This is a genomic window from Steroidobacter sp. (assembly GCF_036402275.1).
In the GTDB taxonomy this organism is placed as follows: domain Bacteria; phylum Pseudomonadota; class Gammaproteobacteria; order Steroidobacterales; family Steroidobacteraceae; genus Steroidobacter.
On the sequence record NZ_DASWTF010000013.1, the window covers coordinates 1 to 115,343 of the forward strand.

The 115,343-nt window shown below is 62.3% G+C and carries 103 protein-coding genes, 1 tRNA gene and 1 pseudogene (1 of these 105 running past the window's edge); 59 read left to right on the forward strand and 46 right to left on the reverse strand.

From position 1 onward, the window contains the following. Positions 1–125: 125 nt before the first annotated feature. Both rpmA and cgtA read left to right on the forward strand, forming a co-directional pair. A pseudogene (gene rpmA / locus VGD45_RS04795) lies at positions 126–368 on the forward strand (50S ribosomal protein L27); the annotation flags it as partial. Between the two features lie 91 nt (positions 369–459). Beyond that, on the forward strand, positions 460–1,497 hold the full coding sequence (gene cgtA, locus VGD45_RS04800) for an Obg family GTPase CgtA (RefSeq protein ID WP_331154131.1): 1,038 nt from the start codon (positions 460–462) through the stop codon (positions 1,495–1,497). A gap of 72 nt (positions 1,498–1,569) precedes the next feature. Here cgtA and rpsT read toward each other — a convergent pair whose 3' ends face one another. After that, complete coding sequence (rpsT, locus tag VGD45_RS04805; RefSeq protein WP_331154132.1) at positions 1,570–1,839, reverse strand: 30S ribosomal protein S20; 270 nt, start codon at positions 1,837–1,839, stop codon at positions 1,570–1,572. Positions 1,840–2,168: 329 nt separating this feature from the next. Between rpsT and murJ the strand changes: the two genes are divergently transcribed. The 5 genes from murJ to ispH all read left to right on the forward strand — a co-directional run bounded on the left by murJ (position 2,169) and on the right by ispH (position 9,105). Further along, entirely contained in the window at positions 2,169–3,752 is a 1,584-nt protein-coding gene (gene murJ, locus VGD45_RS04810) for a murein biosynthesis integral membrane protein MurJ (RefSeq protein ID WP_331154133.1), read from the forward strand. A gap of 62 nt (positions 3,753–3,814) precedes the next feature. Further along, the gene (locus VGD45_RS04815) at positions 3,815–4,741 is read left to right on the forward strand and encodes a bifunctional riboflavin kinase/FAD synthetase (protein ID WP_331154134.1); all 927 of its coding nucleotides are present in this window, start codon (positions 3,815–3,817) and stop codon (positions 4,739–4,741) included. A 7-nt stretch (positions 4,742–4,748) separates the two neighbouring features. Next, on the forward strand, positions 4,749–7,556 hold the full coding sequence (gene ileS / locus VGD45_RS04820; protein ID WP_331154135.1) for an isoleucine--tRNA ligase: 2,808 nt from the start codon (positions 4,749–4,751) through the stop codon (positions 7,554–7,556). An 11-nt stretch (positions 7,557–7,567) separates the two neighbouring features. Further along, positions 7,568–8,119 (forward strand): signal peptidase II, encoded by a 552-nt coding sequence (gene lspA, locus VGD45_RS04825; protein ID WP_331154136.1) that lies wholly within the window; start codon positions 7,568–7,570, stop codon positions 8,117–8,119. A 2-nt stretch (positions 8,120–8,121) separates the two neighbouring features. Then, a complete protein-coding gene (gene ispH / locus VGD45_RS04830; protein WP_331154137.1) occupies positions 8,122–9,105 on the forward strand; it encodes a 4-hydroxy-3-methylbut-2-enyl diphosphate reductase in 984 nt (327 codons plus the stop codon). On the opposite strand, the gene pilV is transcribed toward ispH, so the two are convergent. Both pilV and VGD45_RS04840 read right to left on the reverse strand, forming a co-directional pair. After that, positions 9,106–9,558 (reverse strand): type IV pilus modification protein PilV, encoded by a 453-nt coding sequence (gene pilV / locus VGD45_RS04835; RefSeq protein WP_331154138.1) that lies wholly within the window; start codon positions 9,556–9,558, stop codon positions 9,106–9,108. Positions 9,559–9,586: 28 nt separating this feature from the next. Beyond that, positions 9,587–10,138 carry a GspH/FimT family pseudopilin gene (locus VGD45_RS04840; RefSeq protein ID WP_331154139.1) on the reverse strand — a complete coding sequence of 184 codons (552 nt, stop codon included), beginning with the start codon at positions 10,136–10,138 and terminating at the stop codon, positions 9,587–9,589. 160 nt (positions 10,139–10,298) lie between these two features. Here VGD45_RS04840 and VGD45_RS04845 point away from each other — a divergent pair, with 160 nt between their 5' ends. The 4 genes from VGD45_RS04845 to VGD45_RS04860 all read left to right on the forward strand — a co-directional run bounded on the left by VGD45_RS04845 (position 10,299) and on the right by VGD45_RS04860 (position 12,070). Continuing rightward, a complete protein-coding gene (locus VGD45_RS04845; RefSeq protein WP_331154140.1) occupies positions 10,299–10,775 on the forward strand; it encodes a Fur family transcriptional regulator in 477 nt (158 codons plus the stop codon). 94 nt (positions 10,776–10,869) lie between these two features. Further along, a tRNA-Thr gene (locus VGD45_RS04850) sits at positions 10,870–10,945 on the forward strand. Positions 10,946–11,006: 61 nt separating this feature from the next. Next, a complete protein-coding gene (locus VGD45_RS04855; protein WP_331154141.1) occupies positions 11,007–11,360 on the forward strand; it encodes a hypothetical protein in 354 nt (117 codons plus the stop codon). 89 nt (positions 11,361–11,449) lie between these two features. Further along, entirely contained in the window at positions 11,450–12,070 is a 621-nt protein-coding gene (locus tag VGD45_RS04860) for a hypothetical protein (RefSeq protein ID WP_331154142.1), read from the forward strand. A 9-nt stretch (positions 12,071–12,079) separates the two neighbouring features. On the opposite strand, the gene VGD45_RS04865 is transcribed toward VGD45_RS04860, so the two are convergent. Then, positions 12,080–13,165 (reverse strand): acyltransferase, encoded by a 1,086-nt coding sequence (locus VGD45_RS04865; RefSeq protein WP_331154143.1) that lies wholly within the window; start codon positions 13,163–13,165, stop codon positions 12,080–12,082. Between the two features lie 173 nt (positions 13,166–13,338). On the opposite strand from VGD45_RS04865, the gene VGD45_RS04870 reads away from it, so the two are divergent. Together VGD45_RS04870 and VGD45_RS04875 are read left to right on the forward strand one after the other, a co-directional pair. Further along, complete coding sequence (locus VGD45_RS04870; protein ID WP_331154144.1) at positions 13,339–14,466, forward strand: S1C family serine protease; 1,128 nt, start codon at positions 13,339–13,341, stop codon at positions 14,464–14,466. 68 nt (positions 14,467–14,534) lie between these two features. Further along, on the forward strand, positions 14,535–15,260 hold the full coding sequence (locus tag VGD45_RS04875) for a lysophospholipid acyltransferase family protein (protein ID WP_331154145.1): 726 nt from the start codon (positions 14,535–14,537) through the stop codon (positions 15,258–15,260). On the opposite strand, the gene VGD45_RS04880 is transcribed toward VGD45_RS04875, so the two are convergent. Further along, positions 15,235–16,302, reverse strand: coding sequence for a cation diffusion facilitator family transporter (locus VGD45_RS04880; protein WP_331154146.1), 1,068 nt, complete (start codon positions 16,300–16,302; stop codon positions 15,235–15,237). The genes VGD45_RS04875 and VGD45_RS04880 overlap by 26 nt on opposite strands. Before the next feature lie 142 nt (positions 16,303–16,444). Between VGD45_RS04880 and VGD45_RS04885 the strand changes: the two genes are divergently transcribed. Together VGD45_RS04885 and VGD45_RS04890 are read left to right on the forward strand one after the other, a co-directional pair. Further along, positions 16,445–17,176 (forward strand): glycosyltransferase family 2 protein, encoded by a 732-nt coding sequence (locus VGD45_RS04885; RefSeq protein ID WP_331154147.1) that lies wholly within the window; start codon positions 16,445–16,447, stop codon positions 17,174–17,176. Positions 17,177–17,595: 419 nt separating this feature from the next. Further along, on the forward strand, positions 17,596–20,286 hold the full coding sequence (locus VGD45_RS04890) for an EAL domain-containing protein (RefSeq protein WP_331154148.1): 2,691 nt from the start codon (positions 17,596–17,598) through the stop codon (positions 20,284–20,286). 127 nt (positions 20,287–20,413) lie between these two features. Here VGD45_RS04890 and nadC read toward each other — a convergent pair whose 3' ends face one another. Both nadC and VGD45_RS04900 read right to left on the reverse strand, forming a co-directional pair. Beyond that, complete coding sequence (gene nadC, locus VGD45_RS04895) at positions 20,414–21,265, reverse strand: carboxylating nicotinate-nucleotide diphosphorylase (RefSeq protein WP_331154149.1); 852 nt, start codon at positions 21,263–21,265, stop codon at positions 20,414–20,416. A 110-nt stretch (positions 21,266–21,375) separates the two neighbouring features. Next, a complete protein-coding gene (locus tag VGD45_RS04900; protein WP_414717560.1) occupies positions 21,376–21,834 on the reverse strand; it encodes a urate hydroxylase PuuD in 459 nt (152 codons plus the stop codon). A 298-nt stretch (positions 21,835–22,132) separates the two neighbouring features. Here VGD45_RS04900 and VGD45_RS34305 point away from each other — a divergent pair, with 298 nt between their 5' ends. From VGD45_RS34305 to rnt, 4 genes are all read left to right on the forward strand, one after another. Beyond that, entirely contained in the window at positions 22,133–22,324 is a 192-nt protein-coding gene (locus VGD45_RS34305; RefSeq protein WP_414717556.1) for a DUF1289 domain-containing protein, read from the forward strand. Between the two features lie 58 nt (positions 22,325–22,382). After that, complete coding sequence (gene grxD / locus VGD45_RS04905; protein ID WP_331154151.1) at positions 22,383–22,706, forward strand: Grx4 family monothiol glutaredoxin; 324 nt, start codon at positions 22,383–22,385, stop codon at positions 22,704–22,706. Positions 22,707–22,805: 99 nt separating this feature from the next. Continuing rightward, entirely contained in the window at positions 22,806–23,852 is a 1,047-nt protein-coding gene (gene pyrC, locus VGD45_RS04910) for a dihydroorotase (RefSeq protein WP_331154152.1), read from the forward strand. 38 nt (positions 23,853–23,890) lie between these two features. Then, a complete protein-coding gene (gene rnt / locus VGD45_RS04915; protein ID WP_349263220.1) occupies positions 23,891–24,484 on the forward strand; it encodes a ribonuclease T in 594 nt (197 codons plus the stop codon). On the opposite strand, the gene VGD45_RS04920 is transcribed toward rnt, so the two are convergent. Next, positions 24,481–25,149 carry an alpha/beta family hydrolase gene (locus VGD45_RS04920; protein ID WP_331154154.1) on the reverse strand — a complete coding sequence of 223 codons (669 nt, stop codon included), beginning with the start codon at positions 25,147–25,149 and terminating at the stop codon, positions 24,481–24,483. The genes rnt and VGD45_RS04920 overlap by 4 nt on opposite strands. Positions 25,150–25,275: 126 nt before the next feature. Between VGD45_RS04920 and VGD45_RS04925 the strand changes: the two genes are divergently transcribed. Further along, positions 25,276–25,698 (forward strand): VOC family protein, encoded by a 423-nt coding sequence (locus tag VGD45_RS04925; RefSeq protein ID WP_331154155.1) that lies wholly within the window; start codon positions 25,276–25,278, stop codon positions 25,696–25,698. A 43-nt stretch (positions 25,699–25,741) separates the two neighbouring features. Here the strand turns inward: VGD45_RS04925 and VGD45_RS04930 are convergent, their stop codons facing one another. Beyond that, positions 25,742–26,443: a glutathione S-transferase family protein gene (locus VGD45_RS04930; protein WP_331154156.1), complete on the reverse strand. Its 702-nt coding sequence runs from the start codon at positions 26,441–26,443 to the stop codon at positions 25,742–25,744. A 118-nt stretch (positions 26,444–26,561) separates the two neighbouring features. Here VGD45_RS04930 and VGD45_RS04935 point away from each other — a divergent pair, with 118 nt between their 5' ends. Beyond that, the gene (locus VGD45_RS04935) at positions 26,562–26,909 is read left to right on the forward strand and encodes a helix-turn-helix domain-containing protein (protein WP_331154157.1); all 348 of its coding nucleotides are present in this window, start codon (positions 26,562–26,564) and stop codon (positions 26,907–26,909) included. Here VGD45_RS04935 and VGD45_RS04940 read toward each other — a convergent pair. Continuing rightward, complete coding sequence (locus VGD45_RS04940; RefSeq protein ID WP_331154158.1) at positions 26,887–28,344, reverse strand: M17 family metallopeptidase; 1,458 nt, start codon at positions 28,342–28,344, stop codon at positions 26,887–26,889. The two genes, VGD45_RS04935 and VGD45_RS04940, sit on opposite strands and share 23 nt — an antisense overlap. Positions 28,345–28,484: 140 nt before the next feature. Between VGD45_RS04940 and aceE the strand changes: the two genes are divergently transcribed. The 7 genes from aceE (at position 28,485) to VGD45_RS04980 (ending at position 40,300) form a co-directional block, all read left to right on the forward strand. Beyond that, a complete protein-coding gene (gene aceE, locus VGD45_RS04945; RefSeq protein ID WP_331154159.1) occupies positions 28,485–31,154 on the forward strand; it encodes a pyruvate dehydrogenase (acetyl-transferring), homodimeric type in 2,670 nt (889 codons plus the stop codon). 16 nt (positions 31,155–31,170) lie between these two features. Then, positions 31,171–32,904 (forward strand): dihydrolipoyllysine-residue acetyltransferase, encoded by a 1,734-nt coding sequence (gene aceF / locus VGD45_RS04950; RefSeq protein ID WP_331154160.1) that lies wholly within the window; start codon positions 31,171–31,173, stop codon positions 32,902–32,904. Beyond that, a complete protein-coding gene (gene lpdA / locus VGD45_RS04960; RefSeq protein WP_349263216.1) occupies positions 32,901–34,769 on the forward strand; it encodes a dihydrolipoyl dehydrogenase in 1,869 nt (622 codons plus the stop codon). Before aceF ends, lpdA begins: the two co-directional genes overlap by 4 nt. Positions 34,770–34,983: 214 nt before the next feature. Next, positions 34,984–35,331, forward strand: coding sequence for an STN domain-containing protein (locus VGD45_RS04965; RefSeq protein ID WP_331154161.1), 348 nt, complete (start codon positions 34,984–34,986; stop codon positions 35,329–35,331). A 383-nt stretch (positions 35,332–35,714) separates the two neighbouring features. After that, positions 35,715–36,353, forward strand: a complete 639-nt coding sequence (locus tag VGD45_RS04970; RefSeq protein WP_331154162.1) for an RNA polymerase sigma factor — start codon at positions 35,715–35,717, stop codon at positions 36,351–36,353. A gap of 53 nt (positions 36,354–36,406) precedes the next feature. Then, the gene (locus VGD45_RS04975) at positions 36,407–37,447 is read left to right on the forward strand and encodes a FecR family protein (protein ID WP_331154163.1); all 1,041 of its coding nucleotides are present in this window, start codon (positions 36,407–36,409) and stop codon (positions 37,445–37,447) included. Between the two features lie 27 nt (positions 37,448–37,474). After that, positions 37,475–40,300 carry a TonB-dependent receptor gene (locus VGD45_RS04980; RefSeq protein WP_331154164.1) on the forward strand — a complete coding sequence of 942 codons (2,826 nt, stop codon included), beginning with the start codon at positions 37,475–37,477 and terminating at the stop codon, positions 40,298–40,300. 50 nt (positions 40,301–40,350) lie between these two features. Here VGD45_RS04980 and VGD45_RS04985 read toward each other — a convergent pair whose 3' ends face one another. Beyond that, complete coding sequence (locus tag VGD45_RS04985) at positions 40,351–40,500, reverse strand: hypothetical protein (RefSeq protein ID WP_331154165.1); 150 nt, start codon at positions 40,498–40,500, stop codon at positions 40,351–40,353. 922 nt (positions 40,501–41,422) lie between these two features. On the opposite strand from VGD45_RS04985, the gene VGD45_RS04990 reads away from it, so the two are divergent. Next, positions 41,423–42,778 carry an HNH endonuclease gene (locus VGD45_RS04990; RefSeq protein ID WP_331154166.1) on the forward strand — a complete coding sequence of 452 codons (1,356 nt, stop codon included), beginning with the start codon at positions 41,423–41,425 and terminating at the stop codon, positions 42,776–42,778. Positions 42,779–42,917: 139 nt separating this feature from the next. Here the strand turns inward: VGD45_RS04990 and VGD45_RS04995 are convergent, their stop codons facing one another. Then, on the reverse strand, positions 42,918–43,703 hold the full coding sequence (locus VGD45_RS04995; protein WP_331154167.1) for a LytTR family DNA-binding domain-containing protein: 786 nt from the start codon (positions 43,701–43,703) through the stop codon (positions 42,918–42,920). Further along, positions 43,700–44,779 carry a sensor histidine kinase gene (locus VGD45_RS05000; RefSeq protein ID WP_331154168.1) on the reverse strand — a complete coding sequence of 360 codons (1,080 nt, stop codon included), beginning with the start codon at positions 44,777–44,779 and terminating at the stop codon, positions 43,700–43,702. Before VGD45_RS05000 ends, VGD45_RS04995 begins: the two co-directional genes overlap by 4 nt. A gap of 315 nt (positions 44,780–45,094) precedes the next feature. Here VGD45_RS05000 and VGD45_RS05005 point away from each other — a divergent pair, with 315 nt between their 5' ends. The 13 genes from VGD45_RS05005 to VGD45_RS05065 all read left to right on the forward strand — a co-directional run bounded on the left by VGD45_RS05005 (position 45,095) and on the right by VGD45_RS05065 (position 62,886). Next, complete coding sequence (locus tag VGD45_RS05005; RefSeq protein WP_349263221.1) at positions 45,095–46,078, forward strand: NAD(P)-dependent alcohol dehydrogenase; 984 nt, start codon at positions 45,095–45,097, stop codon at positions 46,076–46,078. A 114-nt stretch (positions 46,079–46,192) separates the two neighbouring features. Then, entirely contained in the window at positions 46,193–49,615 is a 3,423-nt protein-coding gene (locus VGD45_RS05010) for a TM0106 family RecB-like putative nuclease (protein ID WP_331154170.1), read from the forward strand. A gap of 56 nt (positions 49,616–49,671) precedes the next feature. Further along, entirely contained in the window at positions 49,672–50,928 is a 1,257-nt protein-coding gene (locus VGD45_RS05015; RefSeq protein ID WP_331154171.1) for a Yip1 family protein, read from the forward strand. Positions 50,929–51,328: 400 nt separating this feature from the next. Then, positions 51,329–52,156 carry a LuxR family transcriptional regulator gene (locus VGD45_RS05020; protein ID WP_331154172.1) on the forward strand — a complete coding sequence of 276 codons (828 nt, stop codon included), beginning with the start codon at positions 51,329–51,331 and terminating at the stop codon, positions 52,154–52,156. Between the two features lie 106 nt (positions 52,157–52,262). Beyond that, positions 52,263–52,895 carry an acyl-homoserine-lactone synthase gene (locus tag VGD45_RS05025; RefSeq protein WP_331154173.1) on the forward strand — a complete coding sequence of 211 codons (633 nt, stop codon included), beginning with the start codon at positions 52,263–52,265 and terminating at the stop codon, positions 52,893–52,895. Between the two features lie 3 nt (positions 52,896–52,898). Then, entirely contained in the window at positions 52,899–53,837 is a 939-nt protein-coding gene (locus VGD45_RS05030) for a phytanoyl-CoA dioxygenase family protein (RefSeq protein ID WP_331154174.1), read from the forward strand. Positions 53,838–53,853: 16 nt separating this feature from the next. Then, the gene (locus VGD45_RS05035) at positions 53,854–54,579 is read left to right on the forward strand and encodes a GntR family transcriptional regulator (RefSeq protein ID WP_331154175.1); all 726 of its coding nucleotides are present in this window, start codon (positions 53,854–53,856) and stop codon (positions 54,577–54,579) included. A gap of 267 nt (positions 54,580–54,846) precedes the next feature. Continuing rightward, positions 54,847–55,470, forward strand: a complete 624-nt coding sequence (locus VGD45_RS05040; protein WP_331154176.1) for an RNA polymerase sigma factor — start codon at positions 54,847–54,849, stop codon at positions 55,468–55,470. A gap of 28 nt (positions 55,471–55,498) precedes the next feature. Further along, positions 55,499–56,551 carry a FecR family protein gene (locus VGD45_RS05045; RefSeq protein WP_331154177.1) on the forward strand — a complete coding sequence of 351 codons (1,053 nt, stop codon included), beginning with the start codon at positions 55,499–55,501 and terminating at the stop codon, positions 56,549–56,551. A 99-nt stretch (positions 56,552–56,650) separates the two neighbouring features. Then, positions 56,651–57,661 carry a FecR family protein gene (locus tag VGD45_RS05050; protein WP_331154178.1) on the forward strand — a complete coding sequence of 337 codons (1,011 nt, stop codon included), beginning with the start codon at positions 56,651–56,653 and terminating at the stop codon, positions 57,659–57,661. A gap of 189 nt (positions 57,662–57,850) precedes the next feature. Continuing rightward, on the forward strand, positions 57,851–58,483 hold the full coding sequence (locus VGD45_RS05055; RefSeq protein WP_331154179.1) for an RNA polymerase sigma factor: 633 nt from the start codon (positions 57,851–57,853) through the stop codon (positions 58,481–58,483). Then, complete coding sequence (locus VGD45_RS05060) at positions 58,480–59,613, forward strand: FecR family protein (protein ID WP_331154180.1); 1,134 nt, start codon at positions 58,480–58,482, stop codon at positions 59,611–59,613. The genes VGD45_RS05055 and VGD45_RS05060 overlap by 4 nt, the downstream gene beginning before the upstream one ends. A 225-nt stretch (positions 59,614–59,838) precedes the next feature. Further along, positions 59,839–62,886 (forward strand): TonB-dependent receptor, encoded by a 3,048-nt coding sequence (locus VGD45_RS05065; protein ID WP_331154181.1) that lies wholly within the window; start codon positions 59,839–59,841, stop codon positions 62,884–62,886. Between the two features lie 4 nt (positions 62,887–62,890). Here the strand turns inward: VGD45_RS05065 and VGD45_RS05070 are convergent, their stop codons facing one another. The 3 genes from VGD45_RS05070 to VGD45_RS05080 form a co-directional block, all read right to left on the reverse strand. After that, on the reverse strand, positions 62,891–64,738 hold the full coding sequence (locus VGD45_RS05070) for an asparagine synthase-related protein (protein WP_331154182.1): 1,848 nt from the start codon (positions 64,736–64,738) through the stop codon (positions 62,891–62,893). A gap of 20 nt (positions 64,739–64,758) precedes the next feature. Continuing rightward, positions 64,759–65,496, reverse strand: coding sequence for a lasso peptide biosynthesis B2 protein (locus VGD45_RS05075; RefSeq protein ID WP_331154183.1), 738 nt, complete (start codon positions 65,494–65,496; stop codon positions 64,759–64,761). Positions 65,497–65,582: 86 nt separating this feature from the next. Then, positions 65,583–65,714 carry a hypothetical protein gene (locus tag VGD45_RS05080; RefSeq protein WP_331154184.1) on the reverse strand — a complete coding sequence of 44 codons (132 nt, stop codon included), beginning with the start codon at positions 65,712–65,714 and terminating at the stop codon, positions 65,583–65,585. 375 nt (positions 65,715–66,089) lie between these two features. Here VGD45_RS05080 and VGD45_RS05085 point away from each other — a divergent pair, with 375 nt between their 5' ends. Together VGD45_RS05085 and VGD45_RS05090 are read left to right on the forward strand one after the other, a co-directional pair. Further along, the gene (locus tag VGD45_RS05085; protein WP_331154185.1) at positions 66,090–66,320 is read left to right on the forward strand and encodes a hypothetical protein; all 231 of its coding nucleotides are present in this window, start codon (positions 66,090–66,092) and stop codon (positions 66,318–66,320) included. Next, entirely contained in the window at positions 66,317–68,173 is a 1,857-nt protein-coding gene (locus tag VGD45_RS05090) for an ATP-binding cassette domain-containing protein (RefSeq protein ID WP_331154186.1), read from the forward strand. Before VGD45_RS05085 ends, VGD45_RS05090 begins: the two co-directional genes overlap by 4 nt. An 84-nt stretch (positions 68,174–68,257) precedes the next feature. Here VGD45_RS05090 and VGD45_RS05095 read toward each other — a convergent pair whose 3' ends face one another. Together VGD45_RS05095 and VGD45_RS05100 are read right to left on the reverse strand one after the other, a co-directional pair. After that, positions 68,258–69,271: a transposase gene (locus VGD45_RS05095; RefSeq protein WP_331154187.1), complete on the reverse strand. Its 1,014-nt coding sequence runs from the start codon at positions 69,269–69,271 to the stop codon at positions 68,258–68,260. A 127-nt stretch (positions 69,272–69,398) separates the two neighbouring features. Further along, positions 69,399–70,322, reverse strand: a complete 924-nt coding sequence (locus VGD45_RS05100; protein WP_331154188.1) for a hypothetical protein — start codon at positions 70,320–70,322, stop codon at positions 69,399–69,401. A 17-nt stretch (positions 70,323–70,339) separates the two neighbouring features. Here VGD45_RS05100 and VGD45_RS05105 point away from each other — a divergent pair, with 17 nt between their 5' ends. Then, complete coding sequence (locus VGD45_RS05105) at positions 70,340–71,302, forward strand: VanZ family protein (protein ID WP_331154189.1); 963 nt, start codon at positions 70,340–70,342, stop codon at positions 71,300–71,302. A gap of 1 nt (position 71,303) precedes the next feature. Here VGD45_RS05105 and VGD45_RS05110 read toward each other — a convergent pair whose 3' ends face one another. After that, positions 71,304–72,389: a zinc-binding dehydrogenase gene (locus tag VGD45_RS05110; RefSeq protein WP_349263222.1), complete on the reverse strand. Its 1,086-nt coding sequence runs from the start codon at positions 72,387–72,389 to the stop codon at positions 71,304–71,306. A gap of 238 nt (positions 72,390–72,627) precedes the next feature. Here VGD45_RS05110 and VGD45_RS05115 point away from each other — a divergent pair, with 238 nt between their 5' ends. The 4 genes from VGD45_RS05115 to VGD45_RS05130 all read left to right on the forward strand — a co-directional run bounded on the left by VGD45_RS05115 (position 72,628) and on the right by VGD45_RS05130 (position 78,634). Beyond that, positions 72,628–73,086: a (2Fe-2S)-binding protein gene (locus VGD45_RS05115; protein WP_331154191.1), complete on the forward strand. Its 459-nt coding sequence runs from the start codon at positions 72,628–72,630 to the stop codon at positions 73,084–73,086. Positions 73,087–73,103: 17 nt separating this feature from the next. Beyond that, positions 73,104–75,290: a xanthine dehydrogenase family protein molybdopterin-binding subunit gene (locus VGD45_RS05120; protein ID WP_331154192.1), complete on the forward strand. Its 2,187-nt coding sequence runs from the start codon at positions 73,104–73,106 to the stop codon at positions 75,288–75,290. A gap of 437 nt (positions 75,291–75,727) precedes the next feature. After that, complete coding sequence (locus VGD45_RS05125) at positions 75,728–77,869, forward strand: glycoside hydrolase family 3 N-terminal domain-containing protein (RefSeq protein ID WP_331154193.1); 2,142 nt, start codon at positions 75,728–75,730, stop codon at positions 77,867–77,869. Positions 77,870–78,031: 162 nt separating this feature from the next. Beyond that, the gene (locus tag VGD45_RS05130) at positions 78,032–78,634 is read left to right on the forward strand and encodes a hypothetical protein (RefSeq protein WP_331154194.1); all 603 of its coding nucleotides are present in this window, start codon (positions 78,032–78,034) and stop codon (positions 78,632–78,634) included. Between the two features lie 2 nt (positions 78,635–78,636). Here VGD45_RS05130 and VGD45_RS05135 read toward each other — a convergent pair whose 3' ends face one another. Continuing rightward, the gene (locus VGD45_RS05135) at positions 78,637–81,132 is read right to left on the reverse strand and encodes a chemotaxis protein CheW (protein WP_331154195.1); all 2,496 of its coding nucleotides are present in this window, start codon (positions 81,130–81,132) and stop codon (positions 78,637–78,639) included. Between the two features lie 145 nt (positions 81,133–81,277). Further along, entirely contained in the window at positions 81,278–81,976 is a 699-nt protein-coding gene (locus VGD45_RS05140; RefSeq protein ID WP_331154196.1) for a histidine phosphatase family protein, read from the reverse strand. A gap of 74 nt (positions 81,977–82,050) precedes the next feature. Between VGD45_RS05140 and VGD45_RS05145 the strand changes: the two genes are divergently transcribed. Next, positions 82,051–82,371: a hypothetical protein gene (locus VGD45_RS05145; protein WP_331154197.1), complete on the forward strand. Its 321-nt coding sequence runs from the start codon at positions 82,051–82,053 to the stop codon at positions 82,369–82,371. Between the two features lie 16 nt (positions 82,372–82,387). Here VGD45_RS05145 and VGD45_RS05150 read toward each other — a convergent pair whose 3' ends face one another. From VGD45_RS05150 to VGD45_RS05160, 3 genes are all read right to left on the reverse strand, one after another. Further along, positions 82,388–82,594 carry a hypothetical protein gene (locus tag VGD45_RS05150; protein ID WP_331154198.1) on the reverse strand — a complete coding sequence of 69 codons (207 nt, stop codon included), beginning with the start codon at positions 82,592–82,594 and terminating at the stop codon, positions 82,388–82,390. 267 nt (positions 82,595–82,861) lie between these two features. Continuing rightward, on the reverse strand, positions 82,862–83,440 hold the full coding sequence (locus VGD45_RS05155; RefSeq protein ID WP_331154199.1) for a hypothetical protein: 579 nt from the start codon (positions 83,438–83,440) through the stop codon (positions 82,862–82,864). Positions 83,441–83,470: 30 nt separating this feature from the next. Beyond that, the gene (locus tag VGD45_RS05160; RefSeq protein WP_331154200.1) at positions 83,471–83,842 is read right to left on the reverse strand and encodes a response regulator; all 372 of its coding nucleotides are present in this window, start codon (positions 83,840–83,842) and stop codon (positions 83,471–83,473) included. Positions 83,843–84,166: 324 nt separating this feature from the next. Between VGD45_RS05160 and VGD45_RS05165 the strand changes: the two genes are divergently transcribed. Together VGD45_RS05165 and VGD45_RS05170 are read left to right on the forward strand one after the other, a co-directional pair. Continuing rightward, the gene (locus VGD45_RS05165; RefSeq protein ID WP_331154201.1) at positions 84,167–85,036 is read left to right on the forward strand and encodes a hypothetical protein; all 870 of its coding nucleotides are present in this window, start codon (positions 84,167–84,169) and stop codon (positions 85,034–85,036) included. Positions 85,037–85,102: 66 nt separating this feature from the next. Continuing rightward, a complete protein-coding gene (locus VGD45_RS05170) occupies positions 85,103–86,734 on the forward strand; it encodes a 3-(methylthio)propionyl-CoA ligase (protein WP_331154202.1) in 1,632 nt (543 codons plus the stop codon). Between the two features lie 84 nt (positions 86,735–86,818). Here the strand turns inward: VGD45_RS05170 and VGD45_RS05175 are convergent, their stop codons facing one another. Further along, complete coding sequence (locus tag VGD45_RS05175; protein WP_331154203.1) at positions 86,819–87,970, reverse strand: OmpA family protein; 1,152 nt, start codon at positions 87,968–87,970, stop codon at positions 86,819–86,821. 166 nt (positions 87,971–88,136) lie between these two features. Between VGD45_RS05175 and VGD45_RS05180 the strand changes: the two genes are divergently transcribed. Together VGD45_RS05180 and VGD45_RS05185 are read left to right on the forward strand one after the other, a co-directional pair. After that, positions 88,137–88,883, forward strand: a complete 747-nt coding sequence (locus VGD45_RS05180) for a helix-turn-helix transcriptional regulator (protein ID WP_331154204.1) — start codon at positions 88,137–88,139, stop codon at positions 88,881–88,883. Positions 88,884–89,128: 245 nt separating this feature from the next. Continuing rightward, positions 89,129–91,654 (forward strand): glycogen/starch/alpha-glucan phosphorylase, encoded by a 2,526-nt coding sequence (locus VGD45_RS05185; RefSeq protein WP_331154205.1) that lies wholly within the window; start codon positions 89,129–89,131, stop codon positions 91,652–91,654. On the opposite strand, the gene VGD45_RS05190 is transcribed toward VGD45_RS05185, so the two are convergent. The 16 genes from VGD45_RS05190 to VGD45_RS05265 all read right to left on the reverse strand — a co-directional run bounded on the left by VGD45_RS05190 (position 91,644) and on the right by VGD45_RS05265 (position 108,423). Next, positions 91,644–92,081: an MAPEG family protein gene (locus VGD45_RS05190; protein WP_331154206.1), complete on the reverse strand. Its 438-nt coding sequence runs from the start codon at positions 92,079–92,081 to the stop codon at positions 91,644–91,646. The two genes, VGD45_RS05185 and VGD45_RS05190, sit on opposite strands and share 11 nt — an antisense overlap. 11 nt (positions 92,082–92,092) lie before the next feature. Further along, positions 92,093–93,619 carry a fumarate hydratase gene (locus VGD45_RS05195; protein ID WP_331154207.1) on the reverse strand — a complete coding sequence of 509 codons (1,527 nt, stop codon included), beginning with the start codon at positions 93,617–93,619 and terminating at the stop codon, positions 92,093–92,095. A gap of 84 nt (positions 93,620–93,703) precedes the next feature. Further along, complete coding sequence (locus tag VGD45_RS05200) at positions 93,704–94,153, reverse strand: DUF1841 family protein (RefSeq protein WP_331154208.1); 450 nt, start codon at positions 94,151–94,153, stop codon at positions 93,704–93,706. A 39-nt stretch (positions 94,154–94,192) separates the two neighbouring features. Further along, positions 94,193–95,143: an SDR family NAD(P)-dependent oxidoreductase gene (locus tag VGD45_RS05205; RefSeq protein ID WP_331154209.1), complete on the reverse strand. Its 951-nt coding sequence runs from the start codon at positions 95,141–95,143 to the stop codon at positions 94,193–94,195. Beyond that, positions 95,140–95,772, reverse strand: coding sequence for a M23 family metallopeptidase (locus VGD45_RS05210; protein ID WP_331154210.1), 633 nt, complete (start codon positions 95,770–95,772; stop codon positions 95,140–95,142). The genes VGD45_RS05205 and VGD45_RS05210 overlap by 4 nt, the downstream gene beginning before the upstream one ends. Further along, a complete protein-coding gene (gene nth, locus VGD45_RS05215) occupies positions 95,769–96,515 on the reverse strand; it encodes an endonuclease III (protein WP_331154211.1) in 747 nt (248 codons plus the stop codon). Before nth ends, VGD45_RS05210 begins: the two co-directional genes overlap by 4 nt. Beyond that, positions 96,512–97,183: an Rnf-Nqr domain containing protein gene (locus VGD45_RS05220; RefSeq protein ID WP_331154212.1), complete on the reverse strand. Its 672-nt coding sequence runs from the start codon at positions 97,181–97,183 to the stop codon at positions 96,512–96,514. The genes nth and VGD45_RS05220 overlap by 4 nt, the downstream gene beginning before the upstream one ends. After that, on the reverse strand, positions 97,180–97,818 hold the full coding sequence (gene rsxG / locus VGD45_RS05225) for an electron transport complex subunit RsxG (RefSeq protein WP_331154213.1): 639 nt from the start codon (positions 97,816–97,818) through the stop codon (positions 97,180–97,182). The genes VGD45_RS05220 and rsxG overlap by 4 nt, the downstream gene beginning before the upstream one ends. Next, positions 97,802–98,839, reverse strand: a complete 1,038-nt coding sequence (gene rsxD, locus VGD45_RS05230) for an electron transport complex subunit RsxD (protein WP_349263217.1) — start codon at positions 98,837–98,839, stop codon at positions 97,802–97,804. Before rsxD ends, rsxG begins: the two co-directional genes overlap by 17 nt. Beyond that, positions 98,836–100,299, reverse strand: a complete 1,464-nt coding sequence (rsxC, locus tag VGD45_RS05235; RefSeq protein WP_331154215.1) for an electron transport complex subunit RsxC — start codon at positions 100,297–100,299, stop codon at positions 98,836–98,838. The genes rsxD and rsxC overlap by 4 nt, the downstream gene beginning before the upstream one ends. Further along, positions 100,296–100,799, reverse strand: a complete 504-nt coding sequence (rsxB, locus tag VGD45_RS05240; RefSeq protein ID WP_331154216.1) for an electron transport complex subunit RsxB — start codon at positions 100,797–100,799, stop codon at positions 100,296–100,298. The genes rsxC and rsxB overlap by 4 nt, the downstream gene beginning before the upstream one ends. An 11-nt stretch (positions 100,800–100,810) precedes the next feature. Further along, positions 100,811–101,389: an Rnf-Nqr domain containing protein gene (locus tag VGD45_RS05245; protein WP_331154217.1), complete on the reverse strand. Its 579-nt coding sequence runs from the start codon at positions 101,387–101,389 to the stop codon at positions 100,811–100,813. Positions 101,390–101,413: 24 nt separating this feature from the next. Next, the gene (gene metG, locus VGD45_RS05250) at positions 101,414–103,522 is read right to left on the reverse strand and encodes a methionine--tRNA ligase (RefSeq protein ID WP_331154218.1); all 2,109 of its coding nucleotides are present in this window, start codon (positions 103,520–103,522) and stop codon (positions 101,414–101,416) included. Positions 103,523–103,606: 84 nt separating this feature from the next. Next, the gene (locus tag VGD45_RS05255; RefSeq protein ID WP_331154219.1) at positions 103,607–104,719 is read right to left on the reverse strand and encodes a type IV pilus twitching motility protein PilT; all 1,113 of its coding nucleotides are present in this window, start codon (positions 104,717–104,719) and stop codon (positions 103,607–103,609) included. Positions 104,720–104,721: 2 nt separating this feature from the next. Then, the gene (locus VGD45_RS05260) at positions 104,722–105,816 is read right to left on the reverse strand and encodes a PilT/PilU family type 4a pilus ATPase (RefSeq protein WP_331154220.1); all 1,095 of its coding nucleotides are present in this window, start codon (positions 105,814–105,816) and stop codon (positions 104,722–104,724) included. Between the two features lie 168 nt (positions 105,817–105,984). After that, the gene (locus VGD45_RS05265) at positions 105,985–108,423 is read right to left on the reverse strand and encodes a protein kinase domain-containing protein (RefSeq protein ID WP_331154221.1); all 2,439 of its coding nucleotides are present in this window, start codon (positions 108,421–108,423) and stop codon (positions 105,985–105,987) included. A gap of 230 nt (positions 108,424–108,653) precedes the next feature. Between VGD45_RS05265 and apbC the strand changes: the two genes are divergently transcribed. Together apbC and dcd are read left to right on the forward strand one after the other, a co-directional pair. Then, on the forward strand, positions 108,654–109,757 hold the full coding sequence (gene apbC, locus VGD45_RS05270) for an iron-sulfur cluster carrier protein ApbC (RefSeq protein WP_331154222.1): 1,104 nt from the start codon (positions 108,654–108,656) through the stop codon (positions 109,755–109,757). A gap of 54 nt (positions 109,758–109,811) precedes the next feature. Then, a complete protein-coding gene (gene dcd / locus VGD45_RS05275) occupies positions 109,812–110,375 on the forward strand; it encodes a dCTP deaminase (protein ID WP_331154223.1) in 564 nt (187 codons plus the stop codon). Between the two features lies 1 nt (position 110,376). Here dcd and VGD45_RS34055 read toward each other — a convergent pair whose 3' ends face one another. From VGD45_RS34055 to purM, 5 genes are all read right to left on the reverse strand, one after another. Beyond that, the gene (locus VGD45_RS34055) at positions 110,377–110,670 is read right to left on the reverse strand and encodes a type II toxin-antitoxin system RelE/ParE family toxin (RefSeq protein ID WP_349263218.1); all 294 of its coding nucleotides are present in this window, start codon (positions 110,668–110,670) and stop codon (positions 110,377–110,379) included. Further along, positions 110,670–110,885, reverse strand: coding sequence for an addiction module protein (locus tag VGD45_RS05280; RefSeq protein WP_331154224.1), 216 nt, complete (start codon positions 110,883–110,885; stop codon positions 110,670–110,672). Before VGD45_RS05280 ends, VGD45_RS34055 begins: the two co-directional genes overlap by 1 nt. A 113-nt stretch (positions 110,886–110,998) precedes the next feature. Continuing rightward, the gene (locus VGD45_RS05285) at positions 110,999–111,718 is read right to left on the reverse strand and encodes a DUF3108 domain-containing protein (RefSeq protein WP_331154225.1); all 720 of its coding nucleotides are present in this window, start codon (positions 111,716–111,718) and stop codon (positions 110,999–111,001) included. Between the two features lie 11 nt (positions 111,719–111,729). After that, complete coding sequence (purN, locus tag VGD45_RS05290; RefSeq protein WP_331154226.1) at positions 111,730–112,410, reverse strand: phosphoribosylglycinamide formyltransferase; 681 nt, start codon at positions 112,408–112,410, stop codon at positions 111,730–111,732. Positions 112,411–112,416: 6 nt separating this feature from the next. Further along, positions 112,417–113,451 (reverse strand): phosphoribosylformylglycinamidine cyclo-ligase, encoded by a 1,035-nt coding sequence (purM, locus tag VGD45_RS05295; protein ID WP_331154227.1) that lies wholly within the window; start codon positions 113,449–113,451, stop codon positions 112,417–112,419. 150 nt (positions 113,452–113,601) lie between these two features. On the opposite strand from purM, the gene VGD45_RS05300 reads away from it, so the two are divergent. The 3 genes in view from VGD45_RS05300 to hda are tightly spaced (at most 19 nt apart) and all read left to right on the forward strand, a layout consistent with a single transcriptional unit that may run on beyond the window. Beyond that, positions 113,602–114,543, forward strand: a complete 942-nt coding sequence (locus VGD45_RS05300; protein ID WP_331154228.1) for a DUF2066 domain-containing protein — start codon at positions 113,602–113,604, stop codon at positions 114,541–114,543. Positions 114,544–114,562: 19 nt separating this feature from the next. Next, complete coding sequence (locus tag VGD45_RS05305; protein WP_331154229.1) at positions 114,563–115,123, forward strand: CDP-alcohol phosphatidyltransferase family protein; 561 nt, start codon at positions 114,563–114,565, stop codon at positions 115,121–115,123. Next, a protein-coding gene (gene hda / locus VGD45_RS05310; RefSeq protein WP_331154230.1) for a DnaA regulatory inactivator Hda crosses the window boundary here: on the forward strand, positions 115,123–115,343 show its 5' portion. The gene runs 502 nt beyond the window's last position; only the first 221 of its 723 coding nucleotides appear in the window; its start codon is at positions 115,123–115,125; its stop codon lies beyond the right edge, outside the window. Before VGD45_RS05305 ends, hda begins: the two co-directional genes overlap by 1 nt.

The following is a 115,343-nucleotide window of genomic DNA, read 5'->3' on the forward strand; positions in this document are numbered from 1 at the left end:
CCGCAAGCACTACCTGCGCCAGGGCACGCATCGCCAGCCCTTCACGGAAGTGAAGGTCACCGGCATCGTCGGCGGCGAACCTCATGCACTGATTTCGGAGAGCACACGCCATGGCACCTAAATAGGCAGGCGGCAGTACCAAGAACGGCCGCGATTCAGAGTCCAAGCGACTGGGTATCAAGAAGTTCGGCGGTGAGCACGTGCTCGCCGGCAACATCATCGTCCGTCAGCGTGGCACCGTTTATCGCGCCGGCGACAACGTCGGCACCGGCACGGATTACACCCTGTTCGCGACGGCCGAAGGCCGCGTGGTGTTCCGCAAGCGCGGCGTCGAGCAGAAGACTTTCGTGAGCGTCGTCTCCGAGTAATCGGGACCGCGTTCGCGCAGTATCGAAAGAGCCCCGGCCAGCGCCGGGGCTCTTTTTTTCAGGTCCGCGCAACTCCAGACTAGTCACACCCATGCGTTTCGTCGACGAAGCCACCATCAAAGTTCAAGCCGGCAACGGCGGCCGCGGGGCAGTGAGCTTTCGTCGCGAAAAATTCGTTCCGTTCGGCGGCCCGGATGGGGGCGACGGCGGCAAGGGCGCGGACATCTACTTGGTCGGCAAAGCGGGCATCAACACGCTCGCTGACTTCCGCTACAACCGCGCGTTCCGGGCGCCCCATGGCACTGCCGGCTCGGGAAACGATTGCACTGGCGCGGGCGGCACGGACCTCGAGGTCGAGGTTCCGATTGGCACGGTAATCGTCGACGTCGATACCGAAGAGCAGTTGGGCGACATCACCGAACCTGGCCAGCGGCTGCTGGTCGCGAAGGGCGGCAAAGGCGGCTGGGGCAATGCCCGCTTCAAGAGCAGCACGAATCGCACGCCGCGCAAGGCCATGCCTGGTCTTCAGGGCGAGAAGCGCGACCTTCGCCTCGAGCTCAAGGTCATGGCCGACATCGGCCTGCTGGGCTTACCGAACGCCGGCAAATCGACCTTGATCCGCGCCGTTTCAGCGGCGAAGCCGAAAGTGGCCGACTATCCGTTCACCACGCTGCACCCGAATCTCGGCGTGGTCCGCGTCGGCGTCCATCGCAGCTTCGTCATGGCGGACATTCCGGGGCTGATCGAGGGAGCGGCCGAAGGCGCCGGACTCGGTATCCAGTTCCTGAAGCACCTTCAGCGCACGCGCGTGCTTCTGCATCTCATCGACGTGTCCCCGCCGGATCCGGATGCCGATCCGGTGAAGGATGCGCGCGCGATCGTGGCGGAATTGAAGAAGTTCAGTGCGGAGCTCGCCGCTAAAGAGCGCTGGCTGGTGCTGAACAAAGTGGATCTGCTGCCCGAGGACGAAGCGGACAAGGTCTGCAAGGACATCGTCCGGCGGCTGCGCTGGAAGGGCCCGGTGTTCCGGATCTCGGGCCTGGCGCGTCAGGGCACCGAAGAGCTGTGCGAGACCATCATGAAGCGGCTGGAAGAGATCGACGCGCCGCGCGAGGCCGAGGTCGGCTAAAGCAACGAGCACCAAAAGAAAAAGCCGGGCAGAGCCCGGCTTTTTCGCATTCACGAGTCGCGCAGATCGGCTTTAGCCGGCCGACAGCTCCTTCACGCGCGCATTCAGGGCGCTCTTGTGACGAGAGGCCTTGTTGCGGTGGATCAGGCCCTTGTTCACGGCCGAGTCGATGATCGGGCCAGCGGCCTTGAGCTTGGCGACCGCGGCTTCCTTGTCACCGGCTTCGACGGCATTCACGACGCTCTTGATGGCGGTGCGCAGCTTCGAGCGGCCGGCCATGTTACGCGCACGGCGCTTAATGGTCTGGCGGGCACGCTTTTCAGCAGACTTGATATTGGCCACGGTCGTGAAGGCTCCAAAAACGAGGCCGCGAATTCTGCCGATCAGGCTCGCGTAAGGCAAGGGCAAAGTAGCCGTTGGCGGGGAATTTTGGCCGATTTCGCACCCGGAGCGGGCCTCGAACGGCCGATTTCAGGTCCGCGCGGCCCGGGCATGCGCCAAACGGCGCTCTGGACCGGCCACGCGCCGGCAAATTGCCCGCATCCCGCCACAATCCTCCCTGAGCATTCAGGGAGTCAGTCAGTACTGACTGAAGCACGCCGTCCGCTTCTTCACTACTATTGCCGCCCCATGACTCCGCCCCAGTCCACCTCGTCCGAGCCCGGCCAACCATGAGCCGAGGCATCTTTCGCAGTACTGCCATCGTCGGAATCACCACGCTCCTGTCCCGGGTCACGGGGCTGCTGCGTGACATCGTCCAGGTCGCCATGATCCCGGCGGTGTTCCTGGAGGTGTACGTCCTCGCCAACCAGATCCCCAATCTCTTGCGCCGGTTGTTTGCCGAGGGCGCGTTCTCACAGGCGTTCGTGCCGGTGGTGGCCGAGTACAAGACCAAGCGCTCGAAGGAGGAGGTGCGCGAGCTGGTGGATTCGGTCGCGGGCACGTTGGGCGGGTTCCTGGCGATTGTCTCTCTCGTCGGTGTGATCGCGGCGCCCGTGGTCGTAGCGATCTGCGCGCCCGGGTTCACCGCCAAAGAGGTGGGACAGTTCGGCCTGGCAGTGGAAATGCTCCGCTGGACCTTTCCTTATCTCTTGTTCGTATCGCTGACCGCGCTCGCCGGCGGCGTGCTCAACAGTTATCAGCAGTTCGCGTTGCCGGCGTTCACGTCGGTGGTGTTGAACGTCGTGTTGATCGTGTTCGCGGCCTGGGTATCGCCGCACTTCGAGCAGCCGGCCGTGGCGCTCGCCGTGGGCGTGTTCGTTGGCGGCCTGTTGCAGGTGTTCATTCAGTTGCCGGCGCTGATCAAGCTCGGTGTGATTCGTCGCCCGCACTGGAATTACCAGCACGAAGCCGTGCGTCGAATCGCGAAGTTGATGGGCCCGGCCATCATCGGCTCCTCGATGGGGCAGCTCAGCATCATGGTGAGCACTGGCATCGCCTCGTTGCTGGCGGACGGCAGCATGGCCTGGCTGTACTACGCGGATCGAGTGGTCGAGTTTCCGTTGGGCGTGTTCAGCATCGCGCTCGCCACGGTGATTCTCCCGAGCCTGTCTTCCCAGCACGCGAAAGAATCGCCGGATGAATTCTCGGCGACGATGGCCTGGGCCGTGCGCCTGGTGTGTCTCATCGTCATCCCGGCCTCCGTGGCGTTGTTCTCGTTGGCCGGGCCGCTGACCGCGGCACTGCTGCACTATGGTCACTACTCGGCGAAAGATGCGCAGATGACGCGGATCGCGCTGATGGCGTTCTCCCTGGCGCTGCTCGGCTGGAGCATGATCAAAGTGCTCGCAACCGGCTACTACGCCCAGCAGAACACCAAGGCCCCGGTGAAGATCGCGATGCGCTCGCTCGGCGTGACCATGGCCTTGAACGTGGTCGTGGTCCTGGCCTTGTGGCTCACCGACAATCTCAAAACGCCCGGCGCCCACGCGCTGCTGGCCCTGACCAACGGCGTCGGGGCCATCATGAACGCAACTCTGCTCTATACGGGGCTTCTGCGGTCTCAGGTCCTGAAGCGGGGGCAGGCGCTGCGCGGGCTGCTGATCCGGATCGTCCTGGCGAGCGCGCTGATGGCCGCCTTCCTGTGGTGGTTCGGCGGGGACCTGGCCACGTGGCTCGAGACCTCCAAGATCCTGCGGGTCGTCTGGCTGGCGGGCCTGGTGGTCGGCGGAATCGTCATTTATTTCGCCGCTTTGTGGGTAATGGGCGTACGCGCCGGCCAGTTCCGACTGCAGCCGCCCGCGACTTCCCTATAATGCAGGGCTTCCGGTGGATGACCTGACCCTAACCTTTGGACTGGCGGAGCACGAGGGCCGCGGTGGAGCTCATTCGGGGCCTGTATAACCTGCGTGCGCGGCAGCGTGATTGCGTGCTGACGATCGGGGCGTTCGACGGCATCCACCTGGGCCATCAGGAGATGATCCGTGTGCTGCGCGAACGCGCGGCCGAGCACGGCCTGCCGTCCGCCTTGATGTCGTTCGAGCCGACGCCGCGCGAGTTTTTCGCCAAAGGCACGCCGCCGGCCCGGCTGACCCGCTTTCGTGAGAAATTCGAGGCGCTGGAGCGCTACGGGGTCGATCGTTTCGTCTGCTTGCGGTTCGATGAGCGCATGCGCTGCCTCGGCCGCGAGGAGTTCGTGAGCGAGGTACTGGTAAAAGCGCTCGGCGTCCGCCACATCGTGGTAGGGCACGATTTCCGCTTCGGGCGCGACAACAAGGGCGATGTCGCCTGCCTGCGCTCGCTAGGCGCGGCGTCGGGGTTCGAGGTCACGGAAGTGCCGCCGTTCGAGATCGATGGCGAGCGAGTCAGCAGTTCCGCGCTACGCGAGGCGCTGGCGGTCGGTGATATGGCGCGCGCCGCGAAGTTGCTGGGCCGTCCATATCGAATGACGGGCAAGGTCATTCATGGCGAGAAGCTGGGCCGCAAGCTCGGCTTCCCCACGGCGAACCTGCGTTTGCATCGTCGCGCGACGCCGCTCGCCGGGATTTTTGCAATTCGAGTGACCGGCGGCGGATTGAAGGATGCGCCGGGTGTTGCGAGCCTCGGCACGCGACCGGCGGTGAATGGTAAGGAACTGCTGCTGGAAGCGCACGTGTTCGACTTCGATGGCGACTTGTATCGCCAGCCGTTGCACGTCGACTTCATCGCCTACCTGCGCGAGGAGCGCATGTTCGCCGACATGGATGCGCTGATCGAGCAGATGGATCGAGACGCCGCGCAGGCGCGGCAGATTTTGGCTTCGTGAATTGAGTATGGACTATAAGCAAACCATCAATTTGCCCCAGACCGACTTCCCGATGAAGGCGGATCTGGCCCGTCGCGAGCCGGAGACTCTCAAACGCTGGGAGGAAGGCCGGACGTACGCGAAGCTGCGCGAGATCGCGAAGGGGCGGCCGACGTTCATTCTCCAGGACGGTCCGCCGTATGCGAACGGTGCGATTCACCTCGGTCACGCCATCAACAAAGTCCTGAAGGACATCGTCGTCAAGTCGCGCTCGATGGACGGCTATGACGCGCCGTATGTGCCGGGCTGGGACTGTCACGGCCTGCCGATCGAACATCAGATCGAGAAGACCCGCGGCAAGGAAGTGAAGACGCTCGCGCCTCGCGAGTTCCGCCAGGCGTGCCGCGAGTACGCGCAGTCACAAATCGACGGTCAGCGCGAAGATTTCAAGCGGCTCGGCGTGATGGGCGATTGGGAACGGCCGTACATCACCATGGCGCCGAAGTACGAAGCCGAGCAGCTGCGTTCGTTCGCCCAGATCCTGCGCAATGGCCATGTCTATAAGGGCTTGAAGCCCGTGCATTGGTGTCTCGACTGCCGCTCGGCGCTGGCCGAGGCGGAAGTCGAGTACGAGGACAAAGTATCGCCTGCGCTCGATGTGCGCTTTGGCGTGAAAGATCTGGCCGATCTCGCCAAGCGTTTCGGCGTGTCTGCGTTGAAGTCGCCCGCCAGTGTGATCATCTGGACCACGACCCCGTGGACGCTGCCCGCCAACCAGGCCGTGGCGATGGGGCCCGAGTTCCGCTATTCGCTGGTCGATACGGGAACCGAGTTGCTGATCCTTGCGACCGCACTCGTCGACCCCGTGCTGAAGCGCGCTGGCGTGGAAAACTCGACGCGTCTCGCCGAAGTCGATGGTGCGAAGCTCGAAGGGCTGAAGTTACAACATCCGTTCTACGAGCGCGTGGTGCCGGTGATTCTCGGCGACCATGTCACTATCGACGACGGTACCGGCGCCGTGCACACCGCACCGGGCCATGGCGTGGAAGACTTTGAGGTCGGCGCTAAATACAAGCTCGAGGTCTACAACCCCGTCGGCAGCGACGGCCGGTTCGTGACCGGCACGCCGCTGTTCGAAGGCGAGCGCGTGTTCGATGCGAACAAGCACGTGATCGAAGTGCTAAAGGAGCACGGCACGCTGTTGCACGAGACCAAGATCAGTCACCGCTATGCCCACTGCTGGCGTCACAAGACGCCGGTGATCTATCGCGCGACGGCGCAATGGTTCATCAGCATGGAACAGGCGGGCCTGCGCAAGGGCGCGCTGCGTGAGATCGCGAAGGTGAAGTGGGTGCCCGGCTGGGGCGAGAACCGCATCACCAGCATGATGGCCGATCGTCCGGACTGGTGTATCTCTCGCCAGCGTGTCTGGGGCGTGCCGCTGCCATTGTTCACTCACAAAGCGACCGGCGAGTTGCATCCGCGTACGGTCGAGTTGATCGAGGCGGTCGCCGAGCTCGTGGAAAAAGGCGGCATCGACGCCTGGTTCGATCTCGATCCGGCGGAACTGCTCAGTCAGGAAGCCTCGGATTACGAGAAAGTCCCCGACATCATGGACGTGTGGTTCGACTCGGGATCGGCGCACCACTGCGTGCCGCAGATGCATAGCGATGTGACCGCGCCCGCCGATCTGTATCTCGAAGGTTCGGATCAGCATCGCGGCTGGTTCCACAGCTCGCTGCTGACCTCGGTCGCGCAACATGATCGCGCGCCTTACAAGGCGGTGCTGACGCACGGCTTCACGATCGATGACAAGGGACGAAAGATGTCTAAGTCCCTTGGCAACGTCGTCGTGCCCCAGAAGGTCATCGGAACGCTCGGCGCCGACGTGCTGCGCTTGTGGATCGCGGCGACCGATTACGCGAACGAGATGGCGCTCTCGGATGAGATCCTGAAGCGCGTCGCGGAGTCCTATCGTCGCATCCGTAACACCGCGCGCTTCCTGCTCGGCAACCTCGACGGGTTCGATCCGGCGACGGACAAGGTGTCTGCCTCGGAGATGGTGGAGGTCGATCGCTGGGCCATGTGGCGCACTCAGCAGCTGCAGGAGGAAGTGATCGCGGCGTATCGCAGCTATCAGTTCCACCTCATCTATCAGAAGGTGCACAACTTCTGCAGCGTCGATCTCGGCGGTTTCTATCTCGACATCACCAAGGATCGCGTCTACACCACGGGCAAGAAGAGCCTGCCGCGCCGCTCGGCGCAGACGGCGATGTTTTATATCGCCGAGGCACTCGTGCGCTGGCTCGCGCCGATTCTGTCGTTCACGGCCGAGGAGATCTGGCGTTACATGCCGGGTACTCGCTCCGAGTCGGTGTTCTTCAACACGTGGGCCGAGTTGCCGAGAGAGATGACGCATCAGCCCTCGATAAACTGGCCGCACATCCTCGGCCTGCGCAGCGCCGTCTCGCGTGAGCTGGAAAAGCTGCGCAACGCGGGCTCGATCGGCGCGCCGCTCGATGCGGAAGTCGATATCTACCTGGACTCGCCCTCATTACTGAGTGTGCTGCAGTCGTTCGGTGAGGAACTGCGGTTCGTGTTCATCACCTCAGCTGCGCGCGTGCATCCGGCGGACAATCGTCCGGCGGAAGCGGTCGCGGCGGACGAAGCGGAAGGCAATGGCGCCTGGATCGTGGTCAAGCCGACCGCGGCGGTGAAGTGCGTGCGCTGCTGGCACAAGCGTCCGGATGTGGGTCACGATCCACGTCATCCGGAACTTTGCGGCCGCTGCGTGACCAACGTGGAAGGCCCCGGCGAGCAGCGGCGCTTTACTTGAGGTTGATGGCAATGACCAACCCCCTGGCGAAAGTCTGGTTCACGCCCACGCGCGGCGGCAGCAACTGGCTGTGGCTGTCGTTCTTCGTGGTGATCCTGGACCAGGCCACCAAGGCGCTTGTAATCAGCACCGTGAAGTTCCAGGACAGCATCTCGCTGCTGCCCATTCTCGATATCGTCTATCTGGAAAACACTGGCGCGGCGTTCAGCATCCTGGCGCAGGCGTCGGGCTGGCAGCGATGGTTTTTCATCACGCTGGCCGTGGTGGTGAGCCTGACCTTGATGATCTGGCTGCGACGCATTCGGTCGGATCAAACCATCCTCGCGATCGGCCTGTCGCTGGTGCTGGGCGGTGCGCTCGGCAACGTGATCGATCGCGTCATGCATGGCTACGTGGTCGACTTCATCTATTTCAACTGGCGCACCTGGGATTTCCCGGCGTTCAACATTGCCGACACGGCAATCTCTATTGGCGCGGCCTGCCTGCTCATCGATGCTTTCCTTGAGAGCGGCCACGATCGCCGTCCCGCCGACAGCACACCGCAGACCCCGCCGAGTAAGTGACGATGCAGATTCTTCTCGCCAATCCTCGCGGTTTCTGTGCTGGCGTCGACCGTGCCATCGACATCGTCGAGCGCGCGGTGGAGTTGTTTGGCGCGCCCATCTACGTGCGGCACGAGGTCGTTCACAATCGTTACGTGGTGGAGCGCTTGCGCAGCCTCGGGGCGGTGTTCGTCGAAGAGCTGGACGAAGTGCCGGACGATGCGACGGTGATCTTCAGCGCCCACGGTGTGGCGCGCTCGGTTCAGGAAGAAGCGCGTCGCCGCGATCTCAAGGTGTTCGATGCGACCTGTCCGCTGGTGACCAAAGTCCACATGGAAGTGTCGCGTTATGCGATCGAGGCGCGCGAGGTGATCCTGATCGGCCACGAAGGTCACCCCGAAGTCGAAGGCACGATGGGCCAGTTCGACACTCAGTACGGCGGTCGCATCGTGCTGGTCGAGACGCCGGAAGACGTGGAGAAGCTGCATATCGAGAATCCCGAGCGCCTGGCGTTCGTGACGCAGACGACTTTGTCCGTCGACGATACGCAGAAGGTGGTCGACGCCTTGCGCTGCCGGTTCCCGACGTTGACGACGCCGCGCAAGGAAGACATCTGTTACGCGACTCAGAACCGGCAGGATGCGGTGAAGCGGCTCGTCGAACGCTGCGACATCATTCTGGTGGTCGGCTCGCCGAGCAGCTCGAACTCGAATCGCTTGCGTGAGATTGCGGAGAAGGCTGGGATCCCGGGCTATTTGATCGACGGTCCCGAGGATATGAAGCGCGAGTGGTTCGACGGCAAGCGCGTCGTCGGCGTGACCGCGGGCGCATCGGCGCCGGAGGTGCTCGTCGAGCGCGTCGTCGCGAAGCTGAAGGAGTGGGGTGGGCAGGCGCCGGAGAATCTTCAGGGCCAGGTTGAAAACGTCGTGTTCAGCTTGCCGCGAGAGCTTCGCGTACCGCTCGTGCGCGCTGAGGCGCGCACCGCTTCGACAGAAAAACCAAACTAACTACCTGATCTCCACTCTCGTCACATACGAGGCCGCGCCCGATCCCGGCGCGGACCAGCTGACGGCGACGATGTAGCTGGCGGGCGTCATCGACGTGTCCCGTGAGATTGACCCGAGGCCGCTGGGCAGCGCGTTCTCTACTTCATCTTCCCAGCACGCTGCGATCTGCGCTGTCTTGTCTTGAGGCGAGGGTGTCTTGGCGCTTTCATCGCAGATCACGCCGACCGTCGTGGCGAAGCCGTCGCGGCCTTCGCTGGTGGAGCGGATGCGTTCAGCCATCTCCTCCGCGAGCTCGGCGGCGCGCAGGGGCAGACGGGCGTCGGCGGGAATGTGAGTCTGATCCGAGTAGAGCGCGGCGATGCCGATGATGGCCACGGCCATCACCAACAAGGCGGCAAGCACTTCGACGATGTTGAACCCGCGCGCGCGATGAGGGCTGCGCAGAGTCGGCATTGGTCCTCCCATACGGAAGGCATGATGGCTATCCGGTGGGACAGCGTAAAGGGCGATTGTCACTGTCGCGTTTTGAGACACGCGGACGGCCGACGGTGTTGATGATGACGGCGCGCGCCTGCGCAGGCCCGCGACGATCGCAGAACACGACCGTGCCGTTGACCACTCCGTGGTGATCCGACCTGAACGAGTAGCTGCGCCGATTCGATGTGATCGTGCCGCCAGGCCACTCGGGCTGGACCGCGAGCACGGTTTCGTCCGCATCCCGCACCGGAGGCTGATCGTGATCCGAGTTCACGAACACCATCCAGCCCTGCTGCCAGTTCGCCGTCTGATTGCCGCAGGTCTGACCGTCGGACGAGCGGCAAATGCTCACCATCCTGTTCCGGCTGATGGCCGTGCTTCGCGCCAGAAAAATGGCGTGGAGGAAGCCGTTCACCGCAACCGTCCGCTGCGAATCCCGCCACAGTGTGTCGAAGGATGGGGCGGCGAGTCCCAGCAAGGCGGCCAGGATGCAGACACCGATCATCAGCTCCAACAGGCTGAAGCCACCCGGCCGGGGGCAATGGGCTCGAGACATGACGCGTTCCCTCGCTTGTTGCCGGCCAACATAACGGTGTCGATGCGCCCCGAAACGTCGATTTAGCGGCTTTTTTGCCTGATTTCTCGCCTCCAGCCGAATGCCGAGGTATGCTCGGCCATAGAGTATTTGCCCGGATTTTTTAGTGGCGGGTTCTTACGTGACTTCCGAGTACAGCCATAACGCCGACCTGGGCTCCGTCCCAGCCGAGGCCACCCCGACCCGCGATCGGATTGCCCAGCAGCTGCATCTGCACGGCCTGAAGCCGACGCACCAGCGGGTGCGGGTGGCCGAGATCCTGATGGCGGCCCCCACCCACATGACCGCGGAGCAGATCCTGGCGGAGATCCGCCGGGGCGGCGAGCGGGTGTCCAAGGCCACGGTCTACAACACGCTCAAAGTGCTGGCCCAGCGCGGCCTGGTGCGCCAGATCCACCTGGATCCGGAGCGCTCGGTGTACGACTCGACCATCGCGCCTCACCACCACTTCCACGACCTGGAAACCGGCGAGCTCAAGGACATCGACCCGAACGACATCGCGTTCAGCCGTTTCCCGACATTGCCGGAGGGCATGGAGGCGGAGGCCGTGGAGGTCGTGATCCGCCTGCGCCGGAAACGGACCGCGGACGGCGGCTGAGTCGGTTTGCGGGCGGCCTGTTCCCCCGCCACTTCTTCCCCTATACTTCGCCCCCCGCCGCACCGGGCCTCCGGTGCCGCATCGGTTCTTCGGTGCCGACTTAGCTCAGCTGGTAGAGCAACGCATTCGTAATGCGTGGGTCCGCGGTTCGATTCCGCGAGTCGGCACCATTTCCCGAGCCAAAACATCCACTTACGCTGCTGTCAGGTTGGCGCTGAGTGGGATGAAGCAATGAAAAAACAATTCATTCCCAACGAGACCACCTTCCGAATCCAGATTCCCGAGACCACCGTTTACGGATTCCAAGGCGAAGGTTGTTACGAGGAAACGCTGGAAGACCACGTCATGTACAGCATCGTGCAACCGTTGCGGGAGCAGTACATCCAGTTCGAATTCACATTTCATGCGTTCGACGTGAAAGATGGATTTGGCATGGAGTTGCGAGTCGACGGTTCGCGGTTGGAAGGGTTTTCCATTGTGGATCGGTTGGAAGAACGGCTTCGCTCCGGGGTGGTCGTGACGCAGCTTCAGTATGGTCGCTGGGTGGTCGTTCACGACGATTCCAGGAAATCGATTCGTCGGTAATCGATTCCGGCGAGTGCCGCTACAGGGTGTCCCTTTGGGGTAAATGGAAGATGACGCGAGGACGCTGTGCTGGGAATGCGGGGAGCAAGATGCGGGTCACGGAAACAAAAACCGACGACTTCGCTTTCAAATACAACCCGTGGATCAGAGATCTGACGCTCGGCATCGGTCATGCGTTCTGTTTCAGTCAGATTCCACAACGATTCGAGCTGGATCAAAACCCGTTCGGCGATCCCAACCTGGTCACAATGAACAATGTCGCGTTCAGCGAGGATTTTTCACAACTCACATTTGACGCCAGATATCAGCGGAAGCACCGGCAATTCGTAATAACAGCCGCCAATGAGCAGCAAAAAATCATGTTCGAATTTTTTGCCCGGTTGAATGCGAATGGCTTCAGGACCCAGGACGACGAAGCAGATCACTTAGAGCTCCATTTCGAGAAAGGCGGGCTCGACTCCATACAGATCTATAAAAACGACGAACGCTGCAATCTGCTGGATTCTTTGCGCATCTTCAGCGAAGCCGGTCGTTATTTTTTGGTGAAACAATGCCCATGGAGGAAGTTCGAACTGACCTCCATGAGGGTGGATGACCATCGATGGATCAGTAGGTCGGCTGACGAAGAGTTCGTGTTCGACCTGCAGGTACAGCCGGTGATTTATGAAACTGTCAAAAGGTTGGTGGATATCAGCACCCCGCCTGCCTGAAGATTCCGATCAAGCGCGCGACGATTCCAGTGACGGAGGAGATACCGCCTGGCCCGATGCCGCCGCCCGGGCGAAGTGGCGCTTGAGCCGAAGCAAAGGCTGCTCGAACAAATAGAACGAAGCCGTGGCCACGGCGATCGTCAGGGCTGAGACGCCAATCAACCGCACCCACGGCGTCATCTCACCCAGCGCCAGCGACGCGGCGACCAGGCAAAGCGGGTGATAGATGTACACCCCGTAACTGACCTTACCAACCTGACGCAGCGGAGCGAGCGCAAACACGCGGGCGTCCTTCGCGATCAGCAGCAGTCCGCCGCACGCGAGCGCCGTCATGCTGTAACCGATCGTGCCGACCAGCAGCGAATTGCGCGCGAAGTTGCCAGTCCCCGCGAGGTACAGCACTGGCGCCCACAGCACCACGAGCCACCTGAAATGTCGGACCGGCAAGCCCTCGCGCATCAGGATCGCGAGCAGCGCACCGACGGCGAACGAGTCGGCGCGAAACACCATGTGCAGCCACATCCATCCGAGCGGCTCCCACAGGACGATGCGGACCAGCGGCATCGCCATGATCAACGCGAGACACACGGCCATCACTTGACGATTGGACATCCGGTAGATCAGCGCCGGCCAGATCAAATAAAACTGTTCTTCGAGCGACAGACTCCAGGTGATATCGAGCAGAAACAACTGCCAGCCGTCGGTCAGCGCCACGTTGCCCAGATAGAGCCAGTAGAACCACGCGTCCTCGATCGCCTCGCCGGGCATTTCCTTGACCAGCGGCAGCACGATGAGCACGAGCGTCAACAGTAAGTAATAAAGCGGAAATATGCGCAGCGCGCGGCGCATGTAAAAATTGCGGAAGTGATGCGGGTCATCGCGCGTGTCGCGCAGGATGCCCGTGATCAGGAATCCGCTGAGCACGAAAAACAAATCGACGCCGACCCAGCCGAGCGCCGCGAAGTCGTTGAACCAATGTCCCGATGAGTACCCGCCGCCCCAGAAGTGAGTCAACAGCACCAGTGCAATCGCCAGAGCCCGCACACCGTCCAGTTGCGGAATATATCCTTCGATTGTTTGTTCGGTGTTTTTCACGACCAGGCAGCAATGTTTCTAATCACGCGGATGCTGCGATTGATACAGATGGAAATCCCTGGCGCACATTGGCCGAAGGGACCGAGCGAGGCAGGGCGTTGCGCGCCGAGCCGTGCTAATCTGCCGCGCCTGGGCTCGTTGGAGTCCGCTTTAAACCGCTGTTTTCAAGAGCAATGACTTCCCTCGGACGCAATCGCTGGCGGAACTTGTCGCGACTGATCGTGTTGGCGCTGGCCGCCTACGGCGCGTGGTACTTAAGTACCGACACCTGGCGCAAAGTCGCGGTCGATGCCGCGCCCCGGCCGGTCGTGCCTCGTCGGGAATTGATGCAGGATGAGCAGGCCGTCATCGGACTGTTCGAAGCCGCTAAAGGCTCGGTCGTTTACATTTCGACACAAGAGCGCGTGCTGGACTATTGGACACGCAACGTGATGACGGTCCCGCGCGGCACCGGCTCGGGATTCATTTGGGACGAGCAAGGGCACGTGATCACCAATCTGCACGTGGTCCAGGGCAGCAGCCAGGCGATCGTGAAGCTCGCCGACGGTCGCGATTTCGAGGCCACGTTCGTCGGCGGCAGCGCCGCGCACGATATCGCCGTGTTGCGAATTCAAGCGCCGGACAATGCGCCCGCGCCCATTCCTGTCGGCACCAGCGCGGACGTGCAGGTGGGCCAGAAAGTGTTCGCCATCGGCAACCCATTCGGCCTCGACTGGACGTTGACGACCGGCATCGTGTCGGCGCTCGATCGGTCGCTGGACGGCGAGGACGGCCGCGTCATTCAACATCTCATCCAGACCGACGCCGCGATCAATCCCGGCAACTCGGGTGGGCCGCTGCTCGACAGCTCCGGACGGTTGATCGGCATGAACACCGCCATCTTCAGTCCGTCCGGCGCGAGCGCGGGCATCGGCTTCGCGGTGCCGGTGGACACGATCAATCGAGTCGCGCCAGAGTTGATTGCAACCGGCCGCTACGCGCCGCCGAGTCTGGGCGTCGAGGTCGATGAAGTGCTGAGCCGCGCCGTCGCTCGCCAGCTCGGCATCAGTGGCGCCGCGATTCTTCGCGTGCAGCAAGGCGGCACCGGCGATCGCGCGGGGTTGCGCGGCGCTCGCATGGGCCGTCGGAATTCCATCATTCCGGGCGACGTGATCGTCGGGATCGACGGCGAGGATGTCGACAGCGGTGCGCTGCTGGCCGCGCGTCTGGATGACTACAAGCCGGGCGATACGGTACGCCTGAAGGTCTGGCGCGAAGGCAAAGAGATCGAGCTGACCGCCGAGCTGCAGCAGGGCGACTAGTCGCGGTAAACTTCCAAGCCAACGCCGCGCCTCGCGCGGCGTTCGCGTTATTGCCATCAGGAGCGAGAGTGTCAGGAGAAAGTGCGCAGCCAACGCAGCCCGCGCGTACCAAATCGCAGCGCAAGCTCACGCCTGCGCGCATGTTCGTTTACCGGCTCGCGGTGTATCTGGGCGCGTTCATTCTGGAGGTGCTCTGGCGCACCAGCCGGCTGCAGATCATCGGGCTGGAGCGTCTGGAAACATTGTTGAAAGAGCAAGGCGCGGTCGTGCCCGTGTTCTGGCATCAGCATCTGCTGATGGCCGCGCGCTTCATGTGCTCGAACAAGATCCGGGGCATGAAGCCGGGCTTCATGATCTCCCCGTCGGTGGACGGGCAGGCGCCGACCATGTTGGCGGAGTTGTATGGCGCTCACGTGGTGCGTGGCTCTGGTTCCTACACCGGCGTGCGCGCGGTGCGCGGCGTTTATAACGCCATCGTGAAGGAGGGCATTTCGCCCACCATCACGCCTGATGGCCCACGAGGCCCGCGTTTTGAAATGAAACCCGGCGCGATCTTCACTGCGCAGATCAGCGGTAAGGCCGTCGTGCCGATTGCCTATGCCGCGAGTCCCGCGAAGCTGCTGAGAACCTGGGACAAGTTCGTCATTCCCTCACCCTTCGCGCGCCTGCGCATCGCCATCGGCGAGCCGTACTTTCCGCCGAAGCGGATGACTGATGAGGAAATGGCCGCGGCTCAGAAGGAGCTCGAGCGCCGGCTGCACGAGACGTTCAAGATCGCCCAGCGCGCGCTTTGACCGGTGGTATTTCGCCGCAGTCCTTGTCGATGCAATCTTCCACTTCGATCTGAATCGTCGCGTGCGTGATGCCGAAACGCTCGGCCAACAGCGCTTTGGTGTCTTTCAGCACGAGCGCCTGATCCGCCGCGCCGTTGACGAGCGCGTGCATCGTTAGAAGGGTTTCGTGCGGGCCGACCGACCAGGTGTGCACATGATGCACGTCGCGGATGGCCGGAATCTTCTGCTCCAGGGTCCGGCGCAGCTCGCCTTGATCCAGCCATTCCGGCGATCCCTCCATGAGAATGTGCGCCGACCGGCGCACCAGCGTGATGGCGCTCTTCACGATCAAGGCGCACACCAGCAGCGACAGCAAGGGATCGATGGGCAGCCAGCCGGTCCAGAGAATGACCAGCGCCGCGACGATCGCGGCTGCCGATCCCAATAAATCGCCGAACACGTGCAGGGCGGCGGCCGAGACGTTCATGTCGTCGTGAGAGTGGCTGCGGGTGAGCATGCCGAACACGATGAGATTGACCGCCAGGCCGATGCTGCCGATCCACAGGATGACGCGCGCGTTCACTGGCACTGGGTTGATCAGCCGTTCGATGGCTTCGTACGAGATCCACGCGACGATGAACAACAAGGCGCAGCCATTGACGAACGTGGCCAGCACCCGCAGGCGTTGATAGCCGAAGGAGCGCTTGGCGTCGGCCGGACGGGAGGCGATGTGAACCGCGGCCCAGGCGAGCGCCAGGGCGGCGGCATCGGTCAGCATGTGGCCCGCGTCCGCGACCAGTGCCAACGACTTCGCCAGGACACCGCCAGCGAACTCGACCAACATGAACAGCGCGGTCAGCGCAAACGCCACGCCCAGCACCCGGCCGCTGGCGCCGGCGGTGTGGTCGTGACTGTCGTGGTTGTGACCAGCGTGCTCGTGGCCGCCATGGTCATGGCCGCCGCAGGCTGCGTGATCGTGGGCAGAGTGGTCACCGGCGCCGCCGGCTCCATGCCGGTGCTCGCCGTGGTGGTGTCCGCCGGGCGGGTGCCGGTGGTCGTTCATATTGCCAGGATAAGGCGATTGGTTTTCCCGGGCCAGACGTCTTCATCTGGTCGAAAGTGGCCGAGGCCCTTTCGACACGCCCGGCAAAAGGCGTGACTTTTGCCGGACTATCAACCCACCTGACCCTATAATCCGCGCGCGCATGAAACTCTCCGTCGTCATTCCCGTCTGCAATGAGGCTGACAATGTCGGGCCGCTGGCCCGCGAAATCCAGGCCGCACTGGTCAACCATCAGCCCTTCGAGATCATTTTCGTCGACGACGGCAGTACGGACGGCACCGTCGCGGCCGTTCAGGCTGCGCGCGATGGCGGTATCCCTGAGATCCGGTTGCTGGAGCATTCCCAGCGCTGCGGGCAAAGCCGAGCCGTGTGCACGGGTGTCGAGGCAGCTCGCGCCGAATGGGTCGCGACTCTCGACGGTGACGGTCAGAACGATCCCGCCGACATCCCGGAGTTGATCAAGGCCGTCACCGCGGGCGACGAGTCGCTGAAGCTCGTGATGGGCAACCGCACCACACGAAAAGACACCTGGCTGCGCCGGATCTCTTCACGTGTGGCGAATCGCGTACGCGGTGGGCTGCTTCGCGACGGCACGCCCGACACGGGCTGCGGCATCAAGCTCATGCACCGGGCCACCTTCATGCGGCTGCCCTGGTTCAACCACATGCACCGCTTTCTGCCGGCCTTGTACCAACGGGCCGGCGCGCGCGTGGTGTCCGTTCCCGTTCATCATCGGCCTCGCACGCGCGGCGTGTCCAAATACGGGCTCAGCAATCGCCTCTGGGTCGGCATCGTCGATCTGTTCGGGGTGCGCTGGTTGATCCTGCGCAATCCGCCGCTTGTTCGCATCCGGGAAACCCTGCCGCGCGAATGAGTCAAGCGTCTGACGGGGGATCCGTCGGTTCGCGTACGGCCTGCATAGAGAAATGTCGCTGTTTGGCGTCTAGGGTCGAATGAGAGACTTGGCACCGCGCTTTTCATCGCATATTTTGCTGTGCCACAATCGGTCGATCGCCGCCTTGCTATTCATATTCGCGGGAGTCGAGAGGGCTTGGGCCCGTCTCGACCAGTCAAGCAGGGCAGGCGTGAGAGTTTCGATTCGGGAGGGTGCCCTGAATGACTGTCTCAGCCATTTTGGCGAACCAGTCAGCGGCGCCCGGGATTCGCAAGGATTCCCGGCTCCGCGATAAGAACTGCAAGAACAATTCAGGCGCAGCGGACAAGGATCGCTGCCCTTCGTTGAGTCCGCATGCGCGCGGCTCGGCGACAACCGCTCACTGACGCGTCCCGCAAGTGGCAAGCAACCCGACAGAACATGCGACGCTGAGCGCGCCGAGCGGTGACACCTTGTTCACGGCGCGTCCGCGCCGCAAGTCCAACGCGGGCCTGGACGTGTTGCTCACCAAGGCCTCCATCGATTTCCAGAATCTGACCAGCGAGCGCGACGATCCGCTGCTCAAACATAATCTGGAGGCGCTGCGCGAAGCGGCCGGGCTCGACGCCATCGTCATCGCGACTTTCGATGAAGCGCACAAGAGCATCGAGCACGTGGTCGCGGCCAGCGGCCTGTTCGCCACCTTCAACCCGATCGTATTTCATGGCGAGCCGCTCGAGCGCTTGCCGTATCTTCGTAGCAAGCTCGGTCATCTGCGTATCGTCGAGATCCGCGACACCGCGCATCCGCGCCGTGAGCTGACCGCCGAAGGCGTCCGATTCGCGTCCTTGCACATCGGCGCCGCGCTGGTGGTGGGCGTGGCCATTCAGGGGCGCGTTCAGGCCTTCATCGCGCTGTGCTCGACCCTGCCGCGCGACTCGTGGGACGCCAACCTGCACTTGATGCTCAAGCTGCTCGGTTCGAGTTATTCGAGCGGCGTGGAAAGGTTGCGCTACCAAAAACATTTTCATCAGCTCGAAGAGCGCAACGAGCTGGCGCTGCACGGCGCGAACGACGGTTTGTGGGACTTCGAAGTCGACAGCCAGAGAACCTGGTTCTCCCCGCGCTGGAAAGCCATGCTCGGATACAGCGACGAAGACGCCGAGCCGCTGACCGACTGGCAACAATTGTTACATCCCGATGACACGGTTCGCGTCAGCACGGCGCTGCGCGATCACCTCTCTGGCAAGGAACCGTTGTTCGAGAGCGTGCATCGCCTGCGTCACCGCGATGGCGTGTGGCTGTGGGTCGAGAGCCGGGCCAAGGCGCGCGTCGATGAGCATGGGCGCGCACGTCGCATCGTCGGCGTCGATCTCGATGTCACCGAGCGCAAGCTGTACGAAGAAGCGCTGTTCAAAGAGAAGGAGAGCGCGCAGATCACGCTGCAGTCCATCGGCGACGGCGTGATCACCACCGATTCGAAGTGCCGCATCGAATATCTCAATCCGGTCGCCGAGCAGCTGACGGGGTGGCGGCTGGAGCACGCGCAAGGCCGTGTGATCGACGAGATCTTCCGCAGCTTCCACGAAGAAACGTGCGAGCCGTTGGAGAATCCGCTGGCGGTTGCGATTCGTCGCACGCGCGCCATCAAGTCTGTGCGCCCGACGCTGCTGATCCGCCGCGATGGCAACGAGCTCTACATCGAGAGCTGCGCCTCGCCGATTCGCGATGGCGCGGGCAATGTGTCCGGAGGCGTGCTGGTGTTCCATGACGTGAGCGAGAGCCGCGAGCTGAATCGCAAGCTTTCGTATCACGCGAGCCACGATATTCTCACGGGCCTCGTCAACCGCCGCGAATTCGAGTCGCGACTGGAGCGGGCGTTGAAGAGCGCGAAGGCGCGCGAGGCGTCGTACGCGCTTTGTCACATCGATCTCGATCAATTCAAGATCATCAACGACAACTGCGGTCACAGCGCGGGCGATGCGCTGCTCGGTCAGGTCGGCGCGTTGCTCAAGTCGAAGATTCGCTGGCGCGATACCGTGTCACGTCTGGGCGGCGATGAGTTCGGCGTGCTGCTCGAGAGCTGCTCGCTCGAAGAAGCTGTGCGCAACGCCGAAATGCTTCGCGAAGCGATCCGCAACTACAAGTTCGTGTGGGAAGAGCGCACGTTCCGTCTCGGCGCGAGCATCGGCGTGGTGCCGTTGTCACCTGAGAACGAGGATGTGGCTTCGCTGATCTCGGCCGCGGACAGTGCTTGCGCCGCCGCCAAGGAAAGCGGCCGCAATCGCATCTACAGCTTCCAGGAAAACGACATCGACCTGATGCGCCGTCGGCGCGAGATGCAGTGGGCCGCACGCATCAACAACGCGCTGGAAGACAATCGGTTTGAGATCTTCCGCCAGGTCATTCAGCCGCTGCAGCACAAGGACGCCGCCCACGGCCTGCATTACGAGCTGCTGCTACGCATCCGCGATGAGGCGGGCAAGATCGTCGCGCCGGATCAGTTCATCGTCGCGGCCGAGCGCTACGGCCTGACGCCGAACATCGATCGCTGGATGATCGAGCACGCGCTGCGCTGGCTCGTGTCCGAGGCGGACGAGCGGGAGAAGCTCGAGCTGTGCTCCATCAACTTGTCCGGCCAGAGCCTGGGCGACGACAAATTCCTGCCGTTCGTGATCGATCATTTCCATCGCAGCGGCATCGACGCTTCCAAAATCTGTTTCGAGATCACCGAGACCGCCGCCATCGCGAGCTTCTCGCAGGCGAACCGGTTCATCCATGCGCTGAAGGAGCTGGGCTGCCGCTTCGCGCTCGACGACTTCGGCACCGGCCTGTCCTCGTTCGGTTACCTGAAGCACTTCCCGGTGGACTTCCTGAAGATCGACGGCAGCTTCGTCAAAGAAATCCTGCACGATCCGATCGACCGCGAGATGGTGCGCTCGATCAACGAAATCGGTCACCTCACCGGCAAGCAGACCATCGCCGAGTTCGCCGAGAACGTGGAGATCATCGAGATGCTACGCAGCCTGGGCGTGGACTATGCCCAGGGCTACGGCATAGCGACGCCGCAACGAGTGATGAAGCTCGCCTCGGGCAACGAAGCGTTCTGACGAGCCGGCCTCGCCTTCGCTGTCCGAACGCGCTATTTCTCTCTTGTTGCCGGCCGCAGGCCAAAAATAAAAAATAGTTTTCCCCTCCCGTGCACGGGAGGGGGCAGGGGGTGGGTCTTCCGGTCGACTACGCGAAGCGCATCGACAAATCCAACGCCCTCACGTGCTTCGTGAGCCCGCCGACAGAAATGAAATCGACACCCGTCTCGGCCACCTCACGCAGCGTCTCCAGCGACATATTTCCTGACGCCTCGAGCTCGATCCCTTTGTTCTGATGCGATCGGGTGATGCTCACCGCGGTCTTCATGTCGTCGTTGGAAAAGTTATCCAGCAGGATGCGATCCACCTTGGCCGCGAGCGCCTGCTGCAACTCGTCTAGATTCTCCACCTCGACTTCCAGCATCACCTTGCTGTTGACGAGCCGAGCCTCCGCCACCGCAGCCGCAATCGACCCGGCTGCGGCGATGTGATTTTCCTTGACCAGGATGGCGTCGAATAACCCGATGCGGTGATTCGTGCCGCCGCCACAACGCACGGCATACTTCTGCGCGAGTCGCAGGCCAGGAATTGTTTTACGCGTGTCGAGCACACGGCAGCTCGTGCCCTTCAGAGCTTCGGCATAACGGCTGGTCTCCGTCGCCGTTCCCGACAGCAACTGCAGAAAGTTCAGCGCCGAGCGTTCACCGGTCAGCAGAGACCTCGATGGGCCGGTGAGCTCGCACAGCAGCTGATTGGCGCGAACACGATCGCCGTCCTGCGCTTTCCAAACGATCTGCACTCGGGTGTCGATCTGACGAAACACCTCGTCGAACCAGGCGCGCCCGCACAGCGTCGCGTCCTCGCGCGTGATGACTGTGGCCTTCGAGGTCCGATCCGCGGGAATCAGTTGCGCCGTGAGATCGCCGGTCGCGACGTCCTCTTCCAACGCAGTAGCCACGGAACGGGTGATGTACTCGGAACTGGGCAGGGCAATCGACATGATTCGTCCTCGAACGCGAGATGCGAAAGATACGCTGGATTGCCCGGACGCCAAAACGGCAGAACCCGGCCGGAGCCGGGTTCCACAGGTGTTGCGAGCCGAAAAGTCGGTTAGAACGGCAGGCCGTGGCTCTGACCACCCATGCACATCAGCATGGGCACGGACAGGATGAAGTTCACCCGTGACGCGTATAGCGCCACTTTGCGGGCCTTGGCCTTTTCCTCGTCGGTGGCGGGTTTGATGCCGAGCACTTTTTTCTGGTTCGGCCAGATCAGGCCCCAGACGTTCAACAGCATGATGGTGCCCAGCCAGGCGCCGACGCCGATGGTGACGAAGCCCTCTTGCAGCATGAACGCCTTGCCGAGGGCATCGGGCGTCCCATAGCCGAACAGCAGGAAATACGCGCCCGTGAGCCAGGTCAGCACCGCCGCCCAGCGAAACCACCAAAGGGCTCTGGGGGCGACATATTTCGTGATGCCCCCGCCACCCGGGCCGCCTTTATCGGCCGTAGCGTCCGCCAGGGCGGGCACCTGAACGACATTGAAGTAGTACAGCAGGCCGATCCACATCACGCCCGAGACGATATGCAGCCAGCGGTCCAGCTGGGCATGGTGGAAGCCGATCCCGTCCGATCCGACCACCGTGGCGGTGATGATGACGGACAGCACAATGGCGAGCACGAAGGCGGAAATGATGGCTCCGCGCACCGTAGTCAGTGGATGCATGACCGTACTCCTCGCTAAACCGTTGTTCTTTCTCGCCGCCCCAGGGCTTCCGTGCAGTACCCGGACTACGGCTTATGTCAGCAAAAAGCGTTTGAAGAATAGGGTAGGCATCCCCATAATTCAATTGTCAGCCCCGTCCGTCATGACGTTCCCACCACACTTACGTCCGCCCGTTGCGTCGCCCTGTATCAAGGTCTGCGTGCTCGATGCACGGAACGTCTGTGTCGGCTGCGGCCGCACTATTGACGAAATCACGCAATGGTCGCGTCTGACGGAGGAGCAGCAGCGCCTGGTCGTGGACCGGGCGCGGCAGCGGCGCGAAGCCGCGTCTTGAACATTGCGGCGTGTAGCCGCATCTTGAACAGTTTGAGCTTTCACTTTCGAGGTTTCCGATGGACGTCATCGAACGCATCAAGTCGCAGCTGTCCTCCAGCCCGGTCGTGCTGTACATGAAGGGCACGCCCGACTTTCCCCAGTGCGGATTCTCGGCGGCGGCAGTGCGCGCGCTCGGCGCCGTCGGCGCAGAGTTCCAGCACGTCAACATTTTCGAGGATCCGGAGCTGCGCGAGGCGCTGAAGCAGTACTCCAACTGGCCGACGTATCCTCAGCTGTACGTCAACGGCGAGCTTATCGGTGGCTCCGACATCATCATCGAGATGTACAAGACCGGTGAGCTGCAGAAGCTGATCGGCGAGGCAGCTCGCGCGGCTGGCTGATTCGTCTTAGCTTCCCCGGCCTTTGCTTCACCCTCTCCCACGGCGGGAGAGGGTGCGTCGGGACGAGCCTTCTGCGTCGCCGTCCCGTAGACTGTTCGCATGACTCAGCTGACTCTGCTTCGTCCCGACGACTGGCACTTGCACGTGCGAGACGGCGCCCATCTGGCGAGCGTCGTTCCTTTCACCGCCCGGCAGTTCGCTCGCGCGGTCATCATGCCCAATCTCAAGCCACCGGTGACGACTGTCGCTGCCGCGGCTTCTTATCGTGAGCGCATCCTGCAGGCCGTGCCGGCGGGGCTGCGATTCGAGCCGTTGATGACGTTGTATCTCACCGATACGACGTCTCCTCAGGAGATCCACGCCGCGAAAGCGAGCGGCTTCATCGTCGGCGCGAAACTGTATCCGTCGGGCGCGACCACCAACTCCGATGCCGGCGTGACCGCCATCGAGAAAATCTTCCCGGTGCTCGAGGCCATGCAGGAAGCGGATCTGGTCTTTCAAGTGCACGGTGAGGTGACGGAGCATTCGGTGGACGTCTTCGATCGCGAGAAGGTTTTCATCGATCGCATCATGTCGCGCATCGTCGAGAAGTTTCCGAAGCTGCGCGTGGTGTTCGAACATGTGACCACTCGCGAAGGCGTCCAGTTCGTGAAGAGCGCTCGCGCCGGCGTTGGCGCGACGATCACGCCGCAACACCTGCTGTTGAACCGGAACGCGATCTTCCAAGGCGGCATTCGTCCTCACAACTATTGCCTGCCCGTCCTCAAGCGCGAGCACGATCGTCAGGCGCTGGTCGATGCGGCTACCAGCGACGATGCTCGATTCTTCTTGGGCACGGACAGTGCGCCCCATGCGCGGCATACCAAGGAGAACGCTTGTGGTTGCGCCGGTGTGTTCTCGGCGCACGCTGCTATCGAGCTGTATGCGGAAGCTTTCGAAACAGTCGGCCGCCTGGATCGGCTGCAGGCGTTCGCTTCGGAGCGCGGTCCTGACTTCTACCGCCTGCCGCGAAATACAACCAAAATTACTTTGAACCGAACCGCGTGGACGCCGCCCGCCCTGTATCGTTTCGGTAACGATGAGCTCACGCCCTTCCGCGCCGGCGAGAGCATCGCCTGGCAGCTGTCCGAGGAAACTCCGTCTTGAGTGAAGCAGCGAGTGTAGAAGTCGAAGGCAAGCTGCCCATGGCTCGCCGCTTTCGCGGCTTCCTGCCTGTGGTCATCGACGTGGAGTGCGGCGGGTTCAATCCGAACACCGATGCGCTGCTGGAAATCGCGGCGGTGCTGCTCGAGATTCAGGGCGATGGGACGTTGCTGCCGGGGGAGAGCTGGCGGTATCACGTTCAACCTTTCCCGGGCGCGAATCTCGAACCTGCGTCACTCGCGGTGACGGGCATCGATCCGTTTCATCCGCTTCGGCCGGCGATTCCGGAGAAGGAAGCGCTGACTCGGCTGTTCAAAGAGATCCGGCGTGCGATGAAAGACAACGATTGCACGCGTGCAATTCTCGTCGGGCACAACGCTTATTTCGATCTGAACTTCATCAATGCCGCCATTGCGCGCACGGATATCAAGCGGAATCCGTTTCATCCGTTCTCCAGCTTTGATACTGCCACGCTCGCTGGCGTGGCTTATGGGCAGACGGTGCTGGGGAAGGCGCTGCAGGCAGCGGGCATTGAGTGGGATTCGGGCGCGGCGCACTCCGCTGCGTACGATGCGCAGAAGACGGCAGAGTTGTTCTGCAAGATCTGTAACACGATGAAGGCGGCGGTGGGCTAAAGCTTCGCCGCCCAGCTCGCGATCGTGTCCGCGAGCTCTTCCATCACCTCACGATCGTTGCGCCCTGATCGGGCAAGCACGTGGAACGAATGGTCCGCGCCCTCGATGCGCTTCAGCGTCGCGCGTGTGCCCAGCTTGTCCACGATCGGTTCGAGCAGCGTCAGGTCCGCCAGGTCATCTCGCGTTCCCTGCAGAAACAGCATGGGAATGTTTACCTCCGCCAGATGCGCAGCCCGCTCGACCGACGGCTTCTTGGCCGGATGCAACGGAAATCCCACGAACGCGAGCCCGCGCACGTCGGGTAGCGATTTAGCGGCCTGAGCTTGCGAGGTCATTCGGCCGCCGAACGATTTGCCACCAGCAATCAGCGCGACACCGGGCGCCTGCTTATGCGCTTCTTCCACGGCCGCTCGCACTGTCGCATGACAAAGCGCCGGCGGATCGGGGCGCTTCGAGCCGTTCTCCATATACGGAAACTGATATCGGAGTGTGCCGATGGCTCGGGATTCCAGCGCGTTCGCAAGGTCGGCCATGAAGGAATGGTTCATGCCCGCGCCGGCTCCATGCCCGAAGATGAAGCATGACTTTGCAGATGCCGGCATCTGCAGCAGTGCCGACACGCGGATGTTCGGTTTGACTTCGATGCTGAGAGGAGCAGGCTTCATCAGGTGAGTATGGCGGCTTTGAACCCACTCGCCAACTTGATGCGGGAGCGGTTAAAGCTGACAGCCGCGGACGGTTTTTGCTTCTATGCTTCGTGGGTTCAGCAGGACGAACTTGGAGGAGGAACGATGAAACCTCGCATCACGCTGATTACCCTCGGTGTAGACGATCTCGAACGCGCCCTCCAGTTCTATCGAGATGGGCTCGGCCTGCCGACCGACGGTATCGTTGGCAAAGAATTCGAACACGGCGCGGTCGCGTTCTTTCAGCTCGAAGGCGGACTGCGTCTCGCGTTGTGGCCACGCAAGAGCCTCGCTCACGATAGCGGCTTGACGGTAGCAGCGCCCAGCGCGACTGATTTTTGCCTTGCTCACAATGTGAGATCGAAAGCCGAAGTCGACGCAGTGATGGATCAGGCAAGGAACGCCGGCGCAACCATCGTCAAAGCCGCGCATGACACGTTCTACGGCGGCTACGCCGGCTATTTCCAGGATCCGGATCAGCATCTTTGGGAGGTCGCATGGAACCCGCAGATGCTGCCGCCGAAATAGATCGTTTTTTTCGAATTTAACAGATGACGTTTCTGCAGAAACGTCACGCTGCCAATCGCGGGTGCAACTCCTCCAGCGAGATGTGCCCGCGAAAGCCGCCGCTGCTGATTGCGGGACGCTCATCCTCGATGGCGTGGGCGAAGATCACGGCAGGATCCGCTTCGAGTCGCTCGATCAGTCGCTGCAATCTGGGATAGGCGCCTGGTTCTTCGATGCGATGGTATTTTGCCCAGCGTGCGAGCCCGATGAAGTACGCATCCGCCAGTGTTCTTTTCGAGCCCGCGATCCAATCACCGTGAGCAAGCATTGCTTCGAGCTGCGCATGCGCTTTGGCAACGGATTGGCGGCCTACGTCGCGGAGCATGCTTTGCACCGGTCCGTCCCCCGGCATCTTGTACGCGTGCCACAGCGGTCCGAACGCCGAGAAGTACTTGGTGGTCAACAAAGCGATGCGCTGGTTGAGAAGATCGAATTCGCGCGTGCCTTGAGCGAAGCCGAGGCCACGGCTGATGCCGCGCGTGGCGATGTTCTGCAGAATCGCGGCGCTTTGTGTGAGCACAGTGCCGTCTTCGAGCAGCAAGACGGGTGTTTCGCGAACTGGGTTGATGCGGGCATACAGGTCCGACTCCATGTCCTTCAGCATGTTGATCCGGCAGAGCCGGTAAGGCTCGCCCAGCCATTCCAGCGCGACGATCGATCCGAACGAGCATCCCTGCGGGACGCCATAAAGCAATACGGGTTCCATGATGGCTCCGGTCTGATGTAAGGGGAGCCCTATGTTATTGAGCACGTCCGGGCTGTAAATTACGAACAATTATGTGACTGCCCCGAGTGGGAACATTTTTGTTACTGCCCTTACTGTCATGAAGACCACGATTTCCGGTTGCCCCATCGAAGACGCGATGCGCTTGTTGAGTGGGCGCTGGCGCACGCTGCTCGTGTATTACTTGATCGACGGCAAGAAGCGCTTCGCGCAGCTGCGCCGTGATAATCCGAAGATTTCACATCGCATCCTGACCCATGAGTTACGGGCGCTCGAATCTGCGGGCGTGATCACGCGCACCGTAATTCCTGGAAAGATCGCGCACGTCGAATACGAGCTGACCGAAGGCGGCCGCAAGCTGGTGCCGCTGATCAATGCCCTCGGCGACTGGTATGAAGATCTCCAGCGTGCGCGTGACGAGGAGCTCACTCCTTGCGCGAACGCTTGACCCGACCGGCGCCCAATAAATCCTGCTCTAATAGCAACTGCGCCATGTACCTCACGCCGAACCCCGTGAAATCGGTGGGCACGTGCGCAAGGCCACCGCTCCGATTGCTGGTGGCCAAATCCAAATGGATCCACGGAATCTCTGCAGGCACGAACCGGTTCAGGAACCGCGCGGCCAGGATGTGATCGCCCTTGCTATCCGGCGTGCAGTGGAGAATGTCGGCGATGGAGGATTCAAGATCGCTGTCGAAGTCCTCATCCATGGGGAAGGGCCACACGCGCTCACCGCTCTCGCGGCCCGCCGTCTCGATGGCCGAATGAAACTCCGGCCGATTGGTGAACGCGCCGGCGTAGCGTTCAGTGAGCGCAGTGACGCACGAGCCAGTGAGCGTCGCGAAGTCGACGATCAGATCCGGCTTCTCGCGAGACGCGATCGCGAGCGTATCGGCTAGCACCATGCGACCTTCCGCGTCACTGTGTGCTACCTGAATTGTGACGCCGTTGGCAGCGCGCACGACTTCCTGGGGACGAAACGCGTTCGGGCCGATCTGATTTTCCGTGATGGCGAGCCAGCAATCGATGTCATAGGGCACTTTCAATCGAGTCAGCGCGAGCAGCGTGCCGACGGCGACGGCGCTGCCCTGCATGTCCTCGTGCATCTGATACATGCTCTTGTGCGGCTTCAGATTGATGCCGCCGGTATCGAAACAAATGCCCTTGCCGACTAGGGCCAGCTTTTTGCGATCCGAACCGCCCGCGCGATAGCGAAGCCGCACGATGCCGGCATCGCGATGCTCGTTCGCGCGTGTGACGGCGAGAAAAGCACCCGCGTTCAAGCGCTTCAAGGCACGCTCGTCTAGAAAGGAGAAGGCCCAGCCTTCGCGTTTCGCGAGGTCACGCAACGCTTTTCGGTAACTCGCCGTGTGCAGCACGTTGGGCGGCAGAGTCGTGAGCCAGCGCGCGAGGTGATTGCCGCGATCGATCGCAATCGACAGCTCCGAATCGATATCCGGACCGTCGCCGTTCAAAGTCAGCTGAGGCGGCTCAGGAAGCTTGGCAGGCTTCGATTTGATGACGGGCATGGGCGCAGTCGCTGCCAGAGCGGCGGCCGTCAACGCCTCCAGCATCGCGGCGCTGTGCGTTTCTTCGAGCCCTTGAGTGGATACCAGCACTTTTGCGCCGGGCGCGGGCGACAGCTCTTTCCAGATGCGCGCGGCAAGGGAAAGCCGCTCGAACGCCGAGCTTGAAGCTTTTGCAAGCGCCACCACCATCGGTAGTGCGTCGGCAGTGACTCGGGCACTGAGGATAGATACAGGTCCTCGCGCCTTGGCTTCGCGATACAGCCGCTGCCAGATCGCGCCAAACGGGAGTTTGGCGAGCCGGCCTTCGGCCTGCGGGTGATCGCAAATGACGATGGAGGCATCGTGTTTTTTCATTGAGCTTTCGCTCAACGCGGCGCGCCCCTGAAAAATGCGTATGTCGCGCTCTGCGGGAAGCAATTCCACCACAGCAGGTTCCTTGACCGAAAAATCTCAAACTCCGATGATACGCGGCCTCCTTTTGCAGCACACCCGACATGTCCGAACCCTCCAGGTTTGATGATCTCGATCCCGAAGAAACCCGGGAATGGCTTGAATCGATCGACTCGGTGATCAAGGCGCAAGGCGCCGGCCGGGCTCACTTTCTGCTCGAACGGCTGATCGACTTCACCCGCCGCAGCGGCGGCTACCTGCCGTTCAAGCCCAATACGGCCTATGTAAATACAATTTCACCTGGGCAGGAGCAGGAATACCCAGGCGATCGCAGCATCGAGCGGCGTATCGAGGCGTTCATCCGCTGGAACGCGCTGGCCATGGTGGTGCACACCAATCGCCAGAGCTCCGAGTACGGCGGACACATCGCAAGCTATGCCTCGTCGGCGACCATGTACGAAGTGGGCTTCAACCACTTCTGGCGCGCGCCGTCGGAAAAGCATCCCGGCGACATGATCTACATTCAGGGTCACGTCGCGCCGGGCATCTACGCGCGTGCGTATCTCGAAGGTCGTTTGACCGAAGAGAACCTGCGTTACTTCCGCCAGGAAGTGGCGAGCCCCGAGAAAGGTTTGAGCTCCTACCCGCATCCGTGGCTGATGCCGGACTTCTGGCAGTTCCCGACCGTGTCCATGGGCCTCGGCCCGATGATGGCCATCTATCAGGCGCGCTTTCAGCGCTACCTCGAGCATCGTGGCATCGTGCCGGAGACCGACCGCAAGGTGTGGGCGTTCCTCGGCGACGGCGAAATGGACGAGCCCGAATCGATGGGCGCGATCACCATGCCGGTGCGCGAGAAGCTCGACAACCTGGTGTTCGTCATCAACTGTAATCTGCAGCGCCTCGACGGTCCGGTGCGCGGCAACGGCAAGATCATTCAAGAGCTCGAAGCCGCTTTCCTCGGCGCGGGCTGGAACGTCATCAAGGTCATCTGGGGCTCGCGCTGGGATCCGCTGCTGGCGAAGGACACCAACGGCCTGCTGCGCCGTGTGATGGAAGAGTGCGTCGACGGCGAGTACCAGAATTTCAAGGCCAAGGGCGGCGCGTACACGCGCGAGAATTTCTTCGGCAAGTATCCCGAGCTGAAGGAAATGGTCGCCAACATGTCCGACGACGACATCTGGCGCTTGAACCGGGGCGGCCACGACTACAAGAAAGTCTGGAACGCCTACAACGCGGCCGTGAATCACAAGGGCGCGCCCACCGTCATCCTGTGCAAGACGGTCAAGGGCTTCATGATGGGCAAGTGGGGTGAGAGCCAGAACATCACCCACCAGCAGAAGAAGCTGGACGACGAGGCGCTGAAGGAATTCCGCAAGCGCGTCCACATCAACATTCCGGAAGAGCAACTCGCGAAGTCGCCGTTCCAGCGCCTGCCGGAAGACAGCGAAGAGATGAAATATCTGCGCGAGAAGCGCGAGCGCCTCGGCGGCTCACTGCCGCAGCGTCGCGCGAATGCGCCCTCGCTGGTCGTGCCGCCGCTCGAAGCCTTCGACTCGCTGCTGCAGTCCTCGGGCGATCGCGAGTTCTCCACCACGATGGCGTTCGTGCGCATCCTGCAGATGCTGGTGAAGGACAAGAACATCGGTAAGAACATCGTGCCGATCGTTCCCGACGAAGCCCGCACCTTCGGCATGGAAGGCATGTTCCGTCAGGTCGGCATCTATTCCTCGGCGGGTCAGCTGTACACGCCGCAGGATGCGGACCAGCTGATGTTCTACAAGGAAGACAAGAAGGGACAGATTCTCGAGGAAGGCATCAACGAAGGCGGCGCGCTCGCCTCGTTCATCGCGGCGGGTACCGCGTATGCCAACCATGGGGTCAACATGATCCCGTTCTACATCTATTACTCCATGTTCGGATTCCAGCGCGTTGGCGATTTCATCTGGGCGGCGGGCGACAGCCAGGCTCGCGGCTTCCTGCTCGGCGGCACTTCGGGCCGCACGACGCTCGCGGGCGAAGGCCTGCAGCACCAGGACGGCCACAGCCATCTGGCGGCCAGCACGATCCCGAACTGCATCGCCTACGATCCGACGTTCGCGTACGAGCTCGCGGTCATCATCCAGGACGGCATGCGCCGCATGTTCGCCGAGCAGGAAGATGTCTTCTATTACCTCTCGGTGATGAACGAGAACTACGAGCACCCGGCCATGCCGAAGGGCGCGGAGCAGGGCATCCTCAAAGGCATGTACCTGCTGCAGGCCGGCGGCAAGGGCAAGGTGCGCGTCAATCTGATGGGTTCGGGCACGATCCTGCGCGAAGTACTCAAGGCCGCCGAGATTCTCGAGAAGGATTACGGCGTGCCCGCCGACGTGTTCAGCGCGACCAGCTTCTCCGAGGCGCGTCGTGAAGCACTCGATATCGAGCGCACCAACATGCTGCATCCGGATGCGCCACAGAAGGTGCCGTATCTGCGCCAGGTGTTCGGCGATCGCACCGGCCCGTTCATCGCGGCGACCGACAACATGCGCATCGTGGCCGATCAGATCCGTCAGTGGGTCCCCGGACGTTTCGTCGTGCTCGGCACCGACGGTTACGGCCGCAGCGACTCGCGCGCCGAGCTGCGCCGGCATTTCGAAGTGGACGCACCCCACATCGTGGTGGCTTCGCTGCGCGCGCTGGCCGATGAAGGCAAGCTCGACATGGCGACCGTCAAGGGCGCGATCAAGAAGTTCAACATCGATCCGGACAAGCCGAATCCGGTCACGCAATAAGCCGGGTCATTGAAGCATGCCTACAGATATCAAAGTCCCGGACCTGGGTGACTTCAAGGACGTCGAAGTCATCGACGTGCTGGTCAAGCCTGGCGATCAGATCGACATCGATACGCCGCTGCTCACGCTGGAAACCGAAAAGGCGACCATGGACGTGCCGTCCACGGACGCCGGTGTGATCACCGCGCTCGCCGTGAAGAAGGGCGATCGCGTTTCCAAAGGCAGCGTGATCGGACAGCTCGAAGCCAAGAGCGGTGTCGCCGCTCCCGCCGCCGTCGGCAAGAAGAGTGGCGCCCCGGAAGAGCCGGTGTCGAGCTCTTCGCTCAGTAAAGAGCAGTCGGAGCGCAATGCCGGCACGGCGAGCGCGCCGGCCGCTGCGCCCAGCAAGCCTGCTTCGAGTGGCGCTGCCACCGGTGGCGGCGAAGTTCGCGTTCCCGATCTCGGCGACTTCAAAGATGTGGAAGTCATCGACGTGCTGGTCAAGCCCGGCGATCGCATCGAAGTCGACACGCCGCTGCTGACGCTCGAAACAGAGAAGGCGACGATGGATGTTCCGTCCACGGCCGCCGGCGTCGTGAAGTCGCTCGCCTTGAAGAAGGGCGATCGTGTTTCCAAGGGCAGCTTGATCGGCATGCTGGAAGGCGCGGCTGGCGCAGCCAGCAAAGGCGCGCCTGAAGAGCCCGTGTCCACGCCTTCGGTGAGCAAGGCCGAGCCAGCCGCAGCCAAAGCGGCTCCGACTCCTGCGAAGAGCGCAGCGCCGGCTCCCGCTCCCGCACCGTCAGTGGCGAAGGCTCCCGCAGATTTGCCTCCTATCGATGAGGCCGGCTTTGCGCGTGCGTATGCGAGCCCGTCGGTTCGTAAGTTTGCTCGCGAGCTCGGTGTCGATCTGGGCCGCATCAAGGGAACGGGCCCGAAAGCTCGCATCACGCCGGATGACGTGAAGGCGTTCGTCAAACAAGCGCTGTCGTCGGGCGCGCCCGCAGCGGCTGCTGCTGGCGGTGGCGGCGCGCTGCCGAAGATTCCAGAAGTCGACTTCTCCAAGTTCGGCGAGATCGAGGTCAAGCCGCTCAGCCGGATTCAGAAGATCTCCGGTCCGCATCTGCAAGCCAGCTGGTTGAACATTCCGCACGTCTGGCAGATGGACGAAGCGGATATCACCGAGCTGGAAGAAACGCGCAAGAAGCTCAAGGGCCAGGCCGAGAAGCAGGGCATCAAGCTCACGCCGCTCGCGTTCGTGCTGCGTGCTTGCGTGAAGGCGTTGCAGGAATTCCCGAACGTCAACAGCTCGCTGGAGTCCTCGGGCAAGAACCTGATCCTGAAAAAGTTCATCAATCTGGGCTTCGCGGCCGACACGCCGGGCGGCCTGGTCGTGCCGGTGATCAAGGACGCGGACAAGAAAGATGTTTACGAGATCGCTCGCGAGCTCGCTGAGCTTTCTGCGAAGGCCCGCGATGGCAAGCTGAAAGTCACCGAGATGCAGGGCGCGACCTTCACTGTGTCGAGCCTCGGCGGCATCGGTGGCGTGGGCTTCACGCCCATCATCAATGCGCCGGAAGTGGCGATCCTGGGCGTGGCCAAGTCGAGCATCAAGCCCGTCTTCAAGGACGGTCAGTTCGTGCCACGGCTGATGTTGCCGTTCACGCTCGCTTACGACCACCGCGTGATCGACGGCGCCGCCGGCGTGCGCTTCACCACCTTCCTGGCGGAAAAGCTCGCCGACGTTCGTGGACTCATCGAGGCTGTTCCGTGACCAAAGTTATCGTCCCCGATATCGGCGACTTCAAGGACGTCGAAGTCATCGATGTGCTGGTGAAGCCCGGCGACAAAGTCGAATTGGAAACACCGCTGGTCACCTTGGAGACCGAGAAGGCGACGATGGATGTGCCGTCGTCGGCAGCTGGCGTGGTGAAGGCGGTCTCGTTGAAGAAGGGCGATCGTGTTTCCAAGGGCAGCCTGATCCTCGAAGTCGAAGCCGCGGGCGCCGCAGCTTCGTCGCCGGCGCCTGCCGCTCCGAAAGAAACAGCCGCTCCGAAAGAGACCAAGGCGGCTGCAGCCGCCACCGCTGTCAAAGCTGAGGCTTCCGCCGCGGACACGATGGTCCGAGAGAAGTTGACTCCTGCGCCGAGCGCAGAGCCATCGGGCGGTCCTTACGATTTCGACATGGTCGTGCTCGGCGCCGGGCCCGGTGGTTACACGGCCGCGTTCCGCGCCGCCGATCTCGGCATGAAGGTCGCGTTGGTCGAGCGTTGGCCGCAACTCGGCGGCGTCTGTCTCAACGTCGGCTGCATTCCTTCCAAGGCGCTGCTTCACGCCGCCAAGGTGATCGAAGAAGCGCACGAGATGGAAGTTGCCGGCGTCACCTTCGGCAAGCCGCAGATCGATACCGCGAAGCTGCGCGGCTGGAAAGAAAAGGTCGTCAGCAAGTTGACCGGCGGTCTCGGCATCCTCGCCAAACAGCGCAAGGTCGAAGTCATTCGCGGCATCGGCAAGTTCGTCTCGCCGCATGAGATGCAGATCGCCAACACCGACATGACTCCGCAGTCCACGGTGTTGTCGAAGGGCGAGAACGCGCCGGGCGAAGGCGCGCGCAAGATCTCTTTCAAACATTGCATCATCGCAGCCGGCTCCGAGTCGGTTCGCTTGCCGGGGCTGCCGGACGATCCGCGCATCATCGATTCGACCGGCGCGCTCGAGATCGATCTGCCCAAGCGCATGCTCGTCATCGGCGGCGGCATCATCGGCCTGGAAATGGCCTGCGTGTACGACGCGCTCGGCGTCAAAGTGAGCGTCGTCGAGCTCACCGATGGACTGATCCCCGGTTGCGATCGCGATCTGGTGCGGCCGCTCGAAAAGCGGATCGCCAAGCGCTATGAAAAGATCATGGTGAAGACCAAGGTCACCAAGCTCGAAGCTCTGAAGGAAGGCATTCGCGTGACTTTCGAAGGCGAGCAGGCGATCGAGCCGCAGATCTACGACAAGGTGCTGGTCGCGGTCGGTCGCAGCCCGAACGGCAAGAAGATCGGCGCGGAAGCGGCCGGTGTCGTGGTCAACGAGCGCGGCTTCATTCCGGTCGACAAGCAGATGCGCACGAATGTTTCGCACATCTTCGCCATCGGCGACGTCGTCGGCCAGCCCATGCTTGCTCACAAGGCATCGCATGAAGGCAAGCTCGCGGCGGAAGTCGCGCACGGCGAGAAGCGATACTTCGACGCTCGCGTGATTCCGTCTGTTGCGTACACCGATCCGGAAATCGCGTGGGTCGGCGTGACTGAAACCGAAGCCAAGGCCAAAGGCATTGCGTTCGAGAAGGGCAGCTTCCCGTGGTCGGCCAATGCTCGTTCGCTCACGCTCGGACGAGATGATGGTATGACCAAGGTGCTGTTCGATCCCACCACGCATCGCGTGATCGGCGGCGGCATCGTCGGTCCGAACGCCGGCGATCTGATTTCCGAGATTGCGCTGGCCATCGAGATGAATAGCGACGCCGGCGACCTGGGCATGACCATCCATCCGCACCCGACCTTGTCGGAGACGGTGATGTTCTCGGCCGAGGCGTTCGAAGGCACGCTGACTGATCTGTACGTGCCGAAGAAAACCGCGGCCCGCGCGAAATAAGAACAAAGCGATCGCCGCGCACCTGTCGTGCGGCGATCCGCTCCAGCTGACTCCTTCTTGCGACGTCAAGGCCGTGACGTCATAAAAAGTTCAACCCGATTTGCGCCTGCGTCCAGGGCTGACCGTCCGTCGTAGGGCAGTCCTTATTTGCGACCCGCCTCGATATCGCATTTCGCGGGTCGTGTATGAGTCAAGGCGAGGTAGGGACATGACAATGGCCGCGAGGAGTGTGCTGGCCGTGGCGTTCAGTGGAGTGCTTGCTCCGCAGGCGGTGCCCGCCGCCGATCGGTACCCGCTGCAAATCGATCGTCAGCCGGTCGTCCGGGTACTGCTCGAATTATCCAAACAAACGCACCTGCAGATCGTCGGTATCTTCCCAAGCGAGCCCAGCGAGGGCGGCGTGCTGGTCGGGCCGCTGCGCGGCGAGTTCACCGCCGATCGGGCTCTCCAACTGCTCCTCCAGGACAGCCATCTCACATTCGTTCGCGTCAACGCGAACACCGTCGCGGTGATGTCGAAGCCGGCGACGACGACAGCGGAAGTCGTTGACGATCGATCTTGATCGGCCGCGCGCCGTGATCGGCGATAGATCGCGATGCAGCAAAAAATATTTTCTGTCATTCGCTCGCTGTCGTAATCGACATTTATATGTAACGAAACTCGGCGTCGCGATCCTTGCTCACGGCGATGGAACGTCAATGCAATTCGTGGAGCGCATGTCGAACGCACTTCGCGATTGATGTGAGATCAACTGATGTTTCATCCACCGCCTGAGCGTCATATTGCCGTTTACTACTAAGTACCGGGCACATAAGAGAAAATCAGGGGTGACCTCGCCGCCTTCACCGGTCATCCTCTTCGTAGCCCCTTGCATCGTCGCACTGGCAGATAAAACATCGCGCACGGGCAAGGGTGGTCGCACTGTCCGTTGCTTTAGGAACGCTCGTGATCGATCGCCGGGGTTATGGGGATATCAAGTCTCTCTCGAGTACGCCTGTCGTAGAGGCGCAGTTGGATCGTGCGTCCTCCGAAACGGAGGGTGGAGGCGTCAACGAGAAGAGCGGGTCTGACGATCGTCACGATAGTCGGATCGCGCAGTGGTTCAAAGATTGGCGAAAACCGGTGAGGCATTGGCTGTCCCGCCGCGCTTCCGTCCCCGCCGCCGAGCTCGACGATCTGGCTCAGGAAGTATTCGTGAGGCTGCTTCGCTACAGCGGTAAAACACCCGTCGAGAATCCGTTGGGTTACTTGTTGCGGATCGCAAGTAACGTGGCCAGCGAATGGCGCGAACGCGCGCGTGTTTCCAAGCCGCACGAGCAGGAGTGGCTCGACGAACTGCTGATCGAGCCCGACCAGGAACCCGAAAACTCCTTATGCAAGACCCGCACCGACGCGAACGTGCAGAACGAGGTCGACCGGCTGCCGTTCCGCCAGCGCCAGGTGCTGCTTTTGAGAGTGAATGAAGGTCTGACCTACAAGCAGATCGCCGAGCGCCTCGAGCTGTCGCCCCGCGTAGTGCTGCGGGATCTATCTCGCGCTTACAGTCAGCTGCGCATGCGGCTCGACCCGGAAGACCTCAAGTGAATGGATCCGCACGAGGACCCCTCATGACAACAGGATCTGACAGGATACGTATCGTGAGTCAGGAAGCCGCTTACTGGTTGATTCGCTGGACCGACGACGCCGGCAAAATGCCGCCTGAAGACCAGCAAGAGTTCAATCTCTGGATCAGGCAGTCGCCAGAGAATATCGCCGAGTTCCTACGCGCGTTGGAGATGAACAGCGCGTTCTCGGGCAAGAAGCTCCGGGATCAGATCACCAAAGTCGACTCGAATGTCATACATGGTGACTTTGGGAACGGCGTCTTTCAGTACGACTATCAGCCTTGCGCGTCCGTGAGCGATGAGGTTCCGCGGAAGCGCAAGCCTGCGACCGTTCGGAAGTGGGTGGCGCGCGCGGCAATGCTCGTCATGGGCGCTTCGCTCGTGTTCACGTTGGCCGATCGAACGCCGGAGGGCGTGGTCGAAACCGCGGCCAGCCACTTGCAGCAGTTGAATATCGAGGACGGCAGCGGCATCCAGATGGATGCTCGCACTCGATTGAAGGTCGAGATGAAGCCCGAGGAGAGGATCATCCATCTTTACACCGGGCAGGCGGTGTTCGACGTCATCAGCAACCGCCGGCGGCCGTTCATCGTGCGGACGAGCCTGGTCGATGTGACCGCTGTGGGTACGAGATTCGCGGTGAAGGTCGATGAAATCGGTGTGACCGCCACTGTGCAGGAAGGTGTCGTCGAGGTGACCCCGCGCGATCGGGGCGACGGCCAAGCCGTCCGGCTGTATCCAGGCGAGCAGTTGCACATTCCGAAGACGCGAGTGCAGCAGTTCTCGGAGCAGCGCAAGGAGCCCGTCGATGTGAAGCGTGAGCTGGAGTGGACCACCGGCTGGATTACGTTGCAGGGCACTACCATCGGCGAAATGGCTAACGAATTCAATCGGCGCCATAAGGTCCAGGTGAGGATCGACGACGCATCCCTGGCCGCACGGCGCATCGACTTCGCGCGTATCAAGGTGACCTCCGTCGAGAGCTTTGAGGACGTGCTGAAGAGCCAGCCCAATATGCGTGTGACCAACAATGGTTCGGTGATTACGCTGACACAGCAGCACCGGTCGGAATAATTGGTCGTGACTTACAGGATGTGGCGAATGGCAGCGACGTTGCTGGTCGCGCTGCTCTGCGCGTGGAGCTCTTCGTTTGCCGACCAAAGTGCGCCACCGCGGTTGTATTCCCTCAACATTCCTCGCGGCCCTCTCCGGGCCGCGATCATGCAATTCACGGGACAGACCGGTATTCAGGTCACCGCGAGTTTCGGGACTACCGAAGTAGAGATCCAGCCGGCCACTGAGCTACAGGGCGAGTTCGAAGCCCGCGATGCGCTGAACCGCCTGCTTGCGGGCACTAAGCTGGAAGCCAGTTGGGAGAGCGACGACGGTACGGTGCACATTTACCCACGGGACCTGCCTCGTTCGTGGGATGGGGCGGACGGAGTTACAGTCGTTAGCAGTCGGCTTGGATGGGGAAGCGACGGGCCGGAGCCGGTTCGGACTTACGGTCGTGACGACATCGAACGCTATGGTGTCTCCAGCCTGCCGGCGCTCGCGAGGTACTTCACCCAGCAACCTTATTCCTTTGGCGAATGGGCCCACAACACGGGCGCCCAACATCTTCAGATGCGCGGATTGGGCGTGGACACAACGCTCGTGCTCGTCAACGGTCGTAGGGTGCCGCCGAGCGCGACCAGCGCTACTCTGAACGCTTTTGACCTGAATACGATTCCGCTCACGGCCGTCGAGCGCATCGAGATCATGTCCGATTCTGCCTCGGCGATTTATGGAGCCGACGCGATCGGCGGTGTTGTGAATATCGTTATGAGAGAGGACATCAAGTCGCCTGATGTCTATCTTCATTACGGCGATGCCGAGGGAGGGGCGCGGGAGCGACGGGCAGCAACCTCCTTTGGTATTTCCGGCGAACGTTTCAAGTCAGCGCTTACGGTCGACTATTTTGAACGAGGCACGCTCGTAGGCGCTGAGCGGGATCTGTGGAGAAATCAGGACTTCACGCGATTTAGCGGTAGGGGGTGGCGCGGCAGGGACTGGCGCGTGCCCACGGCAAATCCAGGGAACGTTTACTCGCTTACGGGCGAGCCGCTTCCTGGGCTGAGTCATCCGCAGGCGTCGGTGCCCGTCGGCAGCACTGGGGTCGGCCTTAGGCCGGAAGACTTCCTGGCAACGGATGGGGAGATCAGTCTCGATAGCTCTCAAGCAACCGTGTCTATTCTGCCGGACGTGAATCGCCTGTCAGCGTTCGGTTCCGCCGAATTCTCGCTGAGCGACAGCTCGGCCGTTTTTGCGGAATTGTTGATAGCCAGGAGTGACGTTGTTATGCAGGGCTTTTTGCCATCCGTGACGCAGCTGATCGTGCCGGAGGAGAATCCATACAATCCGTTTGGCCAGCCTGTCGCAGTGGACTACAGCCTCGTTGGCATGAAGCCCATCTCGTATGTAACGGAATCGGATCTCGCCCGGTTAGTGCTCGGAGCGCGCGGTCGGTTGCGAGATTGGGATTGGGAGTTGGTTCTTGCAAACAGCGATGAGCGTGTTGCCACGGCGACGGTCAACGATGTGGATGCCGCGCGTGTTCAAGCTGCCCTGGACTCGACCGAGCCGCAGTCGGCACTGAATCCTTTCAGCGACGGTCCCGCGGGAAGCGAAGCCTTATTGTCCTCCCTAGTGGGCGATCCTCAAGGCGTCGATTCTGACTCGCGTGGGCTGCAGGCAGGGGGATTCTTACGGCGGGAGTTGTTCCGGGCGCTCGGCGGCATGAGCGAATTCGTCGTTGGAGGAGAGTGGCGGCGAGAAGTAGTAAGGTTCGATAACAGTATTTATTTTGTGAAGCAAAGGCGTGAAATCGCCTCGGGATTTGCCGAGGTCAAGCTGCCACTGCTGAAAGGGGTATCGATCAAAGCGGCCCTGCGAGGAGACTACTACGAGAACTTAAATGATTCGGTGAACCCGCAGTATGGGTTGGTTTGGCGCCCGGCCCCGGATTGGCTGGTGCGAGCCGCGTACGGCACGAGCTTTCGGCCGCCATCAGTGTTCGAGCTATTTGCACCAGGAACAGAGTTTTTCGTGCGACCCGTTGTTGACCCGCGGCGCGGGGGCTCCGTCTCCCTCGTCAGCTGGGGCGTGGGAGGCAATCCGGACCTCGGGAATGTATCAGCTCGTTCTTTCACCGGTGGCGTCGTGTATCGGCCTGGTTATTGGCCAGGGTTGCAGGTGGGCGCACACTACTGGCGAGTGGTCATGAACGATCGCGTCGCCACTCCCAGGGCCGCTGGCCTTGAGCAACTCGAAGAAATGGGCCGCGTGACGCGCTCTGCGCCGACTGACGCCGATAGGTTGGCGGGCTGGCCCGGGGCGATCCAGTCTGTTGACGGCTCGCTCGTCAACTATGGGCGACTCGAGACCAGCGGCGTCGATTTCGATCTGTCGTATCCTGTGGTGGGTAAATGGGGCAAGCTGCAGGCTGCGCTATCTGCCACGTGGGTAGATCAGTATGTCCCTCGAGATCTGAGCCCAGTGCAGCGATCAGATCGGGTTGGCATTGCGCATGTGGAAGGCACGATTCCCGAATGGCGTCTGGTTGGGTCCGTGACCTGGGAAGGAACGGTCTGCGGCGTGTCTACTACAGCGACGGTTACGCCACGCTATTGGGATACAGATTTGACTGGCCGCATTCTGGATCGGCATGTGCCCTCCCGTACCGTCGTCGACATGCAGGCGTGGCTGGAACTGGGCCGACTGTTCGAAACAGATTATCTCGATGGATTGAAGCTGACGGCCGGGGCGCTGAATCTGCTGGACGAAAACGTGGATTTCGCCAATGTGGGTAGGAATTTGGGCCACGATATGTCGCAAGGCGATCTCAGGCAGCGATTCGCGTACTTGCGGATAACGAAGTCCTTTTAGTTCAGCAGATATCGGCAGAGGGCCCGCGCGGGCCCTCGCTTACGCTTATTTCATTCCGCTCCAAGCCAAGTCCACGTGATGGGGTTGTCTTTGATCTCAGGAACGCTTGCGGGCTGCCGAGTCTCCACCATCGCATCCCCCAAATCGATCATCTCCATCCCTTCGACCTCAACCTCTCTCGCCGCAATATTCTCTTTCATAAGTATTTCCTTAGAGTGGTTCAGTCAGTCCTCCCGGCCGGCGGTAACCTGCGCTTCCTAATGGTTAACAGCAATGCGATTTGTCACAGGGATGAAACATAGGGGTTAACCAGTTGGCCCCCGCACGTTGCAACAGAACTGACAGCCATCGATCGCGGCACTGCGCGGACCGCCCGTGTACGAAGCGGTGATTTGCGGTCCGGCGAGAATTTGTTTGCGCCTTTCAAAAAAAGGGGGGTTAACCTGGCAACGTTGCCCGGTCAAAGTGAACAAGAGACCCAAAGATCACAAGAACCTTGGTGCTTGGTTCGCCCTTGGTGGTCCGTAGCGGGCCTCATGGAAGAGGTCCGCTGCGTATCTTCGAACCAGGTGCCAGAACAAATGGAGTCGAAATTGCAGCCTCTCACGGAGGACGGGGCTGCAAGCTCCGTTAAGCCCGTCTGCACCGTCGTGCATTTCCACTATTGCGTCCCTTAGAAAACGCGCCCGTCTGTGATGGCTTTGCTCGTAAAGGCTTCGGCCATCGACGATGAAAGAATGTGTGGCGCCGGTAGGCGCCTATAGTGACTTCCGCAAGTCGCCGGCTATCTCCGACTCAACTTGAGAACAAATGCAGCTCGATTGAGAACTGCGCAACCGGGCTCACAATGAAGATCGCGCCTTCGAGCGTTTGCGTGGTCAACGCGATTGCTATCAATTCTTACGTCGACGCCATGCTCCCGGAATTACCGAATGTCCTCCGCACCGCGCGGAGCGACGCAGGGAAAAAGTGGGGTCGAGGCTGTTTTTATATACAGGCACGGCAGGTTCTGAGCTAAAATCTAGCCGTGCTTGAATTCGAGACCACCGCTCGAAACCTCTCCTAAATTCTCGAGCGACCGCGCAGTCGAGCAGAAATATAGGGCCTGTTTGGGAGTGCGCCATGATCCAGGAAGACTACCGCCAGTCTGAGGGGTACCAAGAGCGGGCTGCCAAGCGACAGTCACTCGAAGATCTCGGTCATCAGATCATCGAACTCGCCGGACACTTGAACGCGGCCAATTACCGCTTCCTGATGCTCATCGCTGAATTTGATCGCCGCAAGGGATGGGGCGATGGCGCCACCGCGTCGTGCGCGCACTGGCTGAGCTGGAAGTGCGGCATCGACATGGGAGCGGCGCGTGAGAAGGTGCGCACGGCGAATGCGCTGGGGAACTTGCCGAAGATCGCCGCGGCGATGGAGCGCGGCGAGTTGAGCTATGCGAAGGTGCGAGCGCTCACGCGCGTGGCGTGCCCAAATACGGAACAGACGCTATTGGATTACGCGCTGCACGGGACGGCGACGCACGTGGAGAGGATCGTGCGCGACTTTCGCCGCTGCAAGGAGGCGGAGGAGCTGGGGCGTGACGCCCAGCAGCAGGCGGATCGGAAGCTAACATGGTTCCATGACGCGGATGGCATGCTCGTGATCAAGGCGAGGCTGCCGGCCGAGGCAGGTCAAATGTTTATCAAGGCGATCGAGGCTGCTTGCGAAGAGATTCCGCCGCCGGAAGTTTCTGCAGAAACGCCGAATGTAAAATTGATGCCGCATCCATCGGCTCGGAAAGTCGACGCCCTTACCATTGTGGCGGAATCGTTCCTCGCTCACGGTCCCGCCGCAGTCAAGGGTGGTGATCGTCATCAGATCGTAGTGCATGTCAATGCCGAGACTCTGCGAGACAGCGCCGCGGGCCTTTGTCAGTTCGAACACGGGCCGAGCGTTGCTGCGGAAACGGCGCGGCGGTTGTCCTGTGATTGCAGCGTCGTTCCTATTGTTGAGAACGAAGAGGGTGAGCCGCTCAATATCGGGCGGAAGTCTAGGAGCATACCGCCGGCGCTATACCGCGCAATGAAGTCGCGAGATCGCGGCTGTTGCCGATTCCCGGGATGCCCCAACACGCGGTACCTGGATGGCCATCACATTCAGCACTGGGCTCACGGCGGCGAGACGAAACTTTCTAATCTCGTCAGCCTGTGCAAATGGCACCACCGGCAAGTGCACGAAGGCAACGTCGTGGTCCTCGTGCTCGACGATGGCGCGATTCGTTTTGTTACGCCGACCGGTAAATCGTTCGATAGCACGCTACCAGACCACACGCGGCCGCTCGGCGATTGGCATGAATTGGTCGCCACTCATGAAGAACAGGGGCTGCATATCGACCGCCGAACGGCAGCGACTCGTTGGGACGGCGAGTCCTACGACCACGCATGGGCGATCGAAGCGCTGTTGCACCGCTGGCGTCGCGGGCGAAATCCCTAGTGGCTGAAGTAATGAGCTGCCCCGGCCGGCACGGCCCGTAGTCGCGTCGAAATAGGGTTTGGGCGCGCGGATGGTGGCGGTTCAGGAACATTCGGCGACGATGTGGGCTCCAGCCTAGCAGGCGGAGCCCTCTGGGGCTTTACATCTGCCGAAACAAGTGCAAATAACTCCGGCTCACCGGCAGCACCTCGCTGCGGCCTTTCATGTGAAGCTCGGCCGTCTCATTCGCTCCGCGAGTCACATGACTAATCGCGCTGAGGTTCACCACCACGGATCGATGCACCTGAGCGAAGCGCGAGGAATCCAGCTGCGAAGCAATCTCCTTGAGCGGCGTGCGGATCACAGCCTCGCGAGGCTGCTTCGCGTCGTCGCGCCAGGCGACGAGGGTGTATTTCTCTTCGGAGCGGAGGAAGTCGATGTCCTCGACCGGGATCAGACGCACCGTCTGCCCGATGGACGCGCGAACCCACCGTAAGGGAGCGGAAGATTCCGTGGGCCGAAGTCGAGCGGCAAGTTGTTCCAGCAATTCTTCCGTGTTGAGCGCCGGTTGAGCGGCGCGAAGGCGTTCTTGAAGGCGGGCGACGGTGTCGGCCAGGCGTGAGGGCTCGACGGGTTTTACGAGATAGTCGAGAACGCCTTGTGAGAAGGCCTGGACGGCGTACTGATCGAACGCAGTGACGAACACGAGATGCGCGCGGCGGCCGATGTGCTGGGCGACTTCGATACCGGTGATGCCAGGCATGTGAACGTCGAGGAAGCAAATCGATGGATGCAGCGCCTCGAACTTGTCGATTGCTTCGCGACCGTTGCGGGCTTGGGCGACGACAGTGAGTTCCGGCCACGCCTGGGCGAGCATGCGCTCGAGAGCATCTCGGAGCAGCGGCTCGTCGTCGGCAATCAGGGCCGTGGGACGCTCAAAACTCATGACCGCCGCTCCCGCGCCGGAAACTCCACCTCGGCGCAGACACCGTGCGGCTCGACTGCCAGCAGCCGCAACTGCGCGTCGCCACCGAAGCTGAGTTGAAGGCGTTCGCGCAGCGTCGATAAACCTGTTCCCAGGCCCTGACTGGTCGCGTGCAGGCCAACGCCGGTGTCTCTAACGCGAATCAAGCAGCGACCATCGCGACGGACCACTTCGATGTCAATTCGTCCACCTTCCTCGCTCGGATCGATGCCATGCCGGACCGCGTTCTCGACCAGAGTCAGCAATGTCATAGGTGGACACTGCAAGCTGCGCGCTGCCGAATCGACGTTTACTGCGAACTGAAGTCGATCCGGCATGCGCATCTGCATGAGCTCCAGATAGGCATGGACCAGTTGCAGTTCGTCGCCAAGAGTCGTGGTCGACTCATGCAGGCGAGGCACGGCGGCGCGCAGATAGGCAACCAAGCTCGCAAGCACCTTGGAGGCTTGCGGTGAGCCGGCATCGACGAGGGCTTGAATGTTGGCAAGCGTGTTGAACAGGAAGTGTGGCTCCACCTGCGCTTGCAGTAATCGCATGCGTGCGTCCAGCGCCTGACGTTCGAGCTCGCTTTTCTCCAGCTCGAACGCCAGCGCCTGCTCGCGTGCGAATGCATCGCGTTGCTTGAGCATCGCGCCGACTGCGATCCAGGGCGCGAACAGCAAACCGGTGACGGTCAGCATCGCGTAACCCATCGTGCGCTTTTCGTCCGTGGCGATCTGCGGATCGCCGCCGGTGGTGAGCCAGTACGCGAACAGGGCGCTGAACGGAATCACGACAGCGACGCCGATGACTTGGAGTGCCGAGCGGGCGAGCCGAGACGCGAGACGCCGCGGCCACTGCTCGAACAAGCCGAAGGCCAGCATGGCGGAGAAGCCCACGAGTAACGCGCGCGAAACGACGATGACAGTGGCCGTCTCACTGAGCAGGCCGAGAAACAATCCGAACAGCCCCGACACGGTGAGCGTGAAGCGCACGCGTCGCCAGCCCAGCATCAACGCCAGGCCGTGCGGCTTCGAGGGCAATGCGGCAGCGGTCATGAGTGGACTATAGACGAATGGATCGACGCCGCCTGCGCTGCGCTCGCCCGACTGACCGGCGCGGCCGTCATCCGTCCGCCTGGAGCGTGCTTGAGTGGCGTTCTGCCGCGGTTCGTCGCAAGCTCGGGGCGTGCATGAGCCGACTCGTCATAGTAGGGCCCAGAAGTACATGGAGTCCGAGACATGACGCTGAGACGCAAAGTTTTGGTCATCGCCCTGGCGGTGGTTGCCGTTGCAGTCACATCACTGGCAGTGGCATTGAGCTACACGTCGCCTTGCCCGCCACCGGCGGCCCCGCCGGAAGGTGCGGAGCGAATGAAGGCTGTCGTTCAGCGCTGTTACGGTCCGCCCTCGGTGCTCCGGCTGGAAGAGGCCGCCAAGCCGGTTCCAGAGGCCGATCAAGTTCTCGTCAAGGTCCACGCGGCAGCGGTCAATCCGCTCGATTGGCATTACATGCGTGGCGAGCCGTACATCATGCGCTTGTCATCCGGCATCGGCGCGCCGACCGACACGGCCATGGGCGTCGACTTCGCTGGTGTCGTCGAAGCCGTTGGTGCTGACGTACGAAAGTTCAAAGTCGGCGATGCGGTCTTCGGCGGTCGCGGTGGGGCGCTGGCCGAATACGTCGTCGTTCGCGAAAGTCGGGCTGTAGCGCACAAGCCCGAGAATCTCTCATTCGAGCAGGCCGCGGCCATGCCGATCGCCGCGGTCACCGCGATACAGGGGCTGCGGGATCACGGCAAGCTCAAGGCGGGCCAGAAGGTGCTGATCAATGGCGCGTCCGGCGGTGTCGGCACATTCGCAGTGCAGATCGCAAAGTCGATGGGTGCGGAGGTCACGGGTGTTTGCAGCACTCGAAATGTCGAGCTCGTGCGTTCGCTCGGGGCCGATCACGTCATCGACTACACCCAGCAGAACTTCACGAAGGGCGATCAGCGCTACGACCTCATTCTCGACAACGTCGGCAGTCATTCCTTCCGCGACTATGGGCGAGTGCTCGAGCCCGATGGCGTCATCGTGGTCGTCGGCGGGCCCAGTGAGAACGTCTGGATCGGGCCGTTGATTCAGACGGTCAAGGGCATGGCGCTGTCGCCGTTCATGAGCCAGGAGATCGTGGGTTTTCTGGCCGAGTTGAACCAAAGCGAGCTCGAGGTGCTGGCGAGCCTTGCGCGCGAGGGCAAGCTGACGGCGGCGATCGATCGGCGCTACCCCCTCGATAGAGCGGCCGAGGCCATCGAATATCTGGAGCAGGGGCGCGCGCGGGGCAAGGTGATCGTGACGATGCACGATCAACGGTGAGGTCATTCGATACTAAGACTGCCTCGCGGGTGTTTCGATCCCCGTGATTTTTCTGCGCGCGCGCGCAGTGTAGAGTCAGCCCCGGTTCATCCGTGCCCGCTTACAGAGAGTCACTTGCTCAATCTCGGCCACGCGATTCAGCTCAGCGCGTCGGATCTGGTCGGCTATCTCAATTGCCATCACCTGACGCATCTCGACACGCTGGTCGCCACTGGAACCCTGGCGAAGCCCCAGGTCTGGGACCCCTCGTTGGAAGTGCTTTGGGAGAGAGGTGCGGCGCACGAGCGCGCCTTTGTCGAGCATCTGCGCGATCGAGGTCTGGAGATCGTCGAGATCGAAGGCATCGGCGTGTCGCCTTCGCAGGTTGAGCAGACAATGGCCGCCATGCGCGCCGGCGTCGAAGTCATCGTCCAGGGGGCGTTTCTGCAGGGCGTATGGAGCGGTCGCACGGACGTGCTCGTTCGTGTTCCGCTGCCCAGCGCGCTTGGCGACTGGTCGTATGAAGTCGTCGATACCAAGCTTGCGCGAGAGACCAAGGGCGGCACGGTGCTGCAACTGTGCTTGTACTCGGATCTGCTCGGGAGCGCACAGGGGCGTCAGCCTGAGCACATGCACGTGGTTATTCCTGGCTGCGGCTTCAAGCCGGTGACCTACCGGACCGCAGCCTTCGCTGCCTACTATCGGCATGTGCGAAACGCGCTGGAATGTTCGCTCAAAGCCGAGCCGCCTCAACCGACGTACCCACATCCCACAGAACACTGCGACATTTGCCGGTGGCGAACGGAATGTGACGCGAAGCGACGGCGCGACGATCACTTGTGTTTGGTCGCGGGCATCTCGGCGTCGCAAATAAACGAGCTTTCCCGGCACGGTGTGACGACGCTCGCGGGTCTTGCGCGCCTGCCGGTGCCATTGCCTTGGAAACCAGAGCGGGGCTTGCCGCAATCGTACGAGCGAAGTCGAGAGCAGGCGCGCATTCAGTGGGAAGGAAGGCAAGCGGGAAAGCCACTCTATGACACATTGCCGTTGACGCCCAACACCGGCCTGCATCGCCTGCCGGAGCCCTCGCCGGGAGACGTCTTCCTCGATCTCGAGGCAGACCCGTTCGTGGGCGAGGACGGACTGGAGTTCTTGTTTGGGTATGTCACCGCGCACTCGGCCGGCGCGGGGCGCTATGTCTGCGAGTGGGCATTCTCTCGCGCGGAGGAGCGCGGGGCGTTCGAGCGTTTCGTCGATTTCGTGATGGCGCGCTGGGCGCACTACCCGGGGCTGCACATTTATCATTACGCGCCGTATGAGCCGAGCGCTCTGAAACGTCTGATGGGTCGTTACGCGACTCGCGAGAACGAGATCGATCGCATGTTGCGCGCATCGCTGTTCGTCGATCTGTATGCAATCGCGAGGCAGAGCATTCGAGCGAGCATCGAAAGCTACTCCATCAAGAATCTCGAACCCTTCTACGATTTTCAGCGCAGTGTGCCATTGGTCGAGGTCAGAAGTGCGCTATCCAAACTGCAGGCGCGCCTCGAATTGAACGATGTCTCGGCGATCACGGAAGAGAGCAAGGAAATCGTGCTTCGCTACAACCGTGACGATTGCCTCTCCGCACAGCGGCTGCGTGACTGGTTGGAGAAGATTCGCAAACAGCTGATCGTCGACGGCGCAGCGATTTCGCGTCCGACGGCAGACGATCCCGAACCCACGCCGGAGCTGGATGAGCGGCAGCGGCAAGTGGCGGCGCTCGTCGCGTCACTGACGACCGATGTGCCCGTGGAAGCTTCTGAGCGATCGCGCGAACAACAAGCCCGCTGGATTCTTGCGTACTCGCTCGATTGGCATCGGCGCGAGCTGAAGTCGGCATGGTGGGAGTTCTTCCGGCTGGCCGATCTCACGGCAGACGACTTGCTGGATGAGCGCTGCGCCGTTGCTGGCTTGGAGTTCGTGGGTGTCGTGGGCGGCACGGCGAGAGCGCCCGTGCATCGCTATCGGTTTCCGCCGCAAGAGTTGGAACTGCGCGGTGGCGAAAGTTTGCATCTCAGTCGGGAGCAGAAGCTGGGAACGGTCGAGGCCGTTTCCCCCGATGGCGGAAGCATCGATATCAAGAAGCGCGGCGATACTGCCGCTATTCATCCGAAGGCAGCCTTTGCTCATGATCTCGTCCGCACCGATGTGATTGCGGACGCTCTGTTGCGGCTCGGCAGCCACGTCGAAGACAACGGCATCACCGGTGCAGGTCCGTACCAGGCGGCGCGAGATCTTTTGCTCAAGCTGCCGCCGCGGCTCGGCGGCGAGCCGCTGCAATTGCAAGATGAAACAGCAAGCACGGCCGCCGTGCGAGTGGCGACGAAGCTCGCGAGCGGCGTGTTGCCCATCCAAGGGCCGCCGGGAGCCGGCAAGACATTCACTGCCGCGCAAATGATCTGCGCCCTGGTCAAAGCTGGAAAAGCGGTCGGCGTCACGGCCAACAGCCACAAGGTCATTCGCAATCTGCTCGACAAGGTGGTCGAGCTTGCCGGGCGCTCGGGTCTCGCCGTCCAATGTTTGCAGAAGCTTTCGGACAAAGCCGATGAGGTGCCCGGCATCCGCTTCGAAACGGACAACGAGAAGACGCTGGCCGCCATCGGTGAGTGTCAGGTGGTCGCCGGCACGGCATGGCTCTGGTCGCGTCCGGATGCCTTCGCAGTCGTCGATACGCTGTTCGTCGATGAAGCGGCGCAAATGTCCTTGGCCAATGTGCTTGCAGTATCGCAAGCGTGTCGGACGCTCGTGTTGTTAGGCGATCCACAGCAGTTGGAGCAGCCGATTCAGGGCAGTCACCCTGAAGGCACGGAAGTCTCAGCGCTCCAGCACGTGCTCGACGGCGCGGCGACCATTGGCGAGACGCAGGGTTTGTTTCTGGAAGAGACCTGGCGATTGCATCCCGACATCTGCTCGTTCACTTCGGAGCTGTTCTACGAAGGCAGGTTGCGATGCCATCCGGGTCTCGAGCGACAGGGAGTGAGATCGGAGGGTCTTATCCGCGGATCAGGGCTGCGATTCCTGCCAGTGCCTCACGAAGGCAATCAGAACTCCTCCACCGAAGAGGCCGAAGCGATCCTGGCGCTGGTCGAACAAACATTGGCGGCGAACGCGTCGTGGATCGATCGGGACGGACATCTCCGGCCCGTGACGCTGAATGACATCCTGATCATCGCGCCGTACAACGCGCAGGTATTTGAGATTCAGCGCCGACTGCCGCAGGCCCGCGTCGGCACCGTTGACAAGTTTCAGGGACAGGAAGCGGCGATCGTCATGTATTCGGTGACGACCTCGTCGCATACGGATGCTCCGCGCGGCATGGAGTTTCTTTACAGCCTGAATCGGCTGAACGTGGCCGTGTCTCGTGCGAAATGTGTCTGCGTGTTGGTCGGGGCGCCAGCCATCTTCGAGCCTGCATGCACGACGCCGCGCCAGATGGAGTTGGCCAACGCTTATTGTCGTTATCGCGAGCTGGCAGGCCCGCTCGATTTCTCAGGAGTTAAGCCTTTCGGTCAGTGATGTGAGAGCCCGGCTTCTGGCATACATAGGCAATTCCACGTACCAGGAGAATCCCCTTGGATCTCAACAAACTCATGGCTCGCGCCAAAGCCATTCTGCTGTCTCCCAAGAACGAATGGCCGGTGATCGCAGGCGAGCCGACCACCGTCGCCGACCTTTACAAGGGCTACATCATTCCGTTGGCCGCGATCCCGGCGATCTTCGGATTCCTGCAGATGAGCGTGATCGGCATGTCGGTGCCCTTCGCCGGAACGGTGCGCATCGGCGTCGGCGCCGGCCTGACCACGATGATCGTGGGTTATCTGTTGGCGCTGGTCATGGCCTATGTGATGGCGTTGATCGTCGATGCGCTCGCGCCCAGCTTCGGCGGCCAGAAAAATAACATTCAAGCGCTCAAGGTCGTCGCGTACGCCTACACGGCGAGCTGGCTCGCGGGCATCGCGCAGATCGTCCCTGGCTTGGGCATGTTGATCATCCTGACCGGCGCCATCTACAGCATCTATCTGCTGTATCTCGGCTTGCCCCAGACGATGAAGTGTCCGCCAGAGAAGGCGGCCGGTTATACGGCGGTGGCCATCATCATCGCCATCGTGCTCGGCTTCGTGACCGCTGCGGTCGTCGGCAGCATCGCCGGCGTGGGGAACATGATGGCGGGAGGGAGCTACTCCACGAGCGACGAGGATGTGCAATTCGACAAAGACAGTCCGCTGGGCAAGATGGAGCAGTGGAGCAAGGAAATGGAGGCTGCCAACAAAAAGCTCGAAGAGGCGCAGCAGTCAGGCGATCAAGCCGCGCAGGATGCAGCCCTGAAGGCGGTGTTCGGGGCCGCCATGAGCGGCGGCGGTGGCCAGGTCGAGTCGCTGACGCCCGATCGGCTGAAAGGATTCGTGCCCGAAGAGCTTGCTGGGCTGAAGCGCTCCAGCCTCTCGGCGGAGCGTAACGGCGCGATGGGCCTGCAGGTCTCCTCGGCCAGCGCCACGTACACGAACGACTCCGGTCGCGAGGTCAGGCTCGAGATCACCGATGCGGGCTCGGCCAAAGGATTGCTGGGCCTGGCCAGCTGGGCCGGGGTGGAAGGGGAGAAGGAAGCCGACGGTCGTTACGAAAAGACCTTCCGCGAGGACGGTCGGCTGGTGCACGAAGAATGGGATAGCAATGTCTCCACAGGCCAGTACACCGTGGTCCTGGGCGACCGTTTCACGGTGAAAGTCGAAGGCGCGGCCGGCAGTGTCGGCGAGCTGCGTGAGGCAGCGGAGGAGCTGGACCTGGACGGACTGGCCGATCTGCGAGCGGAAGGCGTTACAAATCAATAACTCCCCTCAATGAGGGGCCATGCGTATATGGCGCACAGCGCCCGACAGGGGATGATCGGGCGCTCGGTTCCATTGGGTCACTCTGGACCGGCCCAATTCCCATCCAGCCTCTCGGGACCTTCTAGACCGCCCATCTCAAAAAATCATCCCTAGGCATTTTCCGAATTTGCCGTTCTTTCGCCGATGCACGACGGCGGGCTCTGGTAGTTTTTGCCAGCCCTGTATCGCTGTGTATTCGTCGGGATGCCGCACTGCGCATTTGCATCCGCGGCACCGGCGTTTCAGGGAAATCAGCACGGCGCCGAAAGATCAGCCCCGCATAGCACAGAGAGTTATCGCGGGTCTGATCTCAAAAGGACTTTTCGGCGCCCGCTCGCGGTAATGGTTGAGGGAATCGGCCATGCATCAGTTCGAGGTGGCGCAGGGTTTCATAGAACAGTGTCAGGCGGGCCATTCCGCCCAGGCGCTGGCGCAGGCCTTCCAGCAGGGCATGGAGGCGCTTGGCTTTCGTCATTTCGCATGTTGCTCGCATGTGGATCCGTTACGGCCGCCGCGCCGCGCGGTGATGTTGCACAACTATCCGAGGGAATGGGCCGAGCTGTTCAGCGAGCTCGAATTCTTCGAAGTCGATCCGGTGCTGCTGCGGGCCAGTCGCTCGCTGGTGCCGTTTTCCTGGAATACCGCGGATTTCGACGAAGAGCTCAGTCCGCCTCAGCAGGAGATATTCCACGAAGCCCGTCGCTATGGGCTGACGCGCGGCTACACCGTGCCGATTCATTCGGTGAATGCACCTCGAGATTTTCGCGCCTCGTGCTCCGTCGTCCCCGATTCCGACCGCCTGCCGAGTGCTGCGTATCTCGCCGTTCAGTTGATGGCTTTCTATATGTACGAGGCCGCGAGCAAGGACGCCGCGGAGAAAGATCCGCCGCCGATCCAGAAGCCATTGAGCAAGCGGGAGCGTCAGTGTCTGGAGCTGGCCGCGCAAGGCAAGAGCGATTGGGTGTCGTCGAAGATTCTTGGCCTGAGCGAGCGCACGGTCCACAACCATGTCGAGAACGCGAAACGAAGATTGCAGGTCGCCACGCGCGTCCAGGCTGTAGTGCATGCGCTCGCCGGGCAGCAGATTTCGTTGGGCGACGTGGTTCGTAGCGAGACAGCGCCGCCATGCTTCGAGCAGGCGCGGCTGTCGCGCGTCGCCGGCAGAGGGCGGAGCAAAACTGCGAATTAGTAGCACGATGTTCGACCCTCACGAGCTTGCTTGAGCCGATTGGCTCAGTTCCCGAGGGTGGAGAATTCGGTCATCTTCTCTTCAATGTTTGTTTTGGAGAGAGCCGATGATCCTGATCGTCAACGCGGAGAACCGGTCGCTGTTCGTTCCGGAGCTGATCGAAATGCATCGCCAACGCAAGGTGGTCTTCGTCGACAGGCAGGGATGGAACGTGCCGGTGATCGGCGACATGGAAGTGGATGACTACGATGCCGACGACACGACGTATCTCATCGCCAAGGCGGATTCCGCCAGCGCCGACGTGCTGGCATCGGCGCGGCTGCTGCCGACAGTGCGGCCGCATCTCATGACCGATTTATTTGCAAACGCTTGCGAGGGTCGCGCGCCGCGTGGGCCGAGGATTTGGGAGGTGTCACGGTTCTGCGTGAATCCCGCCGTGGCCAACCGTCGCAAGCGTCTGGAGCTGCTGTGGGAAACAGCCTGCGGCGTGATCGAAACGGCGCTGCTCCATGGTGTCGAGAAAGTCACATTCGTCGCCAATGCCGCGCTGTTGCCTCTGGCGCTCGATTGCGGTTGGAAATGTGCGCGGCTCGGGCCGACGTTGCCGGACGGCGACGACGAGATTACGGCCGTTGCCGCATCGATCACGCCGAACGGGTTGCGCGCCGTGCGCCGTCGCCTCGGCGTCGATGCGCCGGTCACGCGTTTCGCTCTATCAACTGTAAAGATCGCGGCTTAACGTATGTTGCAGGCAGCGACTCCATTGCTCGACGCGAAAGAAATGTATCTGGATCGGTTGCGATCCAAAGGATATTTCATCGTCGAGCGACTCGCGCCGACGGCGCTGGTCGATCGTGTGTCGCAGGAGCTGGAGCCGTGGTTTCGCGACACGCCCAATTGTCGCGGCGACTTCTATGGATGGAATACCACGCGCTTCGGCGCGGTCCTGTTAAAGTCACGCGCGAGTCATTCGCTGGTCTTGAACGAGCTGATTCTTGCAATCATGGACGATGTGCTGGGACCGCATTGTGACTGGTATCAGCTCAATCTCTCTCAGGGCATTCGCATTCATCCGGGCGAGCGGCGACAGGCGCCGCACCGGGACGAGGAGATGTGGCCCTGCGCGAAGGGACGAGCGGAGTATCTGGTGAACGTGATGTGGGCGCTCTCCGATTACACGGCTGACAACGGCGCGACGCTGCTGTGGCCGCGCAGTCAGTTCGAGCCGCTGTCGCGTGAGCTGAGCGAAGAGAGCGCCGTGATCGCAGCGATGCCGCGCGGTTCGGCGCTGGTGTATCTCGGCTCGGTGACGCATTGTGGTGGCGCGAATCGCAGCGACGCGCCACGCACCGGTCTCATTTTCAGCTACAGCCTGGGATGGCTGAAGCAGTATGAGAACGCGTTTCTAACTTATCCACCGCAGGTCGCGCGCGAGTTCTCCAAGCCGATTCGCGACCTGCTCGGCTATCGCATTCACAGACCGAATCTCGGCGGCTACGAGGGGCAGGACCCCGCGGTGCTGTTCGAGACGCAGTCACACACGCTGGCGGCGGTGGATGCGATTCCGCCGGCGGTGGCTGCGGAATTACAGGCTCATTATCAGAAGCGTGCTGCTGGGGGAGGAACGGCGGGACATCAGGGTGAGACGACGGCGTCTCGAAGGGTTTCATCTTCAGGTTAACTATGGAGGGCGCACCATGCTCTCAGCGGATCCAAGCAAGCGAATCTTTGTGTTGAAACGTGACGAAACCAGCAGTCGCAAACCCAGCAGCGATCACGCTGTGGAAGGGATTTACGATCGGATCAAAACACTGTTGCTGGCGCATACGCTCGCGCCCGGACAGCTGCTGCAGATCGGTACGCTGGCGGAGGAGCTCGGCGTGAGCACCACGCCGGTGCGCGAAGCGCTGACGCGGCTCGCGGCGGAACGTCTGATCGTATTCGCACCCAAGCGCGGCTTCTTTGCCAAGACCGCGTCGGAGGACGAACTGCGTGGGCTGTACACGCTCAATCAAACATTGCTCGATTCCGCGATCCGCGAGTGGAACGCGGCTGCGCAGGCGGAGGAGGAGGCGAAGGCGCCTTCGAAGATCTTCGCGTCCATGCCGTTGTCAGACAAGCCCGAGCAGCTGACGCGCACGACGGACGATCTGTTCGTGCGGATCGCCACGCGTTCAGGTATCGGCGAGCTGGCCGACATCGTTCGCAACTTCAACGATCGCCTGCATCACGCGCGCATGATCGAAGGCGAGATCATCGAGGATGCGGTCGAGGAGCTGTCCCGGTTACGTCAACTCTACGGCGACAACAACAAGGAGCAGTTGCAGCTGGCGTTACAGAAATATCATCAGCGCCGTCGCGAAATGGTGTCTTCGATTTGCAAAGAGCTGCTGTTTCGCCCCTTTCTTGCCGAAAATAAATAAAGAAATGCGCGCTCCGGAGGCATTCTTCGCCTCCGGAGGGCTTGCCTGGGGCGTGCTCCCGGTCAGTACCTAATGACGGACGCCGCTGCCTGGATGCACACTCGTGTGCAGCGGGTGAGAAAAGCGGGTTCGCCCCGATTAGACTAATTGCGGGTTCGGGTTAGATTTCACGAGGCTGGCCCCCTTGCACGGGAGTTGCGTGGCTGCGTCGCCGGTCGCACCGGCGCGGAAGTTGGGCCGCGCTGTTGACACATAGGGACATATTTTGTGATCGATCGCCACAAGCACCTGGGCAGAGGGGATCCTGGGCGCGCGACCGCGACAGCGTCGCAGGCCGAGGACGTCGGGCAGGACGACGCGTCCGCCTCGACCTCCGATACGCACGCCCGTAACGGCCGCGTCACATTGTGGTTCGGCCGTTGGCGCAAACCCATTCGCAGCTGGTTCTCGAGCAGAGCGTCGGTGCCGCGCGCCGAAGTCGACGATCTGGCTCAGGAAGTGTTTCTCCGGCTGCTGCGTTATAGCGACGATGTCGCCGTCGAGAACCCGCAGGGCTATCTGTTCAAGATCGCGGCCAACGTCGCCAACGAGTGGCGCGACCGCTCGCGCGTCCGTCAACCGCACGATCGCGGCTGGCTCGATGAGTTGCAAATCGACCCGTCCGACCAGCCCGACAATGCGATGTTTCAAAGCCGCGTCAGCAATCATTTGCAAACGGCGGTGGATCAATTGCCGAAGCGGCAACGCGAAGTGCTGTTGCTGCACGTGAACGAGGGTCTGACCTACAAGCAGATCGCCGACCGGCTCGGTGTCACTTACCGGATTGTCTTGAGGGACCTGACGCGTGCGTATGCCTCATTGCGCATGCAGTTGAAGGCCGAAGACCTCTAGGGAAGGGGAGCCAGTGAGGGCAAGGGGTATGAAACAAAGCAGCGACACCGAGATCGACGCGATACTGAGCGAGCAGGCGGCTGCCTGGTTCGTTCGGCTGGTCGCGAACGATCTGTCGGCGCGTGAGCGCCGCGAGTATCTCGCGTGGTTGAAAGCTTCCGGCCGCCACGTCGAGGCCTTGCTCGACATCTATCGCTATCATGGCTATGGCCGCAAGGCCAAGCTGCAGATGCGGACCTCGCCGGATCCGGAACGCGAGACCAATGTGATTCCGTTCGCGCCGCGTGGCGTGACGATGGTTCATCACAATCGCGGCAAGCAGCGGCGTCGTGCGCGCTTCGTGAAAATCGCCGCGGCGATTGCCGGCGTTGCTTTCACGGTGGTGGCGGGCTGGATCGTGAAAGCGGCCTACTTCGACAATCGCATCACCACCGGTCCGGGCGAATGGGATCGGGAGTTGCTGGCCGATGGCAGCGTGCTGCGCATCGGGCCGAATACCCAGCTGCGCTGGTCGTTCGACGACACTCAGCGCACGATCGTGCTGAGTCACGGCGAGGCCGTGTTCGAAGTCGCTAAAGATCCGCTGCGGCCGTTCATCGTGACGACGCACATTGGCGACGTGCGCGCGGTCGGTACGGAGTTCGGCGTGTCGCTGATGAACGGATTGACCGCCATCGTGACAGTGGCGCACGGCAAAGTTGCCATCAGCAAACCGCACGAAGGCCGTTTTGCCATCGAACACAAGGCGGACGCGCTTGCGGAGTTGGTTGCGGATCAGCAGATCGTGATGTCGCTCGCGGGCGCGCAGCCGGTGAAGCAGGTCGATGCTTCGCGCGAGTTGCAATGGGCCACTGGCTATTATGAGTTTCGCGGCGAGACGGTGAGTCAGGCGGTCGAGCAGTTCAATCGTCGCAATCGACTGCAGGTGGTGATGGCCGACCCGGCCATCGGCGAGATCGCCATGCCATTTACTACCGTGAAACTCGACGACCCCGAAACCTTCGTGGTGATGCTTGCCGCTCGGCCAGATGTGCAAGTCGCGTACGAAAACGCCAACGTGATCCGGCTCCTGCCGGAGTGAGTCGCCGGTAAGTGAATCCCACAAGGATGGTGGGAGGGAAGCGCCCGATCAAACTCAATTGCACGTGGTCTCCATCGTGCAATTCAGCGGGCCAGGAACATGAACCCGACACCTCCGGGAACGGTGACGACGCAAGCCATCGAATGGCACCAGCGCCTGAAGCAGGGCGAACTGGATACGGCGGAGCGCACCGAATTTCGCGCCTGGATGCGATCGCCCGCCAACGTCAAAGAGCTCGCACACATTTGTTTGATCGACGCTTCGCTCGGCTCGCTGAAGGGGGCGGAGCGCGGCTTGCCCAAGAACGTCGTCGATTTCCAATCTTATGCGCCAGTGATACGGCCGCGCGCGGCGCAGGTTGCCGAGCCAAAACGATCGCGCCTCACTGCAAAGATCGCCATAGCCGCGAGCGTGCTGCTCGCCGTCGTCATCGGAGTCGTCGCGACTTTCGGGACGGCCGATCAAGAGATCGTGACCAGCGAGGGCCGCTGGGACAAACAACTGCTGGACGATGGCACGGTGATTCATGCCGGACCGCGCACAAAATTGCGCATTCACTTCGACGAGCAGGTTCGTTCAGTCGAACTGCTGCGCGGCGAAGCGTTGTTCGAAGTGGCTAAGCAGCCGGAGCGGCCATTCACGGTGTCGACTTACGCGGGCCGCGTGCAGGCATTAGGCACGAAATTCGCGATGGCGGAAGCGGGCGCCGACATCGTCGTCACGGTGCTCGAGGGTAAGGTCGCAGTCACTGCCACCGACGGAGCGCAACCGATCGCGCCGCTCGGCGCGAATCAGCAAGTAGTGCTCTCGCAGGGAAGCGTCAGCCAGCCAGTCACGGTGAACGCGGAGCGCGAGCTCAAATGGATTCGCAACTGGTACGAATACGATGGCGAGCCGGTGGGGGAGATCATCGCTCAGCTGAACCAGCGGCACGACGCCAAGATCGTGGTGGACGATCCGCAGGTGATCCGGTTGCGCATGAATTCCCTCGCGTTCAAGCCGAGCCAGCCGGAGGATTTCGTCAACGAGATCAATCGCTGGTACGCCGGCTACCCGCACAAGGCCGGCGGCGCAGGCCGCAACGGCGTTCTGCATCTGCAGCGGCCCTAGGTTCGCGTTCAGCTTCGTTGATTCCCGGTTCATAACGATGCGACTTAATCCCGTGGCCGCGCGTTCGATGCAATGCCGGAGGGATTACCCGTGGCCCTGAGCCAGTCTTCTAGACGAGGGGAAAGTTTTCTGTCTCAGACAGTTAGCCCCGCTCCAAGCCTTGCTAAAGTTAGCGCTGAGTCACCCCGCTTGATCGATCGGCAGAAGCAGTCGCAGTCGCCAGGTCCGCATCGTTGGCGTTCGTCCAGGCCGGATGAACCGGGCGAGCCGGGAGTCCATGGTTCTCAGGAAACGGCGGCGCCCGCGCCCCGGCCGAATCGGGACGGCCGCCTGATCGAGTGGTTCGGGAAGTGGCGCAAGCCGATCCGCAGCTGGCTGCGCAATCGCGCGTCGGTGCCGCCGGGCGATATCGACGACTTGGCCCAGGAAGTTTTCCTGCGCCTGCTGCGCTACAGCGACGACATCGCGGTCGATAATCCGCAAGGTTATTTGTTCAGGATCGCGGCCAACGTCGCCAACGAGTGGCGCGAGCGCTCCAGGGTGCGCAAGCCGCACGACGACAGCTGGCTGGAAGAGCTGCAGATCGAGTCGGGCGACGAACCGGAAAACGCCTTTGCCAAGACGCGGGCCAACGAATATGTGCAGGCCGCCGTCGACCGGTTGCCGCCACGGCAGCGAGAGGTTTTGTTGTTACACGTGAACGAGGGGCTGACTTATAAGCAAATCGCTCAGCTGCGGGGGCTGACGTATCGGATCGTTTTGCGAGATCTCACACGTGCCTACAGCGCGTTGCGCATGCAATTGCGCCTGGAGGACCTGTGACCATTCCCACGGATGAGGATGACGACATGAATGGATTTCTACACGAGGGCGCCCATGAACGGGCCATCAAGCACGCGTTGAGTAACGAAGCCGCCGAGTGGTTCGTCCGGCTGCGCGACGACCGGCTCGGCCTGCAACACCGTGAGCGCAACGTACGCTGGCTGAAGCAGTCACCGGATCACATCGCGGAATTGCTGCGAATTCAGCAGGTGTACAAGGTGCTGCGCGCGGCCAAGCTGCAGGACCGCTCGCCGCCTGGCGAAGGCGAACCCGAATCCAATGTGATCGAGCTCGTACCCCGAGTGCCGCCGCCGCTGCCGCTGCCACAGCCGACTCGGTCGCGGACGCGATTCGAGTCGTGGAAAATCGCGGCGGTCGCGGCCTGCATCACGTTGTCTCTTTTGTTGGCTTATGTGGTGAAAGGCGCCTGGCTGGATCGGACCATCGAGACTGATCTGGGCCAATGGCGCACGGCCCAGCTGACGGATGGCACGCAGGTGCGCGTGGGGCCGGGCTCGCTGCTGGAGATTGCGTTTGGTGACGATCGCCGCACCGTTCGTCTGATTCGAGGGGAAGCGATGTTCGACGTCGCTGAAGACGGTTCGCGTCCGTTCTTCGTCGAATCCGAAATGGTGGGTGTGCTGGCGGCGGGCACGGAATTCCGTGTATCGCGTCGAGGGGGCGAAGATATCGTCGCTGTGACTGAAGGCAGTGTCGCGGTCTATCGCGATGGTCGCGACACTATGTCAGCTGCGGTCGCCGCCGCGCCCGTTCAAAAAGCCGAAGCTACCGCGGCGCTGTCACTAACAGCAGGGGAGCAAGTCTCGGTCACGCGCTCGCAGTCGGTCGCCAAACAAAAGGTCAATGTCGACTACGAACAGGCCTGGGCCGACGGCTGGCTGGTCTACGAGGGCAAGACCATCGCCGAAGTGGCGAGCGAGTTCAATCGGCGCAACCGGACCAAGATCGTGGTGGCGGCGCCGTCCATCGCCGAGCGCCACCTGGCGTTCTTCCGGGGCATCGCCACCGATCCTGAATCGTTCGTGGCGGCGATCTCCCGCAGCTCGGATATCACTGTCGTGCGCGGCGGGCCGAATGAGCTGCGGATTGAACTCAGTCCACAGACTTAAGTAGTGCACCGGCGGAGATGAATCCGAACCCGCCCCGATTCCGTAATTGACTTCTGCCTGCGGGTCCGTTCGATCGGACACGGCCGGAGGCGCGTTGAAATATATTGTGAGTCGGAGCTCGCCCTAAGTAACAAAGTCGCAGCGCACCGCGGCGTCATACGCTAGATTCGCGTCATCAGCGGCGGGGCGGCGGTCCCCGACTTTCAAAGGGATCTTGTTGGGGAGATGGTCGCGAAACAGGTCATCGCCGGAGTCGTGGCGGCCGCCATCATGGGCTGCTCGTTGCCCTCGGCTGCACAAACCCCGAGTGCGCCCCCCAAAGGCGTGAGCGCCAGTAAGGCCCAGGAAGAGCTGCCGGGCGCGCACTACTACACCCTTGACATTCCGCGCCTGAGCATCATCGAGGCGTTGAAGGAATTCACCACGCAGACTGGTCTGCAGATCAGTTTCTGGCCGGATGCGCAGACGGACCAGGCGATGCTGGTCGGACCGCTACGTGGGAAGTTCACTGCGGAAGTGGCGTTGACCCGGCTGCTGGCATCCAGCGGCCTGGCATTCCGGCGCACCAACGATCGCTCGCTGGTGGTGATGGCGCCATCGCTGTTGGGACTGCCTCGCAACGGCGTGACCGTTTCGGAGCCAGAGCGGAGCCGGTTGGCGGAAGGACAGCCGCATTTCCGTTCATTGAATCGGCCGCCCCTGCAATCGCTGCCCGAGACGGGACGTGCTGGCGCAACGGCCAATGTCGGGCCGCCCTCGCGTGAGTCGATCGATGAGATCATCGTGACCGGCACGCGAATGGAACGCAGTGGAGAAGGTCCGGCGCCGGTGCAGGTCTTCACGCGACGGCACATCGAAGAGCTCGGTGCGGCTTCGATTCCCGATGTATTGCGCTATACGCCTCAGCAGCCGTTCACTCGTCCCGAGTTTTATTATCAAAATCCTGCACAGTACTCGCAGATGCGAGGTATCGGCGTCGACACTACGCTGATCCTCATCAACGGACGTCGAGTGGTCCCGACGGCCAACAGCCTGACCCTGAACTCCTTCGATCTGAACACCATTCCGCTCGCGGCCGTGGAGAAGATCGAAGTGTTGTCCGACTCGGCTTCCGCCATCTACGGCGCGGACGCCATGGGCGGCGTGGTCAACGTCGTGTTGAGGAAAGAGATTCCACAACCCGTCATCGACGTTCAGTACGGCGGCGCGAGCGGTGGGGCGGATCTGTTGCGTGGCTCGTTCAGTGCCGGCTTATCGGCCGAGCGCCTCAGAGCTTCTCTGATCTTCGACTATTACGAGCGTGAATCTCTGCTGGGCGCCGAACGTGACCGCTGGCTCGACCAGGATTACAGGCGCTACGGCGGCGCCGACTATCGGGCGCCAGGCGGAACAGCAGCGACCGTGCGCTCCGCGACAGGTGACAATCTGCCCGGCTTGCCCTCGTCGTTCGCAGTGGTGCCTGACGGCAGCAGCGGCATCGGCCTCACGCCGGCTGATTTTTCGGCGACCGCAGGCATGAGTAACTACACCAGCACGCTGAGCACGCTCGCCATCGTGCCTGAATCTCATCAGCGCAGCCTGGCGCTGTTTGCCGAATATGATCTGACGCACGAGCTCGTCGCCTTCACGGAACTGCTATACACCGAGCGCGACATCGCCGCGCAGGAAGAGCGCGATATGATGCAAGGCGCGCTGGTGCCGGCGACCAACCCTTTCAATCCATTCGGGGAGGCGGTGCTGGTGGACTTCCTGCTCGATGGCATCGAGCCGCCACGGCTGTCGCACCGTTCGGAGACCGCGCGCGGCGTCGCTGGCATGCGGGGATCCTTGGGCTCCACCTGGCAATGGGAGATCGCGGCGCTGGCCAGTGTTGAAACGCATGATACTGCTCATGTGAACAAAGTCAGCACGGCGCGCGTGAATGCGGCGCTCGCGGCCACCGACCCCGCTCACGCGCTCAATCCATTTGTCGACGGCCCCGCCGGCAGCCCGGAGCTGCTGGCTTCGCTCATTGAGCCCTACATACAACATCACTTCTCACGCGGCCGGCAGCTTTCCGGATTCGTGCGCGGCGATCTGTTCGAACTGCCGGCCGGGTCGCTGCAAGCCGTCGTGGGCGGCGAGTGGCGCGACGAAGAAATGATGTATGAAGACAGGACGCTACCCGTCGATGACGGACGCGATGTGCGAGCGCTGTTCACCGAGCTGCGCGTTCCGCTGATTGGGCCCTCGGCTGACCCGCGCCAAGACGTGTTAGCGATGACGTTGGCCGCGCGGCTGGATGACTACAGCGACTTCGGCAGTACCGTGAACCCGCAACTTGGAGTGATGTGGCGACCGGCGCCGGACCTTCTGTTTCGTGGCTCCTATGGAACGAGCTTCCGTCCGCCCTCGCTATTCGAGCTGCATGCCCCACGAGCCACGGTGACGAACGTTCCGGTCCAGGACCCTGCTCGCAACGAAGTCAGCAGCGTAAGCGTGGTGGGTGGCGGCAATCCTCATCTGCAGCCCATCGAAGCCGAATCGATGACGGCAGGCTTCGTGCTGACGCCTCGCGCGCTGCCATCGCTGCGGCTGTTGGCCAGCTATTGGAATATCAGCAGCCACAATCGCGTCACCTACCTGCATTACAGCTCGCTGCTGGCCAACGAAGCAGCATTTTCCGATCGAGTGCTGCGGGAGGAGCCGACGCCCGCGGATATCGCTGCCGGCATTCCCGGCAGACTTCTGCAGCTGGATGTCTCGCGAATGAATTTCGGCCGCCTCACCACCAGCGGCATCGACGTCGAGGCCAATTATGAGATTGCCACGCGTTGGGGTGATTTCATGCCACGCTTGTCGGCCACGTGGGTGAGCGAGTTCAATTCGGTCGACGAGCCGCTCGCGAACGCGGTGAATCACGTCGGCGTCGCCAGCTTGTCCGGGACGATTCCCCGCTGGCGTGTGGTGGGCGGGCTGAGCTGGACGCGCAACGGCGTGGGCGTGTCGACGACGTTCGACTGGTTGCCGGGCTACATGGATGCAGACGCCGATGGCCTGACCGGCCGCAGGTTGCCGTCTCGTACGCTCGTGGATGTGCAGGCAAGCTTGGACATGAATGGCCGGTTCGGCGCGGGCGCGATGTGGGACGACCTGAAGCTGCAAGTGGGCGTCAGAAACATCTTCGACGAGCTGCCGCCGTTCTCCGAGATCGGGTTCGCTTATGGCTACGATTCCTCGCAGGGCGATCTGACCGGCCGCTTCGGTTACCTGCGATTCACCAAAGGCTTCTGAGCCTTCAAGCAGCGGCTTGCTGCTGCGAGCGTTGCAACCAGTGGCGCGCCCACAGCTCGGTATCCAGGTGGCGAAATACTTCGCCGGGATAAACCGTGTTCTTGGTGGGTCTGGATGCCAGCACTTCTTCCAACAGCGGGCGATTCAGCAGACCGTTGCTCACCAACACGCCTTCCAGCAAGGTTTCGGTGAAAAAGGTGCGCTGACGCTCGAATACCTGATCGTGAAAGCCCGGGGCGCGATCCTTCCACAAGCGTCGCAGGATAGGCTCGGGGACCTCCGCCGCGAAGGCATGCCGTGCCAGACCGCGGTCCCGCCCCTGATGAAAATGCACGTAGATAGGAATCCGCAGCAGCAGCTCGATCACCGGCTGCGTGTAGAGCGGTGAAACGATTTCCGGCACTTCTTCGTCTGCGCGCGCGGCCACGTTGTAATAGTCGGACGCAGCAGTCAACGTGCCGAGCCGTCGGATCTTGTCCCACGGCACGCGCCGCTGGCCTTGAAACCATGGATGCGACACGGTCTGGCCGCGGTAGTCTTGTTTGATATGCGGGCTGACCAGCTGACACGCTTCGAGAATGCGTTCGCGTGGTATGGCGCCTTCACCCGTGACGGTGCGACGGACCGCGGTGGTCAGCACGTTCCAGCTGGATTTCTGGATGACCAAGGCGACTTGCGAGGCGAGGCGGAACAGGCGCGGCGAGGGGCCGTGATTCCTCAGATACTCCGGAACGGCATGCGACAACGAGTCGGCGCAAAAGCCCGAGTCCCCCCCATCGCCGCCGAAGATTCCAGTGGCGCCAGTGCGTGCCGCCAATTCCTGTTCGACCGTGCTTCGTTGAATGAACCCCAGCAGCGGCAGGGGTTCGGCGGACGGAGCCATCCGCAATCCGAGGCTCAGATCCATATCGAGCGGCGTCAGCGGATATTCGATGTGCTCGCAGCCGGCATGCTGTGCCGCCAGCCGGGCCCAGGGGCGTTCGTCCGAACGACCGCTCGGGGCGTAATACGTGTACGCGTTGAATCGCCCGATGGGTGCGTCCTTCAGACAACCCGCGATGATGGAAGAATCCAATCCGCCCGAGAGGCGCAGCAATAGCGAACGATGACTGCTGGCCAGAGTACTGACAGTGGCTTTCAGCGTCCCTCGCATGGCGCGGGCCGCCAACTCCGGATCTTCGATCAGATCGTCCGCGCCATGGAAGCTAAGCGGATTCCAGTAGTACTTGCTCGAGCTGCTCCCATTGCGCTGGAACTCGACGCACTCGCCGCCGCGCACCGGCGATACTTCTTTGAGCGAGGAGAGTTCGTGCAAGTTGCTGCTGGCCATCAGATGCGCGTGGAGGAATGCGTCGTTGATCGTGAAGCGCAGCAGCTTGAGATCGAGACAATCGCCAATGCGTGAGAAGAAGAGACTCACCCCACGGAAACGGCTGTGCAGGCAGGGCAAAGAGCCGGTGGGGTCCTTGAGCACCCACTTCGTTTCATCGAGGCCGTCACGACCGAAAGCGACGTAATTGCCCCAGGCATGATCGATCAGCCACTGACCGCGGCTCTGCACGAAGGCTTTGCTCTGGGTCGGGCCGAAGTTCAGTTGCTCATTCTGCGCCTGCGAATGCAGATCCCGATTGCGCGCGAACAAGCTTCCAATGACCACGCCACCATCGTCAGAAACTCGATGGATCTGCGATGAGTCGACGCGAGCACCCGCGCAGAAGACTTGCATGCCCGGCGCGTGGAATTCCTGTCGCCATGCCGCTGGCAGTTGGGACATTCGCGCGGCGATCAGTTGTGCCGTTTCTTGTTGTTGTGGACTCGTCGAGTCCCACACCATCCCCAGGTATCGCAACATCCCACGCTCCTCCGCGCGGTTCAGATCGCCAGGATCGGGGTGTACTCGCAAACCTGTTCGGGATTGGCGTCGAGCAACAGCGTTCCTTGCTGTACCCAGCTGTGCGCCGCCCATGGCTTGGTGCGCACGCCAATCACCCAGGTGGGGTACACGCTATTGCTGGCCAGAAATCGGGTCAGCGCCAGTGCATGGAATAAACATTGATCGCGCGCCGCGAACGTATGGGGTCGCAAACGTCGAAACACGCCGACCAGCTCGACGGCGCGATCGGCGTCGAAGGGCGCGCCCGCGGCGTTTTTCTGCCGGCCGATGTCTTCGGCTACCACGAATAAGGTGCGCGAACGCACCGAGTGGCGCGCCCATCTGCAAGCGCGAAGGAAATCGACGATGTGGCGCCAGCGGATCGAGGTTTTGCGCTCGATCTCGTGCCCGACGCTGGTCAGCAGGCTATCGAGATCCACCTCCATCGGCGTGAAGGCGGCCGGCTCGGGCGCGCTGTTACTGAGTAGCCCGGCGTCGACGAGCTTGTCGGCGATGCGCACCGCATCTTCGATCGGCAAGGGCTCGGCGTCCGCGGCAAAGGTGGTCGAAGGGCTGCCAAGGTGGCGCCAGTTGCCGGCGAGCGAGCGCAGCGCCGTGGTTTCCTTGCGGCCGACGCCAAAGTATCGATTGCGCCGCAGGTCGAGCAACACGGTCCCAGTCGCTGTCGAGCACGCCCGCACGTGCGACGGCAGCCAGTACGCTTTTTCGGTGTGCATGGCCAGCCACGATTCTTATACATAACGGAGCCCGGCGTGTGCCGGGCTCCGCCATCAATCGTTCATTGATGTTGGGTGACGTCCTGTCAGGGTTGTTTCTCCCCTAGCAGATACACCGAGTCGTATGTGATGGGCAGTACGCCCCACTGCTTGGTCTCAATCGTCGCGTCGCCGAGATCGAGCAGCTCGATCTCCATTTCGTCCTGAACTTCGGTCATGTTCTTTCCCTCGATGAAGCAACAGTCCTCCTGCATTGCCAACGCTGCTAGGTTTGCGATCCGGCGTCAATATACTTTGTCGGAAACAGTCCGATATTTCTTCTCAGGCAGCACGGCGCGTCTCCTTTCTGCCGTTTAGTATTAAGCAGAACCCCTCGGTGACCCGGGTGAGTTGCTCGGCAAGCAAATAGAACAAGCTCTGTCACCGTCGGCATTGCGTGTCGTGAGGACGCAGCGCATACGTCCCATCGCCTGAAAACTACTGGAAATAACTCGCCATATATTTGAACAGCGGCGCACCGGGCGTGGCCCAAGCGCCGCCGGCCCCGCTATTGTCGCACCCGCTGTGGCATGGTCGAGACAGGGAGGTTGGGCATGACCTTGTCCAAAGGACGCACCGCCGCGCGGTTCGGTCGCCTGGAGCTGGAACAGATCCTGGACGACGGCCTCGTGGAAGAGCTGAAGCGTCATTCGTCGAGCGACGGTGAAACGTTCCATTTATCCGTGCAATTCGCGCTCGCGCATGGTGTGCGACGAGCGCATCCGCGAAGCCAGATCACGACTCTGCGCAGTAGCACGCTACTGTCCGGGGCATCGTCGCGGTGAGTCAGGCACATGCAGCGGCCGGATCCATCCGCACATCGGCGGCTGACCGCCAGCCTCGGCAAACCCTGCGCGAGGCTGCGCAGCTTTTCTGGGCGCTCGCCGATGGCTTTACGAAGCGACGATTGCTGGTGGCGCTTGCCCTTGTTGCGGGCGGCTCCCTGCTGGCGGCCGGCACGCCGATCGCGCTCAAGCTGGTCGTAGATTCGCTGGCTCAGGGGACCCCGGGACCCGGCGGCGTGACAGCGGTCACGTCGCTGGGCTTCCTGAGTCTGTACGTGTTCGGCATGTATCTCGGCCGCGCATTCGCCGAAGCACGCACCTGGTTGCACTTGCAAGCCGAGCAGCGCGTGCAGAGGCATGTGGCCAGGCGTCTGTTCGAGCATCTGGTGCGCCTGCCGCTGCGCTTTCATCTGGAGAAAAAGACCGGCGCCATCGGCGAGACGGTGACCCAGGGTCTGCGGGGCTACCAGCTGCTGCTGCAACACTTGATCTACACCTTCCTGCCGGTCGTCATCGAGTTCATCGCAGTGGCGCTGGTGTTGGCGCACTTCGGCCACGCGGAGTACATCGGCATCCTCGCGATCGCGTCGATCGCCTATTTCTATGCGTTCCAACGCGGCGGTAGAGCCATTCAGGAGCCATCGCGCGCGGCGTCCCGGGCGCATATCGATGCCAACGCGGTGCTCACCGACAGTCTCATCAATCATGAGACGGTGAAGTACTTCGATGCCGAACCCGTCGTGTGCGAACGCTACGACGTGGCGCTCGCGCGCACCGAGAAGTCGACGGCGCGCTTTCTCGCGATCCGGGTGAAGAACGGCCTGCTGGTGCACTCGATCTTCGGTGTGTCGCTGGCGGTGACCTCGTATTTCGCACTGACGGACGTGGTCCGGGGCGCAATGACGGTGGGCGATTTCGTGCTGTTGAATGCGTACATCATCCGCCTGGTGCAGCCATTGGAATTGATCGGACTGGCGGTGCGCGATTTGGCGCAGGCGCTGGCGTTCCTGGAAAGCCTGCTCGACATGTTTCGCGAAAAGACCGAGGTCGAAGGGACCCGCTCGCGGCATCCCGGCGCATCCTGCGGCGAGCTGCAATTCGACAGCGTCTGTTTCTCCTATCATGAAGCACGAGCAGTGTTGCAGAACGTGAGCTTCACCGTGCCCGCGGGAAAGACAGTCGCTGTGGTGGGCGTCAGTGGCTCGGGCAAGTCCTCGCTGATCCGGCTGCTGTTTCGGCTTTACGAGCCGGACGCCGGCAGCATCTTGCTGGACGGCACGCCGATTCGCGATCTGTCGCTGTCGGCGCTGCGCCAGGCGATTGCAGTCGTGCCGCAGGACACGGTGCTGTTTCACGACACCATCGCCAACAACATCGGCTTCGGCCGCGCCGGCGCCACGCAGGCGGACATTCAAGAGGCCGCGCGCATCGCCAACTTGCACGAGTTCATCCTGACTCTGCCCGACGGCTACGACACCATGGTCGGCGAGCGTGGCCTCAAGCTTTCCGGTGGCGAACGCCAGCGCGTCGCGATTGCGCGCGCGGCGCTGAAAAAGCCGAAGATCTTCGTGTTCGACGAGGCGACATCCTCTCTGGATACCCAGACCGAACGCGAAATCCTACGCAACCTCATCGAAGTATCGGCGCACAGCACGACACTGGTCATCGCACACCGGTTGTCCACCGTCGTGCATGCCGACGAAATCGTCGTGCTGGATCGTGGTGCGTTACTCGAACGCGGCACGCACGACGAGTTATGCGCGCGCAATGGCGCATACGCGGCGCTATGGCAGGCACAACAAGGTGGAATCTCACAGCGGGAGGAACTGCCGATATCGCCAGTTCAAGGGTAGAGGCCGTTCCTCCCGCCCGCCGCCGGGGCGTTGCCGAGCCCAGCAACGCCCCACCACCGCCCCATCTCCCTGGGCCCTTTCGGCTCACAAGCTCTGCTGTTGCCGGTCCTCGTCGTCGCCGTCACGGGCATCGGCGGCGCCATCCCAATAATGCACTTTGATGCTGCCGCCGATCGGCACCAGCGGCGAGATGTCGTGCATGGCCGTGATCTTGAACAGCTCCGGCCGGCGTGCGCGATAGCGACTGATCGCCATCGACAGTGTCGAAGGATCGCGGCGCAGGCAGCGAGCGACCTCGCTCAGCGTCGCGACACCGCGCTCGGTGGCGTACCAGGCGATCAACGCACGCACCAACGTGAACTCGCGCTGACGCGAATTGGACAGCACCAGATCGCGCTCCACACCCATGCGACAAGTCACGGTGTGAATGATCTGATCCAGCGACGCCTTGCTGCGATAGGTGCGCGAGTTGCGCGGCAGATTCTCCAGGAACTCGGTGCTGCCGATGACGCGCAGATCGTTGGAGCCGACGCGCTCGAACTGAACGACGTCTTCGGGCTCCGGACAGCGCGCCATGAACGCTTCGTATTCGGTGCCGCCGTCCTTGAGCTCGAGCAGGCGCTGCGCCGTGCGTGTCGTCAGCCATTGGGTGGCGGACTGGCGCGAGTAGGCGCCATGGCTGGTGTGCTCAGCCGCGCCGGGATGCTCCGCCAGCCCGCCCAATACCGGAACGTGATGCAGGTAATGCAGCAGCTTCAGCAGATAATGTTTCGGATCGATCAAGACCGCCTTGTAGCGCTGGCGGAAGAAATGTCCGGACTCGCCGATGCGTCGATGCATGCTGCGCGCATAGCGACTGGTGAGGCCTTGCATGATGCGGCCGACGGAGATCTCGTCGATCTGCAGGATCAGATGGATGGCTTGAGGCGTCCAGCAATAGCCATGCACGCGAGCGTTGGTGCGACGCAGACCGGTCGCGAGCAGCCTTTCGAAGAGGGTGTAGTCCTCGGGTTGCGAGAAGATGGGATGATGAGTGTTGCCATGTTGAACGACGTAGTAAGTGCCGCCCGCAACATGGAGCCGTTGCCGTCGAGACATCCTGAGAACCTCCTGGTGTGCCTTCCCTGACTACGTGGCGCGACCGTTGCGATTCGCGCTCTGTCATGTCCGTGCCGGAGGACTGTAGTCCGGGCCCGAAGGACATGCATTCATATATTTTGTTGTGTCAACGCTCGCTGGTGCGCGAAGGCAGCGTGCGCAGGCGCTGCGGATAAGACATTCCCTGTGAGACGCCGCTGCCGGCAAACATCGGATAATCGGCGTCCCACGGCATGACGATCATACGTTGCTCGCCCTTCACTACTTTGGGTAGCACCGGCGGCGCCTCGCGCTGTGCTTCGGCGCGCATGATTGCGTCGAGAGAAACGTGTTGTCGCACGCTCGCGTCAAGCTCCATCACGTTGTAAAGCGTTGGCCGCGAAACCGTCATCGTGCCGTCATGCGCGGCCGCGATGAGCGCGGCCGGTGTCATCCAGGTCATTTCAGTGGCTTCGATTGCGTCCACCGAGGCGATCTGCTCAGGCGGTAAAGAGGCTAGAAAGAAGCGGGTATCGAAGCGTTTGGGCACTGTGGACGGCGTGATCCAGTGCGACCAGTACAGCAGCCGGCGCACGTCCAGGTGCAGGCGTTCCTCCTGCAGCGAGGTGGCAAACAGCTCGGGTTGTGAGACGATTGCACGCCGTCGCTCATGCAATCGCGCCAACTCCTCAACGCCACAATGCTCGCCGTCCGCGGTCGTCGCCAGCAGGACGCCGGTTTCCTCGAACGTTTCCCGAATCGCAGCGACAGCCAGCCCCAAACACGTAGTGGCGGGCAGCGCGACGCCGTCCAGGTCGAGCAGGCGATGACACTTCAGCTGCGCCGGTTCAGGGATCGTCGCGATCGACGCCGACGCGAGGTCTGCAGGGCACAGCGTGCCGCCGGGAAAGACCCACATGCCGCCCATGAACGACATGTTTTCGTGTCGACGGGTCAACAAGACCTCGACGGCGCCATCCTGTTCGCGCAGCAGGAGCACGCTGGCGGCATGACGAGGGACGACAGGCGCTGTCGCAGTGGCGGGACCGGTCTCGCTGGATGTGCTGCTCAAGATGCTGGGTCGCTCCTGTGAAGCGCGCCTCCTGGATTGCGCTGCTGGCGATGGGGATTCTGCTGTGGGCCGTGGTGTTTGCGCCAGTCCCTGGCGACACGCGCTGGATCAGGACTCTGCACAACTCCGCTCATGCGCCCATTTTCGGCGGCATCGCTCTGCTGTCGTTGATCCTCATTCGCGCGCGTCCGCGTTTAGCGGCGCTCGGCCCGGCAAAGCAGTACGGCCTGGCCTTGGCCGTCGCGCTGCTGCTGGGGATCCTGACGGAGCTGGTGCAAATCCTCACAGGACGCGATGCAAGCTTCGAAGACGCGCTTCATGACACCATCGGCGCAGTGGCCGTGCTTGGCATCTTCGCCGTGTTCGATGTTCGCCTTCGGAGCTCGGCACGCGCGCCTACGGTGCGATGGATTGCGGCGATAATAGGTGTGCTGGCGCTGGCAATAGCGGCCACCCCAGTCACGCGCGCCGCCATCAAATATCAGCAACGCGATCACCGCTTTCCGGTGCTGGCGGATTTCACCGAGCGCTTCGATCGCTACTTCATTCTGCAACAGTGGGCGGAATTGTCGCCGTCCCGAATGCCGGCCCGATGGGCCAGCAGGAATGGCGAGCAGGCCATGCACGTGCGCTTGCTCGAGGGGCCGTATCCGGGACTGCATTTCATCGAGATGCCGCCGGACTGGAGCGCGTACGAGACGCTGGCGTTGGATCTCACCAATCCCACGTCGCTGGATTTGCGCGTCGTGGTGCGGGTTCACGACGCCGCCCACAACAACGAGCTGAACGATCGGTTCAATCGCGTGTTCGACTTGCCGCCCGCAACTCGTCAGGTCATTCGCATTCCATTGCGCGACGTCGCTGCGAGCCCGCAGGGGCGTGAGCTCGATCTGCGTCAGGTTGCCGGCATGATCCTGTTTCAGATCGGCAAGCCGCCGCGCGCGAGCGAGCTCTATTTCTCGCGCGCGTGGCTCGAATGAGTCAGAGCACGATCACCGAACGGATCGATTCGCCCGTGCGCATCAGCTCGAAGCCTTCGTTGATCTGCTCCAGCTTCAAGCGGTGCGTGACCAGGGAATCGAGGTCGATTTTCTTCTCGACGTACCAATCCACGATCTCCGGCAGCTTGGTGACGCGCGCGCCGCCCATGTAGCAGCCGGTCCAGTGACGGCCCATCATCAGATGGCCGGGGTACGAGGTGACCTCCGCGCCCTGCGGGGCCACGCCGACCACATAGCTCGTGCCCCACGCCGGATTGGTGCATTCGAACGCCTGTCGCATGACTTGCGGATTGCCGATGCATTCGAAGGTGTAGTCGGCGCCGCCGCCGGTTAGCTTCATCAAGTGGCTGGTCATCTTCTCGACCGTCTTGGGATTGACGAACTCGGTGGCGCCGAACTGGCGCGCGACCGCTTCCTTGGCGGGATTGGTGTCGACGCCGATGATCTTCTTGGCGCCGGCGAGCCGCGCGCCTTGCACGACGTTCAGTCCGATGCCTCCCAGACCGAATACGACCACCGAGCTGCCGGCTTCGACCTTGGCCGCGAACAAGGCCGCGCCCAGGCCGGTGGTCGCGCCACAGCCGATGTAACAGATCGGATCGAAGGGTGCGTCATCGCGCACCTTGGCGAGCATGTTGACGGGCAGCACCGAGTAGTCGGCGAATGTGCCCAGTCCCCACAATTGCGTGACCGGCTTACCGTTCAGCGAGAAGCGCGACTCGCCCGGCTTCAGGCGCGTGAACGCTTCGACGCAGAGATTGGTCTTGGGCGAGTGGCAGTAGCCGCACTTCTCGCAATGAGGAATCAGGAACGGAATGACGTGATCGCCCGGCTTGAACTTGGTGACGCCCGGACCGCATTCGACCACCACACCCGCGGCTTCATGGCCCAACAGCGCAGGGAATTGCCACGGCAGCTTGCCTTCGTACACGTGCAGGTCGGAGTGACACAAGCCGGTGCTCTTGATGTGCACCAGGACTTCGCCTTCGCGCGGACCTTCCAGTTGCAAGGTCTCGATGACGAACGGCTGGTTGGGGCCATGCACGACGGCCGCGCGTACTTCCAGTGTCACGATGCAGTTTCCCCTGAGGCTGAAGAGTATCGGTAGCGGCAGGCGAGCCTACGCACATCGATGCAGTGGAGCAATCGGCCAACGCCCCGGGGCATGACATCTTGATGAATCTAGACCTTCGCCACCGCGCTCTGCGGAACACAGCAGGATTGGGCAACCCGGCCGCAGTGGCGGCGGAGTAAGATTCGCGCCACTTCCCCGGTAGCTCATTGCCAATTCCGAGGTGTCTTCCATGATTACGCTTGATATCAACGGCCAGAAGGTCCAGACCGACGCCGAGCCCGATACGCCGCTGCTGTGGGTGTTGCGCGATCACCTGGGCATGACCGGTAGCAAATATGGCTGCGGTAAGGCGCTGTGCGGAGCCTGCACCGTGCACGTCGATGGCAACGCCACGCGCAGCTGCGTGCTGCCGGTGGAAGCCGTCGCGTCGAGCAAGATCACGACCATCGAAGCCGTCGGCGCTTCGAAGGTCGGCAAGGCCATTCAGGACGCCTGGATCGCCGAAGACGTGCCGCAGTGTGGGTACTGCCAGTCGGGCCAGATCATGAGCGCGACTGCTTTGCTCACCACCAACAGCAAGCCCACCGATGCCGACATCGATGCGGCCATGTCGGGCAACGTGTGTCGTTGCGCCACTTATGTGCGCATCCGTGCGGCGATCAAGCGCGCCGCGGGCACGCTGGCCTGAGCGAGAAGGAGACGAACATGAGCGCAGCAGAACAAGATGCAGTGATTCAAGCTTCCCGTCGCGACATCCTGAAAGGCGGCGGTGCATTGACCGTGGCCATGTGGTTGCCGACCGGCGGCGCGCAGGCGAACGACGCGGATGTGACAAAGTCCGGTACGTGGGCGCCCAACGCTTTCGTGCGCATCGACAAGGACAGCACGGTGACGGTGTTGTCCAAGCACACGGAGATGGGCCAGGGTTCATATACGGGCCTCGCGACCATCGTCGCCGAAGAGCTCGATGCCGATTGGAATCAGATCCGAGTGGAGGGCGCGCCCGCCGACGTGAAGCTCTATGGCAATCTCGCCTGGGGCGGCGCCTTCCAAGGCACCGGCGGCAGCACCGCGATCGCGAATTCGTACGACCAGTTGAAGCAGGCGGGCGCGACTGCGCGCGCAATGCTGGTGACGGCGGCTGCGAATCGGTGGAAGGTGCCCGCGAGCGAGATCACGATTGCCTCGGGCGTCGTACAGCACAAGTCCGGCAAATCGGCGCGCTTCGGCGAGCTGGTGGCGGATGCCGCGAAGCTGCCCGTGCCGACGGACGTGAAAGCGAAGGATCCGTCGACTTACAACCGCATCGGCAAGAGCGCGCCACGCGTCGACAGCAAAGCCAAGTCGACCGGCAAGGCGATCTTCACTCAGGATTTCAAACTGCCCGGCATGGTCACGGCCGTCGTGGCTCATCCGCCGCGTTTCGGCGCGAAGGTCAAGAGCTTCGACGCCACCAAGGCGAAACAGGTCAAGGGCGTGAAGGCGGTCGTGCAGTTCGATACGGCGGCGCGCTCGGGCGTGGCCGTGGTCGCGACCGATTTCTGGGCGGCCAAAAAAGGCCGCGACGCATTGACCGTCGAGTGGGACGAGTCCAACGCGTTCAAGCAAAGCTCCGATGATTTGCTGAAGGAATATCGCGAGCTGACCAAGAAGCCGGGCGCTGTGGCCAGGAAAGAAGGTGACGTCGAGCAGGCGTTCGCCAAAGCCGCGCGCACGCTCGAGGCGACTTATGAGTTCCCGTACCTCGCGCACGCCACCATGGAGCCGATGAACTGCGTCGTGAAGATCGGCCAGGGCTCGTGCGAGATCTGGAATGGCGAGCAGTTCCAGACCGCCGACCAGACGGCGGTGGCGAAGCTGCTCGGCCTCGCGCCGAAGGATGTGAAGATCAACCAGCTCTATGCGGGCGGCAGCTTCGGTCGTCGCGCCAATCCGCTGTCGGACTACGTCGTCGAAACGGCGGCCATTGCCAAGGCGATGGGCACGACGGATCCGGTGAAGCTCGTCTGGACGCGCGAGGACGACATGCGAGCGGGGTATTACCGCCCGATGTATGTGCACTGGATGAAGGCCGGCGTCGACGCACAGGGCAAGATCGTTGCCTGGCAGCATCGCATCGTCGGTCAGTCGATCATTGCCGGCACCGTCTTCGCCAGCAACGATCCAATCGACTTCACTTCCGTGGAAGGAGCGAAGAACCTGCCGTATCACATTCCCAACCTGCAGGTGGAGTTGCACACGACCAAGCCGCAAGTGCCGGTGTTGTGGTGGCGCTCGGTGGGCTCGACGCACACCGCGTACGCGACGGAATGTTTCCTCGACGACATCGCTCGCGAGACCAGGCAGGATCCTTACGCCTTGCGGCGTTCGCTGCTCGAAAAACATCCGCGGCATCTGGCGGTGCTCGATCTGGTCGCGGAGAAGTCGGGCTGGAAGAAACAGCGCGCCGCCGATGAGGTGTATGGCCTGGCGTTGCACGAGTCGTTCAACAGCGTGGTCGGTGAAGTGGCCAAGCTCAAGAAGACCCCGAACGGACCGAAGCTGGTCAGCGTGGTGTGCGCCGTGGACTGCGGTATCGCCGTGAATCCCAACATCATCGCCATGCAGATGGAGTCCGGCATCGGCTACGGCTTGTCCGCGGCGCTCACTGGCGCTGTGACCTTCAAGGAAGGCCGGGTCGAGCAGGACAATTTCGATACCTATCCGGTGTTGCGTATCAACGAAATGCCGGCCATCGAAACTCACATCGTGCCGTCGAAGAACAAGCCCACGGGCGTCGGCGAGCCGGGCACACCGGTGATCGCGCCGGCTCTGGCGAATGCGCTGGCGCAGATCGATGGGAAGCCGGTGCGCTCGCTGCCTCTTTCGACCCAGGGTGTGAAGCTGGCGTAGTTTCGGAGAGTTGAGCTTTGATGCGGCGGTGGCTCGCGTCGCCGGGAGGGGGATGTGTCCTCCCGGCACCGCTGCACCCGCCGCGCGTCGCTGTCGCTCGCGCGTAGCTTGTACGTCCATGTAGCGCTATTGGGTCAACGTCCATGTTGATCCCAATTGCCGGGAGAACACATCCCCCTCCCGACGACGCCGAATTGTAAGGCGCGCTTGATAGGTAAGAACCGGAGAGCGGTGCGAGCCACCGACGTCTCTCTTTGCGGTGGGTACGAGCGTCATGGCAGGATGCCCGGATGACTCCAGCCTCCAATCCCATCTCTCGTCGGAATTTTCTACTCGGTGCGTCCTCTCTCACGCTGCTGGCTTTGGCGCAGCGGAGGGCGCGGGCGAGTACGTTGAGTGCGAGCGCAGAGGCGCATATTGAATCGCTGATTGCCCGGATGACTATCGAAGAGAAGGCCGGGCAGCTCAGTATCTTTTCCGACATGACGCGCCTGACGCCGCAGACTCTGATCAATCCTGAAGCCGGTCCCCCGGTCGACAAAAACCTTGCGCAGCGAGTGCGGGAAGGACGCTTGGTCGGCGTCTTCAACGGCTTCGGCGCCGCTGGCGCACGCGCGATTCAGAGAGTTGCTGTGGAGGAGTCGCGGCTCAAGATTCCGCTCATCTTCGGGGCGGATGTGCTGCACGGTCTGTACACGATATTTCCCATTCCGTTGGGTGAAGCGGCGAGCTTCGATCCGCAGTTGGCCGAGCGCACCGCGCGGGCGGCGGCGATCGAATCGACGGCGAACGGGCTGCATTGGACGTTCGCACCCATGGTCGACATCGGGCGCGATCAGCGCTGGGGGCGCGTAGCCGAAGGATCGGGCGAAGATCCGTATCTGGGTTCGATGCTCGCCGTCGCGCGCGTGCAAGGCTTTCAGGGCAAGAGTCTCACCGACGAGGACAGCCTGCTCGCCTGTCCCAAACATTTCGTCGCTTACGGCGCGGCCTCCGGCGGCATGGACTACAACACGGTGGAGATGTCCGATCAGACTCTGCACGAAGTGTATCTGGCGCCTTTCAAAGCCGCATTCGATGCTGGCGCGCTCTCCACGATGAGCTCGTTCAACGACATCAACGGCGTGCCCATGTCCGCCAATCGCAGGCTCATGACCGGCCTGCTGCGCGAGCAGTGGAAGTTTCGGGGCATGGTGGTATCCGACTACACCGCCGACAAAGAGCTCGTCATGCACGGCGTCGCCAAGGACGATCGCGAAGCCACCAGGCTCGCCATTCTCGCCGGCGTGGACATCAGCATGCAGAGCGATCTCTACAATGTCTATCTGCCGAAGCTGGTCGCGAGCGGTGAGCTGCCCATGGCGGTCGTCGACGAATCCGTGCGGCGAGTGTTGCGAACGAAGTATCTGGTCGGCCTGTTCGACAATCCGTATCGCTCGCTCGATCCTGAAGTCGAAAAGCGGAACACCATGACGCCGCAGTTGCGCGCCGTGGCTCGGGAGAGCGCGCGGGCGTCCATCGTGCTCTTGAAAAACCAAGGCAACGTGCTGCCGCTGTCCAAGTCAGGTCAGAAGATCGCCTTGATCGGGCCGTTCGGTCCGGACATCAAGAATTTCGCAGGCCCCTGGGCGCCGTTCGCCAAGATGGATCACGTCGTGAGCATCGAGCAGGGTATGCGTGCAGTGCTCGCGGACAAGTCGTTGCTCACGGTGACGCCCGGCTCGCTCGTCGAGAAACCACTGGACGGTGGCATCGAAGCGGCCGTTGCAGCGGCTCGCGCGGCCGATGTCGTGGTGCTCGCGATTGGCGAAGGACAAGACATGTCCGGCGAGGCTCAATCGCGAACACAAATCGTCGTGCCCGAGCCTCAGCAGCAACTCGCCGAAGCGGTCGCGAAGGTCGGCAAGCCGATGGTCGTATTGCTTCGGAATGGACGCGCGCTGGCGCTCGAAGGCGCTGTGCGCGACGCGCAGGCCATCGTGGTGACGTGGTTCCTCGGGACGGAGACGGGCAGCGCCGTCGCAGACGTGCTGTTTGGCGATTACAGCCCGAGCGGGCGATTGCCTGTGAGCTTCCCGCAAGACTCGGGGCAGCAGCCGTATTTCTACAACCGTCGCACCACGGGTCGACCCGAAGGCGACGACGGGCCGGCGTTCAAGGCGCGCTATCGAGAAGTGTCGAACGAAGCGCTGTATTCGTTCGGTCACGGTCTCACCTATTCGCGCTTCACTTATTCGCGGCCGCAACTCAGCACCAAGGCGCTTGCCTGGGACGGAACTTTGACGGTCACTGCGAAGATCGCCAACACGGGTGAGCGCGAAGCGGAGGAGATTGCGCAGCTGTATATCCGCGACCGCGCGGCCAGCATGACGCGCCCGATACGTGAGCTCAAAGGATTCCGCAAGGTGAGATTGCCGCCCGGCGCGTCCACCGACGTGCAGTTCACGCTGACCCGCCAGGATCTCGCTTTTTACAACCAGGAAATGCAGTTCGTGGCCGAGCCCGGCGAGTTCGACGTGTGGATCGCGCCGTCCTCGACCACAGGCGTCAGCAGTCGGTTCGCGTTGAACGCGAGTTAGATCGCGAGGCAAACCTCGGCCGCGAGTGTCGGTCTTCTTGCCAGGTCGCCGGCGGCAAGACTTTGCCGGTCCGCCAATTCACCGGCGTTTCATGGGTCCTGCGCCGGCCGGCATGCAAATTGCTCCTGCTGATCCGGTCCAGGTCGAGCCGCGATTCGCTCCATGAAAAACGCTTCGAGCTCCGTACGCATCCTTGGTCGAGCCATCGCTCGGGTCTTCGTTCCAGTGTTGTTGATCGCGGCGGGCACGGCGCACGCGACTTCGGGAGCAAAGGCGCTCGAGGGCATGTGGTGTAGTGAGGACGCGAGCAGGGGCGAGACCATCGTGCAGTACTCGGCCGCCGGATCGGATATCACCGCGTTCACTGTGCTCTCCGAAGCAGACCCGCGCCAGATTGGCAGCCAGTCCTCGATGCACGTGACGGCGGCAGGGCCAAATGTCTTCGTGCGTCGTGCGTTCAACGGCGACGAAATGTTCAGCGTCCATAGCGGACGTCTCACCGTGAATTCGCTGCGGATCTGGAATCGCGGCACCAGCGAAGAGACGCGCCACGTCCTGGCGACGCAGACCTACTACAAGTGCGATATGGGCCAGGCGCTGCGTCGGGCCCAGGCCTTCCTGTCATCGCCGAAGGCAGAAGAAGCAACGCGATTGGCGCTTCAACGCGAAGCCGACGCTCAGCTGGAAGAGCGTCGCAACGCCAGCAAGGATGCGTACTACGCTGGCTTGATTCGTCAGTTGAACCAGGCGCGCTTCGCGCGCTGAATTCAGCTTGCAGTTCTGAGCTTCGTCACCGAAGCGGTCGGTGAGGACAGCTTGAACCCAGCAGCACCCGCGTACATGAGCAACTGCTCGATGTTCATGAGCATGAGCATCGGCTCTTCGGCATGCTCGGGCCGAACCGCGCGGTCGAGAATCGCCGCCCCGCGAGTATTCAATTCGCTCATTGGCAAGATGCGGCTCACCGCGATCTCCGGAATGTCCGCCAGTTCATCGACGAGCAATCCGAAGAGCTGCCCCGTTTCCGCCGCCCGGACGACGATCACATTGCGTGCATCGATGCCCTGGCCGGCGTTGAGCAGTTGGCGCAAGTCGATCACCGGCAGCGGCATCTCCCGATACATCAACAGCCCGGCGTGCCAGGCGGGCGCATTGGGGATCGGACGGATCTGCGCGCCGTCCAGAGCTTCCACGATGTCATCGCGCATCAGACCGAGCCGCTGTTGTCCGCAATAGAACGTCGCGACATCGATCATCTTTTCCTGCGCGACACCGCGTCGATGGCCTTGCGCCTCGGCGCGACGAAAAACAACTCGCTCGATCGCTTTTCCAAGCGGGATGAGGATCACGCTGAACACGCCCATGCCGCAGTACTCGCGGTAGCCCGAGCTCTTCCGCACGCCGATCGCGTAGTGCACGCCGTTCATACAGAGGGTCTGCGGCGCATTGTTCTGCGCGCCGAGCAACTCGGGCGGCAGTTCGATGGTCTGGCCGGGTTCGTAATCGGAAGTCGCGGCCACGACAGTCATGCGCGCATCCACGAACATACCAATGCTGCCGCTCACGACCTCGCCTGACTCAGTGCGAGGCAGCGCATCTCGCAGCATGGCTTTGAGCTGTGGCGCCGAGTCGAACACGATGCCAATGCCGCCGACCACGCGTCGAGACTCGTTTCGAATGGCGGCGCCGTAAATCAACGTGTGTTGGCCTTCATACAGAGCGCTCGGTGCGAACGCAGATACGGCGTACTGCTGCGAGTCACGCAGTTCCAGCGTCGCGGCGACCCAAGGCTCAGCGAGCGTGCTGCCGACGCTGCTCGCATGCGCCCGATTGGACACGGCGACGGCGCGTCCGGTGCTGTCGAACAAGACGATGTCGTGATAGACGGTGTAGAGGCTGTTGATGTGCCGGAGAATCTCGCTCGCGTCACCGTTGCCCTCTGAAAGATGGCGGCTCAACGCACCGTTCAGCGCCCACCAGCGACAGTCGTTGGCGCGCTCGTACAGGTTACGATCCAGCACATCGACCGCGAGCGAGGCGAGCAGCTGCGCGTCGTCGAGAATGGATGAGACCACCGTTTCCTGCAGCTCGCTGATCGAACGCTCGAATGTTTCCTGTGTGCGGCGTCCGGCGTTGCCGATCTCTCGCAGCAGGACTTTACTGAAGTCGCTGCTGCTCGTATCCGCGCTGGTCGCGAGCCGTACGTTGCCGTTCCATACCGTGCGATTCAACTCGCGCTGAATGGCGTCGGCTTGCATCGGAATCTTGCGCAGGGCAGGGGAGAAGATCGTCTGGCTTTCGCGCAGCGCCGTCAGCAGGTCGTGCGAAATGGTTTTGGCGCCTTCGTCCATCGGCCTGTCGAACGCATGCTCGATGGGCAGCATGGCATGGCCGAACCAGCCGGGACCCGTGTAGCCCTGATACCCCTGCGTCCGGCAAGTGATGGCGAGATACTCGCGGCCGGCGAAGCGAACGATGCGGCCGCCTTCTTCGAGAACCACCGGCAGCGCTGCGTTGACTGGAATCTGCCATGCATCGCTGCTCGCGATCACCGAGCCGCGCTCATCCAGGAAGCAGAGCACGGTCCAGTCTTCCTCGGCGCGCAGCTTTGCGAAGATGCCGGCTACTTCGTCTTCGAAGCGGAAGCAGAGGCACAACACGCCTTCCGGGCGCGCGCCATCGCCGACTCGGAATGAATACACGAGATTGCGATCGCTGTTCGGCAGCAGATCGATGCGACCGAAGGTTTCGACGTAGCCTTGACGTGTCGAGAGCGTGTTTCTCAACAGCTCATGCGAGGTTCGGGCGACATCGTGCGCCTCGTCGAGACGCACGAGCACTTCGCCATCGACGTCCAGCAGGATCACGTCGTGATAAACGGAATATTTGCCGACGTACTCACGGAAGCGGCCGCGCAGGCGCTCGTTCAACTTCTTCACCTGCGCGTCGTCGGAACGGCGTTGACGCAGGTAGTCGCGAATATCGTCGTCGATGGCAAGAAAGCCGATATCTGCGGTGCGCTCGAACAAGTTGCGCACCATCACGTCGATGGCGATCTGGCTCTTGGCCTGCATGGCCAGCATCGCCTTGCGGTATGTTTCTTCGCTGAGGCTGTGGACCAGGTCATTCGCCAGCGCTTCGAACGCCTGGCGGGTGCCGCTCATATCCGCGCCGTCACCCCGCAAATGTGACAACAACGAGAGCGTATCCCAGGAACCTTGCAAACCGGCCAGGCGCGCGCGGTAGTCCTCGACCGAGGACATGTGCCGTACCACCGCTGCCTTGACCATGAATCGCCGTCCCTGCCGCCGGACTTTTGTTTCTTATGTAACGGCTCTCGAGGCGTTGCGCTTGAAAAACAAAATGCGCGTTGGTTCGCGGATTTTCGCGTCCAATTCGGTGCAGCGCTCAGCGGTAAGTAATGAGTTCCCTCAGCTCTGCACGATCCAGGTGCGGCAGGGCGTTGAACATGGAGAGAGATACTTTGTCGGCGCTGTAAATCAGCCGCGTGATGGACGCATTGTGGACGGCCCAATTCAGCTCGATGCCGGTGTGATTCGACAGGCCCATCACATGCGCCACAATGGTGCCGATGACGCCGCCCGAAGTGCTGACGATCAACGTCTTCGAGCGGCCTTCGTTCCGCATGATGGTTTCGAGCGCCGCGGCGATGCGGCCGTGAAAGCCGCGCCACGGCGTCATCTCTTCGGCTTCGATCTGCGCTTCCACCCAGGCGCGGGCGGCGCGTTCCAGGAAGAACTGAAACTTGCGCCGATCGGTGCGCAGCTCCGGCCAGCCCGCCTGGGCCAACTGTTCCGGCGTCAGCGATTTCGCGAACGTGTGCAGGATCACGTCGCTGTCGTATTCGTCGAATGCAGGCTCGAGCGTGATAGGCGGGCCCGGACTGTCGAACGCCGCTGCGATGATCTCAGCCGTTTCAGTCTGCCTGCGCAGCGAGCCGGAGTAGATGCGATCGATGCGCTCGCCGAGCGCGGCAAAGTACGCGCCCAGGTGTCGCACCTGCGCGCGACCGGTGGCCGAAAGCTGATCGTAGTTGTCGGTGCCGAAGGAAGCCTGTCCGTGGCGGACCAGATAGATCGTGCTCATGCACGCAGTGTAGCTGGCGAGGCCGCACGGTCGTATATTGTTACCCCTATCGCTATTGGCAGGAGCCGATTGGAATGTCCCTGACCCGCATCGATGCCTACGAGGTCTTCTACTCCGCAAACGCGTTCTCGCCGCGCATTGCGCTGAAGGGGGCGGGCAACTACATCGGCATGCTGGTTTTCCTGCCGAATGGCGCGACGCTGCCGGCGGACACGGTGACCAAGGGGCAAGTGGTGCTGTACTACCACCTGGATCACTATCACAACGCCATCGATCTGTTACGTAACGAGAAGCCTGTGTACTTGTTCTACAACGGCTCGGGGCCGGGCTTCGAGAACGGCATCAAGACCATGATCGAAAAGGTCGGCGAAGGGGAAATCACCCCGGCGCAGTGAGCCGAAACCGCGAGTTCTATCGGCTCGCGGTGCGCTTTTCAGGCGTGGGCTCGACCGGTCCGAGATCGGTGATCTCGACGGCCCAGGAGCGCTCCGGCACCTGGCTGATTTCCACGCTGCCTGGCTCGGGTTGATCTAAAAACGCCGCCGATAGCCACACGGCCGCGCCCACCAGCGCGAACGCGCCGGCGATTCCGACGATTTGTTGAGACTTGATCGACATGACTGACTCCCTATTTCCGCATCCTGGTCTTGATCCTGGGGACGCTTAGGCGAGGTCAATTCCGGACCCGCTCGCTACAGCTCATCGACGGTCGCAACGATAGCTTCTTGATGATTCTTAACCGTGCGACAGATCACACCGCCAGGGAAAATGCGGCGCAAAAAAATAGGGAGTGAGACGCGCTTCTCAGCTGGCAGTGCAGCGAATGTCACAAGCGCGAAACATAACGGGCGCGTCGGCGACGCCGGGGCGGGCCGCCGACTGTTGTCAGAACAGTTCGATGTCGCCCGCTGCCGCGACGCGCAGGGTCTGCGTGCTTTGATGGATATGGTCGCGCGCTTCGTCCGCGGACGCACCTTCCACCATCATCTGAAAGATCTGCTTCTCTTCTTCCGTCCGGTACAAACGTTTCAGCGTAGTAAACAAACGACGCCACTGATCGCGCTGGCTCGCCTGCGCGCGATCGCAAACGAACAGGGCGAGGGTCGACAGGCTGTAGCGCACATGGCCGAGCCGCTGGGTGAGCTTGTCGTAGAACTGGAAGGCGACCACGGCGGAGGTCATCTGCCGTTCGATCGACTCCATTTGTTTCTTCAGATCCAGATCGCCGAGCACCGCACGCTGTTCCGGCGTGAGCTTCGCGGCGGCGGTCTTCATGGATCGGGCGGTTTCCGCGAGGCCGGAGAATGCCTTGACCAGCGAGTCCACCGCGAGGTCGGATTCGCACATGGCCGATTCCATCTGCGCCTCGCACAGCTCCAGCATGTGCGCGATCTGCTGTTCGGGCGTCCAATCGGCGAGCGGCGCTGCTTCGGCGTTGGAGATTTCTATTGAGTTCGGCAGCATGGACGGATGCACGCGACTGGACCTTATGCGTTAGAGCACGCGGGCGATGGTGGCCAGCAGCTGGTCCGGATTGAACGGCTTGACGATCCAGCCGGTCGCGCCCGCCTGCTTGCCGCGCATCTTGGTTTCCTGGCCCGACTCGGTGGTCAGCACCAGCATCGGCGTGAACTTGTAGCTGTCGAGGCCGCGCAGCTCCTTGACCAGCGTGATGCCGTCCATGCGGGGCATGTTCACGTCGGTGAGCACCAGATCCACGCCGCGAGTCTTGGCCAGATCGAGCGCCTCGACGCCGTCGGCTGCCTGTATCACCTCATAGCCGGCACCTTCCAGGGTGTAACGAACCATCTGGCGCATGGACGCGGAATCGTCCACGGCGAGAACTGACTTCGAGGCTCCAGACATTTACAAGCGCTCCAATTGCACAGAATCTTCCAGTCGAACCCATGGGAGGGCGGCGACGCCGTCGTTTCCCGCCTTAACGGCGGCTGCTGCGGGGAGTTGAGTAGGGGGTTCCCGGAATGAGGGGCCGGTCGCACTCCGGAGGCGCAAAGCTGAACGCGCCGCTGAACGGCCCCCGTGAATTTGCATCCATCGCGGTGTCCCGGTCCGAAACTGCCAACTGTTTGGCAGAGGATCAAAATGTGACGCAGTACAGTCCCGAGGCAGACAGGACATAAGGCAGGGCAGGCGGCCCAAGTACGTCAATCGGCACCTCAAGGGACTTCGATGGGGATTTCCGAAACCATTCTGGCGGCGATGATCGGTGCGCTGGCGACCGTGGGCACCGCTTTGTTCCAGCTGTTCGGCTCGATCAAGAATCAGCGCAGCAGCAAGGTCGAGGTGCGTCCCAAAAAAGGCTCCGCCGTGCGCTCGGTCCTGGCCGTGCTGGCGCTGATGATCGCGTCGGCGGCTGGCGGCTTTCTCTATTCCGAATTCATCAAGCAGCGCGCGGCCGAGGACATGCTCGCGATGCGTACGGAGCTGAAGGAGCTGCGCTCGCTGATCGCCAGTGAAAAAGAAGCGGCGCGCGCCGAGGCCGTGAAGGTGGCCGAGCCCGCGCCGGAACCGAAGAGCCCGCTCACCATGGCGGCTGCGCTCGAAGGCATGGCCGACAGTGTCGAGTCGGTCGTGTACGTGCCGGCTTGCCGCGCCAGCGGCCCGACCGCTATGTGCGGCGAGCAGGATGCGCAACGAATCGCGCTGTGCGGGACGATCCCATCGTATGCTCGCGTCGATGGCATTCAACTGTTCGCGCAGCCGGACGCCATGCAACACCCTTGGGACAAACATCAGGTCAGCTTCGAGCAGGATCTCGGCGGCGCGCGTTTCACCGGAAATTCTTTTGAATATGCGCAGGGCGCCGATCTGAAAGCGGTATGCGTGAACTTCATGCAATGGAGCAGCGAGCATCCGCATATCGCGCGCATCGTCGTGCAGTTCGGTTTCGACACCGATCCGACGCCAGCCGCGGATCAGCCGACGCCGATGGCGACTCCGCCCATCCAGCAGTTGCCACCCGCGCAGGTGCCCGCCGTTATTGCCGCTGAGTCGCTGCACACGACGGCCTCATTCACCGGTCCCGCCACTTCGCCCTAACGAAACAGCCTTCCCGCGGTAATTGTGGTATCAATTTAGATACTACAAGGATCCAGGGGGACGGCCATGTTCGGACAGATGATGGACCGGCCGCTGCTGATCAGCAGCATCGCGCGCCACGCAGAACTGCAGCACCCACGGCGGGAGATCGTATCGATCGTCGCCGACAATCCCAGACATCGTTACACGTATCGCGAGGCATTCGCTCGCTCGCGCAAGCTGGCCAATGCATTGAAGCGTCTAGGCGTGCAGCAGGGCGACCGTATCGCCACGCTGGCCTGGAACGACTATCGGCACTTCGAAACCTACTATGGTGTGTCCGGCTCGGGATTCGTCTGTCACACCATCAATCCCCGGTTGTTCGAAGACCAGATCGTTTTCATTGTCAATCACGCCGAGGATCGCTGGTTGTTTCTCGATCCGGTGTTCGTGCCGCTGTTGGAGAAGTTGCAAACGCGCCTGCCGAAGCTCGAGGGCTGCATCGTCATGACCGACGATGCTCACATGCCGAACACACAGCTGCCGCGCGCTCGCAGCTATGAATCTTTGATTGCCGACGAGAGCGACGATTTCGAATGGCCCGAGTTCGATGAGCGTACCGCGAGCTCCCTGTGTTACACGTCCGGCACGACCGGCGATCCCAAGGGCGTGCTGTACAGTCATCGCTCCACCATCCTGCATTGCTATGCCGCCGCTTTACCCGACGCCATGGCGTTGTCGTCGCACGAGGTCGTGATGCCCGTGGTGCCGATGTTTCATGTCAATGCCTGGGGCCTGCCGTATGCGTGTCCCATGGTGGGCGCGAAGCTGGTGTTTCCGGGCTCGAAAATGGGCGATGCGGAAACGTTACAGGCGCTCATCGAAGAAGAGCAGGTCACTTTCTCGGCCGGCGTGCCCACAGTGTGGCAGGGCCTGGTCGCGTATCTCGAGAAAACCGGCAAGCGCGTCGAGAGCCTGTCGCACGTGCTGAGCGGCGGCTCGGCGGTGCCGGTCGCGCTGATGGACCAACTGCGCGAACGTCACAACGTCGAAGTCGTGCATGCGTGGGGAATGACGGAGACGAGCCCGATCGGCACGATTCGCTCGCAGTCGCCCGAGGCGCGAGCGTTGCCGGAAGAACGGCGCGAAGCGTTGCGAGCCCGTCAGGGTCGCACGGTGTTCGGCATCGAGTTGAAAGTGGCGGGCGAGGGCGGTTCGGAAGTGCCGCGCGATGGCAAGACGTTCGGCGCGTTGAAAGTCCGTGGTCCCTGGGTCGCCGCGAGTTACTACAAGCGCAGCGGTGACGATGTGTTCGAGGAGGACGGCTGGTTCAACACCGGCGACGTCGCGACCATCTGTCCGCTCGGATACATGCAGATCACGGATCGCACCAAGGATGTCATCAAGTCGGGCGGCGAGTGGATCAGCTCCATCGAGTTGGAAAACCTGGCCGTCGCGCATCCGGCGGTGGCGCAGGCTGCGGCTATCGCCATTCCGCATCCGAAATGGCAGGAGCGGCCGCTGCTCGTCCTGGTATTGAAGCCGGGCGCTTCGGCGACGCCCGAGGAACTGCTGCAGTTCTTCGCGGGCAAAGTGGCGAAGTGGTGGATACCGGATGATGTGGTGTTCGTCGAGAAGCTGCCGTTGACCGCGACGGGCAAGATCAGCAAGTTGCGGCTGCGGGAGCAGTTCGCGGACTATCGGTTTCCACAAACATGAGAAAGGCTTCCTCCCCTACGGGGAGGAAGCCCTGATTGGTTTCAAGGGCTCCTCCCCTTGCGAAGAGGAGCCAGGCTCTGCGCGTTAGCGCTCCTCGACCTTGCCTTCACCCTGGACTTGCACGTCGCTCGGGTTGTCGACCACGAACATCACCACGCGGCGATTCAGTGAGCGACCGGCTTCGGTCTTGTTGTCTTCGATCGGCTGCGTTTCGCCGTAGCCTTTCGCAGTCAGCTGAGTCGCGGGCACGCCCTGATCGAGCAGGTACGTGCGCACCGAGTCGGCGCGCTGTTGCGACAACTTCAGGTTGTACGCATCCGAGCCCGAGCTGTCGGTGTGACCCTGCAGCTCGATCTTCAGTCGCGGATATTTCTTCAGATCCGCGGCCACGGTGTCGAGCACTGTGCGCGACTCCGGCTCCAGGCGCGCCGAGTTCAACTCGAACGTCACGCCTTCCAGCGTGATCGAGCCCTTGCGCGTGCAGCCGAAAGCGTCCACGGCGACGCCGGCAGGCGTGTCCGGGCACTTGTCGACGTTGTCGAGCACGCCGTCCTTGTCCTGATCTCCCGGAGGCGGAGGCGGCGGGGGCGGCGGAGGCGGAGCTGGCGGCGGTTCCGGAGCCGGAGGCGGAGCTTCCACGGGCTTCGCCGGCGGCGAGCCGAAGGAGAACTGGAAGCCGAGCAGGCCGAGGTAATCGCGGTTGTTATCCGGAACGCCATCTTCGTCCCAGCGAACCTTCAGCTCGGGACGCAGCGCGAAGCTGCTGGAGCCGTCCGCGCTCTCCCACGCTTTGATGAACATGCCGGCGCCGACTTGTCCCATCAGATTGGTGGCATTCGAGCCGGGGCTGCGTTCGGCTTGCAACGCGCCCGCGCCGAAGCTCAGAAACGGTTCGACCCGGCCGCCGCGATTCATCACGGTCAACAGATCGAGCGAAGCGCCGTACAGGCTCAGGTCGCTGCGGCCGACGCCGCCGCCGATCTGCGAGCCGTTGAGATTCAACTCCAGATTGATTGCGTCGCTGAGGTGTTTGCCAATGGCGACACCGTACAGCCAATCCTTGTCTTGCACCGGGCGATCGTTGTCCACGGAAATGCCGCCGATCTGCGGAGTGATGTACCAGTGGCCGACATCGTCAGCCCCAGCGACTCCCGGTGCGGCGATGACGAGCGCGGGCGCGGCCCAGCGCAGAGCGGACCTCACTCGAGCACGTAACGACGCATGAAACACCTTCATATCGATTCCTCTTGTTTATTCGAACGTTGCCGTGACACCGCAGTGCCAGTGTTCCGGCAGGGCGACACCTTAGCGTCAGAAATCCGCCGAACAAGCTTTGAAAACCGAAGTACCGGAATACGGTACTCTTGGCATCACCCACCACGTCCTGTCGGAATTTGTTGCAGTGAATGAGACGAAAAATCTGCTGGAAACTTTGAAGCGTTGCTTGCGCGCCCGTGGCATGACTTATCAAAAACTCGGCCGCGCGCTGGGCCTGAGCGAGTCCTCGGTGAAGCGCTTGTTCTCGGATGAATCTTTTACATTGGTGCGACTCGAGCGGGTCTGTGCCGCCATCGACATGAGTGTCGCCGATCTCGTACGCATGTCGGCCGGGCCGCGCGAGGCGCAGACGTTCAGTCTGTCGCTGGAGCAGGAACGAACTTTGGCAAGCGATGCATCGTTGCTGGCGTTGTTTTATTTGCTATTGAACGGCCGCTCCGTCGAGGCGGCGGAGCGCCGCCTCGGGCTCAACGCGCGCGCCATGCGCTCTCTGTTGACGAGACTGATGGAAGCGCAGCTCATCGACATCGACGGCAAGCGCAGAGTGCATCTGCATGCGCGGCTGCCCATCGCGTGGCGGCCGGATGGGCCGGTGCGTAAGTTATATGAGCGCCAGGTGCGGGCGGAATTTCTGCAGGGACCGTTTACCGGCAGCAACGAGGCATTGTCGTTTCATTCGGCCGAGCTGTCGGCGGCCTCGGTACGCATCCTGCTGAAGAAGATCGATAAGCTGGCGGCGGACTTCGCCGACCTCGCGGCGCTCGACGTGCAAGTGCCGACGCGAGACAAGAGCAGCGTCGCGCTGCTGCTGGCCTGCCGGCCGTGGGTGTTCTCGATGTTTTCCGCGTATCGAGCCAAGGCCGCGGCGTGATCTGAAGCGGTCTGTCCAAGCCGGAAGACCCACCCCCTGGCCCCTCCCGTGCACGGGAGGGGGAATGAAAATTTTAAATTTTTTGTTTTGTCGGAAGGACCCGGAGTCTGCACGCGCGGTGCACTCAAAAGAGGCGAAATTTGCCGCCGGTGGATTAAGCCGGTGCGCGTTCGCGTGCCATTGGCTCACTGGCTGCGGATGCCGACACTTGGTCAGGCCCGCACGATATTTGCACCATGTCTCGCATGGCTACATCCATAAAAGAGATGACCGACGGCGAGCAGCCGTACGAGGACGAGCGCACGGGTCTGACCAAGGAGGCGTTCAAGCATGCCTTCCTGGACAACCTGTTTTACGTGCAGGGGAAATTCCCCGCGCTGGCGACTCACAACGACTACTACCAGGCGCTGGCCTATGCGGTCCGCGATCGGTTGTTACAACGCTGGATCAGCACGGCGGCGGCCTATACCAAACAGGGCTCGCGCACCGTCGCGTACTTTTCGGCCGAGTTCCTGATGGGGCCGCATCTGGGCAACAATCTCATCAACCTCGGTATCTACGAACAGGTGCGCGAGGCCATCGCCGAGCTGGGACTGGATTTCGATACCTTGCTACGCCAGGAGGACGAGCCGGGCCTGGGTAACGGCGGTCTGGGCAGGCTCGCGGCTTGTTTCATCGATTCGATGGCGACGCTGGAAATTCCCTCGCTGGGCTACGGCATCCGCTACGAGTTCGGTATTTTTCATCAGGAGATCGTCGACGGCTGGCAGATGGAGCGCACCGACAAGTGGTTGCGCTTCGGCAATCCATGGGAAGTGCTGCGTCCGGAATGGGCCGTGGAAGTGCGGCTTGGCGGTCACACCGAACAATACCGCGACGAGCACGAGCGCCTGCGCATTCGCTGGGTGCCCGACAAAGTCGTGGTCGGCGTGCCTTACGACACACCCATTCTCGGTTATTGCAACAATACGGCGAACACTCTACGGCTCTGGAAGGCCGAGGCGCCCGAGTCGTTCGACTTCTCCACGTTCAATCGCGGCGACTATGGCGGGGCAGTCCGCCAGAAGGTGTGGTCGGAAACGTTGAGCAAAGTGCTCTATCCCAACGACGAGCAGATCCAGGGCAAGACGCTGCGACTGGAGCAGCAGTACTTTTTCGTATCCTGCTCGCTGCAGGACATGATGCGGATCATGCGCGTGCAGAAGCTGCCGCTCGAGCGCTTCCACGAGAAGTTCGCCGTGCAGCTCAACGATACGCATCCGGCGATCGCGGTGGCCGAGCTGATGCGCTTGCTGGTGGACGAGCACGTCATGCCGTGGGATCAGGCATGGTCGATCACGTGCAAAACGTTTGCGTACACCAACCATACGTTGTTGCCCGAAGCCCTCGAATGCTGGCCGCTGGAATTGTTCAAGCGCTTGTTGCCGCGGCACCTGGACATCATCTACGAGATCAATGCGCGCTTTCTCGACGAGGTGCGCATCCGCTTCTATGGCGACGAGTCGCGGCTCGCGCGGCTGTCGTTGATCGACGAGCATGGCGAGCGTTACGTGCGGATGGCGCATCTGGCGTGCGTGGGCAGTCACACCATCAACGGCGTCGCCGAGTTGCACTCGGAGTTGTTGAAGCACGACGTGCTCAAGGACTTCTACGACCTGTGGCCGCAGCGCTTCAGCAACAAGACGAATGGAGTGACGCCGCGGCGCTGGATGGCGCTGAGCAACCCACGGCTTTCCGGCCTGATCCACGAAGCCATCGGCGACTCGTGGGTGAAGAATCTCGATGAGCTGTCACGCCTGCAGCCACTGGCGGAGGACGCGGCCTTTCGCGAACGATGGCGCGCGATCAAGCACGCGAACAAGGTCGATTTCGCTGCGTTCGTGAAGGAGCGCACCGGTCTCGCCATCGATCCGCAGTCGCTGTTCGACGTGCAGGTGAAGCGCATTCACGAGTACAAGCGGCAGCATCTGAACATTCTGCACGTGATCGCGCTGTACCATCGGCTGCGCTCGAATCCCAACGTTGACATCCAGCCGCGCACCTTCATTTTCGGCGGCAAGGCCGCGCCGGCGTATCACATCGCCAAGCTGATCATCAAACTGATCAATTCCGTGGGCGACGTGATCAATCGTGACTCTGCGATCCGAGGTCAGCTGAAGGTGGTGTTCCTGCCGAACTTCAATGTGAGCAACGGCCAGCGCGTCTATCCGGCCACTGAGCTGTCGGAGCAGATCTCGACCGCGGGCAAAGAGGCTTCCGGCACCGGCAACATGAAGTTCTCCATGAACGGCGCCCTCACCATCGGCACCATGGACGGCGCCAACATCGAAATCCGTCAGGAGGTCGGGGCGGAGAACTTTTTCCTGTTCGGCTTGACTGCCGAGGAGGTCGCGCAGACCAAGGCGCGGGGGTATCGCCCGCAAGATCACCTCACGGCCGAATTGAAGGAAGTCATCGATCTGATCGGCAGCGGTTTCTTTTCACGCGGCGACACGGAGATGTTTCGTGGGCTGACGGACGGGCTGCTCTGGCACGATCCCTATCTGGTGTTGGCGGACTTCGAGTCGTACTCGGAGTGCCAGCTGCGTGTCAGCACGGCGTATCGTGATGTCGAGCACTGGAGCCGCATGTCGATCCTGAACACGGCGCGCAGCGGCAAGTTCTCATCCGACCGGACGATCCAGGAGTACTGCAGGGACATCTGGCACGCGCCCTCGGTGCCCGTGCGTCTACTGTCTCAGGAGGATGTCAAAGTCGGTTTCATGCAGTGAGCAGGCGCGCCGCGAATATCAGCCACATGACGGCGAGCACGATGCTGCTCGCCAGGAAAAGCTGAAAGCGTCGAATCACCACGTTGGATGTCAGATGCACGTAGGTGTGAGCGGCGCGCAGCGCGACGTAGCCCCACGCGCAGGCCAACAGCAATAGATTCGTGAGTTGCGTGATCGCCAGAAAGGCGCACAGCGCATAGAACAGCACCGGCACTTCGAACAAGTTGCGGAAGTGGTCGGAGGCCGCGACGTTCTGTAACGTTTCCTGCGCCTGCTTGGCGGAGGCCATCTGCTGCGGATGAATGCGCCGCGCGCGAATCTCGGCGATGCGGTCGATGTACAACCGCACGAACACAAAGCCGGTGAGGAAAGCGAGGGCGGTGGGAGGTAACAGGATCGCGTACTTGATCTGCATCGGTCCGTCCACCGCCAGCCTCCTCACATGACTTTCACTGGAATGCCAGCGATGCGCTTGCGCCACTCGGCGGGGCCGGTCTCGTGCACCGATTCGCCGCGCGCATCGACAGCAACCGTCACCGGCATGTCGCGAACTTCGAATTCATAAATCGCTTCCATGCCCAGATCGCCGAACGCCACCACGCGGCTGGAGCGAATCGCTTTGGACACGAGATAAGCCGAGCCGCCGACCGCCATCAGATAGGCCGCTTTGTGCTTGCGAATGGAAGCGATGGCTTCGGGGCCGCGCTCTGCCTTGCCGACCATCGCGATCAAGCCGGTCTTGCCGAGCATCATCTCCGTGAACTTGTCCATGCGCGTGGCCGTCGTCGGGCCCGCGGGACCCACGGCTTCGCCCTTCACAGGATCGACGGGGCCGACGTAATAGATCACGCGATTCTTGAAATCCAGGCCGGCGGGCAGCGGCTGACCGGACTCGATCAGCTGGCTCAGACGTTTGTGGGCCGCGTCGCGACCGGTCAGCATCTTGCCCGAGAGCAGCAAACGTTCGCCCGGCTGCCACGAGGCCACGTCTTCGCGTGTCAACGCGTCCAGGTTCACGCGGCGCGAGTCAGCAGACGCTTGGTACGTCAGCTTCGGCCACAACTCCAGATCCGGCGGATCGAGTTTCGCGGGGCCCGAGCCGTCGAGGACGAAATGCGCGTGGCGAGTGGCGGCGCAGTTCGGAATCACCGCGACCGGCAGCGAAGCGGCATGCGTCGGATAATGTTTGATCTTCACATCCAGCACGGTGGTGAGGCCGCCCAGACCTTGCGCGCCGATGCCGAGCGCGTTGATCTTGTCCATGATCTCCAGGCGCAGCGCTTCGAACTTGTCCTTCGGGCCGTGCTCGCGGACCTCGTGGATGTCGATCTCTTCGAACAACGCTTCCTTCGCAAGCACCATTGCCTTCTCGGCGGTGCCGCCGATGCCGATGCCGAGCATGCCCGGCGGACACCAGCCCGCGCCCATCTGCGGCACGGTCTTCACCAGCCAGTCGACGAGCGAGTCGGACGGATTCAACATCGTGAGCTTGGCTTTGTTCTCCGAGCCGCCGCCCTTGGCGGCAAGCGCGATATCCAGCTTGTCGCCGGGCACTACTTCCATGTGAATGACCGCGGGCGTGTTGTCCTTGGTGTTCTTTCTATCGAACAAGGGATCGCCGACGATCGAGGCGCGCAGCGTATTGTCCGGATGGTTGTAAGCACGGCGCACGCCTTCGTTGATCATGTCGCTCAACGACATGGTGGCGTCGGCCCACTGCACGTTCATGCCCACTTTCACGAACACGGTGACGATACCGGTGTCCTGGCAGATGGGCCGGTGGCCTTCGGCGCACATGCGCGAGTTCACCAGAATCTGTTTGATCGCGTCCCTCGCCGCCGCGCTTTCCTCGCGCTCGTAGGCGGCCGCCATGGCCTGGATGAAATCGGGCGAGTGGTAATAAGAAATGTACTGCAGGGCGTCGGCGACGCTCTGGATCACATCGTCTTGCTTGATGGTCGGCATGGTGGTGGCGGTGGCTGGCGAGACGGGGCGGAATCTACCATCCAGGTCCTGGCCGGGCCACCACGTGGTCCACGAATGCAGGTATCACCGGATGCGAAGGCCTGCCAGGCCCTGGACCCGTCGCAAATAGGCTTGCTCGTCCGGCGGCCGGCCGGCGCGCTGCGCTTCCCATAAGGCTTCTGCGAGGCACTCGATGATCTGATGTTCAGCGTCGTGCGGCGTGCCCGTACGCGCCGCCAATGCCTCAAACGCGGCCCGCATGCCGGGCGGCCGATCGGTGGCGATCTGGTCGCGGACCGCCAGGTGCAGGCCCATGTGCAGAAACGGGTTGGACTGGCCGCTTTCCGGGGTGTAGTCGCGGTCGAGCACGTCGTCCGAGCGCTCCAGCGCCGCCTGATATTCAGGGTGAAGCGCCACCACGTCGGCGATCTGCGCCTCGAGCGGCTCCATGGGCACGCCTTCGCGGTGCTTGCGCCAGGCGTCGAGGTACATCTTGCGGAGCTGGTCGCGGGACTGGGTGTCGAAGATCGGCATGCGGCGGATTCTAGCCTCTGCGGGATCCTCAGGGCAGCGTCAGATCAGGTACGGGCGCGTCAGGCGCGCCGATACTTCCCACAGCTTTGCCGCCATTGCCCGGTCTGTTTGATACGCGCTTTGCTGGGCCGGATTGCAGTCCGCGAAGTATTCGCCAGTGACATGCTTCAGGTTCGGATGGGCGGCGACGTAACAAACAGTGGCTGCGCCCTGCGCCGGCGTTTTCAGATTGGGAGGGAAGGCGCTGGCGGGCAGATCGCGACGGATGTTCGTGTCCACCGGGCCCGGACTGAGGCAGTTCGAGGTCGCGCGCGTGTTCCGTAGGCGCTGTGACAGTTCCAACGAGAACAGGCCGTTGGCCAATTTCGAGTGAGCGTAGGCTTTTTTGTGCCAGCCGCGACCGGACAGATCGTCGAACTGGATGCCACCTTCAGGCGCGTCGCGATGATTGCCGCTACCGACCGTCACGACGCGACCTTGTTCCGCGGCGATGACACGATCGAGCACTCGATTGGTGAGAATGAAATGTCCGAGATGATGCACGACGAATTGTTTCTCGATGCCATTCACCTGCTGCCAGTCGGCGAGGGTGATGCCGGCGTTGAGAATCAGCATGTCGATGTTCACATTCATGGCCCGGATCGCGTTCGCGCAGGCGACGACAGAAGCGAAATCCGTCAGCTCCAGGGCGACGGGGGTCGCTTTGCCCTTGACCTGGCCGCAGGCCGCTTTGCCCTTTTCCATCGTGCGCGCGGTGCCGATGACATGCGCGCCACGCAGTGCCAGCACGCGCATGGTTTCGAAGCCGATGCCGGAGTTGCAGCCGGTCACCACCGCAGTCTTGCCGGTCAGGTTCAATCCTGCTGTGACTTGCTCGGCGGTCGATGAGCGAGTGAATGAGGATGATGGCGTCTTAGCCCACGAGGGTATGGAGGCGTAGCTTGCGACGGCCGCAAGGGAGGCTTGTTGAAGAAAGGCACGTCGCTTCATGACACCGGGCACGCTGCGGCGATGTAAGTCTGATTCTTGATCACGGCGCCGGTGACGTTGCAAAAGCGCGCGTTGCGTTCTCGTTTGCTGTTGTCGTTGTCCAGCAAAAAACCGCCGGCGTCGATGGGTTTGTTTGCATCGGGCACGGCCACTTCGAAATGCAGGTGCTCGAGCATGGAGCAGCCGACCGTGCCTTCGTCGCCCAGATAGGTCCCGGCCTTGACGCGGTCGCCCACGCGCAGCTTGGCGCCCTGGCTGATCGAGCCCTGGCGCAGATGCGAATAGTTGGTCCACTCGCCGTTGTCATGCGCGATCCAGATGAAATTATTGCGGCAGTCGGCGGCGGCGCGGCCGCTTTGCTGCTCGCCGTAATTGTCCTGAATCGCCATGACCTGGCCGTCGGCCGCCGCGACGATCCGATACGGCGCCTTGCCTTCGGCGCCGGTCATATCGATGCGGCCGTAGGGCCGGTGCGTGCTCGCGTCGTCGAAGATCTTGATGTGAGTGCCGTCGGCGTAGGGCAATCGATAGACGCCGGCGCTGTCCGGAAGCGGCGGCGCGGTAGTCGCGGCGAGCGCGAGCGGCGCGGCGACAGTGATCGATAGCGCGAGTCGATAGTTGTGTTTCATGCGGTCCCTCGCGTTTTGACGGTTGATCGTGGACGGGACTTCTTGCGTGACCGAGCCGCAGCCTTGACGGGCGGCTTGGCGAAGATGCTGCGCTTTTCGCGTGGCTGCTCGGGCTGTGTCTTTTGTTTGTATTCGCAGAGATCGAGGATGACGCACTCCGGGCACTTTGGCTTGCGAGCGATGCAAGTGTAACGACCGTGCAGGATCAGCCAGTGGTGGGCGTCGTGCGCGTACTCCGGCGGCACCACTTTCAGCAAGTGATCCTCGACCATCCGTACATTGTCGCCGGGCGCGAGGCCGGTGCGGTTCGAGACGCGAAAGATGTGGGTGTCGACGGCGATGGTCGGGTGGCCGAAGGCGGTGTTCAAGATCACGTTCGCGGTCTTGCGGCCGACGCCAGGCAGGGCTTCCAACGCTTCGCGTGACTCGGGCACCGTGCCGCCGTGCTGTTCGACCAGAATCTTGCAGGTGGCGATCACGTTCTTCGCCTTGGTGTTGAACAGGCCGATGGTCTTGATGTAGCGGGACAGTCCCTCCACGCCGAGATCCAGGATGGCCTGAGGCGTGTTCGCATGCTTGTACAGCTCACGCGTGGCGAGGTTGACGCTCTTGTCGGTGGCCTGAGCGGACAGGATCACGGCGATCAGCAGCTCGAACGGCGTGGAATATTCCAGTTCGGTGGTCGGCTTCGGGTTGGCTGCTTTGAGGCGCTCGAAAATGGCGGCAATCTTTTTTCTATTCATGGTCGGTCAGCATTGCGGCGAGCCAGCCAGTTACGCGCGGCGATCAGCAGGCCGAGCGAAATGAACGCGCCGGGCGGCAGCATCGCGAGCAGAAAGCCCATGTCGACGCTGAACACATTGATCTCCAATCGTTCCGCCCAACTTCCTAACGCGGCCGCGCCGTTCAGGAGCGAGCCGCGGCCGACCAGTTCGCGGGCGAAGCCGAGAACGAGTAGCGTCAGGGCGATACCGACGGCGATACGTAAGCTGCGGGTGACGGCCTCCACGCGGCCGCGATCAGGCGCCCGGATGTGATCGACCACGACGATGTTTACTGCCAGCAGCGGCAGAAATACGCCGAAGGACTGGCCCAGATCATGGAACCAGGCGCGCATCAGCAACTCGGCCGCGGTCACGAGCCCGGCGGTGCCGAGCAGGCTGGCTGGCAGGACGATGGTCTCATCCAGCCATCGACGCATGCCGCCGAGCAACACCGTCGCTAGCGGCAGCAATAACAAAACGATGACGCTGAATCCGACGGCCTTCACGACGGTGTCGCTCACAGCGAGCAGCGGGCACAGCGCGAGCAATTGCACGGTGCTACCGAACGCAGCGCGCGTCGGTGCTTGCCGGCTCGCTGACGGCGCGATCGCGAGCGTGTCGATCGTATCGGGAGCTGGCGTACTCATTGCGGCTTGCCATCCTGATACAAGCGATCTTCGTTGCCCTGATAGAACTCCAGCGTGCGGCGCACTGCTTTTACGATGGCGCGAGGCGTGATGGTCGCGCCGGTGAAGGCGTCGAACTCGCCGCCGTCACGTCGCACGCTCCAGCGCTGTTGTGGCGGCTTGGTCAGTGACAGACCGCGAAACTTTTCCAGCCAGTCGGCATCGCGGTTCTCGAACGCGTCGCCGAGTCCCGGTGTTTCATTGTGGCGGATGACCCGCACCCCCAGCAGCTGTCCGCCCGGCGCGATCGCCACCAACAGTTCGAGCGGCCCGCGATAACCGTCTGGTGCGATGGAGCGGATCGCCACCGCGACCGGCAGGCCTGCCTTGCGCATGCGATAGGCCGTCACCGGAGCTGCCGTCCCGAGCAGATCGGGCGCAGTGACCTCCGTGATATCGAGGAGAGGATCGTTGTCGTAGCTCTGTGGCGAGACCAGCGCGTCCAGGTGCTCTTTGATCCACGCCTGCTGGTTGCGGGCGATCCGCTCGCGTGTGACATTCGCGATGACCACCAGACCCACCGTGAAAAAGGCCGCGACGATGGCCAGGGTCGCTATAGGAATAGCGATGGATCGCTTGTCAGCGGGCGTGGCCATAGATGCGTGGAATCGTATAACGATCGATCAGCGGCACGGAAAGATTCATCAGCAGCACGGCGAAGGCGACGCCGTCCGGATAGCCGCCCCACGTGCGGATGACGTATGTCAGCACGCCGATGCCGGCGCCGTAAATCAGCCGGCCCCGATCGCTGGTCGCCGCCGAAATGGGATCGGTGGCGATGAAGAACGCCCCGAGCAGACTCGCCCCCGAGGTGAGATGGAAGATCGGCCCCGCGTAGGCGCCGGGATCGACGACATACATCAAGGACGCGCACACGACGATGGCGCTGAGCATGGCGACCGGAATGTGCCAACGGATGATCCGTAGCGCGAGCAACGCGATGCCGCCAGCAAGCGTCGCCAGATTGATCCATTCCCAGCCGCGGCCGCCCAACGTGCCGAAGATGGGCGCTGCCTGCGCCTCGGCCATGGTCATGCCCATTTTCAGATTCGTGCGTAACGCATCGAGCGGCGTCGGCGATGTCACGGCATCCCACGTCAGCCGCGATGGCAACGAGCCAGTGAGTATGGCGCCGATGGTTTCGCCGACCGTGAGCTTGACGTGCTCGATGTCCATGCCGGCGGGCGGCAACCATTGCAGCAGCTGCACCGGAAACGAAACGAGCAACACCGCGTAGCCCACCATCGCCGGATTGAACGGATTGGCTCCGAGCCCGCCGTACAGATGTTTCGCAAGCAGGATGGCGAACGCCGTGCCGCTGACGATCAACCACCAGGGCGCGAGTGGCGGCAGGCACAGCGCAAGCAGCGTGGCTGTCACGATGGCGCTGCCGTCTTTCAAGAAGGGCTCGAGCGGCTTCCGTCTCAGCCGCAACGCCACCGCTTCGGTGACCAGCGCGGTTGCCGAGCCCAGCGCGATCTGCAGCAACAATCCCACGCCAAAGAATGCCACATGCAGGACGACCGTCGGCAGCAACGCATATAAAACGATCCGCATGACCCGACCGACACTGTCAGGCGCAACTACGTGCGGTGCCGGTGCGGTTGGGAAGATCATGAGGAGGACGGCTCGCTTTTGGGTCGTCGTTTTTCGGCGAGTTTCGCACGGTGCTCGGCTTCGAGACGTTCGAGTCGCTCGTTGCGGGCGTAGAAGCGCGCGCGGGCAGCGTCGGCGTTGTGGCGGCTGTCGAGCTCGCGGATCAGCAGAGGTTTGGATTCACGGAAGCGCTCGGCGAGCGGGATCTGACTCGGGCAGACGTAATCGCAGCAGCCGCATTCGATGCAATCGAGCAGGCCGTGGCGTTCGAGTTGCTCGCCATTGAACGGCTGCAGGTACCAATACAGCTGTTGGGGAAGCAGAAACGCGGGGCACACTTGAGAGCAGGCGCCACAACGAATGCAGGGCATCTCCGGCCCGCGCGGCTGCAGATCGAGGGCGGAAGCCGCGACGATGCAGTTGGTCGCTTTGATGACGGGCAGATCGTCGTGGGGCAGGGGTGTGCCCATCATCGAACCGCCCATAATGAGACGTGACATCCGCTCGGTGTAGCCGCCGCAATCGGCGATCAGGCTCGCGAAGGGAGTGCCGATGCGCGTTTCCAGATTGGTCGCATCACGCACCCCGTCGCCGGTGACGGTAACGATGCGGCTGACCAATGGCTGACGATCGCGAAGCCAGCGTGCGATGGCAGCGGCTGTGCCGACGTTCTGGCATACGACGCCGATGTCGGCGGGCAAGCCATCGTGCGGCACCTCGGCGTCGAACACGGTCGCGATCAATTGCCGTTCGCCGCCGGCAGGATAGATCGCCGGCACGACCCTGATGCGGATTCGAGAGTCGCCGGCTTTGTCGATGGCCTTGACTAGCGCAGCTTGCGCCTCTGGGACGTCGTCTTCGATGGCGATCGTGCAGTTCGGAGCACAAAGCGCATGTAACAGAGCCCGCGCGCCAAACACGATGTCCTCGGCGCGTTCGCGCATCAACACTTCATCGCAGCTGATGTACGGCTCGCACTCGGCGCCATTGAGCAACAACTGCGGACCGTTCTCGCACAGCGAGCTTTCGAGTTTGTTTGCTGTAGGAAAGGCGGCCCCACCAAGGCCGACGATGCCCCCGCGGGCGATGTGCTCGCAGGCTTCCTTGGGTGAGATTTGTTCGAATGACACGATGGCGGCGGCATTGTCGAACGGTTCGTCGCACCAGTCGTTCGCGATCACGATGCTCAAGGTGGGTGCGCCAAGACGATGAGGCGCTGGACGAGGCTCGATCGCAACGACTTCGCCCGAGGCGGGTGCATGTAGCCACGCGCTGATCCCCGGCGCGGGCTGTGCGATCGGTTGATACATGCGAACGTGCTCACCCACCTTCACCAGCGGCAGGGCGGGCCGCCCTGAATGCTGATCGAGCGGGATGACGTAATGCTCGCTGTGGCTTGCCGTGCGAATGTGATGTTTGGTGGATCGCTGCTTGTGAGCTTCGATCCGCAGGCCGCCGCGGAGTGCCTGGCTGCTGGTCATTGCATGACGCCCGGTGCGGGACGCATCACGATGCAATCGACGGGGCAGGGCGGAATGCACAACTCACATCCCGTGCAATCGGCGGCGATGACCGTGTGCATGTGACGTGAAGCGCCGACGATGGCGTCGACCGGGCAGGCTTGAATGCACTTGGTGCAGCCGATGCACGTGCTTTCGTCGATGACGGCCACGGCGGGATAGTCCGGCACGGTGCCGAATTCCTTCCCGACCGGCTTGGGCTCCACTCCCATGAGCCGTGCGAGCGCCTTGGCGGTGCGCTCGCCGCCGGGCGGGCACTGATTGATATCCGCTGTGCCATGCGCGATGGCTTCGGCGTAGGGGCGACAGCCTTCGAAGGTGCAACGGCGACATTGGGTCTGCGGCAATAGCGCGTCGATACGGTCCACCAGCGATATTTCTTCGACGTGCTTCGCCGTCGCCACGGTGGCGAGACCCGCCAATGTGGCTAGTAGGATGATGGTGACGAGCGCGGTGATCATCGCGAACGCGTCTATTCCTGGATCAGTCCAGTAAAGCCCATGAACGCCAGCGCCATGATGCCGGTGCTCACCAGCGCCAGCGGCGCGTCCCGGAACACACTCGGCACATCGGCTTGTTGCAACCGTTCATGCATGGCTGCGAACGCCAGCAAGAGAAACCCCAGAGCAGCGGCGGCCAGGATGGAGAATCCCACGGCGTCGAAGACGTTTTGCATGCGTGAATTCACCATCAGGGCCACGCCGAGCACCGCGGAGTTCGCTGTCAGCAGCAATGTGAATCCCGGGCGCTGGGGGCGCAAGCGACCGTCACGGCGCAGCACCAGTTCCACCAAAGGCACGACGATCAGCGCCACGACGACAAAAGCCAATGTTCGCAGATAGCCCAGATCGTTCGGCTCCAGCAGCAGCTTCGAGAGCGTCCATGTGATTGCCGCGACAGCGGGCACGGCGATCAGCGAGGCGACCGCCAACGCTTGCGCTCCTCGATACGTCCCGGTGACCGCCTCGAAAGGCCGCCATGACGGCATGCGCGTCAATGCCGTCACGTTTACGAGCACGGCACTGAGCAGGATGAGCAGGAGCGCGGACATGGTTTTGGCGGTGCCGCCGCGTTGCTATTTCACCTTCATGCCTGCGGTCGCGCCGGAGTCGGGCGACAGCAGGAAGATCTCTTTGCCCCCGGGGCCGGCGGACAACACCATGCCTTCGGAAGTGCCGAAGCGCATCTTCCGCGGCTTGAGGTTCGCCAGCACGAGCGTGAAGCGCCCGACCAGTTGCTCGGGTGCGTAGGCCGAACGGATGCCGGAGAAAATCGTGCGCTGACTGTCGCCCACGTCGAGCGTGAGCTTGAGCAGCTTGTCCGAGCCTTCCACCGCTTCGGCCGCGAGCACCTTGGCGATGCGCAGGTCGAGCTTGGTGAAATCTTCGATCGCGATTTCCGCCGCCGGAGCGTCGGCATCGGCTTTAGCTTCCGGCTTCGCCGGCGTCGTCGACGCAACGGTCGTCGCCTTGGCGGTCGGCTTCACTTCGGGCTCGCCCGTGTCGAACAGGGCGAGGAGCTGCTTGGGATCGACGCGCTGGAGCAGATGCTCGTACGCACCGATCTCATGACCTGCCGGCAGCCAGCTGTGCTGGCCCCAGCGCATCTGCGCATCGCTCAAACGCAGGAAACCCTGCACCTTGCGGGCGGTTTCAGGCAGCACGGGCGCCAACAGCACCGTGAGATACCAGAAGAAGTTCAGGCTGGTCGAGCACACCTGATGCAGCCGCTGCTCTTCGCCGGCGACTTTCGCCAGTTCCCAAGGCTTGGCCGAATCGATGTATTGATTCACGCGGTCGAGCAGCGTGCCGATCTCGCGCATCGCCTTGCCAAACTCGCGGCCTTCGTACAACTCGCCGATGCGGTCCCAGCATTCGCTGGCGCTCGTGAAATCCTGCTGCAGCTGTCGCGCGGCCGGATCGAGCGCGCCGAGCTTCCCGCCGAAACGTTTGGTGATGAAACCTGCGCAGCGACTGGCGATGTTCACGTACTTGCCGACGAGGTCCGAGTTCACGCGGGCGACGAAGTCGTCCGGATTGAAATCAATGTCCTCGACGTACGCATTGAGCTTGGCCGCGAGATAGTAACGCAGCCACTCGGGATTCATGCCGAGGTCGAGATAGCGGACGGGGCTCAGGCCGGTGCCCCGCGACTTGGACATCTTCGCGCCGCCCACCTGGATGAAGCCGTGCACGTAAACGTTGTCCGGAGTCTTACGACCGGCGAACTTCAGCATCGCGGGCCAGAACAGCGTGTGGAAATAGATGATGTCCTTGCCGATGAAATGGATCTGCTGGACGTCGTCCGCTTTCAGGAACTCGTCGAAACTGCGCAGCTCGCCGTTCGCTTTGGCTTTACCGCTGGTGAAATAGTTCTTGAGCGAGGCGAGATAGCCGACCGGCGCGTCCAGCCACACATAGAAATATTTGCCCGGCGCGTCCGGAATGGGAATGCCGAAGTAGGGCGCGTCGCGGGAGATGTCCCAGTCGCCCAGTTCCTGATCGCCCTTGCCGCTGAGCCATTCGCTGGCTTTGTTCGCCACCGACGGCTGCAAACGTTTGGTCCACTCGTTGAGGAACTCCACGCAGCGCGGGTCGGACAGTTTGAAAAAGAAATGATCCGAGCTCTTGCGCACCGGCTTGGCGCCGGACAGCGTCGAGTACGGGTTGATCAGATCGGTCGGCGCGTACACCGAGCTGCAGACCTCGCAAGCGTCCCCGTACTGATCCTTGGAGTGACAGTTCGGGCATTCGCCCTTGATGTAACGGTCCGCCAGGAACATGTTCTTCACCGGGTCGAAGAACTGCTCCACCGGCTTGCGATAGATCAGATCGCTGGCCTTCAGGGCGCGATAGATCTCCTGCGACAGCTCGGTGTTCTCGGCCGAGTGGGTCGAGTGCCAGTGATCGAAGCTCAGCAGGAAGCCGTTGAGCGAGCGCGGCCGGCCGGCGGCGATGCGCCCGACCAGTTCCTCGGGAGGGATGCCTTCGGCTTCGGCCTTGAGCATGATGGGCGCGCCGTGCGCGTCGTCCGCGCCCATCCAGTGGACCTTGTGGCCCTGCAGGCGCTGGAACCGCACCCAGATGTCGGCCTGGATGTACTCCATGATGTGGCCGATGTGGAATGGGCCATTGGCGTACGGCAGGGCCGTCGTGACGAAATAATTACGAGGTGCGGCAGTCATTTAGGCGCGGGAAGGCGGCGGCAAAGGAGCCGAATTATGCGCCAAACGGCTCCGGTATCGAAGTCACTTCGGCAACGAAGTGATTCAGCCCATGTCCTTGAACTGCTCGAACTTGGCCTTGTTGATGGCCTTCAGGTAGGCCGACTTGCCGCTGATGACGCCCTTGTCGAGCAATTCCTGGATGGCGCTGTCCATCAGGCGCATGCCGTGGGCCGCGCCGCTCTGCATGGCGTTCTCGAGCTGGTCGAGCTTGCCCTGGCGGATCAGGTTCGCCACCGCCGGGGTGTTCACCAGGATCTCATGGGCCGCGACACGGCCGGCCTTGCCGGCTTTGGGGATCAGCTGCTGCGAGATCACGCCTCGCAGCGAGGTCGAGAGCATCGCGCGTACGTGCGACTGCTTATCCGCGGGGAACGCGTTCACGATGCGGTCCACCGTCGGCGCGGCGCCGTTGGTGTGCAACGTGCCCATCACCAGGATGCCCATCTCGGCTGCCGTAACGGCAATGCTCATGGTCTCGTAGTCGCGCAACTCGCCGACCAGAATCACGTCCGGATCCTCACGCAGAGCGGAGTGCAACGCTTCGGCGAACGACGGGCTATGCGTGCCGATCTCGCGCTGGCTCACCAGGCAGTTCTTGCGCTGATGGACGAATTCGATGGGGTCTTCGATGGTGAGGATGTGGCCCTTCAGCCGCATGTTCATGTCGTCGATCATCGCCGCGAGCGTGGTCGACTTGCCCGAGCCGGTCTTGCCGGTGACCAGGATCAGCCCGTTGTTCACCTTACAGAGGTTGCGGATCGCATCGGGCGCGTTGAGCTGATCCAGCGTCAGCGCCTTGGACGGAATGGCGCGGCACACGCAGCCCAGGCCGTACAAATGCCGCATCACGTTGACGCGGAAGCGCGAGACGCCCGGAATGATGTAGGCGAAGTCGGCACCATGTTTCTCTTCGAGGCGAATCTGGGCCGCGCGAGGCATGATTTCGCGCAATGTTTCTTCGACGAACTGCGCAGTCAGCGGCTCCGGCCGCAGGTTGTGCAACTCGCCATACAAACGAATGCGCGGCGGATCGCCCGCGATGAAATGCAGGTCCGAGCCGTTCTTGCTCAGCACTTCCTTGAGGAATTCGTCGATACGACGCGGCACATACGTGCTTTGCGTCGCGGCTACGGCTTGGCTGGGTTCAGTGCTCATGATTAGCCGGGCGCCAGGTCGAGCTTGGGCAACACGCTGGTGTCGGTGACGAAGCGCGCGAACAGTTTCTTGTCGTTCGCGTACACGTAGGCGTCGTCGGGATCGATTTCCTTGGCCTGCACGTTGGCGAGCAGCGACTGGTCGAGCATCTGCATGCCCAGGTCCTTGCCCATCTGCAGCTGCGAGGGAATCTGGTGGGTCTGATCGGTCATGATCAGTTTGCCGATGGCGCGCGTCACCACCATGATTTCGCAGATGGCCTTGCGGCCGCGTTGGTCGGCGGTCTTCACCAGCACCTGCGTGATCACGGCGATCAGGCTGTTCGCCAGGAACGCCTTGGTCTGCTCGCGCTCGTCGGCCGGCAGCGCGTCGACGATACGGTCGATGGTCTTCACCGCGCCGGTCGTATGCAACGTGCCCAGCACCAGGTGTCCGGTCTCCGCGGCGGTCATCGCCCAGCGAATCGTGTCGGCGTCTCGCAATTCGCCGACCAGAATCACGTCGGGATCCTCACGCATGGCCGCGCGCACGCCCTCGGAGAAGGAGGGCAGGTGCGTGTTCAATTCGCGCTGGATGACCTGACTTTGTTTGCTCTTGTGCACGAACTCGATCGGATCTTCCAGGCTGATGATGTTCAGCCGCCGCGTCGAGTTGAGGTAATCGATCATCGCCGCCAGGGTGGTGGACTTGCCGGTGCCGGTGGAGCCGGTCACCAGGATCATGCCCTGATGGTTGTCGCACAGCTTTTTGACGATGGGCGGCAGCGCCAGCCGGTCGATGGTCGGCACATTCGAAGGAATCGCCCGGAAGGTCGCGCCGACGCCCGTTTCCTTGCGAAACACGTTGACGCGGAAACGGCCGCCCGTGGACGAGACATAGGAGAAGTCGACATCGTGGCCCCGCCGCAGCTGGTCCTGATTGCCGCGGCTCATGATCTCGACGATGTAGCCCTCGAGCTCCGACTGACTCAGATCGCGGAACTTGATGGGCAACAGGTCGCCATGCATCCGGAGCATGGGCGGCAGCCCGACGGCGAAGTGGATGTCGGAGCAGCCTTGGTCGGTGCCGAGCTTGAGGAAGGCGTCTATTCGGGCCATGCGAACGACATGCAGGTCTTTGAAATCCGTGGCGGGCTGCAGCCTACCGTGTAAAGCTGGGTGGCCGCCACTCGGATTCGGACTAGCGGGGCATGAGCGACGATCAGTGGTTACGGTGAGTCAAACCCCTAAACTACGTTAGGGGCGTCGCCGAGCGCCGACGAAGACTCAGGCCAGCGCCTGTTCCAGCGCCTGGCGCAGCTCGTCCATGCTCTGGTAGCGCTTGGCCTTGTCCACCGCCATGGCCTTGCTGACCAGCTCTGACAATGGCCTGGGCAGCTGTGGGTTGACCTCGATGGCCGACTTCGCCTTGCCCTGGACGTGCTGATACATGACCGACATGTGGTCGCCGCGGCTGTAGGGCGGCACGCCAGTGACCATTTCATAGAGGATCACGCCGACGCTGTAGATGTCGGCGCGGTCGTCGACCTTCTTGCCCAGGATCTGCTCGGGGGCCATGTATTTCGGCGAGCCGATGACATAGCCGGTCTTGGTGAGCTGCGTATCGCCTTCCTTCTGGGCGGCGGCCACGCCGAAGTCCACGATCTTGAGCAGTCCCTCGTTGTTGATGAGGATGTTCGCGGGCTTCAAGTCACGATGCACGATGCCGGCCTGGTGCGCGATGGCCATGCCGGTGCAGATATCGATGCCGTACTTGATGGCGCGCGGCAGGGGCAGCGGCTTTTCGTTGACGATTTCGCTGCCCAGGGTGTGCGACGGGAAGTACTCCATGGAGATGGCGTAGTTGCCGCGCATGTACAGGAAGTCATAAATGCGGATGACGTTCCGGTGCGTGATCTTCCGCGAGTAGCGCAGCTCGTGCACGAAACGTTTCATCATTTCTTCGTCCTGCGCCACGTTCGGGTTCAGGAACTTCAGGATCAGCCGCTCCTCGACCACCGTGTCTTCCATCAGCAGCACGGTGCCGAACGCGCCCTTGCCGATCTTCTCGATGAACTTGTAACGGCCTTCCACCACGTCGCCCGGCTTGAGCGTGCCGATGTCGAGCTTGGCCGTGGCGGCGGCAGCCTCTTCGGCCTTTTTGATCACCTGATCGACATCGCCGCGATCGATGAGCAGCGTGCGCGCCGGTTCGGCGGCGCCGGTCTTGCCGGTGCGAGCCGGTTCAATGTGAGTGCGGCCGGCCTTGATGGCCGCGGCAACAGCCGTGCTCGAGTAGCGCAGGTCGATATCTTCGATGGCGCGAACCGCGGCGTGCTCTATGGTGGGATCGTTGGTGCCGGATCCCGCCGCTTGAATGTAGCTGCGCACGGCGTCGGCGCGTTTGTCGTCGGCGAGGCGGGCGAGGGCGTTGATGACCTCGACTTTGATCTCTTTCTCGGGCCGATCGAGCAGAGTCACCAAGGATTCGATGACACGCGTGTCGCCCAACTTCCCGAGCGCGCGCGCCACCGTTGGCAGTGAACGCGTGTTATCGGTCTTCAGCAGATCGATCAGCGCGGGCACGGCTTTTTTGCTGCCGATTTCCGCCAGCGCGTCGACGGCGCGCTCGCTGACCCACCAGTCCTTGTCCTTGGTGGCTTCGATCAGGAAGTTGACGGCGCGCTCGTCCTTGGTCTGATTGAGGATTTCGATGGCGGCGCGGCGCACGTCTTCGTCCTCGTCGCGGATCAGCTCGATCACCGCGTCGACGACGCGTGGACCGCCGATCTTGCCGAGCGCGTCGGCGGCGCGAGTGCGCACCCACCAGTCGTCGTCCTTGATGACCTGGAGCAAATGTTTGATGTCGTTGGCGGTGCCGAGATGGTTCAGCACTTCCACGCCGGCGCGACGTGCGTACTCGTTCTCGTCCTTGAGCACGTCGATGAGGTGAGTCATCGTGTCCGGATCCTTGGCGCGCACCACCACGTCGATGGCGCGGTTGGCCACTTCCAGGTCCGGATCGCGCAGCAGCTGACAGATCGGGCCGATGTTCAGCGGGCCGTCCATTTTCGACAGCGCATTCAGCGCCGCCTGCCGAATCATCTTATTCGGATCGCGCAGCTGCGTTTGGATGGCCTGCGACACCTCGGGGCGGTTGTAGCGAGCCAGGATGTTGATGATGTGAATGCGCGCGGTCGCGTCCTTGCCCTCGATCCGGCTGATCAGCTCGGGCAGCGCGGATTCGTCCGCCAGCTCGCCGATCAGGCGGAACAGAGCGGCCTTTTCGTTGGCGTCCTGGCTGTAGGCGTGCTGGAGCAGATCGCGCACCGTGAAGCGGCCTTTCTGGGCGGCGATCACCTCCAGGATGGTCGGCTTGGGCATGTCGTCCCGGCCGAGCAGCTCGATCAGCAGGTTGGCGCTGTAGTTGCGGCTGGCGGTGAGCGCCTGGCCGATGGCCGCGATGGTGCGGGGACTGCCGTCGGCCATGCCCTGCACCAGGATGGGAAAGCTCTTGTTGTCGATCAGCTGGGTGAGGATGTCCACATAAGACGCGGTTTCCTTACGGTCCGCCACCGCCAGCGCGTCGAGAATCTTGGGAATGGCGCCCGGGCCGACCTTGACGAGCTTCTGAAGCGCTTTCTGTGAGTCCGGATGCAGCGGGTCCCCAATCCCGCGGATCTCGGCGATCAGGCGCTCGGCTCTGAGATCGGAAAAAAAACTCATCGAGTATTCCGGTATCCGTTTCTTAGTGGCGCAGCTGCCGTGCGCGTCGAATATTGCCGCGCATTATGCCACGGCTGGCGTGCAGCTACTTCAGGTCGGGCATTTGCCCTCGCCGATGCGCCCCTGTCAATGATCGGTCGGAAGGTCATTTGAGGCAGCCTTAATCCGCTACAATCCGCGCCCCGAGCGGCGGTTGCCGTGTTTTTCGCCGGTCCCTGAACGGCAATTCGATGAGTTCCGATACCACTGTGCATGAAACTGAGCTGCGTGAGCTGCTGGGCAGCTACGTGGATCCTTACCTCGGTCTGACGCTCGAGCGCGCCGGAACCCTCAAAGCCGTGCAGATCGGCAATGGCGATGCGGCCGTGAGTGTCGAGCTGGGCTTTCCGGCCGGCCAGTACGCGAGCGAGCTCGCTGCCGAGCTGGAGCGCCGGGCGCGGTCGCTGGGCTGGCTGAAGCAGGTGAAGATCGATGTGAGCTGGCGCGTCGCCTCGCATACCGTTCAGAACAATCTCAAGCCCATCCAGGGAATTCGTAACATCATCGCGGTCGCCTCGGGCAAGGGTGGTGTGGGAAAGAGCACCACCGCGGCCAATCTGGCCCTGGCCCTGGCGCACGACGGCGCCGCCGTCGGCCTGCTCGACGCCGATATCTACGGCCCCAGCCAGCCGCAGATGATGGGGCTCAGTCAGGAGAAACCGACCAGCCCCGATCAGCGGACCATGTTCGCCCCCGAAGCTTATGGCATCAAGGTCATGTCCATCGGCTTCCTGGTCGATGTGGAGCAGCCCATGGTCTGGCGCGGGCCGATGGTCACGCAGGCGCTGGTGCAATTACTGGAGACCACCCGCTGGGGCGAGCTGGACTATCTGATCGTCGATATGCCGCCTGGCACGGGCGACACTCAGCTCACCTTGTCACAGCGCGTGCCGGTCAGCGGCGCGGTGATCGTGACGACGCCGCAGGACATCGCGCTGCTGGATGCTCGCAAGGGTTTGCGAATGTTTCAGAAGGTCGCGGTGCCGGTGCTCGGCGTGGTCGAGAACATGAGCACGCACGTGTGCTCGAACTGCGGCTTCGAGGAGCACATCTTCGGCGCGGGCGGCGGCCGGCGCATGGCCGAACAGTATGGTGTCGAGCTGCTGGGCGAGCTGCCGCTGGATATTCGTATTCGCGAGCAGGCCGATGGCGGCCGGCCCACCGTGGTCACGGAGCCGGACAGCAAGCTCGGTCGTGCGTATATCGATTTTGCCCGGCGGACGGCGGCTCGTCTGGTGGTGGCTGGCTTGCAGCCCGCGGCGGCGTTCCCGAACATCTCGGTTGAAGACACCTGAGCACCGTTCGGTCCCCTTTATTCGTTCCTTTATTTGTCAGTCACTGCATAAAACATGAGCATCAAGTCCGATCGCTGGATCCGTCGCATGGCCGCTCAGGGCATGATCGAGCCGTTCGAAGCAGGCCAGGTGCGCACCGCCAGCCACGGGAAAATCATTTCGTACGGCACCTCGAGCTACGGCTACGACGTGCGCTGCGCGAACGAATTCAAGATCTTCACCAACATCAATTCCACCATCGTGGATCCGAAGGACTTCGACTCGAAGAGCTTCGTCGACGTGACGTCGGATATTTGTATCATCCCGCCGAATTCCTTCGCGCTCGCCCGCACCGTCGAGTACTTCCGCATCCCGCGCAACGTGCTCACGATCTGCCTCGGCAAGTCCACTTATGCCCGCTGCGGCATCATCGTGAACGTCACGCCGCTCGAGCCCGAGTGGGAAGGCCACGTCACCCTCGAGTTCTCCAACACCACCACGCTGCCCGCGAAGATCTACGCCAACGAAGGCGTCGCGCAGATGCTGTTCCTCGAGTCCGACGAAGTCTGCGAAACCTCATACAAAGACCGCGGCGGCAAATACCAAGGCCAAAAAGGCGTCACCCTCCCGCGCGCCTGATTCACCGTCGAGACGTCCCCAAGGAAGGGTGACGTCTATGATGACGAACGACGAGGACTCTCACGCCATCGCCAACGATCCGGAACAGGAAGTGATAGGGAAAGCGTGGCAGGTTGACGCGGCGTAGCTCGCGTCCCTGATTCCGGTACGTGAGAGGTGCTTCGAGCGCTTTTAGAAATGTCGCGCGAAGCTCGGCATGAAATTCTTCTGCGAGATTAGGGCCGCCGAGGCCCTCGTAGTGGCTGATGATCCGAAGGGTGTCCGAGGCGACGTTTGGATGAAACGTCAGCCGCATTAGTCACGGCGGCGGTTTTTGATCGCGGCGTCCAGTTCTTCGAGCGAAATAGCCCGTGCCGTGCCGCTTTCCAATTCGGCATCGCGCCGCAGCGCTTCAGCCGTACCTTCATCCTCGTCGGTCAGCACGCTGGGCAGTGAAGCCAGCAGATTGGCAACGAGCTGCGCGCGTTGCTCATCGGGCAACCTCATCAGCATGTTCGTCAGCTCGTTCATAGCGATAGCCATGGGCCGAGTATAGACAAGTCGGCATGAAGCGCCAGTCGTGGCTACGACCACGTCCCATGTGGGTTCCGCGCATCTCGCGCGCGGTGGCGCGCGTAACCGCGCTATTGAACCGACTGCAGCACCATCACCGTTTCGACCTTGCCTTTGCGCACTTGTTCGGCGCGGGCGGCGAGGTATTCCCGGCCTGGGATGAGCCAGAAGCGGGATTGGCGGTTGGAGCCCTGGCGGGTGCTTTCGTAGAGGACGGTGTCGAGTTTGCCGAGTTTGGTGTCGATCGACGCCGTTTCTTTTTTCACGTAGCTGTAGCGTTTGACCCGGTTGTCGTCGATGAGGGGGATGTCGCCGGGTTCTTCGCCGCGGAGCAGAGAGGTGACGACGTCGATTTGAATCGACAGGCGATCCTGCAGGCCGGCTTCCAGAGGCAGCTCGATGTTCTCGCCTTCGATGACGCCGGTCGCGAGGTTTCTATTCCAGTCGAAGTGCAGCTTGCCGTCCTTGGACGTGCCGGACTTGCCGTCGTCGAGTGACCAGTCGATGGGGCGCACGCCGTCGGGGCCGATTTCCATCACGCTGCGTTCCACCGCGGCGCTGCTGATGACGAAGCGCGCGAGCATCGAGGGATCGGCCGTCGTCTCGTACGTGTAGCGGCCAGTCGCATCGTCGCGCGACAGCTTGAATGTGAGCTGTCCGGCGCGCATGCCGCGATATGTGACTTCGTAGGTGGCAGTAAAAGGTTTGGGGAAGATGCTGTCGGCCCCCGCGGCGGTTCCGAACAACAGCGTCGCGAGCAAGCACGTGATCAACTGTGTCAGCCGCCGCATCCAGTACCTCGTCAATCTTCCAAAGGCAGTTCGATCACCGGGGTCTGCAGCGGGCGGCCATCGAGCCACGCGCGCTGCTCGCGCAGTTGCAAGCGCCCTCGCGCAAACCAGTCGATCGCCTGTGAATAGATCCTGTGTTCCTGCTGCTGAACTCGCGCTGAAAGGCTGCTTTCACTGTCACCGGGCCGTACTTTCACCTGCGCTTGAATAACGAGCGGCCCACCGTCAAGTTCCTCGGTGACGAAGTGCACGCTGCAACCGTGCATGCTGTCGCCAGCCTCCAGCGCGCGGCGGTGCGTATGCAGCCCTCGATACAAAGGCAGCAGCGACGGATGTATGTTCAGAATCCGGTCGGAGAACGCCGCGATGAACCCCGGGCTCAGGATGCGCATGAAGCCGGCCAGCACGACCAGCCGCGGCTGAAAGCTTTCGATCAGCGCGGCGAGCGCCTGGTCATAACTCGCTCGATCGGGAAACTCGCGCGCCGACAGCGAGCGGGTAGGAATATTCATCGAAGCGGCCGTGGCGAGTCCCGCCGCCTCCGCTTTGTCGCTGACGACCGCTCGGATCTCGACAGGAAGATCGCCGCTCGCAGCCCGCTCCGCGATCGCGTGCATGTTACTGCCGCGACCGGAGATCAGGATGACGATGGGCAGTTTGGTCTGCGGTGAGCCGCTGGTGACGGACGTCATCCCGCGTTAGCTGCGAATGACGACGCCGGCGTCGCCACGGCGCACTTCGCCGATGACCACGGGCTTCTCGCCATGCTCGGTGAGCGTGCGCATCGCCTTGTCGCAATGTTCGGCGGCCACGCACACCGTCATGCCGATGCCGCAGTTGAACGTTTTATACATTTCCGCCGCCGGAATGCTGCCAGCCTTTTGCAACCAGTCGAACACCGCAGGTTGCTTCCACGTCTGCGAGCTCAGCATCACTTCGAGCCCATGCGGAATCACGCGCGGAATGTTTTCAGTCAGGCCGCCGCCAGTGATGTGCGCGAAGCTGCGCACCGGCACGGTCTTGGCCAACGCGAGCAACGGCTTCACGTAGATGCGCGTCGGCGCGAGCAGCGCGTCGTACAGCAGGCCGCCTTCGATCTTGGTCGCCGTCGTCGCCTTGCTGGTCTTGATCAACTTGCGGATCAGCGAGTAGCCGTTGGAGTGCGGGCCCGAGGAGGGCAGGCCGATGATCACGTCGCCGGGACGCGTGTTACGGCCGTCGATGACGGCGTCTTTCTCGACGATGCCGACGCAGAAGCCGGCGAGGTCGTAATCGCCCTCGGCATACATGCCGGGCATCTCGGCGGTCTCGCCGCCGATCAGGGCCGCGCCTGCCTGAACGCAGCCCTCGACGATGCCTTTGATCACGGTCTCGGCCACGTCGACGCTCAACTTGCCGGTGGCGTAGTAATCGAGGAAGAACAGCGGCTCGGCGCCCTGAACGACGACGTCGTTGGCGCACATGGCGACCAGATCGATGCCGATGGTGGCGTGCCGGCCGGTTTCGATGGCCAGACGCAGCTTGGTGCCGACGCCGTCCGTTCCGGACACCAGGACCGGTCTCTTGTAGCGGTCCAGCGGAATCTCGAACAGCGCGCCGAAGCCGCCCAGGCCGCCCAGCACCTCCGGGCGCATCGAGCGTTTGACCGCAGGTTTGATGCGTTCGACGAGTTCGTCGCCGGCTTCGATATCGACGCCAGCGTCCTTGTAGGTGATCGGCTCGGAGGGTTGCATAAGTTAAGGGCGCGGGCTCGGCGGGGTCTAGGGTAGGCTGTGTTATTTTACACGCCGTCGGCCGGCGGTGGGACGCTGCCTTGGGCCTGAATGTTAAAGGATGGGTTGCGAGAGATGATCCGGACAAAGGCGTTGATCCCCAGGTGGTCGATGAGTCTGTCGTTGTGCCTGGCGTGGCTGCTGGCCACGGCAGCGCTGCCCGTGGGCGCGGTGACGCTCGGGAATCTCTATGAAACCGATCAGCCGGTGCTGAACAACGCGCGGGAGGCGGCGTTCGTGGACGCCTTGAAGACCGTGGTCGTGCGAGTCAGCGGTCAGCGCGACGCGCCGGCGCGTCTCGGCTCGGCGTTGAACGATCCCCGTAAATATGTCCAACGCTTCGGCTTCACCGCCGACAACGTGCTGCAAGTGGGTTTCGACAGCGTGTCGGTGGATCGGCTGCTGCAGGAGGCGGGTCTGCCGATCTGGGGTCGGGAGCGGCCCGCGACGCTGGTGTTGCTGAACGTGACTGAGTCCAATGGCTATACGCACTGGATCAGCGGCGATCAGCCGAATGCGCAGAAGGACATCCTCGAAAAAGCCGCGCGTGAGCGCGGTCTGCCGCTCAAGTGGCCGGCCGTGGATCCGCAGGGCATGAACGAAACCACCGCACTCGAGGAAGCCGAGCGCTACGGCGCGAACGCGGCGTTGGTCGGCCGCGCGCAGGGCGGGTCGGTGCGCTGGACGCTGATCTCGAGCGAAGGCTCCTCGCAAGTCGGCGGCGGCCTGGAAGAGGGCGTTCATCTGGCGGCCGATACGTTCGCTCGAGTGTTCGCTGCCTCGGGCTCCTCGCTGGGCAACGTCGTGGTCGAGGTGTCCGGCATCGGCGATCTCGACGCCTACGCGAGCACGCTGAATTATCTGGAAGGCATGACCCTGGTTCGCGCGGTCTCCTTGGAGCAGGTGTCGGGCGACACCATGCGCTTCAAGCTCGCGGTGCGCGGCGATGCGTCGACTCTGCGTCGCGCGATCGCGCTCGACAGCCGACTGGTGTCGCAGGACGACGGTGCGGCTCCCGTCGGCGAGCGTCTCACGTTCCGTTATCGTCCCTGAGCGTCGCCTCAACGCGCCTATGCGGCACATTCCCAATGCACTGTGCATTTTGCGCATGCTGCTGGTCGTGCCCATCGCCTGGCTGCTGAACGCGGGCGAATACAAACTCACGCTGTGGGTGTTCGCGTTCGCAGGCTTCACCGACGGGCTGGACGGCTTTCTGGCCAAACGCTGTGGCTGGATGTCGGAGCTGGGAAAGATTCTCGATCCGCTCGCCGACAAGATCCTGCTGGTGAGCGTGTTCATCACTCTGGCGGTGCTCGACATCGTGCCGGTGTGGCTGGCGGCAACCGCAGTGCTGCGCGATGTGACAATCACCGCCGGCGCCATCACTTACAACGCGCTCTATGGCTATCCCCACGGCAACCCGACCGTCATCAGCAAGATAAACACGCTGTGCCAGATTCTGTACCTCCTGCTCGCAGTAGCGGCCAAAGCAGGCCAATGGACGCCGGACACCGCGCTGATGGTGCTGGGCGCGCTGGTGTTTGTGACGACCGTCGTGAGCGGCATCGATTACGTCGTGACTTACACACGTAAGGCGGTCGATGCCAGCCGGCGACAACGCGGGCTGGCGTGATGATTCCATCGCATGGGCAGCTGCCGCTCGGCATCCGCTTGCTCGACAGCTCGGTGTTCGAAAGCTATTTCGCCGGTCGCAATCAGCCGGTGGTCGATGCCTTGCTCGCCTTGCACGCGTCGGACAGAGCCCGTGCGCCCACTTGCATCTGGATTCATGGCGCGCACGGCGTGGGCAAGACACATCTTCTGCAGGCCGTTTGCGCGCGGGCCAGCCGCGA

Bases quoted from the DNA above. Each gene is read 5' to 3' on its own strand.
- cgtA (WP_331154131.1), top strand. From the start codon at position 460: ATGCGTTTCGTCGACGAAGCCACCATCAAAGTTCAAGCCGGCAACGGC.
- murJ (WP_331154133.1), top strand. From the start codon at position 2,169: ATGAGCCGAGGCATCTTTCGCAGTACTGCCATCGTCGGAATCACCACG.
- ileS (WP_331154135.1), top strand. From the start codon at position 4,749: ATGGACTATAAGCAAACCATCAATTTGCCCCAGACCGACTTCCCGATG.
- lspA (WP_331154136.1), top strand. From the start codon at position 7,568: ATGACCAACCCCCTGGCGAAAGTCTGGTTCACGCCCACGCGCGGCGGC.
- ispH (WP_331154137.1), top strand. From the start codon at position 8,122: ATGCAGATTCTTCTCGCCAATCCTCGCGGTTTCTGTGCTGGCGTCGAC.
- pilV (WP_331154138.1), bottom strand. From the start codon at position 9,558: ATGCCGACTCTGCGCAGCCCTCATCGCGCGCGCGGGTTCAACATCGTC.
- VGD45_RS04840 (WP_331154139.1), bottom strand. From the start codon at position 10,138: ATGTCTCGAGCCCATTGCCCCCGGCCGGGTGGCTTCAGCCTGTTGGAG.
- VGD45_RS04855 (WP_331154141.1), top strand. From the start codon at position 11,007: ATGAAAAAACAATTCATTCCCAACGAGACCACCTTCCGAATCCAGATT.
- VGD45_RS04860 (WP_331154142.1), top strand. From the start codon at position 11,450: ATGCGGGTCACGGAAACAAAAACCGACGACTTCGCTTTCAAATACAAC.
- VGD45_RS04870 (WP_331154144.1), top strand. From the start codon at position 13,339: ATGACTTCCCTCGGACGCAATCGCTGGCGGAACTTGTCGCGACTGATC.
- VGD45_RS04880 (WP_331154146.1), bottom strand. From the start codon at position 16,302: ATGAACGACCACCGGCACCCGCCCGGCGGACACCACCACGGCGAGCAC.
- VGD45_RS04885 (WP_331154147.1), top strand. From the start codon at position 16,445: ATGAAACTCTCCGTCGTCATTCCCGTCTGCAATGAGGCTGACAATGTC.
- nadC (WP_331154149.1), bottom strand. From the start codon at position 21,265: ATGTCGATTGCCCTGCCCAGTTCCGAGTACATCACCCGTTCCGTGGCT.
- VGD45_RS04900 (WP_414717560.1), bottom strand. From the start codon at position 21,834: ATGTGGATCGGCCTGCTGTACTACTTCAATGTCGTTCAGGTGCCCGCC.
- VGD45_RS34305 (WP_414717556.1), top strand. From the start codon at position 22,133: ATGACGTTCCCACCACACTTACGTCCGCCCGTTGCGTCGCCCTGTATC.
- grxD (WP_331154151.1), top strand. From the start codon at position 22,383: ATGGACGTCATCGAACGCATCAAGTCGCAGCTGTCCTCCAGCCCGGTC.
- pyrC (WP_331154152.1), top strand. From the start codon at position 22,806: ATGACTCAGCTGACTCTGCTTCGTCCCGACGACTGGCACTTGCACGTG.
- rnt (WP_349263220.1), top strand. From the start codon at position 23,891: ATGGCTCGCCGCTTTCGCGGCTTCCTGCCTGTGGTCATCGACGTGGAG.
- VGD45_RS04920 (WP_331154154.1), bottom strand. From the start codon at position 25,149: ATGAAGCCTGCTCCTCTCAGCATCGAAGTCAAACCGAACATCCGCGTG.
- VGD45_RS04925 (WP_331154155.1), top strand. From the start codon at position 25,276: ATGAAACCTCGCATCACGCTGATTACCCTCGGTGTAGACGATCTCGAA.
- VGD45_RS04930 (WP_331154156.1), bottom strand. From the start codon at position 26,443: ATGGAACCCGTATTGCTTTATGGCGTCCCGCAGGGATGCTCGTTCGGA.
- VGD45_RS04935 (WP_331154157.1), top strand. From the start codon at position 26,562: ATGAAGACCACGATTTCCGGTTGCCCCATCGAAGACGCGATGCGCTTG.
- VGD45_RS04940 (WP_331154158.1), bottom strand. From the start codon at position 28,344: ATGAAAAAACACGATGCCTCCATCGTCATTTGCGATCACCCGCAGGCC.
- aceE (WP_331154159.1), top strand. From the start codon at position 28,485: ATGTCCGAACCCTCCAGGTTTGATGATCTCGATCCCGAAGAAACCCGG.
- aceF (WP_331154160.1), top strand. From the start codon at position 31,171: ATGCCTACAGATATCAAAGTCCCGGACCTGGGTGACTTCAAGGACGTC.
- VGD45_RS04965 (WP_331154161.1), top strand. From the start codon at position 34,984: ATGGCCGCGAGGAGTGTGCTGGCCGTGGCGTTCAGTGGAGTGCTTGCT.
- VGD45_RS04980 (WP_331154164.1), top strand. From the start codon at position 37,475: ATGGCAGCGACGTTGCTGGTCGCGCTGCTCTGCGCGTGGAGCTCTTCG.
- VGD45_RS04985 (WP_331154165.1), bottom strand. From the start codon at position 40,500: ATGAAAGAGAATATTGCGGCGAGAGAGGTTGAGGTCGAAGGGATGGAG.
- VGD45_RS04990 (WP_331154166.1), top strand. From the start codon at position 41,423: ATGATCCAGGAAGACTACCGCCAGTCTGAGGGGTACCAAGAGCGGGCT.
- VGD45_RS04995 (WP_331154167.1), bottom strand. From the start codon at position 43,703: ATGAGTTTTGAGCGTCCCACGGCCCTGATTGCCGACGACGAGCCGCTG.
- VGD45_RS05000 (WP_331154168.1), bottom strand. From the start codon at position 44,779: ATGACCGCTGCCGCATTGCCCTCGAAGCCGCACGGCCTGGCGTTGATG.
- VGD45_RS05005 (WP_349263221.1), top strand. From the start codon at position 45,095: ATGAAGGCTGTCGTTCAGCGCTGTTACGGTCCGCCCTCGGTGCTCCGG.
- VGD45_RS05020 (WP_331154172.1), top strand. From the start codon at position 51,329: ATGCATCAGTTCGAGGTGGCGCAGGGTTTCATAGAACAGTGTCAGGCG.
- VGD45_RS05025 (WP_331154173.1), top strand. From the start codon at position 52,263: ATGATCCTGATCGTCAACGCGGAGAACCGGTCGCTGTTCGTTCCGGAG.
- VGD45_RS05030 (WP_331154174.1), top strand. From the start codon at position 52,899: ATGTTGCAGGCAGCGACTCCATTGCTCGACGCGAAAGAAATGTATCTG.
- VGD45_RS05035 (WP_331154175.1), top strand. From the start codon at position 53,854: ATGCTCTCAGCGGATCCAAGCAAGCGAATCTTTGTGTTGAAACGTGAC.
- VGD45_RS05045 (WP_331154177.1), top strand. From the start codon at position 55,499: ATGAAACAAAGCAGCGACACCGAGATCGACGCGATACTGAGCGAGCAG.
- VGD45_RS05050 (WP_331154178.1), top strand. From the start codon at position 56,651: ATGAACCCGACACCTCCGGGAACGGTGACGACGCAAGCCATCGAATGG.
- VGD45_RS05065 (WP_331154181.1), top strand. From the start codon at position 59,839: ATGGTCGCGAAACAGGTCATCGCCGGAGTCGTGGCGGCCGCCATCATG.
- VGD45_RS05070 (WP_331154182.1), bottom strand. From the start codon at position 64,738: ATGTTGCGATACCTGGGGATGGTGTGGGACTCGACGAGTCCACAACAA.
- VGD45_RS05075 (WP_331154183.1), bottom strand. From the start codon at position 65,496: ATGCACACCGAAAAAGCGTACTGGCTGCCGTCGCACGTGCGGGCGTGC.
- VGD45_RS05080 (WP_331154184.1), bottom strand. From the start codon at position 65,714: ATGACCGAAGTTCAGGACGAAATGGAGATCGAGCTGCTCGATCTCGGC.
- VGD45_RS05085 (WP_331154185.1), top strand. From the start codon at position 66,090: ATGACCTTGTCCAAAGGACGCACCGCCGCGCGGTTCGGTCGCCTGGAG.
- VGD45_RS05095 (WP_331154187.1), bottom strand. From the start codon at position 69,271: ATGTCTCGACGGCAACGGCTCCATGTTGCGGGCGGCACTTACTACGTC.
- VGD45_RS05115 (WP_331154191.1), top strand. From the start codon at position 72,628: ATGATTACGCTTGATATCAACGGCCAGAAGGTCCAGACCGACGCCGAG.
- VGD45_RS05120 (WP_331154192.1), top strand. From the start codon at position 73,104: ATGAGCGCAGCAGAACAAGATGCAGTGATTCAAGCTTCCCGTCGCGAC.
- VGD45_RS05125 (WP_331154193.1), top strand. From the start codon at position 75,728: ATGACTATCGAAGAGAAGGCCGGGCAGCTCAGTATCTTTTCCGACATG.
- VGD45_RS05130 (WP_331154194.1), top strand. From the start codon at position 78,032: ATGAAAAACGCTTCGAGCTCCGTACGCATCCTTGGTCGAGCCATCGCT.
- VGD45_RS05135 (WP_331154195.1), bottom strand. From the start codon at position 81,132: ATGTCCTCGGTCGAGGACTACCGCGCGCGCCTGGCCGGTTTGCAAGGT.
- VGD45_RS05140 (WP_331154196.1), bottom strand. From the start codon at position 81,976: ATGAGCACGATCTATCTGGTCCGCCACGGACAGGCTTCCTTCGGCACC.
- VGD45_RS05145 (WP_331154197.1), top strand. From the start codon at position 82,051: ATGTCCCTGACCCGCATCGATGCCTACGAGGTCTTCTACTCCGCAAAC.
- VGD45_RS05150 (WP_331154198.1), bottom strand. From the start codon at position 82,594: ATGTCGATCAAGTCTCAACAAATCGTCGGAATCGCCGGCGCGTTCGCG.
- VGD45_RS05155 (WP_331154199.1), bottom strand. From the start codon at position 83,440: ATGCTGCCGAACTCAATAGAAATCTCCAACGCCGAAGCAGCGCCGCTC.
- VGD45_RS05160 (WP_331154200.1), bottom strand. From the start codon at position 83,842: ATGTCTGGAGCCTCGAAGTCAGTTCTCGCCGTGGACGATTCCGCGTCC.
- VGD45_RS05165 (WP_331154201.1), top strand. From the start codon at position 84,167: ATGGGGATTTCCGAAACCATTCTGGCGGCGATGATCGGTGCGCTGGCG.
- VGD45_RS05170 (WP_331154202.1), top strand. From the start codon at position 85,103: ATGTTCGGACAGATGATGGACCGGCCGCTGCTGATCAGCAGCATCGCG.
- VGD45_RS05175 (WP_331154203.1), bottom strand. From the start codon at position 87,970: ATGAAGGTGTTTCATGCGTCGTTACGTGCTCGAGTGAGGTCCGCTCTG.
- VGD45_RS05185 (WP_331154205.1), top strand. From the start codon at position 89,129: ATGGCTACATCCATAAAAGAGATGACCGACGGCGAGCAGCCGTACGAG.
- VGD45_RS05195 (WP_331154207.1), bottom strand. From the start codon at position 93,619: ATGCCGACCATCAAGCAAGACGATGTGATCCAGAGCGTCGCCGACGCC.
- VGD45_RS05200 (WP_331154208.1), bottom strand. From the start codon at position 94,153: ATGCCGATCTTCGACACCCAGTCCCGCGACCAGCTCCGCAAGATGTAC.
- VGD45_RS05205 (WP_331154209.1), bottom strand. From the start codon at position 95,143: ATGAAGCGACGTGCCTTTCTTCAACAAGCCTCCCTTGCGGCCGTCGCA.
- VGD45_RS05210 (WP_331154210.1), bottom strand. From the start codon at position 95,772: ATGAAACACAACTATCGACTCGCGCTATCGATCACTGTCGCCGCGCCG.
- nth (WP_331154211.1), bottom strand. From the start codon at position 96,515: ATGAATAGAAAAAAGATTGCCGCCATTTTCGAGCGCCTCAAAGCAGCC.
- VGD45_RS05220 (WP_331154212.1), bottom strand. From the start codon at position 97,183: ATGAGTACGCCAGCTCCCGATACGATCGACACGCTCGCGATCGCGCCG.
- rsxG (WP_331154213.1), bottom strand. From the start codon at position 97,818: ATGGCCACGCCCGCTGACAAGCGATCCATCGCTATTCCTATAGCGACC.
- rsxD (WP_349263217.1), bottom strand. From the start codon at position 98,839: ATGATCTTCCCAACCGCACCGGCACCGCACGTAGTTGCGCCTGACAGT.
- rsxC (WP_331154215.1), bottom strand. From the start codon at position 100,299: ATGACCAGCAGCCAGGCACTCCGCGGCGGCCTGCGGATCGAAGCTCAC.
- rsxB (WP_331154216.1), bottom strand. From the start codon at position 100,799: ATGATCACCGCGCTCGTCACCATCATCCTACTAGCCACATTGGCGGGT.
- VGD45_RS05245 (WP_331154217.1), bottom strand. From the start codon at position 101,389: ATGTCCGCGCTCCTGCTCATCCTGCTCAGTGCCGTGCTCGTAAACGTG.
- metG (WP_331154218.1), bottom strand. From the start codon at position 103,522: ATGACTGCCGCACCTCGTAATTATTTCGTCACGACGGCCCTGCCGTAC.
- VGD45_RS05255 (WP_331154219.1), bottom strand. From the start codon at position 104,719: ATGAGCACTGAACCCAGCCAAGCCGTAGCCGCGACGCAAAGCACGTAT.
- VGD45_RS05260 (WP_331154220.1), bottom strand. From the start codon at position 105,816: ATGGCCCGAATAGACGCCTTCCTCAAGCTCGGCACCGACCAAGGCTGC.
- VGD45_RS05265 (WP_331154221.1), bottom strand. From the start codon at position 108,423: ATGAGTTTTTTTTCCGATCTCAGAGCCGAGCGCCTGATCGCCGAGATC.
- apbC (WP_331154222.1), top strand. From the start codon at position 108,654: ATGAGTTCCGATACCACTGTGCATGAAACTGAGCTGCGTGAGCTGCTG.
- dcd (WP_331154223.1), top strand. From the start codon at position 109,812: ATGAGCATCAAGTCCGATCGCTGGATCCGTCGCATGGCCGCTCAGGGC.
- VGD45_RS34055 (WP_349263218.1), bottom strand. From the start codon at position 110,670: ATGCGGCTGACGTTTCATCCAAACGTCGCCTCGGACACCCTTCGGATC.
- VGD45_RS05280 (WP_331154224.1), bottom strand. From the start codon at position 110,885: ATGAACGAGCTGACGAACATGCTGATGAGGTTGCCCGATGAGCAACGC.
- VGD45_RS05285 (WP_331154225.1), bottom strand. From the start codon at position 111,718: ATGCGGCGGCTGACACAGTTGATCACGTGCTTGCTCGCGACGCTGTTG.
- purN (WP_331154226.1), bottom strand. From the start codon at position 112,410: ATGACGTCCGTCACCAGCGGCTCACCGCAGACCAAACTGCCCATCGTC.
- purM (WP_331154227.1), bottom strand. From the start codon at position 113,451: ATGCAACCCTCCGAGCCGATCACCTACAAGGACGCTGGCGTCGATATC.
- VGD45_RS05300 (WP_331154228.1), top strand. From the start codon at position 113,602: ATGAGTCTGTCGTTGTGCCTGGCGTGGCTGCTGGCCACGGCAGCGCTG.
- VGD45_RS05305 (WP_331154229.1), top strand. From the start codon at position 114,563: ATGCGGCACATTCCCAATGCACTGTGCATTTTGCGCATGCTGCTGGTC.